The following is a 113,294-nucleotide window of genomic DNA, read 5'->3' as shown; positions in this document are numbered from 1 at the left end:
TCATGCGGACAACCGCTGGGACGCGTCACGGAGTGCGGGAACCGCGGGTGCCGGTGCGCCGTGGGCTCCGGTAGCCGTGCCGGGCCGGAAACCGGCAGCCGGGGGGTGCTCGAACAGCCGCCCGTCCCGGGTGGCAGCATAGGCCTCCCGGTAGCGGCCCAGGCACCGGTCCAACGTGAACTCGGCCAGGGCACGGCGTCGTGCGGCCGCCCCCATGTCCGCCCGGAGCCGGTCATTGGAGAGCAGGGTGATGCAAGCGTCCGCGAACGCGGCGGGCTCGCGGGCGGGCACCAGCATGCCGGTGGTCCGCTCTTCGTCCAGGCATTCCGCTACGCCCCCGACGTCGGTGTTGACGGTGGCGCGGCCGCACATCATGGACTCGATGAGGGTAAAGGGCAGGCCTTCGGACACGCTGGACAGTGCCACCACGTGGCCGGCTTCAATGGCCGGGCGGCTGCCCTTGCTGGGACCTTCCCAGTGCACCGCGTCGGTGACACCGAGGCTGGCGGCCAGTTCCAGCAGGCCCGCCTTGTAGGCGTGGTTTTCCGTTGGCGTGGGCCCGAAAAGCCGCAGTTGGGCCGTGGGCACCTGCTGACGCACCAGTGCGAAGGCCGAGATGAGGGTTTCCAGGTCCTTCAGCGGATCGATCCGTCCCACAAAGCTGATGGTGGGCAGCTCCGGTTCGGAGGTGACCGGCAGGAACGTTTCCGGGTCTACGCCGTTGGGGATGGTGTGGATCCGTTCGGGGAGGGCGCCGAGGCGGCGCTCCCAGCGGGCGTTGAACTGGTTGACCGGGAGGACCATGTGCGCCCGGGCCACAACCACCTGGCACAGCCGGCGCAGGAACGCCGTGACCGCGCGCCGCACGGGCCAGGAGAAGTTGGCACCGTGCAGGGCGAGGTACCGCTCCCTCAGGTACACGCCGTGTTCGGTCAGGAGGATGGGAGTGCCGTGCCGCCAGGAGTGGGCCAGGGCGACCAGTGAGGAGGGGCCGTTGCTGGAGGCATGGATGACGTCGGCCCCCGCCGGCCGCTGGTCAACCAGGGCCAGGGCGCGGTCAACGATGCTGGCTGCCATCACGGCGTCCGCCACGGACATGGGCGGCTCGCCGGCGCTGACCAGGTGCCGCGTCCAGGCTGCCAGGATAGGCGCCACGGAACCCCGGGTAGCCAGGGCATGGGCCAGGCCGATCCGGTTGCTGATGGCCACCAGGTTGCGCAGTGCCTCGTCCGTCCGGGCCACGGCGTCCGCGTCGTCGGACCCGAGTGCGGCGTCCCACAGCAGGGCGAGTTCGCCCTGCGTGCGGTCAATCCATTCCTTGCGCCGGGATCCGGGCCGCAGCGGGGCCGCAGGGGGTCCCCAGACGGGGATGATCCTCAGGGAGCGGACATTTTCGGGGAGCTTCCAGACGGGACGGTCGGCACCGCTTCCGGTCAGGGCAAAGATTTCGAAGTCGTGGTCCGGCATTCCCGTGATCAGCTGGTTGCACCACGTGCTGACCCCTCCGGTGACTACCGGGTAGGTGCCCTCCGTGACGAGCGCTATCTTCAGCGGTTTGTCCCGGATCCGTTTCGGCACAGCCGGAACGGCAGTGGATCCGTGGACCTGGGCGGAACGGCAGAACCCCGTGACTGAACTAAACATTTTCGAGACCTCAATTAGCGATGGACGACATCGATATCAGTGAATACGAGGTAGTCAGACGGGACACGCGTAACCGTTACTCGCTTCGATCAGATGCTTCGAGGTAGGGGTGTTGAAGAATTTTCCGAAAATTTGGCATACATTGCGGGTCTCTTGCGGCTGCCCTTTCCCGGGCGTTCAGCTATCGGACAGCGTGCAGCCGGGCCGCCTGCCGGGCCAGGTGCTCGCGTTCGGCCAGGTTCGGCGCGGCCAGGGCGGCCTCGGCGTACAGCCGTGCGGCCGTGCCGGCGTCACCGTCGCGCTCATGCAGGTAGGCCAGCGCGGCGGTGCGCCGGGGGAGTGCGGGATCCAGTTCCGCCAGCGCGGCCAGCCCGGCGCGCGGTCCGTCCGCCTCCCCGACGGCGACGGCGCGGTTCAGCCGGGCTACCGGACTGCCGGTGAGCCGGACCAGTTCGTCATACCAAGACACGATCTGCGGCCAGTCGGTCTCCCCGGCCGTCTGTGCATCGGCGTGCAGGGCGGCGACGGCGGCCTGCGCCTGGTATTCGCCCAGCCGGTCCGCAGCCAGTGCCCGCTGCAGGATCGCCACTCCTTCGGCAATCAGGCCGGTGTCCCAGCGGCTACGGTCCTGCTCGGCCAGCGGCACCAGCCGCCCGGCGCCGTCCGTCCGAGCCGGGCGGCGGGCGTGGTGGAGCAGCGTCAGGGCCAGCAGCCCGTGGACTTCGGGATGGTTGATGCCGGCGGCCAGCTGCCGGGTGAGGCGGATGGCTTCGGCAGCCAGGTCCACGTTCCCGGAGTAGCCCTCGTTGAACACCAGATACAGGGTCCGCAGCACGGTGGCCACGTTGCCGGGGGAGCCGAACCGGACTGTGTTCAACCCGACCCCGGCAACGGTGCGTTTGGCCCGGCTGATCCGCTGCGCCATGGTTGCCTCGCCCACCAGATACGCGGCGGCGATCTGCCGGGTGGTCAGCCCGCCGACCGCGTGAAGGGTCAGCGCCACGGCCGACGACGGCGACAGGGACGGGTGCGCGCAAAGGAAATACAGCTGCAGCGTGTCATCGGTTTTACCGGAGGGCCCGGGCGGAGGTTCCGCGTCAACGGTGAGTTCACGACGTCGGCGGGAAGTGTCCGCGCGGGTCGCGTCCAGGAACTTCCGCCAGGCGGCGGTGACCAGCCAGGCTTTCGGGTCCCGCGGCGGGTTCTGGGGCCAGGCGCGCAGGGCTTCGATCAGGGCGTCCTGCACCGCGTCCTCGGCCGCCGCGAAGTCGGCTCCGCGGCGGACGAGGACGGCTATGACCTGCGGGGTGAGCGTGCGGACCAGCTGCTCATCCACGGTGCCGGGCCCCACGGTGCTGCCCTCCACAACCGGCCTATTCCGTGATGGTGATGGGCGAGCCCAGGAACGGGCGCAATTCAATCCATTCCTGCAGTGGCTTCCCGCCCGCGGCGGGAGCGGCGGACAATTCTCCGGCGAGTTCGACGGCGCGGTCATAGTCGTCCACATCAATCACCATCCAACCGGCAATCAGGTCCTTGGTTTCCGCGAACGGACCGTCGGTCACCGGCGGCCGGCCCTCGCCGTCGTACCGCACGAAGGTGCCCTCCGGTGCAACGGCCTGGCCGTCAATGTATTCGCCGCGGGCCTGCAGCCGGTCGGCGAAGTCCTGCATGAACTGCATGTGGTCCGATACTTCCTCCGGTGTCCACTGGTCCATCGGCACGTCATTGATGGGTGCCGGTGCACCGCGGTAATGCTTGAGCAACAGATACTTGGCCATGACTTATCTCCTTGGTCTCCGGGGATGGTCGAATCGCTGCAACACGGCCATTGTGGCCGCATTCACTCCGGGGACGGGACAGTGTCCGGAATTTCGACATTTCTGCGGGAGCGTTCGCCTGCGCCGCAACCGGAAACAAATTTTCGTCTTCACCTAGTGCTCCCCGGCCGGGGGTTCCACACTTGTGTCGACACGGACTTTCAGTTCTCCTTTCATGCAGCTCTCCTTTCTTACAGCGGTGGCCATCTCGAACAAGGAAGTTCATCATGAAGGTTTCGCGAAAATGGATTGTGATCCTCTGCTGGCTCACCGTGGTCTTCGAGGGATTCGACCTGGTGGCCCTGGGTGCCTCCATTCCCACCCTGCTGGACACCAGGCATGCCGGTATTGATGCGGGCGGAGCCACCTTCGTGGCCACCATTTCGCTGGTGGGTGTGGGGATCGGCGCTGCGCTGAGCGGGCCCATCTCGGACCGCTTCGGCCGCCGCCTGCCGCTCATCGCGTGCGTAGTGGTGTTCTCCGTCTTCACCCTGATCTTCCCGCTGATGCCCACCGTTGCCCTGATGGGGCTGCTGCGCTTCCTGGCCGGACTGGGGCTGGGCGGGTGCATGCCGGTGGCGGTGACCATCATGCAGGAAACCGCCCGCGCCAACGGCAAGGCCCAGTCCAGCACGCTCACCATGACCGGCTACCACGTAGGCGCCGTGGCCGCGTCGGTTACGGCCTTGCTGGTGGGGCAGCGGTGGGAATGGCTCTTTTATACCGGCGGGATCCTCGGCCTGCTCGCCTCCCTGCTGCTGTGGGCCAAACTGCCCGAAACCTCTCCCGTGATCGAGGCGCGCAAATCCGCGGACACGGAAGTCCCGAAGGTGCATGTCCGGGACGTGCTCCGCGGGCGGTACGTGCGCATCACCCTGGGGCTCTGGGTTGCTGCCTTTATGGGCCTGCTGCTGGTTTACGGATTGAACACCTGGCTGCCGCAGCTGATGCGTGAGGCCGGCTACGCCGTCGCCGATTCGCTGGTGCTGCTGCTGGTCCTGAACCTGGGCGCGATCGCCGGCCTGCTGGTGGGCGGCGGCGTTGCCGACCGGCGCGGGGTGAAGGGAACCACCATGTTCTGGTTCGGTGCCGCGGCCGTGCTGCTGGCGGTGCTGAGCATCCGGATCCAGGACCAGCTGCTGCTGAACGGCGTGGTGTTCGTGACCGGTTTCTTTGTCTTCTGCGCCCAGGTGCTCGTCTACGGGTTTGTGGGCTACCTGTACCCGCGGCATATCGTCGCCTCCGGGATGGGCTTCGTGTCCGGTGTCGGTCGGCTGGGGGCCATTGCCGGGCCGTGGATCACCGGTTTGCTGGTGGTTGCCGGGATCGCCTATCCGTTCGGGTTCTACGTCTTCGCGGCAGCGGCCGTGCTGGGCGTAGCGGCGGTGGCCGTCATCCCGCGGCCGCGGGAGTCCACGCCGGAGGCAGCGGACTCGGTACCTCCGGGGTCCGGCAAACCGGTGCCGCTGGGCTGACCGAACGGACCCGGGGGACAGGAGGAAGAGATGACCACCATTCGCGAGGCCACCTACGACCTCTTGCGCCGGCACGGGCTGACCACGATTTTCGGCAACCCGGGCTCCAACGAACTGCCGTTCCTGGCCGGCATGCCGGAGGACTTCCGCTACATCCTGGGCCTGCACGAGGGCGTGGTGGCGGGCATGGCCGACGGCTATGCGCAGGCCACGCGCCGGCCGGCGCTGGTGAACCTGCACGCGGCGTCGGGGACCGGCAATGCCATGGGCGCGCTGACTAATGCCTGGTACGCGCACACGCCGCTGGTGATTACCGCCGGTCAGCAGGTCCGCTCCACCATCGGCCAGGAGGTGATGCTCTCCAATATCGACGCCGTGTCCCTGCCGCGCCCGCTGGTGAAGTGGAGCGCGGAACCGGCGTCGGCGCGCGACGTCGTCCGCACCATGGGGCAGGCCATTCATACTGCGGTCCTGGAACCGGCCGGACCGGTGTATGTGTCCATTCCCTACGACGACTGGGCGTACGAAACCGGGCCCGAGGAGGCACACCTGGGGGAGCGCACGGTCGAGACGGCGGGGGCGTTGTCCGATGGCCAACTGGCGGACCTGGTGGCAGCTCTGGATGCCGCCGTCAATCCCGTGCTCGTGCTGGGGCCCGACGTCGATTCCGCGCGGGGCAACGACGACGCCGTCCGGCTGGCCGAGCGTCTGGGCGCGCCGGTGTGGGTGGCACCCTCGGCGTCCCGGTGCCCGTTCCCGACTACGCATGCTGCTTTCCGCGGGGTGCTGCCCGCCAGCGTCGCCGGAATTGCCGGGTTGCTCTCCGGGCACGACCTGATACTGGTGGTGGGGGCTCCGGTGTTCCGCTACCACCAGTACGAACCGGGGGAGTACCTGCCCGACGGCGCGGCCCTGCTGCACATTACCTGCGACCCGGGCGAAGCCGCCCGCGCACCGATGGGACGGGCGGTGGTGGCGTCGATCGGTCCGGCGCTGGCGAGGCTTGCCGACGCGGTGGCACTCCGCGGAATCTCGGTGCAGCCGCGTCCGGCGGCTCCTGCGGTGTCCAGCGCCGCCGAGCCGGGCGGCAGGATGGCACCGGAAGCCGTCTTCGACGTCGTGAACGACTTGGCTCCGGAGGACACTATTTACGTCAACGAGGCCACCGCCACGGTGACCGCTTTCTGGGACCGGATCCAGATGCGCCATCCCGGGAGCTACTACTTTCCGGCCTCCGGCGGTCTCGGCTTCGGCATGCCGGCCGCCGTGGGCGTCCAACTGGCCGAGCCTGGACGCCGGGTGATTGCGTTTATCGGCGACGGTTCCGCCAACTACGGCATCACCGCCCTATGGACAGCCGCCCAGCATGGGATCCCGGTGGTATTCATCATCCTGAACAACGGCACATACGGCGCTCTCCGCGGCTTTGCCGCCAAACTCGATGCCCTGGACGCACCCGGGCTCGACGTCCCGGGCATCGACTTCGTCTCGCTTGCCGAAGGGTACGGAGTGGAGTCGGGCTTGGCCAAGTCCGAGGCTGAGCTCCGCGACCAGGTCGCCAAGGCTTTGGCTTCCAACCGGCCGACCCTCGTCGACGTCCGGATTGGTACGGTGTCTCCGTTCTAGCGTCGAGTTAAGGGGGTGTGTACGCTCCGCTTCAAGCAATATCCCACGATAACCGAGGGGCCTTCACGGGAGACCTATGACGTAACGATGCCGGCCCTGCTCCTGGAGAGGTGCACGAAACAGTGGCAGATTTCCGTTGTGAGGATCACCAATGGTGCTGAGTCGCCAGTGGTTTGGTCATTTGGCAGTCTATTCACTGGTACTTCCTGCAGTTATGTTGATCTACGCCTCGTGCAACCAAGAGATACAAGAGAAATTGTCATACTATTACTTACGTCGCGTGGACAGAGCGGTTTAGCAACTGGCGATTGATGGGTCCGGAAGTTGGGTGGGGGATGCTCAGTGAGCACTATTGATGTGTTACTTGGTTCAGAGACTCTTGATGATGCCGGGGCTCGAACCGCCGATTTATACGATTGGCAGGCCGCTATGGCAGCGGCGGAGGGTATGGCCGCCCTTAACCAGCATTTCGTCGGCACGGGAGAGTTTGCTGACCTTAAAGGAGTCCGAATCGTGTGCGAAGTACACGAGGATTGGATTCTACAAATCGGGTCCGCGGTCGAACTTGTTTCGGCTAAACACCGAGAGCAAAGCACAGGACCTTTTCTGAGCATCGCCGTACTTGTAGACGCCGGTGGGCTCGGACATCTGTTCGAGCGCTGGTTGAACCTCGGCAAAAATGTGGCTGTCCGGCTCGTCTCCTGTGCAGCCGTTGCTCCAGATGTGGGCAAAGCCTTGGCTGATTGCACAAGGCTTCTGCGCCGAAAGGCGGACGGCGACGCTCTGACGACCAGCGAAGCCGACCTATTGGGTAGCCACATCCAGACCTTTGGGCAAGCGATAATGATGTATCGTAAAAATCTGCCGTCTGCTTGGCAAGCCCCTCTTAAAACGAGATCCCGACAATTAGTGGTACCCGATGACTTAGCTGAGACGGTCGGTCAATTTATTCTGGTTCTAACGATCGACTCGAACCGACCGAACCGGGAGCTAGTCCACCACTCCGCGCCCAGCCTTTACGCACTTCCGCTCCTCCGGAACATGGGTATTCAGTCCGCCTCTACAGCAGTCGCAGTATGGTACGCAGTTCTAGCCGTGTTCCGTGTTCGGATGCGTGCTAGAGGCCCGAGGGCCAATGGTAATCTCCCGGACCTAGGTGGCGTAGCGAACCAAGGGTCTTTCCCAACCAGCCTGTTCGAGGAACGAATAGTAACCCTGGAAGACGTCCTGACCGCCGTAAATACAGCGATCAACAACCCGTCAGCGTATACGCCGATTCCAACTCATACCCGGATTACTCAGCTGGGTGTAAAGATGGCGCAAGGAGGGTGCTCAGATACGAGCATCGAACTGGCCGAACGTTTGAAACTTGACTATTCCAGGTACCGGAGAGAACGCAGAAACAGTGTGCCAGGAGCAAGGGCCGAGGAGCGGGTGTTGGAGAATAGACTGCTTCGGATCGCTGACCGAGAAACCACAAGAGTTCGTGTGCCCGGCGAGACTTATGGTGACAAACTCTGGTCTGCACTTTCTGAGCGATTGGACGACGCGACCAAAGCAGAAGAGCGTGCGGGTCTCGAGGGCGATATAGCGCTTGGGGGAATCTGCGACCTGACCTCTCGGTGCTTGGTGTGGTTCGGGCCAAGATTTGACGTTAAAGCTGCGGTCGCCGCCGCTAAAAGCATACGAACTGGCGGAATCACTTGATCACGGAAAGCGTCGTCTCTGAACATCTGGAGGCCTTGCGCGTCGATCTTGCCTACCACCAAACGAGGGTCCTGCTTTTGGTGACAGCTGTTGCCAGCGAGGCAGGGCACAGCCGAAAACTTGATGGATTGACAAAGCTGGCAAAGCTAGATTTCCTTACAAGATATCCTGCGCTTGCGCCCAATGTTCTTGAAGCGCTGGATGCTGATGATTCTAGGCTCCACATCGAAAACGGTGGGGAGCTGTCCCCCACAGATGTTGAGGCACCTATGGTCCGATACAAGTACGGGCCGTGGGACGACCGGTACTACCCGATCATTGGGGCTCTCGTTGGACGAGGTTTATTGCGATATGCCAAAGGGCGAAGAGGCAGTCTGGCTCTCATTCCGACGTCCTTTGGAAGGAAGGTTGCAGTCGGAATCGGGGATACCAACGAGTGGGCTGATGTAAACGACCGGTGTCATGCAATCGCCCAAACATCAGTAGGTTTAAGCGGAACGAAGCTTAAGGACCTTATATACGCCAACCTAGCTTCGTTGATGGATCGCCCGTACAGAGAGCTAATTAAATGACGACCATATTTCGTATAGACGCGCTTCGGATACAAACGAGTGGTGGACCGGTCGAATACCGGTTTCCGGAGAATATGACGGTCTTGTCGGGCCACGTGGGCGTCGGGAAAAGCACCTTATTTGAGTTGATAAAGTTTTCACTTGGTGGTCACGGTTTATTAGCCGGTATTGTACGTTCTGACGTCTCTGCTGTGGCGGTTGAGGTGTCCGTTGGAACGAGCCATTATGTGCTGACGAGAGACATCCAGCCCGGTCGATCAAATATCGTAACGGTGTTCGATTGTGATAACAAGTCATTCCTCCAAGATCACTATGTCGAAAAAGAAGAACCCGCCCTAAACACGTTTCTGTTACAAGCCCTAGGTATACCTGACGATATGCGTGCAGCTTCCAGGTCGGCGGGAAGTACAAACCAAGGCGCCCGAATAAGCTTCTACGATCTGTTCAAGTACATGTATGTTTCACAGGCCGATATAAATGAAGAGATAGCCGGCAGTGCCGACAGCTATTATCAACCCAAACGCAAAGCGGTTTTTGAAGTTCTCTTCGCACTCACGAACCCCGAATTGCTGGAGCTGCGTTCTGAGGTTGCTCGCACTCGGGGCGAGTGGGAGAAGGCCAAGAATGACCACTCGGTGGTGGTGCAATTTCTGGCTGACAGCAATACGCCTACTAAGGACGCGGCACAGAAACAGTTGTCCGCTGCAAAAGAGCAAAAACGGCTTGCTGCAAGGGAGCTCAATTCTTACCAAGAGGCTGTCGTTCCCGTTAGTGATCGAGAGACATTAACCCTTCGCGATTTGCTGGGCGACTCAGAACGCAGTGCTGCTGAAGCGCGGAACTACTTGCGGTTTCTGTCCCAGCAAAGAGCCGACTTCGTTCGGGAACGTAGTCTCATTGCACAAGACATTGGCCGAATACGAAGCATGAAACTGGCGGGAGAGCGGCTTGCACAAATAGAATTTGTAACATGTCCTCGCTGCATGCAATCTGTTCGCGATAGGAGCGCTCCAATTCACACCTGTCGATTGTGTCTTCAATCGGAGCCAGTCCCCGCGACTCCCCGGGAAACGGATGCTGACACCTACGAGATCCTCCACCTCCGCGGGCAAATCGATGAAATCGGTGGTCAGATAGAAGCTCTCGACGCGGATATCCAAGCTACACGCTCCTCTCTTGAAAGTCGCGAGCGGCTTTTGGTCGAGTTGGCTATTAAAATTGATAAGCGCACGAGTGAACGTATTACTCCGAGGTTGCAGGGATTCGCAGATGCTACTGGTAATTTAGCTATAGCAAACACACTTAGCCAGGAATTAGAGAGGTCCCTAGAGCAGTGGGACCGCGTGGATGACTTGCAGTCATTCGCGGACGTTTTAGAAGCGAAGAAGTTGGAACTGTCCATAAGTTTGCAAGCGGCAGAACAGGAACTCGCAACTCGGCACCAAGAGGTCTTTGATGAGCTAGATAGGAGGTTTTTCGCCATCACGGCCGCGATACGTATTCCTGGGGTCGCTACGGCCAAAATTGACCGCCGATCATACCTGCCGGTGCTCAACGGAAAACGTTTCGATGCTTTTAGTCCTGTTGGCGGTGTGCGTACAGCGATCCAAATCGCGTATTGGGTTACGCTTATGGCGGTAGCTCTCGAAAGGGAAGACACTTGTTATCCGGCCTTCCTCCTCATTGACAGTCCGAGGACTTCTTTGAATGATGACGAGGATCTTTCTAAAGCCCTTTACCGGTCAATCGTCGATCTCGTGGGCGTTGCTGGGAACCGACTGCAGGTAATCATAGGTGATAATGAGTTGCCCGTAGAAAATGATGGGCAATATACGGAGATTAATTTTGATTATGAGCACCCCACGATTAGCTCTGTGAAGCACCCGGGACGGGACTCTGTAACGAGAATTGGCGATGCAGATTGATGCGCTGCGTTGCGGCTCCTGTAGAGAGCTTCCCTGCGGGCAAAGACTCAGTATCCGTTCCTGCCGAGATCGCTGGAGAAGGACGGATCTCCTCATCCGTCACTCGATTCCGTCACACACCGCGCCACAGCGTACCCTTGACCATGTGAAAACCTTCGAAGACCTCTTTGCCGAGCTGAGCCAGAAAGTTCAGGACCGCCCCGCCGGGTCACGCACCGTGACCGAATTCGAGTCGGGCGTGCATGGCATCGGCAAGAAGGTTGTTGAGGAGGCCGCCGAAGTGTGGATGGCCGCCGAATACGAATCCGATGCCGAATGCGCCGAAGAAATCTCCCAGCTGCTCTACCACCTCCAGGTCCTGATGCTCGCCAAAGGCCTGACCCTGCAGGACGTCTACAAGCATCTCTAGCCGCGCGCTGACCTTTCAGCGTGTGGCCCGCCGGTTGAACTACTCCTAATTCAGCGACAAAACTTCCAGCGAAAGATGCTCCCATGCTCCGTGTAGCCGTACCCAACAAGGGTGCCCTGTCCGAATCCGCCTCCGCCATGCTCAACGAGGCGGGCTACCGCCAGCGCCGCGACACCCGCGAACTGGTCATGGTGGACCCCGACAACGACGTTGAATTCTTCTTCCTCCGGCCCCGCGACATCGCCGTGTACGTGGGCGCCGGAACGCTCGACGTCGGCCTCACCGGCCGCGACCTGTTCCTGGACGCCCAGGTGGACGCCGAGGAACTGCTGAGCCTCGGCTTCGGCGCCTCCACCTTCCGCTTCGCCGGCCCGGTGGGGGACTTCACCTCTATTGACCAGCTTGAAGGCAAGCGCCTGGCCACCAGCTACGACGGCCTTCTGCGCGCCTACCTGACCGAACGCGGCATCAACGCCTCCGTGGTCCGGCTCGACGGCGCCGTGGAATCCTCCGTACGCCTCGGCGTCGCCGACGCGATTGCCGACGTCGTTGAAACCGGCACCACCCTGCGCGCCGCAGGAATGGAAATCTTCGGCGAACCGATCCTGAAATCCGAAGCCGTACTGATCGGCCGGCCCGGCGCCAACCCCGCCGGCGTCGACGTGCTGATCCGCCGCCTGCGCGGTGTGCTGGTGGCCCGGCAATACGTGATGATGGACTACGACGTCCGCAAGGACCTGGTGGAGCAGGCCGCCGCCCTGACCCCGGGCCTGGAATCGCCCACCGTGTCCCCGCTGCAGAACAGCGACTGGGTTGCCGTCCGCTCCATGATCAAGAAGTCCGAAACCAACCGCATCATGGACGAGCTCTACGACATCGGCGCCCGCGCCATCCTGGTCAGCAGCATCCACGCCTGCCGGATCTAGGGGAGGACACCATGAGTGTTGCCATTCGCGTCATCCCCTGCCTGGACGTCGACGCCGGCCGGGTGGTCAAGGGCATTAACTTCGAAGGCCTGCGCGACGCCGGGGACCCGGTGGAACTCGCGCACCGGTACGACAAGGCCGGCGCCGACGAGCTGACCTTCCTGGACGTCACCGCGTCCTCCGGCAACCGGGACACCACGTTCGACGTCGTCGCGCGCACCGCCGAAGAAGTCTTCATTCCGCTGACCGTCGGCGGGGGAGTGCGCTCCATCGCGGACGTGGACCGGCTACTGCGCTACGGCGCGGACAAGGCCTCCATCAACACCGCCGCCGTCGCCCGCCCGGACGTGATCGACGAGATCACCCGGCACTTCGGCTCTCAGGTGCTGGTGCTCTCCGTGGATGCACGCCGCACGCACGACGGCGCCACGCCGTCGGGCTTTGAGGTCACCACCCACGGCGGGCGCACGGGCACCGGGATCGACGCTGTCGCCTGGGCGAAGGAGGCCGCAGACCGCGGCGTGGGAGAGATCCTGCTGAACTCCATCGACGCCGACGGCACCCGCGAGGGCTTCGACATCGAAATGATCAAGGCCGTCCGCGCCGCCGTGGACGTGCCGCTGATCGCCTCCGGCGGGGCCGGCAAGCCCGAGCACTTCCCGGCCGCCGTGATAGCCGGGGCCGACGCCGTCCTGGCCGCCTCGGTGTTCCACTTCGGCCCGGATGACGCCATCCACCAGGTGAAGCAGGCCATCCGCGACGCCGGGTTCGACGTCCGCTAGCTGCTGCCCCTCACGGCCCCCCGGCCACACCGGCAGGCCCGGCCGTGAGGGCGCGCTGGGCTGCGCTCGGCTATGAACGCAGACGGATGTGGCATGCTTCCGTCCATGACTATGCCAACACGCGTCCGACGCGCCGAAGTAAGCGATCTGCCCTTCATCCTGCGTCAAGAGCGCGAATACATGGAGACCATCGAGCCGCATGCGCTCCTGGGGTGGATGAGCGTTCTCGACCAGAACCTGGAACTCTGGATCGATTGCCTTCCCTCCACGCTCTTCTGCCTTGATGCAGAAGGTCACCCGATCGGGTATGTGATGGGGAGCCTCGACGGCGACACCGCAACACTGGTCTCGATCAGTGTCCTCGGAAGCCATCGCCGCCAAGGACACGGCAGGGTCCTTCTGGACGCGTTCGAGCAGAGCGCCGCTCCCAGCGGAGCCCGCGTTGTGGAACTCGGTGTTTTCCGAAGCAACCAGGCCCATCTGCTGTACCGGGCCGCGGGTTACGAAGCCAGCGGTCAAGACGGTGAGTATGTGCTGTTCAGCAAGACGCTCAGCCCCGTTGCAGGGGATGACCGGGCATTGTTGGGCTGAACGCCCGGCAGGGAGGTTCCCCTGCCAAACGGTGGTTCTTCTAGGCGCGGGCCGGAACGAGGTTGGCGAAGGGCAGCCGGCCGTACTGGTGGGTGAACTGCTGCTGGCACTCCGCAAGGGCGGCGTTGAGCTCTTCCGGTGGCAGTTCCTTCCAGGCCACCAGAAGATCCTCTGCATCGACCAGCTGCCAGACCAGCCGGCCGTCCCAGTGGCCCGGCGGCTTCCCCCTGCCGAAGTCCACAAATTCCTTGATCTGCCGCCGCAGGCCGCGGTTGCCCTGGCTGCCGGCCCCGGCCTTGCCGAAGAAGAGGATGTCCGCGTCCGCCACCCACTCGGCGGCAAGTTCATCCCGGGGTAGGGACGGCTTCTTCTTCTTGAACACCCCGGCCGTGCTCTCCTTGAGGAACCGCGGTTCAAACCCGTCGGGCCGCACGACGGCGAAGATCCCCTGGCGCTGCGGGATCCGGTTGAAGTCGAGGTTGTCGATGGGCCGGAAGCCGGTAAAGCCGTTGGCCTTGAGTGATTTCTTGTTCAACGGGAGGGGGTTCCTTGCGGTGGGGCAGCCGGTTCGCATCCGGTCGACGGGTTCGGCGGACCTCCAATGATATCCGTTCGCCTTGCCGCTGGCTGAGGACTGCGTTCAGCTTCCGCATCCGGTTGCGCGGCGGGAGACTGGAACGGATTGCCACGCAGATCCGGGACGCCGGCGGGGAAGCGGTCCACCAGGTCCTCGACGTTACCGTGCAGGACTCCAACCACGCGATCGTGAAGCTGGCCCTGGAAACGTTCGACGGCGTGGACGCCATCTTCCTCAACGCCGGCCTGATGCCGAACAGCCCGCTGTCCGCGCTCAAAACCGACGAGTGGCACCGGATGGTGGACGTGAACGTCACGGGGGTGCTCAACGGCATCGCGGCCGTACTGCCCCCGTTTATTCAGCAGCGGTCCGGCCACGTGATCGCCACGTCATCAGTCGCCGGACTGAAGGCCTATCCGGGCGGTGCCGTGTACGGCGGAACCAAATGGTTCCTGCGGGACTTCATGGAAGTGCTGCGCATGGAGTCCGCCGCCGAGGGCACGAACATCCGCACCGCCACCATTTATCCGGCGGCCATCAACACTGAACTGCTGGACACTATCAGCGACCAGCACACCGCCAAGGATGCGCAGGCCCTGTACCAACGCTACGGAATTTCGCCGGAGCGGGTGGCCGACGTCGTTGCCTACGCCCTGGACCTGCCGGCGGACACCACGGTCAACGAGTTCACTGTCGGACCGGCCAACCAGCCCTGGTGAGTTCGGCAATCAGTGCATGCCGGCGTCGTCGTCCGGAAGGCGCGGGAATAGACCAGGCCGGATCCGGCTTGTGCTTTACGTGCCCTACGGCACGGTTACCCCACAGCTTGGAGAAATATGACTACCGCACGCGCTTACGCAGCCACTTCCGCCACCGATCCGCTGGTTCCCACCACGATCGAACGCCGCGAGGTCGGCGCCCATGACGTCCTCATCGACATCGCCTATGCCGGTGTGTGCCACTCGGACATCCACACCGTCCGCGGCGAATGGGGGCCCATTGCGTACCCGCAGGTAGTTGGCCACGAAATCGTGGGCACCGTGGCCGAGGTCGGCTCCGACGTCACCAAGCACAAAGTCGGCGACCGGGTGGGTGTGGGCTGCATGGTCAACTCCTGCCGCGAGTGTGAGAACTGCAAGGCCGGCATGGAGAACTACTGCCTTAACGGCAACATCGGCACCTACGCCAGCAAGGACGTGGACGGCACCATCACGCAGGGCGGCTACGCCACCTCCGTAGTGGTCAACGACGACTTCGTGCTCCGCGTGCCGGAAAGCATTCCCTACGAAGCTGCCGCCCCGCTGCTGTGCGCCGGCATCACCACCTACTCACCGCTGGCCCACTGGAACGCAGGACCGGGCAAGCGCGTCGCCGTCGTCGGCATGGGCGGGCTGGGCCACATGGCCGTCAAGATCGCCGTCGCCATGGGCGCCGACGTGACCGTCCTGTCCCAGACGCTGAGCAAGCAGGAAGACGGGCTCCGTTTCGGTGCGAAGGACTACTACGCCACCAGCGACGAGAGCACCTTCGAGAAGCTGCAGAACACGTTCGACCTGATCATCAACACGGTCAGCGCCCCGCTCGACCTCAACCAGTACCTGGCCCTGCTGCGGCTGGACGGCACCATGGTCAGCGTGGGCGCCCCGCCCGAGCCCATGCCGATCTCCGTGTTCACCCTGATGGGCAAGCGCCGCTCCTACGCCGCCTCGAACATCGGCGGCATCAGCGAGACCCAGGAAATGCTGGACTTCTGTGCCGAACACGGCATCGCCCCCGAGGTGGAGCTGATCGAGGCCGCCGAAATCAACACCGCCTACGAGCGTGTGCTGAAGTCCGACGTGCGGTACCGCTTCGTCATTGATGCGGCGACCATCTAGGATTCAGTCCCTGCTGCAGGAACGCCTCACCGTTTGGTGGGGCGTTCCTGCGTTAAGGGCCGGCAGCGTGAGGGTGATCCGGCCGCTTATGGTTTGCGCCGGAACGTGACATGGGTGGTCCCGCTTGGTGCCGCTTCCGAGCTGACCTCGCAGTCCTCCTCCAGGCCCCGCAGATCGTCCCAGAGCCGTGTGCCGCGCCCAAGGATGATGGGGGCAATGCCAACGTGGAGGTCATCAACAAGACCGGCCCGGAGGAATTCGCGCACTGTCTCCGCACCGCCCCCGATGCGTACGTCGCCGCCGCCGGCAGCTTCGATGGCAGTATCCAGGGCTTCCTGCGGTGACGCGCTGAGGAAGTGGAAGCTGGTGCCGCCGGCCATGTCCAGCGGCGGGCGGGCTGTGTGCGTCAGCACGAAAACAGGCACATGGAAGGGCGGATCCTCGCCCCACCAACCTTGCCAGTCGGCGTCGTCGGGGTTCGCATGCAGGCCGAACATCCCGGCGCCCATGATTTCCGCGCCGATGTTTTCGAAGTAGCGCTGGGCATAACGGTCGTCGACGCCGGTGGTTCCCTCGCCGCTGTCATCCTGCAGCACCCGCTCACGGAACGTCCGGGTGGCCACGTATGCGGCCGAGAGCCGCGCCCAGTCCTCGCCAAAGTTTGATGGCCCTGACGCGTAAGTCAGGTTTCCGACGGAGAATTGTTGCACTCAAAGCAACAACTTTACATAACAAAATTATCGACGTTTCTGCTACCGCGGCCGGCCTGCGATGGCGAACCACCCGTACCCATACGTAAAGACAGGGTATGGCGTTGCGGCAGACAATCACGCAATCCCAGGTCTACCGTGCACTCACCGGAGCAATCAGCCTCCGCGTCAGTCTCGGATTTCTCGGGGGCGGGTTCGTTGGAGGCGGGATGTTTGCGGCCGCGGCGGCAGTACCGACCGCGGGACTCGCATCGGCGGGCTTCGCTTTTGGTGCTGCCATCTCTCTTGGAGGAGCCATTTCAGGGGGGGGTGAACGCTGCGGAATCATGTAGCTAGTGGTCCCTACCTCACCCACGCACAGGAAAGGAGCAGATCAAGTTGTCTAGTTCAAAGCCCAAACCAAATGCAACCAATCCGGTTTTCAAGATTGGTGGAATGGTCTTGCTCATTGCCGGTGTTGCCCTCATGCTTTTATCCCTATATTTGATATTTGCGGAGGGTCAGGATCGTTATATGTGGCAAGTTATTGTGGGAATTGTCGTCGCAGCTATGGGCGGCATAGCGATCCGAAGATCGGCTAAATACTGATTGCAATTGTCAGTAGCTTGACCGGTAGCAGTACAAATCTGCCTAAGGAGGCATGCCCCCAAAATAACACCCTATTTTCTGGTCAGTGCTGTCAGCCGCTGTTTCCCTGTCCAACGCCCTAATAGCGCGCCACGTGACGATCAGCCGGGCGGTACGATCAAAAACGACATCAGAGTCATGGCCCTTTCACGTGTACTGATAGGCATTTCGCTGATCAAATTGGCTATAAATTGATGAAGGGTCGGGGTGCACCCAAGATGCATCCCGACCCTTCACGATATTCCGTAGTCCGGTGATCACTCCGTCCGACCGGGTTTCGCAACCGCAACCCAGGGAGACCGGACTATGCGGGCTCTATTTGGTGGCGTTGGGATGATGGGTGTGCACCTCGGTCAGGACCACGGTGCGGTCATAAACGTAGAACCAGATCCGGGCGCCGTTACGCAGTTCGTATTGCCGCCGCCGGTAGGTAGATCCGGCGTGGGTGATGAATTCCAAGTTGCCTTTCATGCCGTGGCAGGTGGTGTCATCGGCCAGCGGGTCGGCGGGGAGTCGTTCCCAGGCGGCCACGACGGTGTTGCGCTGGGTGGCCAGGACATCCGTCCAGCCTTTCTGGGCGTTGCTGGTGCCGAACTCTATCCGGTACTCGCTGCGCCGCAGCGGCCGGGTAACCGGTGTCTGCTTCGGGCTCTTCGACGGCGGCCGGTTCATCGAGCCAGTCCAGCCTATCGTCGCCGGTGTAGCCGCCGGCGGTTGCTTCGGCGGTTGATTTCCACTCAGCCAGGACAATGAAAAGCCGGTCGAAATTGGAAATCGAGGCGCAGGCCCGGGCGACCTCAACGATCTCCGCCGCGAATGCCTCCCACTGGGGCTCGGGCAGGAAACCCAGCCAGGGGAACGGACCCAGCAGACGGTCCGGGAAGCTCTGCCCGCCCGGGGCCAGGGAGGCGGCCACCAGTTGGGAGGCCAGCCGGAGCGCTTCGTGCTCGCGTTCGACCGTGCGGCTGGGCAGCAGGGTCAGCGGTTCCCCGTCACGCCGGGTGATGGTGACCGGTCCTTCGTCCGCGGCACGGAAGACCTGTCCCGGGTTGCGGGACAGGTCCGAGGAAGTCGCCGTCCGGGAGATCGCAGCAGTATTCATGCCCCCACTATTCTGAATACGTTCAGAATAGGCAACGGGATCCGCGCAAGCCGGAACCAGGAGGATCAGCTAATCTTCGTCATCTCTCCCCGGCTGGGATCCTTGCGGAGGAGCCACGGCGTTCGCATCAGCGTCGATGCTGTAGATGGTTCTCCGGAGTCTGGTCGGTGGTGGTGGCGAAACCGTCCAGCGAGATGTTGAGGTCGACTCGGACACTGGTCATTGATCGGCTCCCGGTGGGGTGGACGGAGGGTCCCACCCTAATTAGGGCATAATGCAGATTCAATCCCCGCCGGCATTCTGTGAATGTGAGTCCGGCATGCAGATGAAAGGACTTTCGCCATGACCGCCTCACCGACGGCGTTGGACATCAGCAAGGTGCTGTCCCACGCGCTGCGCCATGCCCCGGCAGAGTACGGCCTGAGCCTGGACGCGGAAGGATGGGCACCGGTCACCGAGGTGCTTGCTGCACTGCACCGGATGGGCCCGCAGTGGGAGTCCGTCGACGAGGCTATGCTGGATGAGGTGCTGGAAGCGGCTGTGAAGAAGCGGCACCAGATACGCGAGGGCAGGATACGGGCGGTGCACGGACATTCCGTCCCCGTGCAGCAGGTTTCCGATCCGGTCCAGCCCCCGGCCGTGCTTTTCCATGGAACGGCCCGCGCTGCTGCGGCCGCCATCCGGGAGTCCGGAATCCTCCCCATGCGGCGGCAGTACGTCCACCTGGCAGACACCGTGGAACAGGCGCGGGAAGTGGGGCAGCGCAAAGATGCGGAGCCGGTGATCCTGGCCATCGATACCGGCATCGCCGCGGCACAGGGAATCAGCTTCTACCGGTCCGATTCGGGAGTGTGGCTCGCGGACGAGATCCCCGCGTCGGCGGTGCGGGAAAGCCAGTGAAAAACCCGCTGCCGGTCCATGTGCGGGCAACCTGGGTGCCGCGCCAACGCCGGTCCCTGTTTTTCGGCGCAGCATATCTTTCCTACGACGTGCGCTATGCAAACGGCGAAGTGCAATCGGGCGTCAATATTGATGACGTGCTGCAAGGCGCCCGCTACCCGGCTGACTTCCATTCAACGGTAAACGGTGCCAGGGCTGTGGCAGGCAAAGGGATGCCGGGCCAATGGGTGGACTACCCGTACGGGCGCCCGCTTCCGGCCGGCAGCCTTCTTTCCTTGCCGGACGACATGTCCCGTTTTGCCTCGATCCTGAGAGTCATGGGCCTTGGCCCGTTGGCGCAGAAGTATGAAGCCCTCGCCGGGCAGCTTCGGACCGACACGTCCCCCGGCACGGTCGCCGAGGCAAGGGAATGGGTTTCCGGCAGTTTTGGACGAGGCGTGGGCAGCCTCAGCGACCGTTATGTCTGCCGCGACGGAGCCGTCGATGAGGAGCTGAACGCCGAATACGAAACCCTCCTGCAAATCCTCACCGATTTCGCCAATGCGCAAACAGGGGAGGAGGGACGCGGCAACACCGAAGGTCGCGCCCCAGGGACGTAGATGAGCGCCGTCCCGGCCCCCATATAATTGGCACCATGGCAATTCTGCGCCTCGAGGGCGCCACCTCCGACCAACTGCCCGTCCCGTATCAGCTTGGACCCGCACTGTGAGCGGGGGACTCGTAGCCCTGCTGGATGACGTCGCTGCCCTGGCACGCATAGCCGCCGCCTCGGTGGATGACATCGCCGCCGGAGCAGCGAAAGCAGGAGCCAAGGCCGCCGGCGTCGTGATTGACGACGCCGCCGTGACCCCGCAGTATGTGTCCGGCGCCGATCCGTCCCGTGAACTCCCAATGATCAAAAAGATCTTCTGGGGCTCGCTCCGCAACAAGCTGCTGTTCATCCTCCCGGCCCTGCTGCTGATCAGCGCCTTCATCCCCGGCGTAATCCCGTTCATCCTGATGCTCGGCGGCACGTACCTCTGCTACGAGGGCGCGGAAAAGGTATGGCACAAGGTCTTCGGCCGACATGCCGCCGCAGACAAAGACGCACCGGCGGTGGAGCGCGGCCCCGACGCCGAGTCCAAGGTAGTCAAGGGCGCCATCACCACCGACTTCATCCTGTCCTGCGAAATCATGGTCATCGCCATGAACGAGGTGGGCGACGCGTCCATTTGGATCCGCGCGGTCATCCTTGTGTTTGTGGCCATTGCCATCACGATTCTCGTCTACGGAGCCGTCGGGCTGATCGTCAAGATGGACGACATCGGCCTGCACCTGGCCAAAAAGGACTCGGCAAGCTCCCAGCGCCTGGGTGGACTGCTGGTCCGCGGCATGCCCCATGTGCTGGCTGTTATCACTTTTGTGGGAACCATTGCCATGCTCTGGGTGGGCGGCCACATCATGCTGGTGGGGGCAGCGGACCTCGGCTGGCACGCGCCGTACGACTTGGTCCACACGCTGGAGCATCCCGTCGCCGGCCTTGCGGTGGTGGGCGGCATCCTGGGGTGGCTCGTGAACACGCTGTGCTCGGCCATCGTCGGACTGGTTTGGGGCCTGGTTGTCATGGCCGTGGCGCACCCGCTGAAAAAGGTCCTGCCCTTCGGTAAGAAGGATGGCAAGAAGGACGGACATGAGGACGGTGACGCCCGGGCCGCCGCAGCCGGGCACAGCCCGGAGAAACCCGAAGCCGACTCCGCCAGCTAACCACCCGCGGACGTGCGGGGATTGGGACCTAAATCCCGATCTCCGCACTTTCCAGCAGTGCGACGGCGTCGGGCTGGCCTTCGTACATGACCAGCGCGTGCCGGGTACGGCCGTGGGCGTGCATCAGCAGTTCCCCCGGTTCGCCCACAATGGCCACGGAGACCGGTGAGCGCTTGGCCACATGCCGGGGTCCGTCCGGACGGACCAGCACAATGCCCAGGTCCACACCTCGGTACAGGATGGCGGCACGCTTGATCAGTTCGGCCCAGAGCGCGTCCGAGTACTCGCTGTCCAGGGCGCGCGGCGCCCAGCGGTCCGAGGCGCGGCGGACGTCTTCGGTGTGCACAAAGTACTCACTGAGGTTCGCGCTGTTGTCCACCGACTTCAGGTGCATGGGGGAGTACGCGGGCGGGCCGGAACGGAACCGGCGGACCAGCTTGGCGTAGCTTTCCGTGGTGGACGCCTTTTCGGCAACTTCGGCCAGGGCTTTATCCGCACGGCCGGCCAGGGGCTTGACGAAGAGGCCCACGGCCGAACTGAGTTTGTGCTCGCGCAGGTACAGGTGCGCGGCCAGTTCCTTGGTCTGCCACCCCTTGCAGAGCGTGGGCGCATGGGGACCCGCCGCAAGCAAGGTCTCGGCGAGGACTTCACGGGACGGTTCTACGTAATGCATCACTGCTGAAACTAGCATGGAACGCCCGAAACCGGCGGCGAAGCGGCGGGTTGCCGCGGGTTGGGCGGCAAGATAACGCGTGGCACTAGAATTGGGACGATGCCATCCTCACCTTTCCCCCAGAACCAGCAGCCCTCGGACCTCGCTCCGGAGCTGCGTGCGGCCCTCAAGCGCGACGACGCCGGGCTGGTTGCCGCCGTTGTCCAGCAGTACGACACGAACGAGGTCCTGATGCTGGGCTGGATGGACGAGGAAGCCCTGCACCGCACGCTGACCACCGGCCGGGTGACCTTCTGGTCCCGGTCCCGGCAGGAATACTGGCGCAAGGGGGACACCTCCGGCCATGCGCAGTGGGTTAAGTCCGTCGCGCTGGACTGCGACGGCGACGCGCTGCTGGTCCGCGTGGACCAGGTGGGAGCGGCCTGCCACACCGGTACCCGCACCTGCTTTGACGGCCGGGAGCTGGATGCCGTCGTCGGCTCCCGCTGAGAATTCCGCCCGCAAACACGCCGCCGCAAACACCCGCCGCACCCGACCCGACAGGGGAGAAGCAGAAGAACATGCAGGATCTTGGAGCCATCCGTCCCGGCCTGGAGGAATTCCGGGCCCTGGCGGCCGACCGCCGGGTCATTCCCGTACGCCTGACCGTGCTGGCGGATGCGCACACCCCCATCGGCATCTACCGCAAGCTCACCAACGGTGAACCCGGCACCTTCCTGATGGAATCCGCTGCCTCCGGCGGCGTCTGGTCCCGCTACTCCTTCATCGGCGCCCGGTCCCGGGCTACCCTCACCACGCTGGACGGCCAGGCGCACTGGCTCGGCGAGCCGCCGGCGGGTGTTCCGGTGGACGGGAGCCCGGTGGAAGCGCTGGCCCGCACCGTGGAACTGCTGGCCACCGAACGGTTCGAGGAACTGCCGCCGTTCACGTCCGGGATGGTGGGTTTTGTCGGCTGGGAAACGGTACGGCACTGGGAAAAGCTTCCCAACCCGCCTGCCGATGACCTGGGCCTGCCCGATATTGCCATGAATCTGGTCTCCGACATGGCCATCCATGACAACAGCGACGGCACCGTCACCCTGGTTGCCAACGCCATTAACTTCGACGGAACCGATGACCGCGTGGATGAGGCCTGGCACGACGCCGTGTCCCGGCTGCGTTCCATGCTCACGCGCCTGGCTGCGCCCACGCCGCAGGCCGTGTCCGTGCTGCCCGAGGCCGGCATCAACTCCGAAAACCTCACCGCCGACGTCAAGGAAAGCTGGCCCAAGCCGGACTACACCCGCGCCGTACAGCGCGGGAAACAGGCCATTGTGGACGGCGAAGTGTTCCAAGTGGTCATCTCCCGCCGCTTCGAAGCCGAATGCCGGGCCGAGGCGCTGGACGTCTACCGGGTGCTGCGCACCACCAACCCCAGCCCGTACATGTACCTGTTCAACTTCGAGGACGCCCACGGCAACCCGTTCAACGTTGTCGGTTCCTCGCCGGAGGCACTGGTCACCGTCACCGGCCGCGACGTCATTACGCACCCCATCGCCGGGTCCCGCCCGCGCGGCAAAACGCAGGAGCTGGACCGTGAACTGGCTGCGGAACTGCTCGAAGACGAGAAGGAACGCGCCGAACACTTGATGCTGGTGGACCTGGCCCGCAACGACCTGTCCAAGGTCTGCCGGCCCGGCAGCATCGACGTCACCCAGTTCATGGAGGTGGAGCGGTTCAGCCACATCATGCACCTGGTCTCCACCGTCGTCGGGCGGCTCGCGGATGCCTCCACCGCCTACGACGTACTCGCCGCGACCTTCCCCGCCGGGACTCTTTCCGGTGCCCCGAAACCGCGCGCCCTGCGCCTGCTCGATGAGGTGGAACCGCACCGCCGCGGCATTTACGGCGGGGTGGTGGGCTACCTCGACTTCGCCGGGGACATGGACATGGCCATCGCCATCCGCTCCGCCCTGCTGCGCGACGGCAAAGCGTATGTCCAGGCCGGCGGCGGAATCGTGGCCGACTCCGACCTCGAGGCCGAAGCCCAGGAAACCGTCAACAAGGCAGCCGCACCCCTGCGCGCCGCCCTGATAGCCGCATCGCTGCAGACCGTAGCAGCCCCGGAAACCCCCCTCCAGGAAGCAGAGAAGTGAGCACCACCGACCCCGCAGCACCCCGCACCGCACCGCGCTGGCAGCGCAAGGGCACCGTCATCATGGGCGCCGTCCTGCTGGCAGCCCTGGCCTTCGGGACCACCACCCGCACCTGGCTGAACGTGGCCCTGCCGGCCACCACCGTGGCGACCCCCGACGTCGCGGTCTCCGGGTCCGACGCCGCGACCGCCGTCACGGCCTTCGCCGTGGTGGGTGTGGCAGCAGCGCTGGCCGCCGCCATCGCGGGCCGGATAGGACGCTGGATCACCGCCGTCATCCTGGTGGTTGCCGGGGTAGGCGTGGCAGCAGCCAGCTACCGGATCATCAGCGATCCGCTGCAGGGAGCCGCCGGGGCCATCGGCAAGGCCATCGGCGTCACCTCCGCCCAAGGGACCGAGGTGGAACTGACCGCCATGCCGTACGCCGCCCTGGTGATCGGCATCCTGATGGCCCTCTCCGGCATCTGGCTCGCCCTGGCCGGACGGCACTGGACCACCTCGCGCCGCTACGCTGCGGCACCGGCTGCGGCGGCAGGCACGGACGACGCCGGCAGCATCGCGGAACCAGGCACCCCGGGATCAGGTACGCCAGGTACGCCGGAGATCGGCAGCCAGGCAGCCCAAAAGCAGGCAGCTGCGGAGAACAGCGCCGAACCGATGGATGAAATCGACGGTTGGGACCGGCTCACCCGGGGCGAAGACCCCACTGATAAGTAGCCCGATAAGTAGCCCGCTAAGCAGCTTCCCGGGCCTCACCGGCCAGTCAGACCAAACAAGTTACGCCGGACACCGGCGCAATATGTGAAAGGGTTTCCGCCCAGTAATGGCAGAATGGAAACCAGATTCGTTAAGAGGAGATTCAGCATGAGCACAAACGCCACCGACCAGCACCTTGACGCCGGCCAGGAAAACGAAGGCGAAACCCACGCCAACATCCATGACGAGACCATTGGCCACGGCAACACCCCCGCTGCCTGGACCTGCGTCCTGATCATGATCGTGGGCGCCGCGGTTTCGTCCGTCGCCTACGTTATGGCCAGCTACATCGGCTTCTTCGCCGGCATCGCAGTTATGCTCGTAGGCCTGCTCGTGGGCTTCATCATGCGCAAGGCAGGCTACGGCGTCAACGGTTCGAAGCTGAAGAACAGCAGCCACTAAGTGAGCGTTCTCGACGACATCATTGCCGGCGTTCGGGAGGACCTCTCCGAACGCCGGCAAAGTGTCCCGTTCGAGGAGCTCCGCGAACAGGCACTGGGCGCCCCGGCAGCACTGGACGCGTACGCTGCCCTGGGCGGCACCGCCTCCCCGCGCAGCGAGCTGCGCGTGATTGCCGAGGTTAAGCGCAGCAGCCCCTCCAAGGGCGCCCTGGCCGACATCGCCGATCCCGCCGCCCTCGCCGCAGCCTACGAGCGCGGCGGAGCGGCCGTGATCAGCGTGCTCACCGAGCAGCGCCGGTTCCGGGGATCGCTGGCAGACCTGGACGCCGTCCGCGCAGCTGTGGGCATTCCCGTGCTGCGCAAGGACTTCACCGTTGACGAATACCAGATCTGGGAAGCCCGCGCCCACGGCGCGGACCTGGTCCTGCTGATTGTCGCCGCGCTGGACGATTCCCAGCTGCGCGCCTTCCTGGATCTCACCCATGAACTGGGCATGAACGCCCTCGTGGAAACGCACACCCCGGAGGAAGTCGACCGGGCCGTGGCACTGGGTGCCCGCCTCATCGGCATCAACGTCCGCAACCTCAAGACCCTGGACGTAGACCGTGCCGTCTTCGCCCCGCTGGCCGCCGGTATTCCGGCCGGACCCGTAGTGATTGCCGAGTCCGGTGTACGCGACGCCGCCGACGTCGAGCATTATGCCGCCAATGGAGCCAATGCCGTGTTGGTGGGCGAGGCCCTGGTGAAGCATGCCTCACCGGCCGAAACCATCGGTGAATTCACCGCGACCGGTGCCAAGGCCATTGCCGCCCGCAGTTGGCGCACCCCCGGTGAAAGCTGACCCATAGCACCACATCCCCTCTGCCCGGGCCGCCACGGTCCGGGCTCAAGCAGGACAGGACACCACCCAATGATCGGGAAGTCGGAACAGGCACAGGCAGCCGGTGCTGCCGCAGAAACCGGAACCGGAAGCGTCACTGAGGCCTTCCTCAACGGGGGAGTTTCCTCCCTGCGCCACGCCTCCGGTCCGTACTTCGGCGAATACGGCGGCCGATGGATGCCCGAATCCCTGATTGCTGCCCTGGACGAGCTGGAAGACACCTTCGAGAAGGCCAAGGCCGATCCGGAGTTCCGCGCCCAGATCGCGGACCTGAACAAGAACTACTCCGGCCGCCCGTCCCTGCTCACCGAGGCCAAGCGCTTCTCCCAGCACGCCGGGGGAGTGCGGATCTTCCTCAAGCGCGAAGACCTCAACCACACCGGCTCGCACAAGATCAACAACGTGCTGGGCCAGGCCCTGCTCGCCAAGCGGATGGGCAAGACCCGCGTTATCGCCGAAACCGGCGCGGGCCAGCACGGCGTCGCCAGTGCCACCGCTGCCGCCCTGCTGGGGCTCGAGTGCGTGGTCTACATGGGCGCGGAGGACACTCGCCGCCAGGCCCTTAACGTGGCCCGCATGGAACTGCTCGGCGCCAAGGTCATCCCCGTAACCAACGGCTCCCAGACGTTGAAGGACGCCATCAACGAAGCCCTGCGGGACTGGGTGGCCAACGTGGACAACACCCACTACCTGCTGGGCACCGCTGCCGGCGCGCACCCGTTCCCGGCCATGGTCCGGTACTTCCACGAAGTGATCGGCGAGGAAGCCCGCGCCCAGATGCTGGAGCAGGCCGGACGCCTGCCCGACGCCGTCTGCGCCTGCATCGGCGGCGGCTCCAACGCCATCGGCATCTTCCACGGCTTCCTGGATGACCCGGAAGTGAAGATCTACGGCTTCGAGGCAGGCGGCGACGGCGTCGAAACCGGCCGGCACGCAGCCACCATCACGCTGGGCCGCCCGGGTGTGCTGCACGGCGCCCGCTCCTACCTGATGCAGGATGAGGACGGCCAGACCACTGAGTCGCATTCGATCTCTGCCGGCCTGGACTACCCGGGTGTGGGACCTGAGCACGCCTACCTGCACGATATTGGCCGGGTCAGCTACGAACCGATCACCGATGCCGAGGCCATGGAGGCCTTCCAGCTGCTCTGCCGCACCGAAGGCATCATCCCCGCCATCGAGTCCGCGCACGCCCTGGCCGGCGCCATCAAGGTGGGCCAGCGCCTGGCCGCCGAGGCCGGCTCCGACGGAAATGTTTCCGAGAAGATTGTGCTGGTCAACCTCTCCGGCCGCGGCGACAAGGACGTGGCCACCGCCGCCGAATGGTTCAACCTGCTGGACAACGAGTCAGCCGAAGCCGAAATCGGCAAAGAAGGGGAACAGCTTTGAGCACCGAGGTACAGCAGAGCAAGGCCGCCGCCGCAATTGACCGGGCGGCAGCTGACGGCCGCGCAGCGCTGATCGGTTACCTGCCCGCCGGCTATCCCAGCGTCCAGGAAACCATCAACGCGGGCATTGCCTTGGCCGAGAACGGTGCCGACCTCATTGAAATCGGCATCCCGTACTCCGATCCGGTCATGGACGGGCACGTGATCCAGGCCGCGACCACCCAGGCCCTGGCCCAGGGATTCCGCGTGGCGCAGGTGTTCGACGTCGTCGCCGGCATCACCGCGGCCACCGACGCCGCCGTGCTGGTGATGACCTACTGGAACCCCGTGGTCCGGATGGGCGTGGACGAGTTCTCCCGCCGCCTGGCCGAAGCCGGGGGAGCAGGGCTCATCACACCGGACCTGGTCCCGGATGAAGCCAGCGAATGGTTCGAAGCCTCGGACAAGTACGGACTGGACCGCGTGTTCCTCGTGGCGCCGTCCTCCACACCGGCCCGAATGAAGAGCACCGTTGCCGCCAGCCGCGGGTTTGTCTATGCGGTGTCCATCATGGGCGTCACCGGCGCCCGGGACAGCGTCAGCGACGCCGCGCAGGACGTGGTCAGCGCGGCCCGTGCCGCCGGCGCCGAACGGGTGTGCGTGGGCCTGGGCGTATCCCGCGCCGAACATGTCCGCGAGATCGGCGCCTACGCCGACGGCGTTATTGTGGGCACGGCCCTGGTGGCCGCCCTGCGTGACGGCGGCGCCGACGCCGTCGCAGACCTGACCCGTGAGCTCAGTACCGGTACCCCGAAGGGCAACGCATGAACCTGATCCTGGTGCCCGCGAGCATCCCCAGCCCTTCGGCCGAATTCGCCAGCTTCTCCCTGGGGCCGCTGACCATCCACGCGTACGCCCTGTGCATCCTCGCCGGCATCGTGTTGGCGCTGTGGCTTACTTCCCGGCGCTGGAAGGACCGCGGCCTGCCCGCGGACGCCGTCTGGGACATTTCCATCTGGGCCATTCCCTTCGGCATCATCGGCGGCCGGCTCTACCATGTCATCTCTTCCCCGGACGCCTACTTCGGCGCCGACGGCGACCTGGCCCTGATCCCGCAGATCTGGCGGGGCGGGCTGGGCATCTGGGGTGCAGTGGCGCTGGGGGCCGTGGGCGCCTGGATCGGCTGCCGCCGGGCCGGGATCAAGCTCTCCACCTTCGCCGACGTCGGCGCGCCGGGCCTGCTGCTGGCGCAGGCGGTGGGCCGTTGGGGCAACTGGTTCAACCAGGAACTCTTCGGCTCCGAAACCGACCTGCCCTGGGGCCTGGAAATCGACCCGGACAACGCCAACTTCCCTGCGGACGCGGCACCGGGAACCCTGTTCCACCCGACCTTCCTTTACGAGTCGCTGTGGAACCTGGCCGGAGTGGCCCTGCTGCTGGTTCTGGACCGCCGGTTTAAGCTGCGCGGGGGCCGCCTCTTCTGGCTCTACGTTGCGTTCTACACCGTGGGCCGGCTGTGGATTGAGCTGCTGCGCATTGACGACGCCGAAATGATCACGATTCTCGGCGTCACACAACGGCTTAATGTTTGGACCAGCCTGCTGCTGCTGATTGCTGCACTGGCAATGTTCGTTTACCTGACTTTCAAGGCCCGCAAGGGCAAGGAAGGCTCCCTTTACCTGCCCGGGCACGAGCCTTCCCCGGAAACCGAAAGTACCGCGGCGGATAACAAGAAAGAAACAGAAGGCCGCAATGCGGATTCGGCGTCATCGGATGCCCGGGCGCGTGCTAATCTCGCAGAGACAAAAACTGAGGAGCCCCTTCCTCACCGGTCCAAGGACAACGGACCTTCCGCCTGAGAATCCCGGGTTACCCTCCCGGTACTGCAGGCGGTAAGCCACATGGACGTGGCGCCATACGGCTGCAGCACCGGGAGACCCATCCGGAAAAGCGCCGGCATGCGGTACCCCCGACTCCCAGCGAAACCGGAGCAATTTCCGGGTTCGCGGGGCAGTAGCGAGCCGTAGACTCTATAAACGCCGCGGAGCGTCCCCTCAGTGGATTCCGCCGTGGGGCCAGCGCTGTCCCCTCCCGACGCTCTAATAAGGGGGAAGGACTCACTTCTTATGACTGATTCCCTGTTTGGTTTTTCCGGCTCCGGTTCTGCCGAATCCGTTGTCTCACCCTTCACCCGGTTTGCCGCGCTCCCCGGGGACGCCGGGCTGTACCGCGCCGGCAACGAAAAGGACGCCTGCGGCCTGGCGGTTATCGCCACCCTGCGCGGTGAGCCCACGCACGGGATTGTCGACGCCGCCCTCACCGCCCTGCGTAACCTCGAACACCGCGGCGCCGTGGGCGCCGATGAAGGCACCGGCGACGGCGCCGGACTGCTGACCCAGGTTCCCGACGAGTTCTTCCGTGCCGTGGTGGACTTCGAGCTGCCCGCCGCGGGCGGCTACGCCGTCGGCACCGCCTTCCTGCCCACCGAAGACCGCGAGCAGGACACTGCCCGCGCCGGCGTGGAAGCCATTGCCGAGTCCGAGGGCCTGCAGGTGCTGGGATGGCGCGAGGTACCCATTGTCGCGGACCTGGTGGGCGCCATGTCCCGGGCCTGCATGCCGTACTTTGTCCAGGTCTTCCTGGCACCCGCCGAGGGGACGGGGGCTTCGGACCTGGATGCCCGCGCCTTCCGTGTGCGCAAGCGTGCGCAGAACAAGTTCGGCGTGTACTTCCCTTCGCTGTCCTCTCGGACCATGGTCTACAAGGGCATGGTCACCACCGCGCAGCTGGAACCCTTCTTCCCGGACCTCTCCGACCCGCGCTTCAAGACGAAGCTGGGCATTGTCCACTCCCGCTTCTCCACCAACACCTTCCCGTCCTGGCCGCTGGCCCAGCCGTTCCGCACCATTGCCCACAACGGGGAAATCAACACCGTCAAGGGCAACCGCAACTGGATGCGGGCCCGGCAGTCGCAGATGAAGAACCCGCTGCTGGGGGAGACCCCCGAAGAGCTGTTCCCCATCTGCACCCCCGGCGCGTCCGACTCCGCGTCCTTCGACGAGGTGGCCGAGCTGCTGATGCTCTCCGGCCGGCCCATCACGCACGCGATCATGATGATGATCCCCGAGGCCTGGGAAAACCACGCCACCATGGATCCGGCCCGCCGCGCCTTCTACCAGTACCACTCCATGCTCATGGAACCGTGGGACGGCCCCGCCGCAGTGTCCTTCACCGACGGCACGCAGGTGGGCGCGGTACTGGACCGCAACGGCCTGCGTCCGGCCCGCTACTGGGTCACTGATGACGGCCTGGTGGTCCTGGCCTCCGAGGTGGGCGTGGTGGACATTGATCCGGCCAAGGTGGTCCGCAAGGGCCGCGTCTCCCCGGGCAAAATGTTCCTGGTGGACACCGCCGAGGGCCGGCTGATCGAGGACGAGGAAATCAAGTCCGAAATCGCCGCCGCCAACCCGTGGGCGGAATGGGTCCGCGAGAACCAGGTCCGGCTGGAGGAACTGCCCGAACGTGAGCACGTGCTGCACACCAAGGCCTCGATCAACCGCCGTCAGCGCACCTTCGGCTACACCCAGGAGGAACTGCGGATCCTGCTGGGCCCGATGGCCCGCACCGGCGCCGAACCGCTGGGCGCCATGGGTTCCGACACCCCCATTGCGGTGCTCTCCAAGCGGCCCCGGCTGCTCTTCGACTACTTTGTGCAGTCCTTTGCCCAGGTGACCAACCCGCCGCTGGACGCCATCCGCGAGGAACTGGTCACCTCCATGCAGGCCTCCATCGGCCCCAACGGCAACCTGCTGTCCCTGAAGCAGGTCAAGACCAGCCAGATCGCGCTGAAGTTCCCGGTCATCAACAATGACGAGCTCGCCAAGATCGCCAACCAGACCGATGACGACGGCGACCGGATCGCCTTGAAGGTCCGCGGGCTCTACCGGCCCGAAGGCGGCGAAGCCGAACTGCGGGCCCGGCTGCGCGAAATCAGCGAAAAGGTCTCCGGGGCGATCAACCGCGGGGTGCAGTACATTGTGCTGTCCGACCGCGACTCCAACGCCCAATGGGCGCCCATCCCGTCCCTGCTGCTGCTCTCCGCCGTGCACCACCACCTGCTCAAGAGCGCCAACCGCACCAAGATTTCCCTGCTGGTCGAAGCCGGCGACGTCCGCGAGGTCCACCACGTGGCCGCGCTCATCGGCTACGGCGCCTCTGCGGTGAACCCGTACCTGGCCATGGAAAGCTGCGAGGAACTGGTCCGCAACGGCGACATCACCGGTGTCACCCCGGACGAGGCGGTCACCAACCTGATCAAGGGGCTGGGCAAGGGCGTCCTGAAGATCATGTCCAAAATGGGCATTTCCACCGTCGCTTCCTACTGCGGTGCCCAGACCTTCGAAGCCCTGGGCCTGGGACAGGAACTCGTGGACGAGTTCTTCCACGGCACCCAAACCCAGCTAGGCGGCGTCGGCCTGGACGTCATTGCCGCCGAAACCGCAGCACGGCACGCCGACGCCTACCCCAGCGACGGCGTGGAGGAACCGCACCGCGCCCTGGACAACGGCGGGGAATACCAGTGGCGCCGGGAAGGCCCGCCGCACCTGTTCAACCCCGAAACCGTCTTCCGCCTCCAGCACGCCACCCGGGAACGCCGCTACGACGTGTTCAAGGCGTACACCAGCGGCGTCAACGACCAGTCGAAGAACCTGATGACCCTGCGCGGGCTGCTGGACTTCCGGCTTGGGGACCGGCCGGCCGTGCCGCTGGACGAGGTGGAGCCCGTCTCCAGCATCGTTCGGCGTTTCTCCACGGGCGCCATGAGCTACGGGTCCATTTCCCAGGAAGCCCATGAAACCCTCGCCATTGCGATGAACCGGCTGGGCGGCAAATCCAACACAGGCGAGGGCGGTGAAGACCCGGAACGCCTGCTGGATCCCGAGCGGAACTCGGCCATCAAACAGGTGGCCTCCGGCCGCTTCGGCGTCACCAGCCTGTACCTGACCAACGCCCAGGACATCCAGATCAAGATGGCCCAGGGCGCCAAGCCCGGCGAGGGCGGCCAGCTGATGGCGCAGAAGGTCTACCCGTGGGTGGCCCGCACCCGGCACTCGACCCCCGGCGTCGGCCTGATCTCCCCGCCGCCGCACCACGACATCTACTCCATCGAGGACCTCGCGCAGCTGATCTATGACCTGAAGCGGTCCAACCCCAGTGCCCGGGTGCACGTAAAGCTGGTTTCCGAAGCCGGCATCGGCACCGTGGCGGCCGGCGTGACCAAGGCCAAGGCCGACGTCGTACTGGTTTCCGGGCACGACGGCGGCACCGGCGCCTCGCCGCTGAACTCCCTCAAGCACGCCGGCGCCCCCTGGGAACTCGGCCTGGCCGAAACCCAGCAGACCCTGATGCTCAACGGGCTGCGGGACCGCGTGGTGGTGCAGGTGGACGGGCAGCTGAAGACCGGACGCGACGTCGTTATTGCCGCACTGCTGGGCGGCGAGGAATTCGGCTTCGCCACCGCCCCGCTGGTGGTTTCCGGCTGCATCATGATGCGCGTATGCCACCTGGACACCTGCCCCGTGGGCGTGGCCACGCAGAACCCCGAACTGCGCAGCCGCTTCACCGGCAAGCCCGAGTTTGTGGTGAACTTCTTCGAGTTCATTGCCGAGGAAATCCGCGAAATCCTCGCCGAACTGGGCTTCCGCAGCCTGGAGGAGGCCATTGGCCGCACCGAGCTGCTGGACACCGCGGCAGCCATCGACCATTGGAAGGCCGACGGACTGGACCTGGAACCGATCCTGCGCGGCCCGGAAGTGGATCCGGGGGCGCCGCTGCGCAACATGGTCCCGCAGAACCACGAACTGGACCTGCACTTCGACAACAAGCTGATCGAAATGAGCGCCGACGCCCTGAAGAACCGGGCGCCGGTGCGGATTGCGCTGGACGTGGTGAACACGGACCGTTCGGTGGGCACCATGCTCGGGCACACCGTCACCAAGACCTTCGGTACGGAAACCCTGGCGAGGGACACCATTGACGTAACCCTGACCGGGCAGGCCGGACAGTCCCTGGGTGCGTTCCTGCCGGCCGGGATCACCCTGCGCCTGCTGGGCGATTCCAATGACTATGTGGGCAAGGGCCTCTCCGGCGGGCGGATCATTGTCCGCCCCGAGCGGGGCAACGTGTTTGCCGCGGAGCGCAACGTGATTGCCGGCAACGTGATCGGCTACGGCGCCACCAGCGGCGAAATGTTCCTCAGCGGACAGGTGGGCGAACGCTTTATGGTCCGCAACTCCGGGGCCACCGCCGTCGTCGAAGGCATTGGTGACCACGGTTGCGAATACATGACCGGCGGCCAGACCCTCATCCTGGGCCCGACCGGCCGGAACTTCGGTGCCGGCATGTCCGGCGGCACCGCCTTTGTGGTGGACCTGGACCCGGCGCGCGTGAACAAGGAGTCGCTGGAACGCGGCGAGCTGCGGCTCGAAGCTCCGGACGCCGAAGACATCGACATTGTCCGGGCACTGCTGATCCGCCACCTGGAGGAGACCGGGTCCGATCTGGCCCGGAAACTGCTGGAGAACTTCGAGGACACGGTGTCCCGCATAACCAAGGTGCTGCCGCGTGACTACGCAGCAGTGCTCGGCGCCCGCGCCTCCGCCGCCGAAGCGGGACTCGATCCCGACGGCGCCGAGGCCTGGACTCAGATTTTGGAGGTTACCGGTGGCTGACCCACGCGGATTCTTGAAGGTACGCGATCGCGTTACCCAGCCCCGGCGCCCCGTGCCGGTGCGGATCATGGACTACAAGGAAGTCTATGAGGCGCAGGAAAAGGGTGTGCTGCGGGCCCAGGCCGGGCGCTGCATGGACTGCGGCATTCCGTTCTGCCACCAGGGCTGCCCGCTGGGCAACCTCATCCCGGAATGGAATGACCTGATGTGGCGGGACAAGGGCGCCGAGGCCATTGAACGGCTCCACGCGACCAACAACTTCCCGGAGTTCACCGGACGGTTGTGCCCGGCACCATGCGAGGCGTCCTGCGTGCTCGGCATCAACCAGCCGGCGGTCACCATCAAGCAGGTGGAAGTCTCTATTATCGACGAAGCCTGGGGCGAGGGGTGGGTGACCCCACACCCGCCGGAGCGGTTGACGGACCGTACCATCGCCGTCGTTGGTTCCGGTCCCGCCGGGCTGGCTGCCGCGCAGCAGCTGACCCGCGCCGGGCACACCGTGGCCGTGTACGAACGGGATGACCGGATTGGCGGGTTGCTGCGCTACGGCATCCCGGACTTCAAGATGGAGAAAATCCAGGTGGACCGCCGCCTGGAGCAGATGCGCGCCGAAGGCACCCGGTTCCGCACCGGCGTCGAAGTGGGCAAGGACATCAGCTGGGAGCAGCTGCGCCGCCGCTACGACGCCGTGGTTATTGCCACCGGTGCCACCGTACCGCGGGACCTGCCCATCCCCGGGCGGGAACTGTCCGGCGTGCATTTCGCCATGGACTACCTGGTGCAGTCCAACAAGGCCGTGGCCGGGGACAAGGTGAAGAACCAGATTGATGCCCGCGGCAAGCACGTGGTGATCCTGGGCGGCGGCGATACCGGTGCGGACTGCCTCGGCACCGCCCACCGGCAGCAGGCCGCCTCGGTAACCACCTTGGCGATCGGCCAGCAGCCGCCGGCGGAGCGGGCCGCGCACCAGCCGTGGCCGATGTTCCCCACGCTGTTCGAGATGGCCAGTGCCCACGAAGAAGGCGGCGAACGCACGTACCTGGCGTCCACCGTGGAGTTTGTGGGGGAGAGTGGGAAACTGACCGGGGTGAAGGTGGCTGAAACCGAGTTTGTGGACGGCCGGCGCGTGCCCAAGGCGGGCACCGAGCGGATCATTCCCGCGGACCTGCTGTTCCTGTCCCTGGGCTTCACCGGTCCGGAGCCGGCAGGACTGGCCGAGCAGGTATCCGCGGAGTTTGATGACCGAGGCAACGTGGCCCGCGACGGCTACTACATGACCGGCACCCCCGGAGTCTTTGCTGCCGGCGACGCCGGACGCGGGCAGTCCCTGATTGTATGGGCAATCGCCGAGGGGCGTGCCGCAGCGGCCGCCGTCGACCAGTGGCTGATGGGCAGCACCCGGCTGCCGGCACCCGTGGCACCCACCGACCGGGCGATCACCGTGTTGTAGGACTTCCTTGGATACGCAGCAGGCGCCGGCACAGTCCGGCGCCTGCTGCGTATCCGGTGCACGCTCCGAACAGCCGGCGAAAACCCTCCGGACAACCCCTTGCCACCTCGCTACTCAGTGTTACTATTTAGTGGTACTCAGTAAGACTAGATAGTGAGGGGGCAGCCGGTGGCGAAGCAGATGACCGAGATGCTCAAGGGCACGCTCGAGGGCATTGTCCTGGCGATCCTTGCGCTGAAACCCGCCTACGGATACGAGATCACGGCCCGGCTGCGCGAAGCGGGGTTCTCCGACATTGCAGAGGGCACCGTTTATGCGCTCCTGATCCGGATTGAAAAACGCGGACTGGTCGACGTTGAGAAAATCCCCTCGGAGAAGGGGCCGCCGCGCAAGGTCTACAGCTTGAATCTGCGGGGCTCCGAGTACCTCGCAGAATTCTGGAGCAGCTGGAGTTTCCTCGAGGAACACCTGGGCCGGCTCCGCCAGCTCGTTGAAAACCCGCCTCAAGAAGGAGCATAACCATGGCCGCACGATGGATCGAGCAGGTGACCGGCTCTTTCGAGGACAAAAAACGCTGGCACCGCTACAAGGAGCGGAAAGCACTTCTTCCAGCCCCCTACCGCACGGCAACGGACGGGCTGGAACGCTACATCATGTACGCGGGCGCCATCTCCAAGGGGGACGTGCTGGCGCAAATGCTGGAAGACCTCGCTGACTTGATGGAGCAGGGCGCGGCCGACGGCGTTCCGGTCCGCGGGATTGTTGGCGAAGATCCGGTGGACTTCGCCGAAACGTTTATTGCCAACTATGCGGACGGGCAATGGATCAGCAAGGAGCGCCGGCGGCTCATCGATGCCATTGACGAATCGGCCGCCCAGGACCAGGCCTAGCGGCGGCCGGCCTCCGGATTGCCGGAGACCGGGCGCTGGGAACGGGAGAAAGCCATGGATACCCTGCACGCCCCGGGACCCGCTGTTCGGGTACAGGGCCTGAAGAAGTCCTTCAAGGAACAGGAGGTGCTTGGCGGCGTCTCCTTCGAGGTCAGCCCGGGCAGCGTGTTCGCCCTGCTCGGCTCCAACGGTGCCGGCAAAACGACGCTCGTTCGGATCCTTTCCACCCTGGCGAAAGCGGACGGCGGCAGTGCCGCGGTCTGCGGGTTCGACGTCGCGGCCCGCCCCGACGACGTCCGCCGCTCGATCAGCCTGACGGGACAGTTTGCGGCCGTGGATGAAGTGCTCACCGGCCGGGAAAACCTGGAGCTGATCGCCAAGCTGCGGCATCTGGCGGATCCGGGGGAGGTGGCGGATGAGCTGCTGCACCGGTTCTCCCTGATGGAAGCAGGCCGGCGAAGAGTCGGCACCTATTCCGGCGGGATGCGCCGCCGGCTCGATATTGCCATGAGCCTGATCGGCAGGCCGCCGGTGCTGTTCCTCGACGAGCCGACCAGCGGGCTTGATCCGCAGGCCCGCACCGCGGTGTGGGAGACCATACGGGACCTGGCGCGGGGCGGTACCACCGTACTCCTGACCACCCAGTACCTCGACGAGGCCGAGCAGCTCGCGGACCGGATTGCGATCCTGAACCGCGGCACCATTGTCCGGAGCGGCACGCTCGCCGAACTCCGGCAGCTCATCCCGCCGGCCAAGGCCGAATATGTGGTGCGCCAGCCCTCCCTGGAAGAGATCTTCCTGTCAGTCACCGCGCCGGGAAAGGAACTGCCATGACCACCGCCGCCGCCTTCCGTGACACCCGGGCCCTTACCGGCCGTTCGCTGCGGCACATCCTGCGCAGCCCGGACACCGTGATCACCACGGTGATCACCCCGATAGCCCTGCTGTTGCTCTTCGTCTATGTGTTCGGGGGAGCGGTCGCTACCGGCTCGGACGGGCCCTACATCAACTACATGCTCCCGGGCATTCTCCTGATCACCGTGGCATCCGGTGTGGCCTATACCGCCTACCGGTTGTTCCTGGACATCCAAGGCGGAATCTTTGACCGGCTCCGGTCCATGCTCGTGGCCAAGTCCGGCGTCCTGTGGGCCCACGTGTTGACGTCGCTGACGGCCAACCTGGCGTCTGTCGCGGTGGTGATCGGTGTGGCGCTGCTGATGGGATACCGCACCGGCGCCTCGGCCTGGGCATGGCTGGGTGTTGCCGGCATCCTCACCGTGTTTACGCTGACGCTGACCTGGCTTGCGGTAGTAGCCGGGCTTACCGCCAAAACGGCCGACGGCGCGGGGGCGTTCAGTTACCCGTTGGTTTTCCTGCCGTTTATCAGTTCTGCGTTTGTTCCCACCGATTCGATGCCCGGTCCGGTTGCCTGGTTCGCCGAGAACCAGCCCGTTACTCCCATCGTGGAAACGCTGCGGGCACTTCTGGCCGGGCAGCAACCCGGTGCCGAATTGTGGAGCGCCCTGCTCTGGCTGGGTGCCGTCCTCGCCGCCGCCTACACAGCGGCGGCCGTTGCCTACCGGCGGCGGACCGGCTGATATTCCGGCACTGCGGCCCGCACCGCGGTACCGGCGGCGGCGGCGCCGGATTCGGGTATGGTGTGGCATGCAATCGAGCACATCGATTTGACTGACATGGGGGCAGACTCAAATGGACGAATTTCTCACCTTCGCCGGCATCACCGGCGCGCTGTTGCTGGGACTCTTGACGCTGGTCTTTTACATGATGAACCGGGCCGAGGCGAGGGAACTGAACAAGGACCCGCTTCGCCCGCCGGTGGTGGTCCGGTTCCGGCCCAAGGCATTCCTCTGGCTGGTTGCCGCCATTGCCGGCGGCGCGCTGTACCTGTTCCTGGCTGTGACCATGTATCCGGTATGGAACGTGCCGAGCTACGCCGTGGGCCTGATCCTGGTGGTCCTGATCGGCGCCATCCGTCCCATCTATGCCGCGAAGGTCGGCCAGCCGTTTACGGTCGCTCCGGCAGGGGCGACTGGGGAGGCACCGGACGGGCTGCCGCTGCCGGCACCGGCGGGCGGTGCTCCTATCCAGCAGCACTACCCCGGCTACTACGCCGCCCCTGCCGGCACGGATGCCTTCGGGAACCCGCTTCAGGCGCCGCCCGCCCCAACTGCGCCGGTGCAGTACCCGGGCTTCTCCACGCCGTCGGACACCGGCCGTGACGCCGACGGCGGCCCTGCCCGAACCAGCTGACCCGCACGGGCTGCACAGATTCCCATCATCGTTGGCGAAATTAGCCCTTCCGCAGCAGCAGGAGGCGCCGTATTTTTCGGATTGTGGGAATCTGTGCAGCCCGGGTATCTACCGCCGGGCCGAAATGACTGCATGGCGGTCCCGCAAGGTGCCCGCACTGTGAGACCCGCGGCCCGGTCCCATGCGCAAACAGCCAAGGCGGACTAGGCTAGGAATATGAGACGCGCAAAGATTGTTGCCACTTTTGGACCAGCGATCGCCAGCTACGAGAATACGGTAGCGGTTCTTCGCGCGGGCGTGAATGTCGCCCGTATGAACATGAGCCACGGCGACCACTCCGTACACAACGCCACGTATGAAAACGTGCGCAAGGCCTCCGCCGAGCTCGGGATGCCCGTAGGCATCTTCGCCGACCTCCAGGGCCCCAAGATCCGGCTGGGCCGGTTCACCGAGGAACCCCACTTCCTGAATGTGGGCGATACCTTCACCATCACCACCGAAGACATCCAGGGCACCCGGGAAATCTGCTCCACCACGTACAAGGGCCTGCCCGGCGACGTGAAGGTGGGCGATTTCCTGCTGATTGATGACGGCAAGGTCAAACTCCGCGCCGTTGACGTCACCTCCACCACCGTGGTCACCCAGGTGGTAGTGCCGGGCAACGTATCCAACAACAAGGGCATCAACCTGCCCGGCGTTGCCGTGAACGTTCCCGCCCTGTCCCAGAAGGATGAGGATGACCTGCGCTGGGCCCTGAACCGCGGCGTCGACATGGTTGCCCTGTCCTTCGTACGTGACGCCGGTGACATTTCCCGCGTTCACGAAATCATGGACGAAGAAGGCCGCCGCGTACCGGTGATTGCCAAGATCGAGAAGCCGCAGGCCGTGGCCAACCTCGAGGAAATCATCGACGCGTTCGACTCCATCATGGTTGCCCGCGGCGACTTGGGTGTTGAACTGCCGCTGGAAGAAGTTCCGCTGGTGCAGAAGAACGCCATTGAGCTGGCCCGCCGCTGGGCCAAGCCCGTCATCGTGGCCACCCAGGTGCTCGAATCCATGATCGACAACCCCCGCCCGACCCGCGCCGAGGCCTCAGACTGCGCCAACGCGGTGCTCGACGGCGCGGATGCCGTCATGCTCTCCGGCGAAACTTCAGTGGGCAAGTACGCCATCGAAACCGTCGAGACCATGGCCCGCATCATCGAATCCACCGAGGAGCACGGCCTGAACCGCGTTCCGCCGCTGGGCTCCAAGCCGCGTACCCGCGGCGGCGCCATCACCCGTGCCGCCGTCGAAATCGCCGACCAGCTGGATGCAAAATACATCTGTACTTTCACCCAGTCCGGTGATTCCGCACGCCGCCTGTCCCGCCTGCGTCCGTCCAAGCCGGTGTTCGCCTTCACCCCCGTGGAGCAGACGTACCAGTACATGACCCTGTTCTGGGGCGTGGCTCCCAAGCTGGTGGACTTCGTCGAGCACACGGACCAGATGACCGCCCAGGTGGACCGCACCCTGCTCGAAGAGGAACTGGTGGAAGACAATGACCTGGTGGTCATCGCTGCCGGTTCGCCTCCCGGACAGGCCGGCTCCACCAACAGCCTGAAGGTGCACCGCGTGGGCGACATTGCCGACGCCGGCCAGCGCTACGAAGGCCAGGAGCGCATCAAGGAAAAGGTCGGCCCGTGGCCGGTCAAGGAAAGCAAGAAGGGCAAGGCCAAGGCCATCTAGCCTCCGCCGCCCGTACTGCACCTACAGGAAAGGTCCCGTCCAGATGGACGGGACCTTTCCTGTAGGTGCTTCGGTGTCTAGAAGATCAGTTGACCTGGTTGATGATGGTTTCGGCCACTTCACGCATGCTCAGGCGGCGGTCCATGGAAGTCTTCTGGATCCAGCGGAAAGCTTCGGGTTCGGTCAGGCCCATTTTGGTGGTCAGCAGCGACTTGGCACGCTCCACCAGCTTGCGCGTGGCGAACTGTTCCTTCAGATCGGTGACCTCTTCTTCCAGGGCCTTGATTTCCTCATGGCGGGAGAGGGCAATCTCGATGGCCGGAATCAGGTCCGCCGGGGTGAACGGCTTGACCACATAGGCCATGGCGCCGGCCTCGCGGGCGCGCTCCACGAGTTCTTTCTGGCTGAACGCGGTCAGCAGCACTACGGGGGCGATGCGGGCCTTGACGATCTGCTCGGCGGCGGTGATGCCGTCCATCAGCGGCATCTTCACATCCATCAGCACGAGGTCCGGTTTCAGTTCCTTGGCCAGCTGAACGGCCTTCTCTCCGTTGTCAGCTTCGCCGACGACGTCGTACCCCTCACCGGTGAGGATCTCGACAATGTCGAGGCGGATAAGGGTCTCGTCTTCAGCGACGAGAACGCGGCGGGCCGGGGCGTTGGTGTTCGACGACGCGGACTCGGTGGACTCTGACACGGGTGGCTCCTCAGGTACGGTCTCGCCTGCCGGCGGACCGGCAGTTCACGTAATCAGCCTATCCGCATGTAGAGTTGTTTTGCGTCCAACACGGCAACTACCCGTTGTTCGTGACACAGGGCACGCCCGAATGGCGGAATTGGCAGACGCGCTGCACTCAAAATGCAGTATCGAAAGGTGTGTGGGTTCGAGTCCCACTTCGGGCACCAATTGTTGAAGAGGCACCCCGGTCTTCGGACCGGGGTGTTTTGTTTTGGCTGCGACCAGCGCCCTGTACCTCGTGGAAGGATCCATCTGCCCTAGTTGTCCGAAGTGGCGGGTCCGTGCCCGTCGTCGGGATGGAGGTCAATCCCGTGGGAGGGATTGATCCGGAAATCCGTAAAATCAACGCGCAGGGCAGCGCGGGTGGGGGAGCAGGCCAAGATTCCCGCCTGGCAGGGCCGGTCGTCCAGCGGGAGATACGCGAGCCGCAGGCTGCTCCACCGGGAGTCTGGCCCCTGCGGCTCCAGATACGACACGTGGATTGCATTGGCTTGCCGCGACAGTTGCAGGGTCACCTCATTCCTGCTGCTTGCCAGCGGCCTCAGCGACCAGTCAGACGTGCCGTTGGTGACCACCGTGCTCAGCTGCAGTGCGCCGTCGCTGTACTCCACCCCCGCCTTGACCCAGGTCCGCTCATTCGCCCGGACCATAAGGCCGGCCTGGTCATAGAGCGTGGTGAAGTCACCGCTAAACGTCACGGCCACTGTGAAGTCGCCCGTCACCTCCCGGTAGAAAAAATGTCCGCTATCCCGGATAAACCCATAGTGGGTTTCCCGCCAGAAGTCGGTCTCAAGGGCGGTATGAAGGGTTAGTGAGTCACCGGTGTCCTGCCACTTGGGCGGTTCGTTGAGCCACTTCATGCTGTTGAACATTTGCAGGCCTTCCTGACGGGTTGCTGCCGCACGGCACGCCGCGAGCTTAGCCAATAATCCCGGGTAGGACAGCTACGGGACACGAGCCGACGCGCAAGCGGCCGGCTGGGCTAGGCTGGAGCGCGCCTTGCCCGCATACCCGCCAGAGGAGAATGATTCGCCGTGTCCGAACGGTTCCAAGTAGTGCCGGCCAGCTGGGCCACCGCCGCCGCGGGGCATGTGGAGGCGGGGGAGTCCGCCGTGCAGGCCGCTGTCCTGGAGCGCCTGCGCAGCGGTGTACCGCCGATTGTCGCGTTCGGATTCGAGTACGCATGATCCACAGTGCGGGCCTCCTGCTGTACCGGCGGCAGCCGGACGGCCTCCAGGTCTGGATCGGCCACATGGGCGGGCCGTTCTGGGCCCGGAAGGACGAACACGCCTGGTCCGTGCCCAAGGGTGAATACCTGCCGGGGGAAGAGGAACCCCTGGCCGCGGCGCTGCGCGAATTCGGTGAGGAAATGGGGAGCCCGGCGCCGGCTGCTGAGTATGAGCTGCTGGGCAGTTTCCGCCAGTCCTCGAAAAAGACCATCACCGTGTTCGTTGCCGAGGCGGAATTCGCGCCGGAGCGAATAGCCAGCAACACGTTTGCCCTTGAGTGGCCCAAGGGCTCGGGCCGGGTCCGCGAGTATCCGGAGATTGACGACGCCGGCTGGTTCCCCGAGCCCGAAGCCCGGACCAAGCTCGTGAAGGGCCAGGCGCCGGTGCTCGACGCCCTGCTGCGCCGGCTGGCGGGGCAAGCCTAAAGGCTGAGGGATCCCCGGTCGGGGGATCCCTCGGCCGTTACCCCGCGAGGGTCTGCGCGTACGCAACCAGTGCGTCCCGGACAAACCGGGCACCGGAGGCGAACTCGCGGGTGTAGTGCGCCGCGAACCGTTCATCGGCGGCGTACATCTGCGCGAGGCCGGCCAGCATCTGCGGATCTCGCTGCCGCTTCCCGGCGCCGGCGGCAATCCATTCCGCGTGCCGCCGGGCAAGCTCCTGCACCTGCGCAGTGTCAGGTGACAGCCCGCGGCGCTGCACGTCGTCCCAGGCATCCTGCAGGGAGGCGTGTTCGGCCGTGAAGCCGCGCTTGCCTGCGTCATCCAGGGAACGCCACCACCGGTCGGATTCCGCATAGGCCTCCCGGCCCCAGCGTTCCTCCACCTCCTCGCGGTACTGCGTGGAATCGAATCCTTCAAACATCTTTTCCGCCATGATTTCCTCTCCGCCTTCCAGGGCAGCCAGGGTTGAGCGCACGGCAACAACCTGCGCCTGCAGCCGGTGCTGTTCGGCCTGCAGCTGGACCAGATGCCGGGCCAGGGCCGCGGCGTCGTCCTGTTCACCGTGCAGGACCTTCCGGATTTGCGGCAGCCCCAAGCCCAGGCCGCGCAGCAGCAGGATGCGCTGCAGCCGCACCAAGGCGTCCCGGTCGTATCGCCGGTACCCGTTGCTGCCTACCCGGCTGGGCGGCAGCAGGCCGATGCTGTCGTAATGGCGCAGCGTACGGGACGTGGTCCCGGCAAGCTTCGCCACTTCCTTGATGGACAGATCCATGTGCCCTCCCTTTCGCTGTATCTCCAGCGTAGAAGTTGACGCAGCGTCAAGGTCAAGTGACTGGCGAATCCGCCCGTCGGACGGCCTGCAGGCCGCCGGGCATATCCGGAGCACGGGCCGGGCGGCTACCCTCAAACGGTAGGACTGAGAACATCCCAGCAGTTGCTCCGGGAGGTATGCCCATGCCCGCACATTCAGCGCAACCGGCCGGACCCCAGTCCGCCGCTTCCGGGCGGCAACAACCGCAAGCCGCGCCCTCGCGGATAGGCGCCTACCTCTCGCCGCGCACGTGGCTGCTGCCGGTGCTGGTGCTCCTGCTCCTGGGCGGCGCCGGCACCGCGCTGTACATCGGCGGGCTGGGCAGCCCGGGGAAGAATCTGGACCACTTTCCGATCGCCGTGGTGAACCAGGACCGGGGCGCGGACACACCCGGCGGAAGCAGGGAAAACCTGGGCGGTAACATCACCGACCAGATGCGGCAGGGGTTCGACGGCTCGGATGAGATCGATCTGCGGGTGCTGTCATGGGATGAGGCGCAGGACCAGATGCGCGACGGTCAGATCCACGGAATGATGGTGATCCCGGAAACATTTTCCGCCGATGCCCTGGCCCTGGTCAGCGGTGCCCTCAGCGACGCTGACGTGTCCCGCCCGGCCGTGACGGTCTATACCAATCCACTGGCCGGTCCGCTGGCCAGCAGCCTCGCCACCGGCGCCATCAACCCGGCCCTGGACCAGGCCAACAAGAGTCTGGGGGAACAGCTGACCGCGTCCGCCCAGACCGCCCAGGCAACGGCACAGGCGGACCTGCAACGCCGGTTGGAGGCGCTGGGCGCGGACCTGCCGCCGCAGCTGGAACAGCAGCTCGCCCCACGCGTTGACGGAACCTCCGCAGACCTGCTTGAGGATCCGATTGCCGTGACGACCACCGCCTTCGAGGAGCCACCGGAGGGCGCAGCTCTGGGCGAGGGCGCCTTCTTCTACTCGGTGCTGCTGATGGTGGTGGGTGTCAGCGGGTCAGTGTCGCTGCATTTCCTGGTGGATGCGCGGCTGGGGGTTGCGCCGGTGGAGCTGGGAACACGTTTTGTCCTGGACCCGCCGCTGCGTCCAGGCCGCTGGGCCACCTATCTGCTGATGTGGGGGATTGTGGTAGTGGGTGCGCTCCCCACGGCCGGACTCATGATGTGGGTGGCCTCCGCCGTCGGGATGCCGATCCCGCACGGGGCGTTGTTCTTCTTCACCACATGGCTGTCCATCGTCACGGTGTCCGCCGTGACCCTCGCCCTGATCGCCCTGCTGGGCAGCGCCGGCATGATTCTGTCGCTGATCTATGTGGTCTTTATGGGCCTGCCTTCCGCCAGCGGTGTGGTGCCCCTGGAAGCCCTGCCCGGCTTCTTCCGATTCATTGCCCCAGGTGAGCCGCTGTACCACATGACCACGGCCAACCGGGCGGTGCTGTACTTCGACGCCGAGGCGGACGCCGGGCTGCAAAGCGGGATCATCGGGATGCTGATCATCCTCCTGATTGCGGTGCTGGTGGCTCTGCTGGCTTCCCTGGTTTACGACCGGCTGCTGGGCCGCCGGGGTGCAGGACTGCCGGCGGCGGCGTAGGCCAGCGAAGCGTCAGTCAGCCCCGGGTGCCCGACGCCGGCCGCGCCCGCAGGTGGGCCCGCTCGCCCTGCGGTCCAAACAGGGCCAGGAACTCGACGGCACCGGGATCGGCGTTGTCCATCCAGTGCGGAGTGCGGGTATCGAATTCCGCGGCTTCGCCGGGCAGCAGGATCAGCTCCTGCGATCCGAGCAGCAGCCGCAGCCTGCCGCTGAGCACGTAAAGCCACTCATAGCCTTCGTGCGTCTGCAGGGAGGGTTCCCCGGCCGTGCGCCGGGCCGGGAGGATGTACTTGTACGCCCGGACCCCGCCGGCCCGCTCGGTCAGCGGGATGATGGTGGCTCCGCGCCGGCGCAGGGGCCGCATGTGTACACGGGGATCCCCGGTGGCCGGGGCGTCCACCAGTTCATCCAGGGTGACTCCGTAGGTTCGGGCCAGCGGCATCAGCAGTTCCAGGGTGGGTTTGCGCTGGCCGGATTCCAGCCGGGAGAGGGTGCTCACGGATATGCCGGTACCCGCTGCCACCCGTGCCAGCGTGGTGTGCCGTTCCAGTCGGAGGGACCGCAGCCGGGCACCGACCGCGTCAAGTGAAGTATCGGCGTCGTTCATAGGAAGAGTTTGCCATAGCGGCAAAGAATATTGCTCCCGCGAAGTGCTCGACCGGACACTGAAGGCATCGAAAACTACGTCCGGGAACGGACGGCGGAGGAAAGGCAAACTCATGGAACGAGCAGAAGAGAGCGGTACGCCGCAGGGGGCGTCCTATGACGCGGTTGTGATCGGCGGCGGTGCCGCCGGGTTGAACGGCGCGCTCGTGCTGTCCCGCGCCCGGCGGTCCGTTGCGGTGGTGGACGCGGGGGATCCCCGCAACGCGCCGGCCGCGCAGATCCACAACTACCTGGGCCGGGAGGGCGCCGCGCCGTCCGAGCTGTACGGGACCGGACGGGACGAGGTGCGCAGCTACGGCGGAACAATCCTTGAAGGACAGGCGTCCACCGTTCGGCCGAATCCAGACGGCGGATTCACCGTGCTGCTGGCCGACGGGCGGGAGCTGGGTGCGCGCCGGATCCTGGCTGCGTCCGGGGTCCGGGACATCCTGCCGGACATCCCCGGCATTGCCGGGCGCTGGGGAAGCACGGTGCTGCACTGCCCGTACTGCCATGGATGGGAGGCACGGGACAAGGCCATCGGCATCCTGGGCACGGATATGGACGTGGCCATGCACCAGGCACTGCTGTGGCGGCAGCTGAGCGACGACGTCGTGGTGTTCCTGCACACGGCAGGGGAACCGGACGCCGGGCAGGCGCGGCAACTGGCAGCGCGCGGGATCCGGACGGTGGCCGGGGAAGTGGTTGGTGTGGAAGGCACCGGCGCCGCTGTGCGGCTGGCCGGAGGCGAACTGGTGGAGCGGGATGCCCTGGTGGTGTTTACGCGGCTGGAGGCCCGGGCGGGGTATCTGGCGGATCTGGGCCTCGTCCCGGCCGAGCAGTACATGGGGGAGGCTCCGTTGGGGACCGCCGTCCCGGCCGGGCCCACCGGAGCGACATCGGTGCCCGGCGTCTATATTGCCGGCAACCTGGCCAACCCTTCCGTGCAGGTGATTGCCGCCGCGGCGGCAGGACTGATGGCGGGGGCGGCGATCAATGCGGACCTGGTGGCTGAGGACACTGCGCTCGCCGTGGCGTCGGCCGCGGGTATGCCCGGGGTGTCCCAGGCCTCCTGACTGCCTACAAAAGGTAAACCGAGGACGGCGCCGCCAGGAAATCCCCCGGATGCGTTACGGGTGCAGCGAGCATGCCGGCGCAGGAGTCAACGAGGAAGTAACCGACGCCGGTCCAGTTCGGTTCTTCCACCCCGGCGTGGAGGCGCGCCTCGTACTCGGCGCAAACGCCCAGCACCATACCGCCGAGAATCGAGGAGCGGCCGTAGAGGACGGAAGGGGTGACGTCGCCCGCGGCGGCGTGGGTGCGGCGGACCAGTTCCTCCATCACGGGACTGGCCACCGCCGCACTCACCACTACCTCGTGCACGGACGGCGCACTGCGGATCTGTGACACGAAGCGCGCCCGCCAGCTGGGCACGGGCAGCGAAGCCAGATGCTCAACCCACGGAAGGATCATGGCCGCGAGCAGGTCCGGCAGGGCGGCATCGGGCGGCAGGGTCTCAAACAGCTCGGTCCGACGCCGGTTGGTGTCCTCCAGGTGCCGCGTTGCGAGCGTCCGCAGCAACTCGTCCCGGCTGCCGAAGTGATAGGCGACGGCGGAATGGTTGGCGGTGCCGGCGTGTTCGGCAATCCGCCGGTTGGACACCGCGTCGATGCCGTAGCGGGCAAAGAGTTCCTCGGCCGCGTCCAGCAGTACCGCGCGTGCCTTGTCGCCGTGCTGTCCCATGCCGCTCATCCCTCTTCCAGACGCTGTTCCGCACGTCGATTACTGATTTTACGCCACATGGCGTAATTTTGACGAGTTGGTCCCACTGACCCCGCCCGGGCCGCATCCGGTCCCCGGCGCACTTCGCACCACCTCGTATATTCAGCACAGGAGCACGTTCTTGACCAATTCTTCCCCTACCTCCACCGACTCCCCGCCGGAGAATGATCCGGGAGCGGAGCCAGCTCAGGAAACGGAAAGCCAGGACCTCGAAGCCGCCGCCGCAAAGCGGGCCAAGGCTGAGAAGATCGGGCGCTACGTCGCCATGTTCCTGATGCCCCTGCTGATGGTGTCCATGCTGGTGGGCGGCTACCTGGCTGCCATGCACTCACCCACCCCGCACAACGTGCCGATCGCCGTCAGCGGCTCCGCCCAGCAGGCGGACCGCTTTGCGCAGGCACTGGAATCCGCAAACGCCGACGCCGTCGATGTCCGGACAGTGGACTCTGCCGACGATGCCCGCCAGCTGGTGCTCGACCGCGAGGTCAGCAGTGCCGTTGTGCTGGGTGACGGAACCGCCACTCTCTACACTGCCGGTGCCGCCGGCGCCTCCCAGTCCAGCACGGTCACCGCACTGCTCGCACCCCAGGTGCTCGCCTCGGGCCTGACCCTGCAGACCGAGGACCTTGCTCCGCTGCCCGCCAATGATTTGGCTGGCCTGGGCGCAATGTTCATGACCACGGCCCTGATGCTGGCGGGCTACATGCCGTTGAGCCTGGCCCTGTCCAACTCTCCGGAACTAATGCGCTTCCGCCGCTTCGTTCCGCTGCTGGCCGGCTGGTCCGCACTGATCGCCGCCCTGGTCTGGACCGTCGTCGGCCCGATCATGGGGATCGTCGAGGGCCACACGGCCGCCGTCCTGGGGATCAGCTGGCTCGCCGTGTTCTCGGTGGGCAGTGCGCAGCTGTTCCTGACCCGCATCCTGGGTCCGATGGCCGTCCTGGTGGGCATGCTGTTCCTGATGGTGCTGGGCGTTCCCTCCTCCAACATGAGCATGTCCGTACACACCATGCCCGGTCTCTACCCGTTCCTGCACAGCTTCCTGCCCGCTGCAGCCACCGGTGAATCCCTGCGGTCCGTCCTGTACTTCGACGGAAACGGCGCGGGCCGGCACCTGATGGTGCTGGTCATCGGCGCCGTGGCAGCCCTGCTGCTGACCCTGGGCATTGATGCCATGCGCCGCCGCAAGGGCAAAGACAAGCCCCTGGCCGTCAACGTTGCATCCCTGCACGGCGGGCCCCGCCCGAAGAACCGCGCCTGGCGCTACGTCACCCTCGGCTTCCTGCCGCTGATGATGGTAGCGATGATGCTCTCCCTGATGCTGGGCGCCATGTACCAGCCCACGCCGCGGGACATGCCCGTCGCCGTCGTCGGAGCCACCACAGAACAGGCCGAGCAGGCAGTTGCCGGGCTTGAAGAGAACATGTCCGGGCTCTTTGACCTGCGCGCCATGGACTCCGCCGATGAAGCGCGGGACCAGGTCCGGGACCGGACCATCACCGCCGCCTATGTGCTGCCTTCGGCCGAGAATCCGAAGTCCACCCTCATTGCCAACCAGGCTGCCGGCATGAGTGCCCAGCAGGTGGTCAACCGTGTCTTTACGCAGGTTGCCGCCGGTCAGCAGATGCAGCTGACCACGGAGGACGTGGCACCCCTGCCGAACAAGGACTCAATGGGCATGTCCACCATGTACATGGCCATGGGTTGGATCATGGCAGGCTTCATGATCATCATTGTTGGCTCCACAGCACAGCCCGCGAGCCGTCCGCTGCGCAAGCTCGTGCCGATTACGGCCGGCTGGGCCGTGGGCTACTCGGCTCTGCTGTGGGTCATAGTCTCCGTCTTCGTAAACGCCATCGACGGCCACTTCCTCGCCCTTTGGGGTACCGGCGCCGTGGCAATCTTCTGCGTCGCGATGTTCACCGCGGTCCTGGAACGCCTGATCGGCATGCTGGCCATCCTGCCAGCCATCGGCATCCTGATGTTCCTGGGCATTCCAGCCTCCGGCGCGGCAATGTCCATTTACATGGAGCCGGAGTTCTTCCGCGTCCTGCATGATTACCTGCCGATGCCGGCAGCGGTCGAAGCCATCCGATCCATCCTGTACTTCGGCGGCGACACGGTGGGTTCACACCTGCTGACGCTGGGTATTTGGGGTGCTGCTTCCCTGGTGGTCGTCATGATTATCGACCGCATCAAACCGCCCCGGGACGAAGCCTGGCCCACGGACGAAGCACCGGTGGAGCCTGCCGCAGACAACGCCGCAGACCGCCCGGAGCCGGTCCGCGCCTGATTGACCGCAGTTCCGCAGCCGGCAACGGTTGAGGCAGGGCCCGCCACCAACGGTGGCGGGCCCTGCCGTTTAATGCGGGGGAGCCGCAGCCGTTCCTGCAGATCCGTTCCTGCCGGCCGGTCACAGAACCGGTCCGGCCGGTGTCCTATGTTCGGGCCGGCAGCCGCCGGTACGGAGGGACAAGGTAAGGAGCAAGCCATGGGCAGCACAGCACTGATTGTGGGCGGAGGATACGCGGGGGTGATGGCCGCCAACCGGCTCGCTGCCGCGCAGCGTCCGGGCCTGGCGGTCCAGCTGGTCAATCCCCGGCGGCGGTTCGTGGAGCGGATCCGGCTGCACGAATATGCGGGCGGAAGCCGTGAGGACCCCACTGCGGCCTTCGAGTCGCTGCTGCACCCGGCGGTCCGGCTGGTGCACGGCAGCGCAAAACGCATCAACGACGGCTACCGGACCGTGCTGCTGGCAGACGGCCGGACAATGCCCTGGGACTACTTGGTGTACGCCGTGGGATCCGGACACTCGACGGTACCTGCCGGGGCATTGGCAGTGGACCGGCTATCCGACGCGGCGGCGGCCCGCCGGGAACTGGCAGCCCTGGCGCCGGGCGCGGGGGTGGCCGTGGTGGGCGGCGGATTGACCGCCGTCGAGACGGCCGCGGAAACCGCCCGCGCCTTCCCGCAGCTGCGTGTGGCACTCTACAGTGCGGGACCGATAGCACCACGGTTCGGGGAGCAGGGCCGCCGGGCGCTGGAACAGCGGCTCCGCCGGGCCGGGGTGCAGCTGCATACCGGCAGTCCCGTTCCGCCCGACGGCGACGTCCGCCGTCACCTGGGCGCCGGCGTCGTGCTGTGGTGTGCCGGGTTTGCCGCACCGCCGCTGGCAGCGGTGAGCGGGTTGCCGGTGAACGGAGAGGGCAGGCTGCGCGTGGATCCGACCCTGCAGGTGCCCGGGCACGGGAGGATCTACGGCGCCGGCGATGCTGCGGTGATTGACCGGCCGGAGTACGCCTATTTGCGGATGTGCTGTGCCGCGGCGATGCCCATGGGGGCCGGCGCCGCCGGCAACATCCTGCGTTCCCTGGACGGCGCCGCGGGTGCGCGTCACGACAGCGGGTTCCGCGGCGTCTGCGTTAGCCTGGGCCGCAGCGACGGAGTGGTCCAGTTTGTGGCTGCGGACGATTCGCCGGCCCGCCTGCACCTGTCCGGCAGGACGGCGGCGGTCCAGAAGGAAATAATATGCCGCATGACGCTTCGGTGGATCCGCGGCGAAGCTAAACGAAGCGGAGCATACACATGGCCAACCGGTCCGAAGATGCAGCCCTCGGCGCCGGCGGTGCAGGCCCAGACGCAGGGCTGAGCAGCGGTCTCCCGGAGCGGAACTCCCAGTTCCTGAACCACCGTGCGCTGGTGTTCACGATTGCCTACGACATCCTGGGGACCGTGGCCGATGCCGAGGACGTGGTGCAGGAATCCTATTTGCGCTGGCGGGCGGTGCCTGAACCAGTGGCTAATCCGCGGGCCTACCTGGCGCGGATAGCCACCCGGCAGGCACTGAATTCGCTCCGCGCAGCCAGCAGGCGGCGCGAGGAGTATCCGGGCGAATGGCTGCCCGAACCTTTGCGCACCGGCCCGGACGCGCTGGCGTCGGACCCGGAAGCCGCGGCGCTCACCGCCGGCGAGGTGTCCACTGCCATGCTGGTGGTGCTGCAGGCCCTGACCGGCCCGGAGCGGGCTGCGTTCCTGCTCCACGACGTCTTTGACTTCGGTTATCCGGAAATTGCCGCAGCCCTGGACGCCGGCGAACCCGCGGCGCGGCAGATGGTCCACCGGGCACGTGTCCGGCTCCGGTCCGGCACGCCCCGGACGGCTCCGGATACCGGTGAGCACCGCGCCGCCGTCCAACGGTTCCTCGCAGCCGCCATGACCGGGAAGGTCCAGTCCCTGCTGGACCTGCTGGCTCCGGAGGTGGTGTTGGTGTCCGACGGCGGCGGCAAGGCCAGCGCGGCGCTGCGGCCGGTCCACGGCCCGGAGAAGGTGGCGCGGCTTATGCTCGGTCTGGCCGGCAAGTACGGGGCCGGAGCAGTGCCGGAGTTCGTCGAACTCAACGGGCTGCCCGCCGTCGCTTTCCGGGAGGCGGGCGCGGTCACCACGGTTTTCCAGCTGGGGCTGTCCGGAGACGGCCGGGTGCAGGCCGTCTTCGCCGTCCGCAACCCGGACAAGCTGCTGCGCCTGCAGGGGTAATTGCCCTGGGATTTCCTGAGCGGGAAGCTTTCCGGGCCGGAACCCGGCTAAACCTGCAGAACATCCCACGGAGTGTGACTCGTGTGCCTTGTGGGGAAACACCAGCCCCAGGTGCCCCAGAGCGTGGGAAAATCTGCTCACGTCAAGGCAGCACGGGCGTGGGGACGCCGGGCCGCCAGTGCCGACCGCTGTCGAGGCCGGCAGATTCGGTACTAGTGTGTGATGCGGACGGCTGCCGCATCCGGGGGCCATAACGAAGGCAGGCTTCCGTGGCTCCCAAGACCATTGTGATCACCGGCGCCAGCGACGGGATCGGTGCCGCCGCGGCCAAGCAGCTGGCGAAGAAGGGCCACCATGTGGTGGTGGTCGGGAGGTCCCGGGAGAAGACTGCTGCAGTGGCCGGGCAGACCGGCGGCGAGTACTGCCTGGCCGACTTCGCGGAGTTGGACAGCGTGCGGAACCTCGCCTCGGAACTCCTGCAGCGTTACAGCCGCATTGACGTGCTGGCGAACAATGCCGGAGCCATTTTCGGCAAGGAACGGCAGGTCACCGGCGACGGGCATGAGATGACGTTCCAGGTGAACTACCTGGCGCCGTTCCTGCTCACCCGGTTACTTACCGACCGGATCATTGCCTCCCAGGGCACGGTCATCAACACCTCCAGCGTGGCCAACCGGATCTTCGGGCACGTGGACCTTGAGGACCTTGAAGAGGAAAAGAACTACAACCCGCGCAAGGCCTACGGCGACACGAAGTTGGAGCAAATCCTCTTCACGGAGGAATTCGACCGCCGGTACCGCTCGCACGGCGCCACTTCCACGGCCTTCCATCCCGGCGTGATCGGCTCCAGCTTCTCCAGCTCCGAGGGCTCTGCCATGCGTTCGCTCTACCAGGCTCCCTTTGTACGCCGCCTGTTGCCCACCCCGGAAAAGGGAGCCCGCACCTTGCTCTTCCTGGCCGAAGGCACACCGGGGGAGGACTATCCCACCGGCCGTTACTTTGAACGCTGCAAGGTGGCTCGCCCGAACAAGCAGGCCGGCGACGCCGCGCTGGCCCTGGGCTTGTGGAACCGTTCCGTGGCGATGCTGGAGCCCTAGGGCCGGAATTCCGCCGAACCGCCCAGCACCGAACCGCCCAGTACCGAACCGCCCAGTACCGAACCGCCCAGTACCGAACCGCCCAGTACCGAACCGCGCAGCACCGTGGCATCCATGGCCCGGCGCCGCCGCACCGCGGGAACCAACCCGGCCGCGGCAAAGCTGTGCCTGAGGCCTTTGACCTGGCCGGCGGCGCATTCCACCAGCAGCACGCCCGACGGCGCCAGCCATGCCGGTGCCTGCGCAGCGATCCGGGACAGGACCGCCAGCCCGTCCGGGCCGCCGTCGTGCGTCACTTCCGGCTCGTGGAGCCGTGCTTCGGGCGGAAGCATCGCGAGCTGCCCCGTTGGCACATAGGGAGCGTTGGCCACCACCAGGTCCACCCGCCCCCGCAGCCCGCCGGGCAGGGCGTCGAAGAGGTTCCCCTGCAGCACCGTGACACGCGCGTCCAGGTTGCGCTGTGCGCAGGCCACCGCGGCTGCATCGATGTCCACGGCGAAAATCTTGTTTGGGTCAGCCCGGTGGGCAATCACGGCACTGACCGGGCCGGCACCGCAGCACAGGTCAACGACGACGGCGCGCGGCCGCTCCACCAGTTCGGTCACCGCCAGCCGGGCCAGGAATTCGGTGCGGCGGCGCGGAACGAACACTCCATCGCCGACGTTCAGGCGCAGGCCGCAGAACTGAGCCCAGCCCAGCACATACTCCAGCGGCCGCCCGGCGGCACGCTCGGCAACCATCCGTTCCAGTCCGGCGTCGTCCGCCGCCTCGGCCAGCAGCAGCGCGGCCTCTTCCTCGGCGTAAACACAGCCTGCAGCCCGGAGCAGCGCAGCCACGCGGCCGGCACCGGCCGGCGCAGGAGCTCTTCCCATGGCAGGAGTGTCCCGCATTCCGGGCGCGCCCGGTAGCGCCCGCCCGGACTATTCGGTGGCGGCCAGCCGGCGGGCGGAGTTCTCGTCCAGGATCAGGTCCGTGACCAGTCCCGCACGCAGCGCGCCCAGCAGGCTGGTGGTTTTGGTTTCCCCTGCCACTACGCAGATCCGCCGGGGCACCTGCCGGAGCGTGGCCAGGTCCGGGCCGGTGCTGCGGTCATTTAGCCGGATGCCGTCCCAGGTGCCGTCGGCACGGTAGAACATAGTGGCGACGTCGCCCACTACGCCTTCGGCCAGCAGGTCATTGACGTCCTCCTCGTCCAGGTAGGCACCGTTGTAGACGTGGCTGGGCACGCCGGCTTCCATCGACCCGACGCCGAAGATGGCCGTGTTCATCCGTGCCTGCAGGTCCAGGACCCGCTTGACGGGCCGCTCCCGCCACATGGCTTCCTTCGTGCCGGCGTGGTCAAAGAATGCCGGCACCGGGAACTGCACCACGCGGGCCCCGTAGGCGTGGCCGAAGCGCTGCAGGATTTCGCTGGCGTAAGTGATGCCCGAGGTGCGGAAGTTTCCGGCACCGTTCATCTGCACAATTGTGCTGTCATGGGTGTTCTTCATCGGGAGGTGCTGGCTGACCGCCGTCAGCGTTGATCCCCAGGCCACACCCACAATGGCGTCCGAATCAATAAGCGGACCGATCATGTGCGCGGCCTGCACGGCCACCCGCTGCAGCACCTGGGCGGGGGAGACGCTTTCGGTCACCGGTACTACGTTGGCCTGGATCCCGAACCGGGAACTGATCTGCCGTTCCAGTGCCGGCGCCCGGTCCGAGGGGCTGCGGATCTCTATCCGCACCAGCCCGGTGCTGCGTGCATGGGAGAGCAGCCGGGAAACCGTGGACCGGGAGATCCGCAGCTCGCGTGCAATCGCCTCCATGGTCAGGTTCTGCAGGTAGTACATCTGCGCCGCCCGGAGGGCGTCCCTGTCCCGCCCGTCTTTCTCCGACGCTCCGGGTCCAATGTGCTCCGGAAGCCCGGGAGTGAGACCAATGTTCACAAGTTGTCCGTCCGCACCGCTTTGTTGACCATAAAACCATTATCGCAGGGTGCACGTTTGTTCATTGACTCGATTGGGCGTGCCGGCGGCTTCGAACATTGTGGGATATGGCAATGCAGCCACAGAAGCGTTTGGAGATATACGTGGACAATTCCGTGAACCCCAGCAAGGACAAGACCGCCACCCGTCCGGTGGTGAAGCAGCTGAAGGACCGGCCCCGGGCTTCGGTACTGATCATCGGCGGCGGCATCAACGGCGTCGGCACATTCCGCGACCTGTCACTGCAGGGCGTGGACGTAGCCCTCGTGGAGCGCGGCGACTACTGCCAGGGCGCCTCGGGTGCGTCCTCCCACATGATCCACGGCGGCATCCGCTACCTGGAAAACGGCGAGTTCCGCCTAGTGCACGAGTCGGTCGTGGAGCGCAATGCGCTGCTGAACCTGGCCCCGCACTACGTCAAGCCGCTGCAGACCACCATCCCGATCACCAGCACGTTCTCGGGCATCACTGCTGCACCGATGCGCTTCCTGACGCACAAGCCGGGCAAGCCGAACGAGCGCGGCGCGCTGCTGATCAAGGCCGGCCTGATGATGTATGACTTCTTCTCCCGCGGCGGCCGCGTGGCTCCCAAGCACAACTTTGTCGGCAAGAAGAAGTCCCTGCAGGAACTGCCCCTGCTGCGCCCGGACGTTAAGTACACCGCCACTTACTTCGACGCTTCCGTGCACAACCCGGAGCGCCTGACCCTGGACGTGCTGCGCGACGGCCTGGAAGCCAACAAGCAGTCCCGCGCCAGCAACTACGTCAGCGCCGTGGGCACCACCGACGCCGGTACGCTGCTGCGCGACGAGCTGACCGGTGAAGAATTCGTGTTCGACGCCGACGTCGTCATCAACGCCACCGGCGCCTGGGTCGACGAGACCAACGATTCCTTCGGCAAGCGCACCTCTTTCATGGGCGGCACCAAGGGCTCGCACATCGTGCTGGACCACCCGGAGCTGCTCGCAGCATGCAACGGCCGCGAAATGTTCTTCGAGCACACTGACGGCCGCATTGTCCTCATCTACCCGATGGGCGACCGCGTCCTGGTGGGCACCACGGACATCGACGCCGACATCCGCGAAGCCTCGGTATGCACCGACGAGGAGATCGAGTACTTCTTCGAGCTCATCGCCCACGTATTCCCGACCGTTGACGTGCGCCGCGACCACATTGTGTACACCTTCTCCGGCGTTCGCCCGCTCCCGAAGCACGACGACACGCAGCCCGGCTTCGTGTCCCGCGACTACCGGATCGAGAAGCGCACGGACAAGCGTGCCGGCAAGAATGTCACCAGCCTTTCGCTGGTTGGCGGCAAGTGGACCACCTTCCGCGCACTGTCCGAGAACCTCGCCACCGAGGCCATGACGGCCCTCGGCATGCCGCGGAAGACGACGACGGCGGGTCTTCAGATCGGCGGCGGCAAGGACTTCCCGCGCACCGAGGCTGAAGAGCGCCTGTGGATCAACCGCACCGCCAACGAGGTTGCCGACCGTGACCGCGTCCGCGTCCTGCTGACCCGTTACGGCACCCGCGCCACCGACGTGATGGCCTTCCTGGCCAAGGGCACCGACCAGCTGCTGGCCTCCACCAACGAGCTGAGCACCCGCGAACTCGAGTACATGGTGCAGAACGAGCAGATCACCCGCCTGGCCGACGTCCTGATCCGCCGCACCTCGCTGGCCTTCCGCGGACTGGTGTCCGAGGAAATGCTCAACGAGATGGCCGGCCTGCTGGCCCCGCAGCTCGGCTGGGACGACGCCGAAACGCGCCGCCAGGTCGAGTCCGCACGCGACCTGCTGGTCAATATGCACGGCATGAAGATCGCTGCGCTGGCTTCCTAGCAGTTAGCAGCAAAAAGGGCGGGCACCGTTTGGTGCCCGCCCTTTTTGCTTGGCTCCGGTTGCCGGGAGTCCGCGGAAACTACAGCTCGGTGACAGCCGTCGCGTAGTCCAGGCGCGGCAGGCGCGGGTACCGGGGTTCAGTTGCGGCCGGAACACCGATGTTGACCACAAGGATGGACTGGCGGTCCATCCCGGCGTGCAGGTCAGCATCCAGGGCAGCGGCGTCAAAACCGCCCATCGGCCCGGCGGCCAGGCCGAGCGCACGGACTGCGAGCAGGAAGTAGCCCGCCTGCAGGTGGGCGTTGTTGTTGCCCATTACGGCGCTGAGGTCAGGGTTCGCGGCAAAGACCGCGCCCTGGGCCGGGGCCGGAGGGAAAATGGCGGCAAAGTGCTCGTGCCACTGACGGTCAAAGCTGAGCACGGCAGTCATCGGAGCTGCGGCGGTCTTGGCCTTATTGCCGTCCGCCATGTGCTCCACCAGCCGCTGCCGGGCCTGCGGTGTACGGACCCAGGTGATGCGCAGGGGCTGGATGTTCATGGCCGTGGGGCCCATCTTCGTCAGCTCGTAGATGGCGGCGAGCTGCTCGTCGGTAACCGCTTCGCCGCTGAATTCGGCCACGGTGCGGGCGTCACGGAAAAGTGAGTCCAGTGCTGCAGCGTCGAGCGCACTGGTGGATTGGATAGTGCCGTCGCTCATGCGCAGCAAACCTCCGTCATAGGTAATGGTTGAAGGTTTGACTATACATGGAGCGCAACGGTACTCCGTCCACTGTTACCCGGTGTTGCCTGTATTGCCCGGTGCGGCCCGCTGCTCAGGCCGCAGCGCCGGACGGCGACCACACGGCGTCGAGCCGCACGCCGGCGTCTTCCTCGGAAATTCCCAGCGCCAGGGAGATCTCGGTCAGCAGGGGCCGGCGCGCATGGCGCAGCATTTCGCGTTCGGCCTGGGACAGTCCGCGCGCGGCGTCGCGCAGCATCAGGTTGCGGACGACGGCGGCAATCACCATTGGATCACCGGTTGCGAGTTTCTCGCTGTTTTCCTTGTAGCGCCGGGACCACTGCGGGTCCTCGTGGTCCGCCGGTGCGCGGAGCACGGCAAACAAAGTCTCCAAGCCGGGGCGGTCAAGGACGGGCCGCAGGCCCACACGGGCCATCTGGTCGACGGGTACCCAGACCAAAAGGTGCGATGACTGCACCTGAAGGACAATGCAGTCCTTCTGCATGCGGGGATGGGTCTGATAGGACATTACGACGGCGGGGCCGTGGTGCGGATGGACCAGGACCTGGCCTTCGGAGAATGGCAATCTGCTGCCTCCTGACGAAAATGGAGGACCAATGCTCTGCGTCCTTAGCCGGCAACCGGCCACCCGGAACCAGCCGGATGGGACGGGCCGCACCTGCGAGCGTGGCCACTGCTTTCCATTTTACTCCGCTGCTTCGCTCCAATCCGGTCTATGAGCGCGGTTGGGGGTCAGCGGAGCGCGAAAAAGCGAGCTCCTGCAACGCCCGGCACGGACCTGATCCGCTGGCGCGGCAGAATGGAAGGGTGAGTTCTCCCTTTGACCTGCCCGCAGTCGGGGCCAACCTGGTGTTTATGCAGTCCCTGCCTGCCCTCGCGGAGGTTTTGGCGAAGGGGGCGGGAACCGCCGTCGTCCAGGCGCCGCCGGGCACCGGCAAGACCACTATGGTTCCGCCCCTTGCGGCCAACATCGTGGCTGCCGCCGGCCGCCGGGGAAAGGTCATCGTCACCCAGCCGCGGCGGGTGGCCGCACGGTCCGCCGCCCGCCGGCTTGCCGCCCTGGACGGCTCCGCTGTGGGGGAGCGGGTGGGCTACACCGTTAGAGGGGAAAGCCGTACCGGCGCCGGCACCATGGTTGAATTCGTGACGCCGGGAATCCTGCTGCGCCGGCTCCTGGCCGATCCCGGACTCGAAAGCGCAGCGGCGGTGATCCTCGACGAAGTGCATGAACGCGGGCTGGAAACCGATCTGCTGATGGGCATGCTCACCGAGGTGCGCCAGCTCCGCGACGACCTGACGCTCATCGCCATGTCCGCCACCCTCGACGCGCAGCGCTTTGCCGCGTTGATCGGCGGCGACGGCGGCGATCCGGCTCCTGTGATCGGCTGCCCGTCGGCACTGTATCCGCTGGCGGTCTCGTGGCAGCCTGCGGCGGCGCCGAGGCTGGACGAACGCGGCATCACGCGCTCCTTCCTGGACCACGTAGCGGATACCGCAGCCCGGGCCCACGCCGAGGCCGTGGCGGCGGACCCCCAGGTGGATGCCCTGGTCTTCGTACCGGGGGCCCGTGAGGTGGCGCATGTGGCGTCCCGGCTGCGCTCCCGGGCCGGCCGCGGCACCGAGGTGCTGGAGCTGCACGGCTCCATCGGCGCGGCGGAGCAGGACCGTGCGGTCTCCGGCCGCGGACCCGGGGAGCCGGCGAGGATTATCGTCTCGACGTCGCTGGCGGAGTCCTCGCTGACGGTGCCCGGTGTCCGGCTGGTGGTCGACTCCGGCCTGGCACGTGAACCACGCCGGGACGCGGCCCGCGGCATGAGCGGCCTGGTCACCGTTTCCTGCTCCCGTGCCTCCGCCGAACAACGGGCCGGCCGGGCGGCCCGGCAGGGGCCTGGCCGGGTGGTGCGCTGCTACGACGACCGCGCCTACGGTGCGGCGCCGGCGCACCAGACGCCCGAGATAGCTGTTGCCGACCTGACCGCTGCGGCCCTGTTGCTGGCCTGCTGGGGCGCTCCGGGCGGCGTCGGACTGGCCCTGCCGGATGCGCCGCCGCAGGCTGCGATGCAGGAAGCCATGGCGACGCTGAAGACACTGGGTGCGGTGGATGGCGGGGGACACGCCACCTCCATGGGTAAGGTCCTGGCCCGGGTTCCGGCAGATCCCCGGCTGGCCCGGGCCCTCCTCGACGGCGCAGGGAGGGCGGGTGCCCGGACGGCTGCCGAAACGGTGGCGGCGGTTTCCGGTGACTTGCGTGCCCCGGGCGCTGATTTGACCCGGCTGCTGGGCACCCTGCGCACGGGCGGAATTCCGGGGGAGCGGCGCTGGGCCGAGGATGTCCGTCGGCTGGAACAGCTGGTCCGCCGCGAAGGGGCCCGGCTGCCGGCCGGCGGGAACGAGCCTGTGCCCGCTGCCGATGCCGTGGGCTTCACCGTCGCGTTGGCCTTCCCGGAACGGATCGCCCGCCGGGTTCCGGGTGCGGGTCCCGAACGGTACCTGCTGGCCTCGGGCACCCGGGCCGGGTTGCCTGCGGGCAGTCCGCTGACCGGCCAGGAGTGGATTGCCGTGGCCGATGTGGCCCGTGCGGAAGGCCGCGATGCCGCCGGCACGGGCGCCGTGATCCGCGCGGCAGCGCCGCTGGGCCGGGAGTCGGCGGAGGCAGCCTCGGGGCCCCTGCTGGAAGAGACACTGACCGCGGAACTGCGCGGCGGCAAAGTGGCGGCGCGGCGGGAGTACCGGCTTGGAGCCATTGTGCTTTCCTCCACACCCGTGCGCCCCGCCGCAGCGGAAGGCCGGCACGCCGTGGCCGCAGCGCTGGCCCGGCAGGGACTGGGCATCCTGGGTTTCTCTGCCGCCGCCGACACGCTGCGCCGCCGCCTGGCCCTGCTGCACCGCGAACTGGGGGAGCCGTGGCCCGATGTGTCCGATCAGGCCTTGCTGGCCCGGCTGGAGGACTGGCTGGCTCCGGAGCTTGAACTACTGGCCGGTGGCGCCGCCGTTTCCGGAATCGACCTGAATGACCCGCTGCGCCGGCTGCTGCCCTGGCCGGAGGCCTCCCGGCTGCCGGAACTGGTCCCGGAACGGCTGGAGGTCCCGAGCGGTTCGCGGGTGCGGATTGACTACCCCGAATACGGCGACGGGCGGCCCGTGGTCGCCGTGAAGCTGCAGGAGTGCTTCGGCTGGGCGGAAACCCCAAGGCTGGTGCAGGGGAGGGTGCCGGTACTGTTCCACCTGCTCTCTCCGGCCGGCCGGCCGTTGGCCGTCACCGATGACCTGGCGTCCTTCTGGTCCGGTCCGTACGCGCAGGTGCGGGCGGAAATGCGCGGCCGGTACCCCAAGCATCCGTGGCCCCAGGATCCGTGGAGTGCCCGGGCGACGGCGAGGACCAAAGCCAGGATGTGATGCGCCGAACTGCGACCATCCTCACACCGGCCGCTGCACAATCGGCAGCGGTACGGCTCCTAGGCTGGAAGTGCGGCAACGATTCCTAGGCCGCAGTGAAAGGCTTCCTGCACCAGTGATGACCCATGTCCGTGAATTCCTGAGCATTCCCTCCGGCCGCGGGCACCGTTTCCCCGCCGTCCGCGTTGGTCTCGGCTTGTTTTTGCCGCTGCTGGTCCTGGTCCTGCTGGGGCGCACGGACCTGACCATGTACGCAATCTTCGGCTCGCTGACCGGGGTGTTTGGCCGCAGCGAGCCGCATTGGCGCCGGCTGAAGCACCAGTCCGCCTCCGGTGCCCTGATGATCCTGACCGTGCTGGCCGGCGTTGCGCTGTCCCAAACCGACCCGGGGCCATGGGCCGTGGTGGCTATCGGCACGGTGATTGCCGGCTGCATTTCCGTGGCCGCGGACTACCTCCGGGTCAGGCCCGCCGGTCCGTTTACCTACATTTTCGCCTTCACCGCCACCTCCGCCGCGCCCTTCGCGGGATCACTCGCTGAAGCCTTCCTGACCGCCGCGGCCGGGGCGCTCCTGGCTGTGCTGCTGGGTGTGGCCGGCCGGGTACATGCCCGCCGGCATACCCCCGCGGTGCGACTCACCCGTGTGCCGCCTGCCTGGGGGCGGATTTTGCTGCACTCGGGCAGGTACACGGCGGCGGTGGCGGCGGCCGGCTCGCTTTCGGCGGTACTGGGACTGGGCCACGGATACTGGGCCATGCTGGCCGCCTGCGCGCCGCTGGCAGCCGCCGACGCCGCGTCGGGTCCGAGGCGGGCAGCCCACTTCATTCTGGGCACCTACGCCGGGGTGCTGCTCTCGGCCCTGCTGCTGCAGGTGCACTGGTCGCCGGTGGAGCTGGCGGTGCTGCTGGCCGTGCTGCAGTTCGGCGGGGAAATCTACGTCATCCGGCACTACGGAATGGCCATGGTGTTCCTCACGCCGGTGGCGCTGCTGATGACAGGGTTCACGCACAGCGCGGACGTGTGGGCGCTAACGATGGACCGGGCGTTGGAGACCACCATCGGTGCGCTGGTGGCCGTGGCGGTTATCGCCGGAACAACGCGCAGTGCGCAGGCGTTGCGCCCGGGAGCCTAGCTCCTGGACGCAACGAACAGCTGCGCCGGGCCGCGGACCTGCGCCTTCACCGGATCGCCCAGGTATAGGACCTTGGAGCCCTGGTCGATCGGAGTGGTTGTATCACCCACCGTGATTTCGGCATCCCCCAGCGCCGCCAGGACTACCGTAAAACGGCCCAGCTGAATGTCCCGCGGCGTCTCATCGAGGACCGCACGCTCCAGCAGGAGCTCATCGCTCCAGAGCGGAATCCGTTCCCGGAAGCTGTCTGCCTGGGTGACCGGGAGCGGTGCCGGCCCCGTCTGTTCCGTGGCCAGGATCTGCTGGAGCTCGTCCACGTTTATATAGTCCTTGGTCAGGCCCACCTTCAGTGCGTTCTCCGAAATGCTCATCACCACCATGGCCAGGCCGGAGAGGTAGGTGTGCATGCAGCCGGCCGGAGTGACCATGGCCTGCCCCGGTTCGAGGTGGAACAGGTTCATGCAGACGGCCAGCAGGATCCCGTGATCCCCGGGGAACAGCTCGCGGAGGCGGTGGACGACGGCGATCGTGTCCGCCACCGGGCCCGGGGACGGAGGGGTGCAGGCGGCCCGGTCCACGGCAGCATAGGTTTCCGCCAGTGCCCGTGCCTTCTCATCGGGCGTCATCCGGAGGATGGCATGGCTGGGGGATTCGTGGCGGAAGGCAGTGAAGGACCGCAGCCAGGGCAGGCCGAGTTCCTCCGCGATAACCCGCAATTCTGCCGGGCTGCGCTCGCCCGAGAGGACGCGGACGGGAGTAATGGCGACGGCCACCTCCAGCCTTGCGGAGCAGTCTTTATAGTTCCGGGTCCGGGCGTTCAGCGGCAGTCCCCGGGCCAGCTCGCGGATAAAGCCGGCCTGTGCCTGCTCCACGGAGGGATGGATGAGAATCTCCGGCGGAACGTCCGCGTCCACCAAGCGCATCCGGAAGGGGACGGGGCGATCCGGCAGGGCATCCGGCCCGGTGAATATCTCGGGATGTTCGACTATGAGCTGGTCCAGGGCGGCGGGAACATCGGCGGGATCCCACCGGATGAGCATCCCCGGTGCCTGCCCAGGCGCAGCGGTCGGACCGGTGGACGGGACAGGGGCAGCTCGCCGAGCCCCGCCGTGCAGTGAAACGGGGGGAATCGGCTGATCCATGTTGGGCCGCGGAACATCTATGAGGCCGTACAGGCGCGTCACGGCAGCGGAACCTCCCTCCCAAAGCCGTGTTGGACGATGAAAGTTCTGAGGCGGCGGAAACATCTTTCCGAACTCACATCACCGTTGATTGTGGATTCAAATGCTTACCCGTTAATTTTAGCGAGAGGGCGGGAGCGTGCGGAAGCGGAAAGTAAGCCCCCTTGCGGTGAAGATGCCCACCGGCTGAAGTGATGCGAGCCGCACCCGGGAACCGTCGAATCTGGGCTTGCACTGGATGCATTCCTACACTCTTGTGATTTGGGTGCAATAATTATCCGCAGACCGGTACGCAGTGACGCAAACCCGAAAGAGGTTACAGGCACATATGGCATGCACAGGAACGACAGTCTCCGACCCGTATTGCGGAAGGGGCTGAAGCAATGGAATTCCTGATGCTCCTGATCTGCCTCCTGTTCGGCACGGTGCTGGCCGCAGGCGTGGGCGAGCGGATCCGCCTCCCGTACCCGGTGTTGATGCTGATCTTCTCGGCAATGATTGCCTTCCTGCCGATCATCCCCGAGGTCCACATCAACCCTGAGTTGATCCTCCCGCTCTTCCTGCCTCCGTTGCTTTACGCAGCCGCCCAGCGCAGTTCCTGGTCGGTGTTCCGCCTTCGCTGGCGCTCCCTGGTGCTGCTGGCCGTAGCCCTTGTGGCGGTAACCGTGGCTGTGGTGGCCGGCGTGTCATGGGTGATGATTCCGGCTCTTGGCCTCCCTGCCGCCATCGCCTTGGGCGCCATTGTTGCTCCGCCGGATCCCGTGGCCGTGGAAGCTGTGGCCGGCAAGGTGAAGATGCCCCGGCGCCTGATCACCGTGCTGCAGACCGAGGGTCTCTTTAACGACGCCATTGCCATCGTGATCTTCCAGGCCGCCGTTGCGGCCAGCACAAGCGGCGGCGTCGTGGGGTGGGACATAGTGCCCCGGTTCCTCATCGGGGCCGCGGGAGCCGTGGTTCTGGGCCTCGCCATGGCATGGGTAGTGGGCAGCCTGAACCGGTTCGTCCCCAACATGGTGGCCCGGTCCGCCGCAACCCTCGTCGCCCCCTTTGCCGTTTATCTGCTGGCTGAAGAAGCCCACTTCTCCGGTGTGGTGGCCGTGGTGGTCACCGCCCTGGAGCTGGGCCGCAGGGCCCGGCCGCAGGACTCCGAGGAGCGTCTGACGCGCACCGCGTTCTGGGACGTCGTGGAGCTGCTGACCACCGGCGTCGCCTTCGGCCTGGTGGGCATCGAAATGCGCTACATCATCGAGGATGAGGGTTCGGACCTGCTGGGCATGATTCCCGGCATCGTGGCGGTCTGCGCCGCGGTGCTTCTGGTGCGGTTCCTGTGGATGCTGGCGATCTACCGCCTCGGCGGTGCCGAAAAGAACCACGTTCCCGGCTCGCTTAAGGAAGTCCTGGTGCTGACCTGGTGCGGTATGCGCGGACTGGCAACGCTGGCCCTGGCCCTGGCACTGCCGGGCACCACGCTCGCCGGAGAAGCACTGCCCGGACGCAACTTTGTGGTGGCCTGTGCGGCCGCGGTCCTGGTAGTCACCCTGGTGGTCCCGGGGCTGACCCTGCCGTGGCTGATGCGGGTCCTGAAGCTGCCCAATGACCTCAAGGACGCCAACCGCAAGGAACGCGAACTGGCCCTGCGGGCCGAAAAGGCAGCCGTTGAGACCATGAAGCGCTGCGGGGCCATCCAGGAGCTTCCGCCCGAGCGCCGGGCCGTCCTGGCCAAGCGGATGTCCTCCCTGCACTCGATGCTGCAGGGCGATGAGGAACACGATCCGCAGAAGCTGCTGGACCGTAAGGCCACGCTGGAGGTCATGGACGTGGTGCAGCGCGAGGCGATGGACGCCGCGCGCCGGGAGGTGCTTGCGGCCCGCCGGGAGCCGGGCATGGATCCCGAGGCCGTGGACCGCGTGCTGCGCCGGCTGGACCTGCGCACCGTCACCATGGACCACCGGGAACACCACTAGGGCAGTTAGACTGCGGGACCATGAGTACCAAAGAGGAAGCATGGCCGCACCTGGGAGCGGCTTGGCTGGTGCAGGCCGCTGCCGCACTGGCGCTGGCGGTCGCCGTCGTGCTCCTGCAGCTGTGGGTGTTGCCCGAACCGGTGCTGGTAACCGTACTGCTGGCCGTGATCCTGGGCGCGCTCGTTATGCTGCTGCTCGCGGTGCCGGAACTCTTTGGCTGGATCCGCCGCCGCTTTGAGCGCACCTGGCTGGTGGTATCGCTCATGGGTGTGGTGGCTGTTGTATGCGGCTGGCTGCTGGTGATTACCTTTGTGCTGGGGTTCGGGCTGCTCGTGATCGGATTCGGCTGACCGATTCCGCACCCGGTGCGGTGCACGCGTAAGCTGGCAGGCCGGGTCCGCTCCAGCGGCCCCGTATACCAACCGTTGTTTAGGAATCCTCCCTCTTGAGTCTTGACCCCCAAACCGACGTTTCCCCTGCGCAGGTAAGGCCGGGACGCACCCCTGCCCCCGATGCCCTGGACGCCCGCACTAAAACCGTGATCGGGCTGCTGCTGGTCTCCTCCTTCGTGGTGATCCTCAACGAAACCATCATGAGCGTGGCCCTGCCGCGGCTGATGTCGGACCTTGAGATCACTGCCGGCACCGCCCAGTGGCTTACCACCGGCTTTATGCTCACCATGGCCGTGGTGATTCCGGCTACCGGTTTCCTGCTGCAGCGGTTCTCCATGCGCGGGCTGTTCCTCACCGCCATGTCCCTGTTCAGCGCCGGTACGCTGCTGGCCGCCACGGCACCCGGCTTCGGCGCCCTGCTGGGCGGACGGATCATCCAGGCCGGCGGCACGGCTATTATGCTGCCGCTGCTGATGACCACGGTCCTGAATGCTGTTCCGGCGCATAAGCGCGGGCAGATGATGGGAAGCATTTCCATTGTCATTGCGGTGGCACCGGCCATCGGGCCCACCGTCTCCGGAATCATCCTCAATGCGCTGGACTGGCGCTGGATGTTCTGGCTGGTCCTGCCCATCGCCCTGCTGGCCCTCGGCCTGGGCGCGGTGAAGGTGCGGAACCTTACCGAGACCAAGCGCGTGCCGCTGGACGTCCTGTCCATAGTGCTGTCCACCTTTGCCTTCGGCGGGCTCATTTTCGGCCTCAGCAGCATCGGCGAAGCTGCGCAGGGCAAGGAACTGATGCCGCTGTGGATCCCGCTGACCGTCGGGGCCCTCGCCATGGCCGGCTTCGTGCTGCGCCAGCTGGTGCTCCAGCGCACTGACAGTGCCCTGATGGACCTTCGCACGTTTACCAGTAAGCCCTTTGTGGTGGCGATCCTGATGGTCCTGGTTTCCATGATGGCCCTGTTTGGTTGCCTGATTGTCCTCCCGCTGTACCTGCAGAATGTTCTCGGGCTGACCACGCTGCAGACCGGCCTGCTCCTGTTGCCCGGCGGCGTGGTTATGGCCATCCTCTCGCCGGTTGTCGGTAACCTGTTTGACCGGTTCGGTCCCCGCCCGCTGGTGATTCCCGGCGCCGTGCTGCTCAGTGCCGCCCTGTGGGGAATGACCATGCTCACAGATGAGACCCCGGTTGGCGTCGTCATCCTGCTGCACTGCTTGCTCAATGCCGGCCTGGGCTTCATTTTCACGCCGCTGTTCACCTCTGCACTGGGCTCGCTGGACAAGTCCCTGTACTCCCACGGCAGCGCCATCATCAACACGCTGCAGCAGTTGGCCGGAGCCGCCGGCACCGCCGTCTTCATCACACTGATGACCACCGGCACGACGACGGCGCTGGCCGACGGTGCGTCAGCTGTCTCGGCTGCGGCTTCCGGCGTCCACACGGCGTTCTTCTGGGGTGCGGTAGTCTCCCTCGTCGCTGTTGCGGCATCGCTCTTCGTCCGCCGGCCGACCAACGAGCTGCCGGAGACCGTGCTCCCGCACTAAAACGGTTGACCCGCGGTGTGATGCAGGCCATACTCACCACTAACTAAACGATCATTTAGCTGAGTGGAGCATCCCATGACCGTAACCCGGACCGACCGTCCCGCCTTCGAACCCGCCGCCGGCCAGGACGTGGATTCAGACCTCTACCTCTTGGACGAAGTGCTCGACGAGCAGGCGCGCGACGTCCGGGACCGGGTGCGTGCCTTTGTGGACAGGGATTTGCTTCCAGTCATCAACGGGTACTGGGAGCGGGCCGAGTTCCCGTTTGAGCTGGTGCCCAAACTTGCGGCGCTGAACATAGCCGGAGGCACCATCACCGGCCACGGCTGCCCGGGGCTGAGCCGGATTGCCTCCTCCACGGCGGCAGCGGAACTGGCCCGCGGCGACGGGTCCATCAACACCTTCTTCGGCGTCCACTCCGGCCTGGCCATGGGCAGCATCGACATGCTCGGCAGCGAGGAACAGAAGCAGCGCTGGCTGCCGGCAATGGCCATGATGGAAAAGATCGGCGCCTTTGCGCTGACGGAGCCGGGCCACGGTTCGGATTCGGTCTCACTGGAAACCAGTGCCCGCCGGGAGGGGAACGAGTATGTCCTGAACGGCAGCAAACGGTGGATCGGCAACGCGAGCTTCGCCGACGTCGTGATCATCTATGCCCGGGACGAGGCCGACGGCGCGGTCAAGGCCTTTGTGATGGAAAAGGACGCGGACGGCCGGCACCCGGCCGGGTACACGGCAGAAGTCATCACCGGCAAGATGGGCAAGCGGGCGGTGCTGCAGCCGGACATCGTGATTGAGGACCTGCGCATCCCGGCGGCAAACCGGCTGGAGAACTGCAACTCCTTCAAGGACGTGAACAAGGTGCTGGCTGCCACGCGAGGGGGAGTGGCCTGGGAAGCGCTGGGGCATGCGGAGGCCGCATACGAGATTGCGGTGGCCTATGCCAAGCAGCGGGTGCAGTTCGGCCGGCCGATTGCCGGGTTCCAGCTGGTGCAGAACAAGCTGGCCAACATGCTCGCCCAGCTGACCGCCGTGAAGCTCACCTGCTTCCGGCTCAACGAATTGGGCGACGCCGGGCAGATGACCGGGCCCATGGCCTCCATGGCCAAGATGTTCGCCGCCCGGCAGGGCCGCTGGATTTGCCAGGAGGCACGGGACATCATGGGCGGCAATGGCCTGCTGCTGGAAAACCATGTGGCGCGGCACCTGACGGACATGGAAGTGGTCTTCACCTATGAGGGCACGGACAGCATGCAGTCGCTGATCCTGGGCCGGCACATCACCGGACTGTCCGCCTTCGCCTAGCCCAGGAGCCCGCCGCCGGCATTACCGGACCCGCAGGCCCATCACCTGCCCGGTTTTGCCTGCGGCGGGGTCCATTGCCTCGGGCCATTGGGCGGTCATCATGAACAGCAGGCCGCCGTCCTGGCCGCCGGTGGCGCAGGAGAAGCATCCCTGCTCCAGCTGCACGGTCTCCACTACGTTCCCGCCCGCCTGGATCCGCACGCAGCGTTCCCCCGGCACCTCGGCAAACCAGATGCCCCCGGAGCCGTCCCAGCAGATGCCGTCCGGCGCACTGCCGTTGACCGCTGCCCATTCCCCGGCCGGCGCCAGCCCCCCGCCGGGCGTAACGCTGAAGGAAGTGAGCCGGGCGGCGTTGGACTCGGCAACCACCAGCGTCCCGCCGTCGTCCGAGACCAGCATGCCGTTGGGGAAAGCCAGCCCGCCGGCGGCCTGCTCCGCGGATCCGTCCGGCCGGACCAGGGCAATGACCCCGTCCGCACGCGCCGCGCCGGAGTAGTCGTAGCCAATGCCGTTGACGTAGATGTTGCCGGAAGGGTGAACGGCAATTTCGTTCCACGGATAGTCCGAGAGGCCGCTGAGGTCTGCGTACGGGACCAGTCCGGCGTGGGGCACCTCCACCAGGACGTGGCCATCGGTCCCTGAAACCACCACCATGCGGCCGTCCGGCAGCCAGTCAAAACTGATGGGGAAGGACGGTACCGCGGTAACCCGGCGGACATTACCGTCCGCATCCAGTGCGGAAATGGTCCCTGCAGTCCAGTCCGCGAACCATAATTCACCGTTGTGCCACCGGGCCGATTCCCCCATGCCGATACCGGACACCAGTGTGGTCAGTTCCGCCATGCTTGCACCTCGATTGCCTTGGGTCCCGGGCCTGCCGCCGGTGCGGGACCTCCAGTATGCCCGTGGGACGGGCGGTGTAACAGGCATGCGGGGTGCGGCGGCGCTCAGGCCGCGGCGCCCAGCATCCGCAGCGCCATGGAGCTGTGGTGTTCACCGATTGCTGCAGCACTCAGCCGGCCGTCGCTTCGGTACCAGCGCGCGACGTCAATGCACAGCGACAGCAGCGCGAACACGGCGAGCGATGTGTCCGGGACGTTGAACATACCCTGCTCCCGGCCCCGGTCCACCACGGTGCGGAACTCCGCGTCCACCGCCCTGCGGATGTCCAGCACCTCGGCACGATGCTCGTCGCTGAGCGCGGCCAGTTCGAAGTTGACCACGGCCGACTTGGTGCGGTTGCTGCTCTGCCATTCCACGAAGTCCCGCACCATGGTGCGGATCTGTTCCACCGGATTGCTGCTGGTGGAAGCGCAGGCGCGGACCAGTTCCAGGGTGCGCTCGTGCCCGAGCTTGGAGATGCTGTAGAGCAGCTCTTCCTTGGAGCGGTGGTGCACGTACACGGCTCCGGGGGTGACGCCCGCGGCGGCGGCGATGTCCCGCGTCGTCGTGCCGTGGAAGCCCTTGGCGGCAAACGCCTCGGTGGCGGATTCCAGCAGCCGCTGGCCGGTCTGGACTGCAGGCACCTGGACCTCCGGGGATGGCAGTGAATGAGCGTTCAGCAATCAGGGTAACAGCGGCGGCGGGGTGGCTGCGCCGGTCCCGTGAGGCAGCAGCGCTGGAACCCAATTCGGCTGGCGCGTGGCTGTTTCTTCGTCCGCACCGCGCCCGCGGCGGCCTTCCGGACCTAGACTGAAGAGCTCAGGGGGAGGCGAAGCCCCGTGCGGGCTTGGCTGTATACGCCATACCAAGGGAGCATCCATATGTGCACAGGCATCAGGTTCTCGGACGGCAGCAACCTTTATTTCGCACGCAACCTCGACTGGACATCCGACTTCGGGGAACGGGTGGTGGTGACGCCCACCGGTTACGCCACCAAGTCGCCGTTCGGCGCGGTGCCCAAGATCCAGCACGCCGTTATCGGCATGGGCATTGTCCAGGAGGACACGCCGCTGTACTTCGACTGCGGCAACGACGCCGGCCTTGCCGTCGGCGGCCTGAACTTCCCGGGGTACGCGCAGTACGCGCCGGAACCGGTGCAGGGTGCCACCAACGTCGCAGCGTTCGAATTCCCGCTGTGGGTGGCCTCCCAGTTTGCCAGCGTTGACGAGGTCGAAGCCGCGCTGGACAAGGTGGTGATTGTCGACAAGCCGATCAACGACAAGTATCCGAGTTCATTGCTGCACTGGCTTATCGGCGACTCAACGCGGGCCATCGTCGTGGAACATACGAAGGACGGTATGCACGTCTTCCACGACGACGTAGACGTGCTGACGAACCAGCCCGGCTTCGACTGGCACCACGAGAACCTGCGCAACTACCTCAACGCCTCGTCCGCATTTCCCGAGGAAGTTGTGCTCAACCGGGCGCATCTGACCCCATTCGGCTCGGGGTCACTGATGCGCGGGATCCCCGGGGACTACTACTCGCCGTCGCGGTTTGTCCGCGCGGCGTACGTGCATGCGAACTACCCGGAGCAAAGCACTGAGGAAGAGAACGTCAGCCGCGCGTTCCACACCTTGCAGCAGACCGCCATGGTCGCCGGCAGCGCTGCCATGGGGTCGGGGGAGTTTGAGATAACCACGTACACCGGCCTGTATTCGTCCCGGACCATGAGCTACTACTGGAACACCTACGACGACCCGGCCATCCAGAGCGTCCGGATGGCCGACCACAAGGCCGACGGATCGGACCTTGTGGTCATTAGCCCCGGCAGCTAAGCCAGGCGGGAGCGGACGATCTCGCTCACGGCCTTGCCATCGAACCGCCCTGCCACCTTGGCGGTCACCGGCTTCATCACCTGGCCCATCTGGCGCATGGACGGCTCAGTGCCTGCGGCGCGCAGGCCGGCGATGGCTTCGTCGACAATCGCTTCAACGTCTTCCCGGCCCAGTGGCGCGGGAAGGTAGGCCTCGATGACCTCCGCTTCGGCTTCCTCAGCGGCGGCGCGTTCGGTTTCGCCTGCCTCGGTGTAGATGCGGGCCGTGTCGCGGCGCTTGGCTGCTTCCTTCTGCAGCAGGGAAACCGTCTGCGCGTCGTCGAGCTCTACGGGAGTCTTCCCGGACTTTTCGCGGGTGGTGATTTCGCCCAGCACATTGCGCACCGTGGTGAGGGCAGTACGGTTGCCCGCCTTCATGTGCGTCTTCATGTCTGCCTGCAGCTGCTCTTTGAGCGTGGCCATAACCGATCCTCTTCCACTGGTGTGTTGCGTCCCTCCTATCGTCCCACCGGGTGACCCGCTGCTGCTCGGACCGCCTGCGTGGCGGGGGACACAGCGTCCGGAATCACACCCCAAAACCCCCCAAGTTGTCTTTAGCCAGTCAAAACAACTGATAGCGTTCTTGGTATGCAGACGGACCTGGAAGCGGATCGGCTGGCCGGAAAAATCCGGACAGCTGGACTGAAAGTCACTGCACAGCGCCTGGCGGTTTTGCGGGCGCTGGAGAACACCCCGCACTCCAGTGCGGACCGTGTTCTGGGTGTCGTCCGGGAAGAACTGCCGGCCATTTCGGCGCAGGCGGTTTACGGGATTCTGTCGGCTTTCACCGACGCCGGGGTAGCCCGGCGGATTGAACCCGCCGGATCACCCGCCCTGTACGAGTCCCGTGTGGGGGATAACCACCACCACCTCGTCTGCATCAGCTGCGGAACAATCCGCGACGTGGATTGCGTGATCGGCCAGGCGCCCTGCCTTGCCCCGTCGGATGACTCCGGCTTCACCGTGATTGCCGCCGAAGTAACCTTCAGCGGTGTCTGCAGCAGCTGCCGGCAACAGGCGGAATACTCCGCCCGCTAAGCAGCACACCCGTCCGAAGCACCGGCGGGCCTTTCAATGGCGATTTTCCCTTTCCGGGCTGCACCATGCCCGGAATCCGCCTTGTCCCGGCCCGCGAAGCCGGCGGCAAGAACCCCGGCCCGAGTCTCACCGAACGCAATATCCGAGGAGAGAACTATGACCATCTTGATCAACCGACCCGCAGCAGCAACCACCACCCGGGAAACGAGCCACCGCGCCGCCCCGGCCGCCGCTTCATCCCGGCCCCTGGGCAGCTACACCACCCGCTACGACCGCCCGCAGGCAGCAGCCCGCCCCGAGGGCAGCTACGTCTCGGCCGCCAGCCAGGCAACGCGTGTCCGCGGCAGCTACACCCGCATGGAAGGTGCCGCACAGCGCAACCGTCCCGTGGGCACTTACACCCTCCGCGGCTAGGCTTCGAGGCCAGCCTGCGCCCCCGGCGATTACCGCCGGCCGTGCAACGGTAAGATGGGTGCTCGTTGTCCCGCGGGGCGAAGACCAACCCCTTGAGAGGACACCATGAGCCTGATCCGGCTGCAGGACGTCAACACTTCCTTCGAGAAGAAGCAGGTCCTGCGAGAAGCGTTCCTTCGGCTCGAACCCAAGGACCGGATCGGCCTGATCGGCCGCAACGGGTCCGGCAAGTCCACCATCCTCAAGCTTGTGCTGGGGCAGGTGGAGCCGGACTCGGGCACGGTAACCGTGGAAGCGGGGGTGAAGATCGGCTACTTCTCCCAGTTCTCGGAGCTCGACGGCGCTGCCAGCATCACCGAGGTCCTCGACGCCGTCTTCGGATCGGTCAAGGATGTGGAAGCCGAGTTGGCCCGCATCGACGGCGAGCTGTCCGGAAATCCCTCCGATAAGGAGATGGACCGCCTCATCCGGCGCCAGTCCGAACTGTTTGAAACCATGGACCGGCTGGACGGCTGGGACTATCCCCGGCGGATTGACACGGTCCTGACCACACTGGGGTTTACCGAGGCGCACCGGACCTGCCCCATTGACGCCCTGTCCGGCGGCTGGCGGAACCGGGCAGCGCTGGCGAAGATCCTGCTCGAGCAGCCCGACGTCCTGCTGCTTGACGAGCCCACCAACTACCTGGATGTGGCCGGCGTCGAATGGCTTGAAAGCTGGTTCCGTGATTTCCGCGGCGCCGCCGTCATTGTCTCGCATGACCGGAAGTTCCTCGATGCCGTCGTCACCCGCATCGTGGAGGTGGAGAACTTCCACCTGCACGAATACCCGGGGAACTTCGCCGAATACGTGGTGCAGAAGCAGTTCCGGCTCAAGACGCTGCAGGCGCAGTTTGTCCACGAGGCCGAACTGCTGGCCTTTGAAGCAGAAGGCATAGCGGACCGCCGCGAGGCGGCCAAGGCCGGCGGCCGGTTGGGCACCCAGCTGGCCCGGATCAAGAAATCCCGCGCCCCGCGCCCGGTGGATGAAATCATCACGGCCATCTACGACGGGCTGCACGTCAAGGACGTCCTGGGCCGCTTCCGCGGACTGGCAAAGTCCTACGGCGACAAGGTGCTGTTCTCCGACCTGAGCTTCGAAGTGAACAGGGGAGACCGCATTGCGGTGACTGGAACCAACGGCAGCGGCAAAACCACCCTGCTTCGCGTGCTCACCGGCGAGGAAGCTCCTGACGCCGGCGAGGTCAACTGGCCCAAGGGACCGTCCATGGTCTCCTACAACCAGATGCTCGCCGAACTCGACGACGACGACACCGTCACCCACGCCGTGAACTCCCTTCCCGGATCCCTGGCTTTCAGTGCGACGAAAAAGTCCGTGAACCGGTTCCTGACAATGTTCCAGTTCTCCGAAGCGGACCTGACCGCCAAAATCGGCAACCTGTCCGGCGGCCAGCGCGCCCGCGTAGCCATGGCACAGTGCCTGCTTTCCGGTGCCCCCGTACTGCTGCTGGATGAACCCACCAACCACCTTGACATGTCCAGCACCCAGGTCATGGAGCGGGCCCTGCTGCATTTCCCGGGAGCGGTCATTGCGGTCAGCCACGACCGGTTCTTCACCGAAAAAATAGCCACCCGCTGGTTCATTTTCGGTGCGGAAGGTTCTGCTCCCGGGCAAGTGGAGATCCGCGAAGGCTGACCCCTCCGGCACGCCGGTTCCGCGGGGCACCTGTTTGTGCGGCGAAAGCCGCGGTAATGTTCAGGCGGTGTTCGACGGACCCAGCCTCGTCTTTTTCGCCGCCGGATTGGCGGTGTTCATGGCCGCCGTGCTGCCCAAAATCCTGCGCGACATACCCGTGTCGATGCCCATGGTGTTCCTGGGCGCCGGCATCCTGGCCTTTACCGTGCTCCGGAACCTGCCGGATCCGGACCCGGTCCGGTACGCCGACGTCACCACGCACCTGACCGAAGTATGCGTCATCATCTCGCTGATGGGTGCCGGGCTCGCCCTGGACCGGCCCGTCGGGTGGCGGCGCTGGTCCACCACCTGGCGGATGCTTGGCCTTGCCATGCCGCTGACCCTGCTGGGACTGACCCTGCTGAACCTGTGGCTGCTCGGCGTCGGACTGGCTGCCGCAGTGCTGGTGGCCGCCGCCCTGGCGCCCACCGACCCGGTGCTCGCCTCCGAGGTGCAGGTGGGCGAGCCGGCCGATGACGAGGAAGAAGACGCCGAAGGGGAAGCAGAGGACGAAGTCCGCTTCGGGCTGACGTCAGAGGCCGGGCTGAATGATGGACTGGCGTTCCCCTTTGTGTACCTGGCGATTGCCCTGAGCGTGGTGGGCACCGCGCCGTCGGCGTGGCTGCCGCACTGGCTTGCCGTTGATGTCCTCTGGCGGATTGGGATGGGCGTGCTCCTGGGCTTCGCCACCGGTAAGGGACTCAGCCGGGTTTTCTTCTCCGCCCGGCTTGAAAGCATCCGGCTGTCCAACCACTCGGAAGGCTTCGTCGCCCTGGCCTCCACGTTCCTGGCCTACGGCATCACCGAGATGCTGGACGGCTACGGGTTTGTGGCCGTGTTTGTATGCGCCGTTACCATCCGTGCCGCCGAACGCACGCACGGCTACCACCGGGTGCTGCACAGCTACGTCGAGCAGCTGGAGCGGCTGCTCACAGTAGTGATCCTGGTGCTGCTGGGAGGGGCCATTGCCCGGGGGCTGCTGGCCGGCATCGGCTGGCGCGAAATAGCCGTGGCCGCGGCCTTCCTGCTGCTGGTACGGCCGCTGGCGGGCTGGATCAGCCTGCTTGGCGGCCGGCCCGGACGCCGTGAACGGCTGGCCATTGCCTTCTTCGGCGTCCGCGGCATCGGCTCGCTGTACTACCTGGGCTATGCCCTGGGCAAGGGGAACTTTCCCGGCGGCGAGCAGCTGTGGGCGATGATCGGCCTGGTGGTAGCCTCCTCGATTGTCCTGCACGGCGTCACCGCCGCCCCGGTCATGAACCGGCTGGACCGCCTGCGCGAGCGGGTGGCGGAAGAGCGCTTCGGCGACGGCCGGCAGGCGCCGGACACCCCGGTCTAAGCCCGTCTCTACCAGCCGCTCTGGCAGCGGCAGGCCGCCGTTGCTACCTTGGCGGGATGGATGCGCGCGTGCACGGCACGGAGGATCCCTGGCCCGCCGGACCGAGGGTGGCCCCGCCCGTGCTGATGGCCCAGAGCTGGGCCAATACGGTGTTCCTGCACTGGCGGATCGACCCGGCCGCGGCAGCCCCGTATATGCCGCCGGGCGTGGAGCCCGATGTATACCGCGGGTCCAGCTACGTGGGCCTCATCGGCTTCCGGGCGCCGGAGACGCGGCTGTGCGGTGTCTGGGTGCCATGGTTCGGTTCATTCACGGAAATCAACGTCCGCCTGTATTCCCGTGGGCAGGACGGCAGCCGCGGGGTGCTGTTCCTGAGCCTGGACGCCTCACGCCTGGCGCCGGTGCTGGCGGCCCGCGCGCTGCGCATCCCCTATGTCTGGTCCCGCTGCCGGCCCACACGCTCGGGCTGGTCCTGGGGGTACGACGTCGAGCGGTTCCGCAGGCAGGCACGGTCCTCCTTCACGGCGGTACCCGACTATGCTCACCAGGCCGATGACGAGCTGTCCCTGTGGCTCAGCGCCCGCTTCGGGCTGCATTCCGCGTTTGCCGGGCGAACCGTATTCATTCCCATTTCGCACCGGCCCTGGCCGCTGCATCCGGCCCGGCTGACCCATTTCTACGACGAGCTGGTGCCTGCCGCCGGGCTGCCGGTATCCGGACCGCCGGACACCGTGCATTTCTCCACCGGGGTGCGGACACTGTTCGGGCGGCCCTGGCGGGTGGCTTGATTCCGGCGCAGTTCCCGGCGCAGTCCCTGTTCGCCGCGGCGCATCAGCATGCTGTGGGCGGCGGTGAAGACGGGCCGTGCCACCGGGGTGAGCAGCCGCATCCAGGGACGCGTGGGCGTGACCCGCCAGTCGATCAGCATGCGGGTCCGCTGCGGAACCCGGGGGTCGGGGGAGAGACGGATCCGGCCGGTGCCGACCAGGTCGCCGCCGGCGTCGAACTCTATGAGGCGGGGGAAGTCCGCGCGCGTGGGCCGGATCGAGATGCTCAGCCGGTAGCCCAGGGCCGCCCTGAACTGCAGTGCCGCGGTGGTTGCCAGCAGGCGGGCGTCGTCGGTGCCCGTATCGGCTTCCGGGGCGGTTGCCAGCTCCTCGAGTGTGCATCCCGGCCACCAGCGCGGCCAGCTCATGTCGCTCCCGGCGACCAACGCCCAAATCTCTTCCGGACCGGCAGGGAGCAGCCAGCAGGAGGGCAGATTGTAGCGACCGGGCATCCCACCAGCATGCCATCCCGGCGCAGGTGCCCGGAAAAGGCACCCGCACCGGGATGGCCGGCGGGATTACTCAGCTGAGGTAGTAGGGAACGGGCAGCTCCAGTCCCCGCTCAGCCATCACCTCACGCAACCGGGTGGGGTAATCGGTGATGAGGCCGTCCACGCCCAGATCCATCAGCGCATTCATGTCAGCCGTTTCGTTGACCGTCCACGGGATGACGGTCAACCCCATTTCGTGGGCGTCGGCGATCATCTCGGGGGTGACGGTAGTGGCGATGGGGGAGACGACGTCGTACCCCTGGGCCGCGGCGGCCCGCGGAACTGAACCGCCAAAGTCGTCAATGTCGATCCCGCCCAGCTGGGGTGCCGCACCGGGCTGGCCGACCCCCAGCTCCTCCGCCGTACCGGCCAGGGCCACCAGCGTCAGGTCGGGGGCGGTTTGGGCCACGATATTCAGGGTGGACCAGTCGAAGGACTGGATGGTGGTCCGGGCGGACTTGCCCGCCTCCCGGACTTCGGCCACGACGGCCTCGGTCAGCGCGACGCTGGCCGGTCCTCCCGCCATTCCCTCTTCGACCTTGGTTTCCACATTGAACCGGACCGTGTCGGCACGGTACTGGTCGGCCAGGTCGTAGACGTCACTGAGTTCGGCGATGCGGTTGCCCTCCACCACGTCCTGTTCGGGGAACCCCGGCAGCTGCTGGTAGCCGCAGTCCAAGGTCTGCACCTGGGCCCAGCTCAGTTCCGCCACCCGGTCACCCACGTAGGGGAACTCGGGGTCCCCGGCACTGGCGGCACCGGTGTCGATGCATTTCTCGGGCTGGATCAGGTCGTCATGCCAGACGATGATCCGGCCGTCCTCGGTCAGGTGCGTGTCCAGTTCCAGGGTGCTCACACCGAGTTTCAATGAATGGGCGAAGGCGGCCAGAGATTCCTCGGTGTTTTCCCCTCGGCCGCCGCGGTGCGACTGCAGGTCAAAGTCCTGCTCCGTGCCGGAACGCATGACCTCAGTCATCACGTCGAAGATCCGGGTGTTCTCGTAGACGCCGGACAGCATTTCCGCGCCCGGACCCATGGCCGTCAGCGGCACGTCCTCGCCGGTGTGGCCGCCGGTGGTCCAGTCGATCCGGTACTGCTTGTCCGAACCTGCGACGCTGAAGGGTTCTTCCTGCACCGGGCTGTCCGGGTTGGTCTCGTCATTGAGCGGCTCAATTGCCATGCCGCCGGTCTCGTGGTCCCCAACCGTGATGAGCAGGGTGTTGCCGTCCTGCTCGGCGAACTCCTTGGCCAGCGCCACGGACCGGTCGAACTGGATGCCCGATTCGATGGTGAGGGCTCCGTTGTTCACATGGCTGAAGGCGTCAATGCCCTCCTCCTCGACCATCAGGAAGAATCCGTTGTCGCCTTCGGTGCCGTCCAGCACGTCCAGGGCCTTCTGCGTCATTTCCGTCAGCGGTACTACGGGTTCGTACTGTGCCTCAACATCGTCGCCGTACTGGAACATCTCCTCGTTGGCGAACAGCCCCAGGATCTTTCCGCCGTCGGCGGCCTGCAGTCCGGCCCGGTTCGAGACGTACTCGTAGCCCTGGTTCTGGGCCTCTTCGACGAGGTTGCCCTCGGTTCCGGCGCTTTCCTCGGACTCGTCCTCCGGCGGGTTGTCGGGGAACCGGCCCGGGTCACCTGCCGGGTACCAGTGGTCTTCTCCGCCGCCCAGGATGACTTCGGGGTGGGAGCTGCGAAGGAACTGGGCGGCGATGGCGCTCTGCTCATCCCGGTCCAGCACATGAGAGCCAAACGCCGCCGGGGTGGCGTCCGTAACCTGGCTTGTGGTGACCAGGCCCGTGGACTTCCCCAACCCTTCGGCGATCTCCAGTGCAGTGGTTACCGGCTGGCGGTTAAGGTCCGTGCCGATGGCCCCGTTGTACGTCTTGACGCCGGTGGACATGGAGGTGGCTGCTGCGGCTGAATCGGTGACGAATGTTTCTTCATCAGCGGAGTTGGTGTGGACACGTCCCACCTCCGGGAGGGTGTCCATGGTGAGTTCGCCGGTGAGCCCCACGGAGGCCAGCCGGATGGCGTCTCGCTGGCTGGCGCCCATGCCGTCGCCGACCATCAGGATGACGTTCACCGATTCGTCGTTGTCCCCGTTGCCGCCGGTAGGGCTGGGAGTTGGGCTCGCCGTCGGGCTGGAGGTTTCGCTGGCGGTTGGACTGGATGTTGGAGTCGGCGATCCGGTGGCTGTGCCGCTGGGTCCGGGGGAGCCGGTGGGATTTGCCGTTCCGCCCGTAGCCGGTATGCCCCCCATGCCGCATCCTGCCAGGACGCAGACGCTTAGTACCGCGGTGGATAATGCCGAAGCCGTCTTATTCATGTGGATTCCCCTGCGAGTGACTTGCCTTGGTCCCCCTGACGGGAGCCACACTCTGCACCGGCAGACAAGGTGTCAACAGAAGGCAGGGGTATTCGCGGGCAGCCTACTCGAAGGGGGCAGGATCTCCGGTGCCGCGGCGGACCACCTCGGGAGCGCCGCTGGAGAAGTCCACCACCGTGGTCAGGTCCGGGCCGCAGAAGCCGGAGTCGATCACGGCATCCACCTGGTGGTCCAGCCGTTCCTTGATCTCCCAGCCCTGCGTCATCGGTTCTTCGTCACCGGGCAGCAGCAGCGTGCTGGAAAGCAGGGGTTCGCCCAAGGCATCCAGCAGGGACTGGACCACGGCGTTGTCCGGGATGCGCACGCCTACGGTGCGCTTTTTGGGGTGCGACAGCCACCGGGGAACTTCCTTGACTGCCGGAAGGATGAACGTATAGCTGCCGGGGGTGGCGGCCTTGACGCTGCGGAACACCGAGTTGTCCAGCTGGACGAACTGCCCCAGCTGGGCGAAGTCCCGGCACACCAGGGTGAAGTGGTGTTTGTCGTCCAGCTGCCGGATCTGACGGATACGTTCCAGGCCCTCCCTGTTTCCCAGCTGGACGCCCAGGGCGTAGCAGGAGTCGGTGGGGTAGGCGATGAGTCCGCCGGAGCGGAGCATCTCCACGATCTGGTTGATGGACCGCGGCTGCGGATTCTCGGGGTGGACGTCAAAGTATCTGGCCATGCTCAAAGCCTACCGGGACGGCTTGGCTACGCAGCCCGGAGCGCATAGGCGAGCGCTGACTCGGCCACGGATAGTTCATCACCAGTCCGGCCGACATCGGGCAGCGGCGCCGGCAATCGCGTTCCCGGTCCTGGCGGGGCGCCGGGCAGGGGCGGAGCAGCAGAGCAGTGGGTGTGGCCGGTGGGTGTGCGGGTTTCCACGGTGTGCGTTTCCACGGTGTGCAGAGTGTGCCCGGGCTTGTCCGGCAGCAGCACCGTCCGTGCCGACCAGCCCGGTGCTTCCTTTGCATGGTTGCATGCTTCGCACAGGCCCTGTCCGTTGTCCCCGGTAGTGGGTCCGCCGTCGCGGTGCGGCCGCACATGGTCAATGTGCCGAATGGGTGCGCCGCACCAAGGCATACGGCAGGTCTGGTCCCGAGCGGCTATGAAGCGGGCCAGGGAAGCCGGAAACAGCCGCGCGCGGGAATCCATTGCTACCAGCTCGCCGGTTTTCGGGGCTGTGTACAACCGGCGAATCCACCTCCGGGCGGTCTTGTCCGCCCGCCTGGCCGAAGTGCTTTCCGCCTGGGCGTCTGCGCGCCCGTCTGGCGCGGTTGCCCCCGTCCCCGGTACGTCCGCCGCCTTGCTGGCGGACCAGGTCCCTTGCCCACTGGGCCGGAACCGGACCGTACCCGGGCACAAGTGCCGGTTCGGACTCGCCGGCAGGCAGCGTTCGGTCCGTCATGACCAACTGGACCTCTACCCCCATTCGGCCGGCATCGGCGTGGCCCGTAATGCGTTCAACCAAGGTGTCCGCCATGATTTGCCCGCGTCCGCGGCTGTCTCCGGAAGCCCGCAGCCGGTCCGCCTCGCGTGACAGGGCGGCATAAACGCCCACGCCCTGGCTGACCGGCAACAGTCCAGTCAGGTAAGTCATGGTGTCCGGGGCAGGACGGCACGAGACGAAGCGTTCCGAAGCGGCCTTGGCGGCCCGGTTTACCGAAGTCTGCGGATCCAGCCGGTAGCCGGCAGCCTTTGCCCGGGCGATGATCTGCCGGTCCCCGAGGGTCTCCAGTACCTTTGGATCCCCGGCGACCTCGCGGTCCACGGTGCGCCGGTCCGCAACGCTGAGACACGCAGTCTCACGTACGAGCAAGGTGGCGCGCCATTCACTGATCAGTCCGCGGCTCAAAGCGTCCAAGGTGCAGGGCATCTCGGCGGTGAGCGCTTTCGCGAAACCCAAGAGCCTGCCGCCCCGGTTGGCAGATTCCCTGCGGGCCAGCGCTATTTGGCCGGCGATACCCTTGCCCAACTGTTCCCGCGGCAGGCCGGACAACTCCTGCTTCTGCCGGTGCAACGCGTCAAACGCAGCGGCGGCACGCGCCTGGGCCGCCGCCGAGGGAAGCCACCCACCCGCCCACCAGCTCGGCGGTAACCTCGACGGCGACCGCAGGAGGCGTCTTGGAAGGTGGGGTGGAAGCCTCCCGGCGTTGAGGAAGAGGTGCAGAATCTTCGAATATGTGTTCGAGTCTATTTGTCCCTGGATTCGAATGCGAGAGGAAAAATACCTGACCTGCTACCCGTTTTCCGGGATAGAAATTGCTGGCCTAGATTCGCCATGAACGACCGCGGCTGCCTAGCTCAGCGGACATCTCCTCCACAGCCCCTGCGAGCGCCGCCAAACCCTTCGGTCCAACGTGGCCTTCCCCGTCTATCACCGTCAGTCGGCTGGAGGGCCAAAGCCGGTGCAGCTTGCAGGCGGTGTCCACCGGGCTGCCGACATCCTTCCGACCATGGATCAGCCGAGCAGGTATGCCGTTGAGCTCGTAGATCCGCGGCAGAATCGCCTCGGCGCCCGGGAGGAACCCGTCCTGCGCCCAGTACCGGGTCACCAGGAGGGCGAAACTCACCAAGCTGCGCTCGCCGTCGAACCGGGGAGCAGCGGACGCGGATGTTTTGGAACCGGCCGGCCCCGCTGTTTCCAGAGCTGCGACGGCGGATTCCCACCGGTCCCAAGCTAGCGCCGCAGCGAGGGCGTCCGTACGGTCCGGACCTGCCAGGCGGCGGGCATAGGCCTCCACTGTCCGCTCATACGGCAGGGCGCGGGCATCCCTGATGAACTCCTCCAGGGCCTTCGGGCAGAAACGTCCGACGTCGCCGGTGATCCAGTCGATTTCGGCACGGCTGGTGGTCGTCACCGCGGCCATGGCAAGGCCCAGCACCCGGTCCGGATGCCGGAGGGCATATGCCATGGCCAGGGTGCTGCCCCAGGATAGTCCGGTCACGATCCATGCAGGGAACCCCAGCTCGGCCCGCACGGCTTCGATGTCCTCGATCAACTGCTGGGTGGTGTTCAGGTGCAGGTGCGCCAAGTCGTCTTGGACGACGGGGGTGCTGCGGCCGCATCCGCGCTGGTCTATGCCGACGGTGAAAAAACGGGACGGATCGTGCCGCCTTCGGTAACCGCCGGACCCAAGCGAACTGCCGGGACCGCCGTGCAGGTACAGGACCGGGATGCCGGCCGGATTGCCGCTCGCTTCCCAGTAGATCCGGGCGTGCGGTACGGCTACCCAACCGCTGCGGTGCTGGCCCTGCTGATTCCCCATCCGACTAAGGTACGGCACGCACTTATTTCCCCATGCCCCGCCGCAGCTGCCGGACGGAGTGGGCTGCGGTCTTGAGCCGGGTGCCGGAATACGGGATTCCCCCGCACAGCCGCCGGGCCGCCGCAAGCCACACGCACACAGCCCGCTCAGCAACCCAGGCGGGCGCCCACAGTGCCGCCGTCGGCCCGAACACGTGCGTGCCGCCGTCGCGCCGCCGCCCGTATTCCGCCGCTGCCACGGCCGCTGCGCCAGAGGGCAGCAGCCGTACCGGCCGGCGCAGGCACCATGCCAGCACCGGAAGGAGCGCCAGCTCTGCGGCGAACCGCACGGGCTGGGCCAAACCGTCGTAGGCCTGCCGGACGCGCTGCCGCAGGAAGTGCCGGGTGGAGCAGGGGAGCCTGGCCACAAAGAGGTCATCGGCCCGTACTTCCACACCGCCCGCGGCCCGCACCGTCCGCAGCAGCTCGAGGTTCTCGAACAAAACACCGCCGCTGTAGCCGCCCGCCCGCCGGAGAGTCCCGGCCCGCACCGCCATGGTCCCGGGATAGTCCGACCCGAAGGCCCGGTTCAGCAGTGTCCGGCCGGTGTCCCATTTCGCGTGCCACGGCAGCGGGGGCGGGAAGTAGTTCTGCGGGCGGACGACGTCGGCCCCCTCCAGCAGTTCGAGGATCCGGGACAGTCCTGCCGGAGTAAAGCGGACGTCGTCGTCGGCAATGACCAGGTTGGCGGCCTGCGTGAGGTCCAAACCCGTCAGGACCCCGTCCACCTTCCCGTTGCGGCATTCCGGATGCTTGGGCCGGCAGTGCCGCACTGCCGGCGGGAAGGCGCGGGCGTGCGAGGCAAAGTGCTCGACGTCCGAGCCGTCCACCACCAGGACCGGCAGCTGCACGGCCAGCTCTGCCAGATACCCGCACAGCTCGTCCAGTCCGTCGTCAGTGCTCCATTTCAGCGGCAGGATGTACTCAGCGTCCAGCACGGGGCGGGCTTCCATGGCAGCGAAGATAACCCCACCGCGGTTGGTAAGCAACCTTAGTAATTACCGCGTGTCCCCGTGCGGCCGGCCGGCCCGGTCCGTAGAGTGGAAGCAAATGGAGGAACCCGACTATTTCGCCGGAGACTCCCGCAGCATGCGTGAACGGCTGCGGCGGGGGACCTGTTAGGAACGTATGCTCTTTATCCTTGGATTCAAGACCGTTGCCCGCGCCCTGTTCTCCCGGCCGGCCACCTGTCAATACTGCGGCGCCTATGCGCCGCAGCAGGTGGAGGAGCGCGCCAACCGGCTCACGCTGTTCTTCATCCCGGTCCTCACCACCAGCCGCCGCTATGCCTTCACCTGCTCCAACTGCGGGCAGAGCACCGGGATCAGCCGCATGCAGAAAATCGCGCTGCAGCGCGGCTAGAACCCGCAACGCCACCTCCCCGAAACCGTCCCGGGACTCTCCGTGTGTGCCCGGTGTCCCCGGCGCGCCGGAAAAATCAATAGAATGAATTAAGCACAACAGCTGCCGGCCCTGTTCTGGCCGCACCACAGACTTCCGGAATGCCGCCGTACGGCTGCCGTTCCACCCTGCAATTTGATCCCCGACGAAAGAACTACATCCGTGAATAGAACACCTGCCGTCCTCAAAGCCCCCCGGGAACTCGCCAAGGGAACCATGCGAGTGATGAACCTGGGCGGCCTCGGCGAAATCGGCAGGAACATGACCGTTTTCGAATTCGACGGCAAGCTCCTGATTGTTGACTGCGGCGTGCTCTTCCCTGAGGAAGAACACCCCGGCGTCAACCTGATCCTGCCCGACTTCACCGCCATCCGCGACCGCCTGCAGGACGTCGTCGCCGTCGTGCTGACGCACGGCCACGAAGACCACATTGGCGGCGTGCCGTACCTGCTGCGCGAACGTTCGGACATCCCCATTGTCGGTTCCAAGCTGACGCTGGCCTTCATCGAGGCCAAGCTGAAGGAACACCGGATCAAGCCCAAGCTGATCCAGGTCAAGGAAGGCGACCGGCGCACCATCGGCGGCTTCGACCTGGAATTCCTGGCCGTGAACCACTCCATCCCCGACGGCCTGGCCATCGCCATCCGCACTGCCGCAGGCTTGGCCCTGCACACCGGTGACTTCAAGATGGACCAGTTCCCGCTGGACCGCCGCATCACCGACCTGACCGGTTTCGCCCGGTTGGGCGTGGAAGGCGTGGACCTGTTCCTCACTGACTCCACCAACGCCGAAGTTCCCGGCTTCATGGCCTCGGAAAAGGAACTGGCGCCGGCCATCGACACCGTGTTCCGCACCGCTCCGCGCCGGATCATCGTCTCCAGCTTCGCCAGCCACATCCACCGCATCCAGCAGGTCATCGACGCTGCGTCGCGCTACAACCGCAAGGTGGCCTTCGTTGGCCGCTCGATGATCCGCAACATGACCATCGCCGAGGAACTGGGCTACCTGAACATCCCCAAGGGGATCCTGGTGGACTTCAAGTCCCTGCAGCGCACCGATGACCACAAGGTCGTCCTGATCTGCACCGGTTCCCAGGGTGAGCCCATGGCGGCGCTGTCCCGCATGGCCAACAACGACCACCAGATCCGCATCCACGAGGGCGACACCGTGCTGATGGCCAGCTCGCTGATCCCGGGTAACGAGAACGCCATCTACGGCATCATCAACAACCTGACCAAGATCGGCGCCAACGTAGTGCACAAGGGCAATGCCAAGGTGCACGTCTCCGGTCACGCCAGCGCCGGCGAACTCGCCTACTGCTACAACATCGTCAAGCCGCGCAACGTGATGCCGGTGCACGGCGAATGGCGCCACCTCAAGGCCAACGGAGCCATCGCAGAGGCGACCGGAATGGATCCCCGCGACGTGGTCCTCGCGGAAAACGGCATGACCGTTGACCTGCGCCGCGGCCGTGCCACGATCTCCGGCAAGCACCAGGTGGACCTGGTCTTCGTGGACGGCGACAGCGTCGGCCACACCACCGAGGAGACCCTGAAGGAACGCATGCAGCTGGCCGAGGAAGGCGCCGTGACGGTGCTGGCCCTGGTCGACGCCGACACCGGCACCATCGCCGAGCCGGCCGAGTTCTTCACCAAGGGCTTCACCATCAAGTCCGAGGACCTGAGCAAGGGTGAGGAAGCCGTGGAGAAGGCCCTGGCCAACGCTGCGTCCGGCAACCGCCGCGGACCCAAGGGCGAGGACCTCGAAGACGTCATCGAGCGCGCCGTCGCGAACTGGATGCGCCGCTTCTACAACCGCACCCCGGCGATCACCGCGATCGTCGTCGACGCGTAGCAGGATCCGCTCCGGATCCGCTGCTCCGGCCCGCTGCCCAACGGCGGCGGGCCGGAGCCCGTTAAGGGCGGATTCGGTGTGATCTTGTTCTCGCACCTCAAAGGCGGCAGTGCCGCTGCGAACCATCCGGCAGGCAGCGCTGCCTTCACCGGATCCCTGTTCCGGCGCGGAATAGGCAGGGGTCCGACGCCGATGCACACATCGCGGGTTATACCTGCGGGTGCAACCGGGGTCAAAAGCGTTCACAGGATGACCCGATAACTTAGCCGGATGCAAGCCCCTAAAACCTCCTTCCTGGAACGACTCAGCATGCCCGGTCGGCTGGTCGCGTTTCTCCTCGTAAGCCTGGTTGCAGGCGTGCTGGCCGCGGCCACCCTGATTCCCGTAGCCGCCGTGGCTGCCACCGGCACCGACATGGGCGTTGAAGTGTTGGACCAGCTGCCGGACGAGCTCGAAACCGGACCGTTGGACGAAGGATCGAAGATCTACAGCGCCGACGGCGTGCTGCTGGCCACGTTTTACGCCGAGAACCGGGTGCCGGTGAAGCTCGATGCCATCTCGCAGAACATGCAGGACGCGATCGTCTCCATCGAGGATGCGCGGTTCTTCGAGCACAACGGCATCGACTTTAAGGGCGTGGCCCGGGCTTTTGCCTCCAATGCCAGCGGCAGCGATACACAGGGCGCTTCCACCCTGACCATGCAGTACGTCAACAACGTGCTCATCAGCCGGGACATTGCAGCAGGCAAGGGCGGCAGCGACCTGACGCTGAGCGGCACCAAGGACCTGGGCGACAAGCTGCGCGAAGCAAAACTCTCAGTCGCCGTCGAAAACCAGTACTCGAAGGAAGAGATCCTTGAGGGCTATCTGAACATTGTGCTCTTCAGCGGCCAGACCTACGGCGTGGAAGCCGCAGCGCGCAGCTTCTTCGGTGTATCGGCCGCGGAGCTGACTCCGGCGCAGTCGGCCATGCTGGCCGGCATGGTGCAGTCACCCAGCGTGTACAACCCCTTCACCAACCCGGAAGGCACCCAGGAGCGCCGCGACACCGTGCTGGCCGCCATGCTGAAAAACGGGAAGATCAGCCAGGCCGAATACGAGGAAGCCGTGGCGACGGGGCTGAACCTGAATCCGCAGACCGTCACGTCCGGTTGCACCGGCGCGGAGAATGCCCAGTACTTCTGCAGCTATGTGGAACAGACCATCCTGCAGTCGGACGCTTTCGGCTCCAGCGTGAAGGAGCGGGCACGGCTCCTGGCCCGCGGCGGGCTGACCATCCGCACCACACTTGATTCCCGCCTGCAGGCCGAGGCGCAGAAACAGATTGAGGCCCAGGTTCCCGTGGGTGATCCTTCCGGTGCCGGGTCCTCCCTCGTGTCGGTGGAACCGGGCACTGGAAAGATCCTCGCCATGGCGCAGAATACCGAATACACCCCCGAACCGGGCGCGGGTCGGACGCAGCTGAACTTCAACGTGGACGCCGACATGGGCGGCACGCCGTACGGGTTCCAGCCCGGATCCACCATGAAGCCGTTCACCACCGCAGAGTGGCTGCAGTCCGGCCACGGGCTCAATGACACCATCGACGCCAGCCGCACGTCCTACCCGGCCGGCTTCAAGTGGAAGGCCAGCTGCCTGGGCGGCAGTGCCGAGTTCGACGAGTGGAAGTTCAAGAACGCTTCCGAAGGCTATGAGCGGTCCATGACGGTAAGCCAGGGGCTGACCTCATCGGTCAACACCGCCACCGTGGCGCAGGCCGCCCAGCTGGACCTGTGCGACATCCGCGATACTGCCACCAGCATGGGCATCCACCGCGCCGTGGACGGGGAGCCGCTGGAAGTCATCAGCCCCTCCTTCGTGCTCGGCGGGCAGGAAGTATCCCCGCTGACCATGGCTTCGGCCTATGCCACGTTTGCTTCCGGGGGACAGTACTGCGAGCCGACTGCCCTCACCGAGGTTACCGACCGGCAGGGCAATGCCTACGACATTCCCCAACAGGACTGCAGGCAGGCCATCTCCGCCGACGTCGCCGCAGCGGTTACGCTGCCCCTGCAGAACCTGGTCAAGGGCTCACCGGGAAGCATCCACCCCATCGGAGTTCCCGCGGCGGCGAAAACCGGCACCACTGACCTGTCCGAACAGACGTGGACGGTCGGCTACACCACCGGGATCGCCACCGCGTCCTGGGTGGGCAACTGGAATTCCTACTCGTCGCTGAACAACCAGGAGATCAACGGTGTGACCCGCTCGTACGTTGACGGTTCCGCCCTGGCCGGTGCGCAGTGGACCGGCTACATGAGCTCGATCGCCGCGCTGTACGACGCCGAGGCGTTCGCCTCGGTGCCGAACAGCATGCTTTAGGCGGTTCTAACGACGGCGGCCGCGGCTAGATGCTGCAGGTACCCGTGTAGGGATCACACAGTGACTGACCGGTGGGGACGGCAAAAACGCCGTCTCCGCCGGACACCAGCCGAAGTGCACCCATCTCCTCCAGCGACGTGAGCACGTTCAGTGTTTCAACGCCGCCAAGATCGAATTCCTCTGCGACGTCCTGCGGCTGCACCCGGCCGTAGCGCCGTACGTAGTCAATGACTTTCTGCTGCAGGGGATCAGCGGCGGTGCGCTGGTTGCCGATCTGTTCAAGTGCCATGGGGTCCTTCGCTTTCTGGTTGGTTCCACCCGGTTAAGCGCTGGCGAAGCGGCAGGAATTCCCCGAACCGCGCCGGCTCAGCGAAGGCTGCGGTCGCCGGGATCCACGGCCGCCATGATCCTGCGGCCGATTTCCCCCATCTGCCGCTGCTGCGCGCGGGTCAGGGGATCAAAGGCCAGTGAGCGTACTTCCTCCACATGCCCGGGTGCCGTGGCTACTACCTTTTCCCAGCCTTCGTCCGTGAGCGTCGCCAGCGTGGAGCGGCCGTCCCGCGGGTCGGGCGCGCGGGTGATCCAGCCCCGCTTCTGCAGGCGGCTGACAACTTGGGACAGCCGGGGCAGCCCGGACGAGGCAAGGACGGCCAGGGATCCCATGCGCAGGGTGCGGTCCGGTGCCTCGGAAAGGGCAGAGAGCACCACGTATTCGAAGTGGCTGATGCCTGCGTCGCGCTCCAGCTGCCTGTCCAGTGCACCCGGAAGCCGCAGCAGGACACTGGCGAATGCCTGCCAGGCCGCCTGTTCCTCCTCGTTGAGCCACCGGGTAGGTCCGGTACCGGCGGAGGATACGGCGGGGGATGCTCCGGTTGCTGCTGCGTCTTTGCGGGCGGCGGATTCCATGCGGGCAGACTAACACCGGGTAGTTAATCCCTGAAGAAAAAGTTCCTGCCGATCACTTGTAGGTTGAACTAAACCGCAGTACCGTTTCGTTCACGCTTGAACCAATCCGGCAGGAGAAACCATGACCATCGCAGTATTCGGTGCCACCGGCCAGCTGGGCCGCCTCACGCTGGCGGCCCTGCGGGACCGCGGCGTGCCCGCGGACGGAATCCGTGCGCTGGGACGTAACCAGGCAGTGCTGGATCAACTTTCGGAGGAAGGATTCGACACCTTCAGGATCGAACTGGATGAACCGGACACCCTGCGCCGCCCTTTGGCCGGGGTGGAAAGCGTCCTGCTGATTTCGGCCAGCGACGTCGGCCGCCGCGTACCCCAGCACCGTGCGGCCATCCAGGCAGCGCTCGACGCCGGGGTGCGCCGGCTGGTGTATACCTCGGCGCCCGGAGCCAGCACCGTACCCGGCATTTCCACCGAGCACAGGGCAACCGAAGCCTTCCTGGCCGACGTCGGGCTGCCGGCCACCGTGCTGCGCAACAACTGGTACACCGAGAATTACCGTGCCGACTTTGAGCAGGCCAGAACGGACGGCGTGATCCTCAACAGTGCCGGCTCAGGGGGTATCCCCAGTGCAACCCGGGCCGATTATGCCGAGGCGGCCGCAGCAGTTCTCACCACCGCAGGACATGAGGGAGCGGTCTATGAGCTCGCCGGAGACAGCGCCTGGACGTGGGACGGGTTTGCCGCCGCCGCTGCAGAAGTCCTCGGCAGCCCCGTGACGTACCGCCCCGTCAGTCCTGATGAGCAGCGGAGGATGCTGCTGGACGCGGGCGTGCCCGCTCAAATGGCCGAAGCAGTGCTGGCCATGGATGCCAACGCGCGTGACGGCCTGCTTGAGCACACCACCGGAGACCTCAGCCGGCTCCTCGGCCGGCCCGCCACGCCGCTCAGGGACACCCTCAAGTCCTGGGCCTGACAGCCGCGCCACTTTCCGCACCGCCAGTTCACCACAACCTAAGGAGCAGCCATGAGCTCTACAAGTTCCCGGACCGCAGCCGCCCGAACCTCCGGTTCCAACCGCCCGCTGCTGCTGACCCTCGTCATCGTTGGCGCAGCGGCACTGAACCTCGTGCTCTTTTTCGTCTTCCGGTCCGCGGGTGCGGAGTACGCGAACGCGTCCGGGATGGTGGTGGGTGCAGCAAATGTGCTGATCATGTCGGTGGTGCCCCTGCTGATCGGGCTGGTTGCCGTTGTGCTCCTGTCCCGGCGCTGGCCCTCCCTGCTCCGGATTGGCCGGTGGGCCGGTGCTGCCCTGGCGCTGCTGACCATTGGCATGACGGCTGCGGCCGGGTTCGATACCCTCGGCTTCACCGGACTGGCCCTGATGCATGTGGTGGTCGCCGCCGGCGTGCTGGTTGCCCTGCGTCCGGGAGTGCCCGCGCAGCGGTAAGGGTACTGATGGTGGCAGACTGGTACCCGGACCGAAAGACAACGGGAAGGGCACTATGACGACGCCGGACTGGGTACAGCACGCCATTTGGTGGCAGGTGTATCCGCTGGGCTTTACCGGAGCCGAGAAGAGCGGCCCGGCAGCGGATGCGCCGGTGCAGCACCGGCTGCCGCAGCTGACCGCGTGGCTGGACTACATCCTGGAAATGGGTGCGTCCGGGCTGGCCCTGGGGCCGGTGTTCGCGTCCGAAAGCCACGGTTACGACACCGCGGACTACTACCGGATCGACCCCCGGCTCGGCGACGACGCCGATTTCGACGAACTGATCAGCCAGGCCCGTGCCCGGGGGCTCAGGGTGCTGCTGGACGGGGTCTTCAACCACACCGGCCGCTCCTTTGCACCCTTCCGCAAGGCCCTGGAGCAGGGTCCGGATGCCGCCGAAGCCCGGTGGTTCCATCTCGGCTGGCCGGGCGGCTGGGAGCCCGGGGTCGAACCGGAATACGGGGACTTCGAGGGCCACCACCAGCTGGTGGCGCTGAACCACGGGGAACCGGAGGTGGCCCGCTTTGTTGCCGACGTGATGAAGCACTGGCTGCGCCGCGGGGCCGACGGGTGGCGGCTGGACGCGGCTTACGCCGTGCCGTCGTCGTTCTGGGCCGCAGTGCTCGACGATGTCCGGACCGAGTTCCCGGATGCCTGGTTTGTGGGGGAGTACATCCACGGCGACTACACCGCTGAGGTGGAGAACGGGAAGCTGGACTCGGTGACCCAGTACGAACTGTGGAAAGCGGTATGGAGTTCGCTCTCGGACGGCAACTTCTTTGAGCTGGAATGGGCCCTGCAGCGGCACAACATGTTCCTGGAGACCTTCGTGCCGCTGACGTTTGTCGGCAACCATGACGTGACCCGCATCGCGAGCCGGCTGGCGCCGTCGGGCCGCCTGGCGCATGCGCTGGTGCTGCTGTTCACGCTGCCGGGCACCCCGGTGGTGTACTACGGCGATGAGCAGGGCTACCGCGGCATCAAGGAAGACCGTGCCGGGGGCGACGACGACGTCCGGCCGCTTTTCCCGGCCGCGCCGGATGAGCTCTCTGCCGTGGGGGCGCCGCTCTACCGGCTGCACCAGACGCTGATTGGCCTGCGCCGCCGGCATGCCTGGCTCCACGGGGCCCGCACGCGCACGCACTCGGTGAGCAACGAGCAGCTTGTGTATGAGGTGCACGACGGCGGCAACTCGCTGGTTGTGGCACTGAACCTTGCCGCGGCCGCCGCCACCGTTGAGGTTCCCGCTGCGGCCCGGGACGTCCTTGCCGGCGAGGGCGGGCTGGACGTCCCGGGGCAGCGGCTTGCACTGCCTGCCTTGGGCTGGGCGGTGCTGGGGACTAGCTAGCCGGGGACCGACTAGCTGGGGGACCGACTAGTACAGCTTGATGCTGCCGCCGTCGGCCATGAGGGTCTGGCCGGTCATGTACTTCGACTGCTCGCTGGCCAGGAACACAACCACCGGTGCAATGTCGGTTTCGGGATCACCCAGGCGGCCCAGGGGAACGCCGTCCACTACTTCCTGGTAGGCCTCGGGGAAGGCCTGGCTCCACTGGACGATGCCCGGGGTCAGGGCGACCGGGGACACAACGTTTACGCGGATGCCGTCGGCTGCCCATTCGTTCGCGGCCGTGCGGGAGATGGCCCGGATGGCTTCCTTCGCCGCGGCGTAGGCCACCTGGTTTGGCAGTCCCTTTATGCCGGCGCCGGAAGCGAAGTTCACGATGCTGCCGCGGGTCTTCTTCAGCTCCGGGTAGGCAGCGCGCATCAGGTGGAAGGTTGCCATGGTGCCGGTGTTGAAGGACAGGTCCCAGATTTCGGGGGTGGTCTCCATGATGGGCGCCTGCTTGGAGGCATGCGCGTTGTTGACCAGGATGTCCAGGGCGCCAAAGTGCGCCACGGTTTCGGCCACGATCGCCTCGGCGTTCTCCGCCTTGGAGATGTCCTTGGCGATGAAGATGACCTCGCCCTTGCCCTCAAGGTCGGCGAGCAGCTTGTCGCCCTGGGCCTGGTCAATGTCGACCACGGCCACCTTGGCGCCTTCGGAGAGGAACCGGCGGACTATGCCCTGCCCGATTCCGCCGGCACCACCGGTAATGATTGCTGTTTTGTTGCTCAGCTGCATGTTCTTCCTTCCATAAACCCGGGCGTTACGGAGTGTCCGGGGAGTTTTTGAGGCTTTGTGCGACGCCGTTGATGAAGTTGGCAACCAGGAAATCCAGTGACCGGCGGGAGGCCGTGTAGCTGATGCCCTGCTCCTGGAAACGTGCTGCGTAGGGATGGGGGGCCACTGCGGCTTCGTCCCAGCGGCCCGGTCCTGCAGGTTCCGCGTTCTCCGGGCCGCTGTGGGCGGTGATGGTGATGGTGGCGGTGCCGATCACGGCTGCGGAAACACCCAGGAGGCAGTCATAGGCCTGCTCTTCGGATAATCCGGCCCGGTGCAGTGTTGAAAGCAGCAGTTCGACCTCTGAGGGACGTGCCGTATTCACCAGCCGGCGGGGAGTGAGGACAACGCTCAGCAGCCAGGGATGCGCGGTGAAAACGGACCACTGCGTGTTGGTCATGTGCACCAGCATCTGCTGCCAGGTGTGGTTGCCCGGCGGCAGGAGGGCGTAGTCACCGGCAACTTCCTCCGCCATCAGGATCAACAGGGCCTGCCGGTCCGCCACGTAGCGGTACAGCGCCATGGCCGATACGCCCAGTTCACGGGCCACCCGGCGCATGGACACGGCGTCCAATCCGTCCGCGTCGGCCACGCGGACCGCGGAGGCGGCAATAGCAGCAGGGGTCAGCGGGGACTGCGGCATTGGAGGTCCTTTCCTGGACGAGAAGTTTACAGTGTATACCCCGAACTTGGGAGGCCCGTGCAGCGGCCGGGACCGGGTCACAAACGCGGCGGAGCATAGGCATTCCGTAAGGGTTTGCGCTGCGTCCGTGAGGAAAACATGAGGATGGCATTTTGCCCTCCGGCGCGGGCATCTAATCGAAGGCGGCACACAGCGTGCCCGCGCAGCCGACCGGCGGCGCGACTTTTCTAGCCTGGGGGCAACTTCCGTGCTCGACGTTCTATTTATTACCGGCTTCGTGGCGCTGTTCGCCGCGTTTGTCCTGATGGCAGGGGCGGTGGAGAAGCTGTGACTTTCTTCGACATCCTGGCCCTCTGCCTTGGGGCGGCCTCCGCCGTCTACCTGCTGGCAGCCCTCGTCCGGCCGGAGAAGTTCTGATGGGCGGCTGGACCACGGCCACACAGGTACTTACCCTGGTGGTCCTGCTGGTGCTCGTGTACCGCCCGCTGGGCGATTACATGGCCCGGCTTTACACCTCCGAGAAGCACCTCGGCGTGGAACGCGGTTTCTACCGCCTTGTGGGGGTTGACGCCGGCGCCGGACAGTCCTGGCAGAACTACCTGCGCGGCGTGCTGGTTTTCTCCGCGGCCGGCATGGGCCTGCTGTATCTCCTGCAGCGGATCCAGCCCGTACTGCCCGGTGCCCTCGGCCTTCCGGCGGTTCCCGAGGCGCTGGCCTTCAACACGGCGGCGTCCTTCCTCGCCAACACCAATTGGCAGTCCTACTCGCCGGAAGTGACCATGGGTTACGCGGTGCAGATGCTGGGACTGGCCGTGCAGAACTTCCTCTCAGCCGCCGTCGGCCTGGCCGTGGCAGTTGCCCTGGTGCGCGGTCTCGCTGCCCGCAAACAGGGCACCATCGGTAACTTCTGGGTGGACCTGGCCCGGGGGCTGGTGCGCCTGCTGGTGCCAATGGCCGCACTCGGCGCCATTGTCCTGATGATTGGCGGCGTCATCCAGAACTTCAACGGCTTCTCCACCATCACCACCCTCACCGGCGGTTCGCAGGTGGTCCCGGGCGGTCCGGTGGCTTCACAGGAAGCCATCAAGCTGCTGGGCACCAACGGCGGCGGGTTCTTCAACGCCAACTCGGCCCACCCGTTCGAGAATCCCACCGGCTGGACCAACCTCGTTGAGGTCTTCATGATGCTGGTTATTCCGTTCAGCCTGCCGCGCACCTTCGGCACCATGGTGGGCGACCGCCGGCAGGGCTACGCGATCCTGGCCGCAATGGGTGCCATCTTCGCCGTCTCACTCGCCGCGATGACCGCCTTTGAATTCTCCGCAGCAGACGGGGCAGCCGGTTCCATGGAAGGCAAGGAGCAGAGGTTCGGCATCGCCGCTTCTACGCTCTTCGGTTCCACCAGCACCCTCACCTCCACCGGTGCCGTGAACTCCATGCATGACAGCTACAGCCCGTTCGGCGGCATGATGGCCATGCTGAACATGATGCTCGGCGAAGTCGCCCCCGGCGGCGTAGGGTCCGGCCTGTACGGCATGCTGGTCCTGGCCGTGATCACCTGCTTCGTTGCCGGCCTGCTCGTGGGCCGCACACCGGAATACCTGGGCAAAAAGATCGGCCCGCGGGAAATCAAGCTCGCCAGCCTGTACATCCTCACCATGCCCACCCTGGTGCTGGTGGGAACAGCGCTGAGCTTTGCGGTTCCCGGCATCCGTGCCGACATCGAGGGCACGTCCATCCTCAACACGGGGCTGCATGGCTTCAGCGAAGTGCTATACGCCTTCACATCTGCGGCCAACAACAACGGCTCGGCGTTCGCCGGGCTCACGGCCAACACTCCGTGGCTGAACACGGCCCTGGGCGTGGCCATGCTGGTGGGACGGTTCCTGCCGATTGTGTTTGTGCTCGCCCTGGCCGGGTCCTTCGCCGAGCAGGGCAAGGTTCCCGTTTCGGCCGGGACGCTGCCCACCCACAGGCTTCAGTCCGTCACGCTGCTGTGCGGCGTCACGGTCATTGTCACAGCCCTCACCTTCTTTCCCGTACTCGCGCTGGGTCCCCTGGCGGAAGGACTGCAATAACCATGTCCACACTCACTCAACCCTCACCGTCCAAACCGTCACCGTCGGCCGAAGACGGATCCGCCTCGCCGGCACCGGCCCGCCGGGGAATCACGGCCGCATCGCTGGCCGCGGCACTGCCCGGGGCCTTCCGCAAACTGGATCCGCGGCTGATGGTGCGCACCCCGGTGATGTTCATTGTCGAGGTTGGTGCGGCACTGATTACCGCCATCGCCGTCGCCGAACCGTTTATGGGCGGCCCCCAGGACTCCGGCGGCACTGCAGTACCGGGATCCTTCGCCTGGCTGATCGCCGGCTGGCTGTGGGCAACCGTGCTGTTCGCCAACCTCGCCGAGTCCGTTGCGGAGGGCCGGGGCAAGGCCCAGGCCGCCTCGCTGCGTGCCAGCAGGGCCACCACCACCGCCTTCCGCGTTCCCGCCTATGACGGCCGCCGGGATCCGGCAGCCCTGAGCGCAGCGCCGGAGGAAGTGGCTTCCGCCGACCTCGGCCTGGATGACGTGGTGGTGGTATCCGCCGGCCAGGTCATTCCCGGCGACGGCGACGTCATTGACGGCATTGCCTCCGTGGACGAGTCGGCGATCACCGGCGAATCCGCACCGGTAATCCGCGAGTCCGGCGGTGACCGGTCCGCCGTCACCGGCGGCACCCGGGTGCTGTCGGACCGGATAGTCGTCCGGATCACCAGCCGTCCCGGTGAAACCTTCGTGGACCGGATGATCCGGTTGGTGGAAGGTGCCGCACGGCAGAAAACCCCCAACGAGATTGCCCTGAACATCCTGCTGGCAACCCTCTCGCTGGTCTTCGTCGTCGTCGTGCTGACCCTGAACCCGCTCGCCGGCTACTCGTCCGCCGCCGTCAGCATCCCGGTCCTGGTGGCCCTGCTGGTATGCCTGATCCCGACGACCATCGGGGCGCTGCTCTCCGCCATCGGCATTGCCGGCATGGACCGGCTGGTCCAGCGCAACGTGCTCGCCATGTCCGGCCGCGCCGTGGAGGCTGCCGGCGACGTCACCACGCTGCTCCTGGATAAGACCGGCACCATCACCTACGGCAACCGGCAGGCATCGGCCTTCGTGCCCATCAACGGCACGGAAAACCAGGACCTTGTCGACGCCGCCGTCCTGTCCTCCTTCGGGGACCCGACGCCTGAGGGCAAGTCCATTGTTGAACTGGCCGAGAAGCAGGGCTGCCGCCCGCAGCCGCCGGCAGGTTCCGTGAGCGTTCCCTTCACGGCCCAAACCCGGATGAGTGGAATGGACTTCCCCGACGGCGCCAAGATCCGCAAGGGTGCTGCCTCGGCCGTCCTGGACTGGACCGCCGAATCCGGCGGGATCGAGGTCGATGTCCTGATGGCTGTCGAAGACCAGGTGCAGCGCATCTCCACCGGCGGCGGAACACCACTGCTCGTGGCGGTACGGGACGCCGACGGCGACACGCAGGTGCTTGGCCTCATCCACCTGAAGGACGTGGTCAAGGCGGGCCTGAAGGAACGCTTTACCGAACTGCGCTCCATGGGCATCCGCACCGTGATGATTACCGGCGACAACCCGCACACGGCCAAGGCCATTGCGGCCGAAGCCGGGGTGGATGACTTCCTGGCCGAAGCCACGCCCGAGGACAAGATGGCCCTGATCCGCCGGGAACAGGCGGGCGGCCATCTGGTGGCGATGACCGGCGACGGCACCAACGACGCACCGGCGCTGGCCCAGGCCGACGTCGGGGTGGCCATGAACACCGGAACATCCGCAGCCAAGGAAGCCGGCAACATGGTGGACCTGGATTCGGATCCCACCAAGCTGATCGACATTGTCGGAATCGGCAAGCAGCTGCTGATCACCCGCGGGGCGCTGACCACGTTCTCCATCGCCAATGACATTGCGAAGTACTTCGCGATCATCCCCGCCATGTTCGTGGGGGTCTTCCCGGGGCTGGCAGCGCTGAACCTGATGCAGCTGCATTCGCCGGCGTCGGCCATCCTCTCCGCGGTGATCTTCAACGCCCTCGTGATTGTGGTGCTGATTCCACTGGCCCTGCGCGGCGTGAAATACCGTGCCGCCGGTTCCTCGTCCGTCCTGACCCGGAACCTGCTGATCTACGGGGTAGGCGGCATCATTGCCCCGTTCATCGGCATCAAGCTCATTGACCTGCTTGTCAGCCTGCTTCCGGGCTTCTGACATGACCATTCCCAGCTTTAGGAGCAACAAATGAATCCCGTCCGCAGCAGCATGCGCCAGCTCGGCGTTGCCGTACGCGCCATGGCGGTGCTGACCCTGGTGCTTGGCCTGGCCTATCCGTTCGCGGTGGCGGCCGTGGGGCAGGTCGCCCTGCCCGGCCGCGCCAACGGTTCCATGGTCAGTTCCGGTGGAACCGACGTCGGCTCAGCGCTGATCGGGCAGTCCTTCACGGACGGCGACGGCGTGCCGCTGCCGGAGTTCTTCCAGTCCCGTCCGTCCGCCGCCGGCGACGGGTATGACGGCGGAGCCTCCAGCGGCTCCAACCTGGGCCCCCTCAACGAGGACCTTGCCGCGGCCGTCGCCGAACGCCGGCAGGCCGTGGCGGACACCGAAGGGGTTGCCCCGGAAGAGGTGCCCGCGGACGCCGTTACGGCCTCCGGTTCCGGCCTGGACCCCCACATCAGCCCTGAATACGCTCAGCTGCAGGTACCGCGGGTTGCCGCTGCACGCGGGCTCAGCGAAACGGAGGTACAGGAACTGGTAACCGAGGCTACCGAAGGGACGGATCTCCTGGGACGGGAGGGCGTGAACGTGTTGCTTTTGAACATTTCACTGGCGGAGCTGGACACTTAGTCCATGACGCGGGGACAACTAAGGGTATTTCTGGGGGCGGCGCCCGGCGTGGGGAAAACCTACGCCATGCTCGAAGAAGGGCACCGCCTCCACGGGGAGGGCCTCGACGTCGTTGTGGGCCTGGTGGAAACCCACGGCCGGGCCGGCACCGCAGCTTTGACCGCGGGGTTGGAAACCCTGCCTCGGATCAACGTGCCGCACCGCGGACTGGACCTGGCGGAGATGGACCTGGATGGCCTGCTGGCCAGGCGTCCCGGCTACGCGCTGGTGGACGAACTGGCGCACACCAACGCCCCCGGGCTGAGGCACCAGAAACGCTGGCAGGACGTTCAGTCGCTGCTCGACGCCGGCATCAACGTCCTGTCCACGGTGAACATCCAGCACATCGATTCACTCAACGACGTCATTGAGCAGATCACCGGCACCCTGCAGGCCGAAACGGTGCCAGATGCCGTGCTGCGCGAGGCGGACCAGGTGGAGCTGGTGGATCTCGCCCCGCAGTCCCTGCGGGGCCGGCTTTCCGAAGGATGCATTTATCCGGCCGAACGGGTGGACGCTGCCCTCTCCAACTATTTCCGGCTGGGGAACCTGACGGCACTGCGCGAGCTGGCCCTGCTGTGGCTGGCGGACGAAGTGGATTCGGCGTTGAACCGGTACCGGGCCGAGCACGGCATCAACCGTAAATGGGAGGCGCGGGAGCGGGTGGTGGTGGCCCTGACCGGCGGCCCCGAAGGGCACACCCTGCTGCGCCGCGGTGCACGGATTGCCGCCCGTTCCGCGGGCGGCAAGCTGCTTGCCGTGCACGTTTCCGGGAACGACGGGTTGAGCGGCCCGCAGCCCGGCGAGCTCGCGGCCCAGCGGGCGCTGGTGGAAAAGCTGGGCGGCAGTTTCCACCAGGTGGTGGGCAATGACATTCCGCAGGCCCTGGTGGACTTTGCCCGCGGGGTCAACGCCACGCAGCTGGTGATCGGCGTCAGCCGCCGGCCGCGGATTGCCGCCCTGCTGTCCGGTCCGGGGATCGGGGCGACGGTCATCCGCGAGTCGGGCGACATTGATGTGCACATGGTCTCCCATTCGGCCGCTGCCAGGACCCTGGTATTGCCGCACCTGGGCAGCGCCCTCTCGATGCGCCGGCGCCTGCTGGGCTTCGCCTTCGCGCTGGTGGGCGGTCCGCTGCTCACCGCCGCCCTGGTGGCCGCCCAAAGCGCGGAAACCATTACCGGCGACGTCCTGAGCTACCAGCTGCTGGTGATCCTTGTGGCCCTGGTCGGCGGTATCTGGCCCGCATTGTTCGCCGCGCTGCTCTCGGGCCTCACCCTGGACTTCTTCTTCATCTCACCGCTCTACACCGTGACGGTGGCCACGCCGTCGCACATGCTGGCGCTGGGACTCTATGTGGTCAATGCGATGCTGGTCAGCTACGTGGTGGACGCTGCGGCGCGGCGCGCGCGCACCGCCCGGCGCTCCGCCTCGGAATCAGAGCTGCTCGCATCCGTGGCAGGCAGCGTGCTGCGCGGCGAGGATGCCCTGGCAGCATTGGTGGGACGCACCCGGGAGGCGTTCAATGTCAGCGCGGCCCGGCTGCGGGTGGACGGAGCGGATCTGTACTCCGACGGCGACTGGCCGGACAAGGCCGAACCCGAAGACCCTGCGTTCACCCGCCTGCCGGTAGGGGAGAACGGCTTCCTGGACCTCTGGGGCCGCGAACTGGCTGCCTCAGACCGCCGGCTGCTGGCGGTCATCACCGCGCAGCTGGAGGCAGCACTGGAGCACCGGGAACTGACCGAAACCGCGCGCGGCCTCGGCTCGCTGGCCGAAGCCGACAAGGTTCGCACGGCCCTGCTGGCCGCCGTCGGGCATGACCTGCGCCGGCCGCTGACCGCCGCCACTGCCGCCGTCACGGGCCTGCGCGCTACGGACGTCACCTGGTCCGAACAGGACCGGAACGAACTGCTGGCCACGGCGGAAGAGTCCCTTGCCTCGCTGTCCGGCCTGGTCACGAGCCTGCTGGACGTCAGCCGGCTCCAGGCCGGGGTGGTGGGCGTGAGCCTGGCACCGGTGGACGTGGCCGACGCGGTGCTGCCGGCACTGGAGGAGCTGGAACTGGGCCCCGCCGAAGTCGAGCTGGAAATTCCCTCCGTCCAGCGCACCGTCACAGCTGACCCGGTGCTGCTGCAGCGGGTGCTGGTGAACCTGCTGGCAAATGCAATGCGTTTCAGTCCGGAGGGCAGCAAGACGGTGCTGTCCGTCAGCGAGTTTGCCGGCCGGGTGGAAATCCGCGTCATAGACTCGGGTCCCGGTGTTCCCGAACAGCGGAAGGGGGAAATATTTGTTCCCTTCCAGCGGCTGGGGGACACGGATAACTCCACCGGACTGGGGCTTGGCCTGGCACTGGCAAAAGGATTTACGGAAGGAATGGGCGGAACACTGGAAACCGAAGACACCCCCGGCGGCGGGCTGACCATGGTCCTCTCGCTGCCGGCTGCAGCACGGGTTTCCATCCCGGGACGGTCCAATCGGGCGGTGGCGGGATGAAGATTCTGATAGCGGACGACGACGTCCAGATCCTGCGCGCCCTGCGCATCACCCTGGGCGCGTACGGGTACGAGGTAGTGACGGCTGAAAGCGGCAGCGCTGCCATCCGGAAGGCGGTGGACACGCATCCGGACCTGCTGGTCCTGGACCTGGGAATGCCCGGGCTCAGCGGGATGGACGTTATTGAAGCGGTCCGCGGGTGGAGTGCGGTGCCCATCCTGGTGGTGTCAGGCCGGGTGGACCCGGCAGACAAAGTCCGCGCCCTGGACCTGGGGGCTGACGACTATGTGACCAAGCCGTTTTCCACCGAGGAGCTGCTGGCCCGGATCCGTGCCCTTTCCCGCCGGGTGCCGGCCGCCGCCGGTCCCAGCGAGATCACGTTCGGCGCGGTCCGCGTGGACCTGGCCGCCCGGCGGATCGCCCGCCTCAAGGACGGCGCCGACGTCCGGCTGACGCCTACCGAGTGGCGCTTCCTCTCCGAACTGCTGGCCCATCCCGGGATGCTGGTGACCCAGCAGACCCTGCTGCACAACGTGTGGGGTCCCGGAACAACGGACTCCGGCTACCTGCGCCTGTACATCGGCCAGCTGCGGCGGAAGCTGGAGGCCGATCCGGCCAGTCCCGCCCACCTGCTGACCGAACACGGCATGGGATACCGGTTTGTGCCCTGACGGCCCGCTCCGGTCCGCGGGATTCCACAAGGGCCGGGGCAGATAACGTCAAGGACACTTAACAACAGAGCGTCCGTTCCCGGGAAGGGAACGGACGCTTTGTTTGGTCAGCGGACTAACGCCTGCCGGCCGTGCGATAGGGCGGTGGAGCCTTATGCGCGGTAGAACACGGGGCCGGAGCCGACGTTGACGGACTGGACTACGGTCTGGTTGCCGTTCCAGCCGCTGTGGATGGCTTCGCCGTTGCCTACGTAGATGGCAATGTGGGCCAGGCCCATGCCGCCGTCGGCGTAGTAGACCATGTCGCCGGGCTCCGGGGTGGAGACCTGGGTGCCGTATGCCGCCAGCTGGGCGGGAGCAAGGTCGCCTACGGAGTGGCCGGCGGCGCGGAGCGCAACCTCAACCAGCACGGTGCAGTCCTGGGCTGCGCCCAGCTGCGAGTAGGCCGAGGCCAGCATGATGGCGTTGGTGCCGCCCACCGGTGCAGCGGCCGGAGACGGAGTCACGGAGGTGGCCTGCGTGCTGATCACGCCGGTGTTGGCGGCAGCGGCCTGGACCGGAGCGGCGTAAGCCTCGGTGGAGTAGGACGCGGCAGCGTAGCTGAGCTCGGGGGCAGCAGCAGCGCCGTCACCGGACAAGGTCACAACGTCACCGGGGTAGATGACGGAGGCCATGGACAGGCCGTTGAGGGAGAGGATGTTCTCCAGGCTCGTACCGTAGGTGCTGGCGATGGCACCGAGGGTGTCACCGGCAACTACGGTGTGGGTGGAAGCGGCCGCCGGAGCGGCCACGGGAGCAGCCTCAACTACGGGGGCGGCAACCGGAGCAGCCGGAGCTGCCGGAGCAACCGGTGCGGCCGGTGCCGTGGTCTGGGTGGGTGTGTAGTTGTCGTTGGCCACAACGCCGGCGGAGGCCGGTGCGGCCATACCGAGCATCAGGCCCGAACCTGCGGCGACAACGGCTGCGGTGCTGCCGATGGTCCGTCCGCGGGTAGCGGTGGCCAGTGAGATGGTGGACCAAACGCCGGTGGTCTCGGCGCGGTGGCGTCCCTGGGACTTGTTGAAAGACATGTAGATAACCTCTCCCGATACCTGCGAGGTGAGCTGTCGGATGCGGATGGGAGTCACCCGGCCGACCGGACTGAATCCGGTTTGGCTTAACCCCAAGGATTCAAGGAACCCGTAATTGGTTCCCCCGCCTCTGCCGTGGTGGTGCGTTCTGTGGACCCCGGACCAGCGGCAGAGCTAGGTAACAAGCCCGGGGGAGCCGCATCAGAAAGCGGCATGCGTTCAACCATACGAGACGGTTACGGTTGGATAACCATTTAGTGATCAGCTTCTCTGGAGGGTGTGAGTGGCGCCGCTGTGTGCTAGGCGCAGGAAATTACTTTGCTCCTGTTTAGTCACTCTGGCACCGGAAATTCCGGGCCGTTCAGTCTCGGTCCGGCTGCTGCGGGGCCGCATCCGGGTGGCGGTGGGCCCGGGAAGTGATACATGTGTGGTTCCTGATGCCCCTGATGGCTTTTCCACTACCCCGCAGTCCTGTGGCCTTCGTCGCTTTTTCCTTCCGCAGCAGCCCGGGCGCCCGTGTCCGCGCGTAAGATCGTTAGGTCGCCTTCCAATCGGTGGCGGCGCGTATCGGAGAAAACAGGAGAACGCAGTGGCTGGCAGCGGTCAGAAATTATGGACCAAGGGATTTGTGCTGGCGATCATCACCAATCTGTTCCTCTCAATGGTGTTCTACCTGCTGATGACCAGCATGGCCCTGTATGCCGTTGAGGAATTCGCGGCCTCGGACAGCGCCGGCGGCTTCGCATCCGGTTCCTTTGTTATCGGCGCCCTGCTGGCCCGGGTTTTCGCGGGCAAGTTCCTCGACTTTGTCGGACGGCGCCGGCTGCTGATTGTCAGCCTGGCCGTCTTCGTTGTGGCCGCACTCCTGTACATCCCGGCGGACAGCCTGGCCCTGCTGCTTACCGTGCGGATCATCCACGGTGCAGCGTTCGGCGCGGCCAGCACGAGCCTTTCAGCGTCCGTGATGGGGCTAATCCCGATCAACCGGCGCGGGGAAGGCACCGGCTACTTCGGCATTTCGACCACACTGGCCACCGCCGTCGGGCCGTTCCTCGCCGTCATGCTGGTGGATTCGGTGAGTTACCGCGCCCTCTTCCTGGTCACCACCGCCTGCGCCGCGGTCGCACTTGTCCTGTCCCTGGTGCTGCGCCTGCCCGAGCGCACGCCCACGCTGGAGGAACAGAAGAACAAGTGGCGGATGCACCTGACGGACATCATTGATCCCGGAGCCTTGTCCATTGCCTCCGTAATGTTCATAGCCGGCGCCGCCTACGCGGGAGTCCTGTCCTTCCTGAACTCCTACGCCCAGTCCGAGGGCCTGGTCCTCGGTGCCAGCCTCTTCTTTGTGGTCTATGCCGCGGTGGTGCTGGTGTCCCGGCTCTTTGTGGGACGCATCCAGGACCGCCACGGCGACAATGCCGTGATTTACCCGACTCTGGTGTCCTTCGCCGCCGGCCTGGCCCTGCTGGCCTACGCACCCAACAACGCCGTGCTGGCAGTGGCCGGGATCTTCCTGGGCTTCGGATTCGGCGCCCTGATGCCGTGCGCCCAGGCGATCGCCGTCAGCATGGCACCGGCGCACCGGATCGGTCTGGCCACCTCCACGTTCTTCATCCTCATGGACGCAGGCATTGGCGTGGGGCCGCTGCTGCTGGGCATGCTCCTGCCGGTTACCGGGTACCACGGAATGTACTGGGTGCTGGCCGCCGTCGTGCTGGCATCCACCGTGCTGTACCACTTTGTGCACGGCCGCAAGAATGTCCGCCCCGGCACACCGGTGGATCCCAAGCTGGGCGTTCCTGCCGCCTGACACGGTAACCTCGTGGATCACAGGTCCTTAGAGGGGAAGCAGGCCCATGGCACGTGAGGAAACCACCCTGACCGTTCCCGGTCCGGAAGGGGAGCGGCAGGTCCGCATCTCCAGTCCGGGGCGGGTGCTCTGGCCCAAGCCGGGTATCACCAAACTCGACCTGGCCCGTTACGTAGCCGAGGTGGGCGAGGCCTTCATCCGCGCCAACGGCGACCGGCCGGTGTCGCTGGAACGCTTTCCGGAAGGCATCGGCGGCGAAGTCTTCTTCTCCAAGAACCCGCCGCGCGGCATGCCGGACTGGATGCGAGGGGTCACCGTGAAGTACCCCAGCGCCCGGTCCCATCCGCAGGTGGTGCTGGACGAGCCGGCCGCCGCCGTCTGGGCCGTGCAGATGAACACCGTGGTGTTCCATCCGTGGCCGTCCCGGGCGGAAGACACGGACAACCCGGACCAGCTGCGCATAGACCTGGACCCGCAGCCGGGAACCGATTTCAACGACACCGTCCGCCCGGCCCAAGAGCTGCGCACCATCCTGGCCGAGGCCGGCCTGGAGGCATTCATCAAGACCTCGGGCAACCGCGGCATCCACCTCTTCGCCCCGATCCGGCCCGAGCATGAGTTCCTGGAGGTGCGGCACGCGGTGATCGCCGCGGCCCGGGAGGTGGAGCGCCGGATGCCGGAGCAGGTGACGACGGCGTGGTGGAAGGAGGAGCGCGGAGAGCGCGTTTTCGTGGACTTCAACCAGGCCAACCGGGACCGCACCATGGCAGGTGCCTACAGTCCGCGGGCCTTGCCGGATGCACCGGTTTCCTGCCCGATTACCTGGGACGAACTGGAGCACGTGCATCCGGCGGACTTCACCATCGCCACCATTCCGGAACGGCTGCGCACGGTACGGGACCCGTGGGCGGACATGTACCGGAACCCTGGATCCATCGACGTCCTGCTCCAATGGTGGGAACGGGATGTGTCCAACGGGCTGGGCGAGCTGCCGTTCCCGCCGGACTATCCCAAAATGCCCGGTGAGCCGCCCCGGGTGCAGCCCAGCCGGGCACGCCGGAAGGATTAGCTGCAGTACGGGGACTAAAACCGGCAGACGGTCCTGATACCGCTAGGCCTTCTGCACCGTAATGGACCATTCTGCCGGCCCGGTCTTGGCGAAGTCCGTAACCGGGTAGCCGCTTTCCGCCGCCCAGCGGGGGATGGCATCCGTAGCCTGCGTGCAGTCGAAGTTGATCACGAGTTCGTCTCCGGTGTTCAGCGTCTTCATAGCCTCTTTTGCTTCCACGAGCGGGAAGGGGCAGACGGATCCGTTGGTTTCCAGGGTGACCTGAGCCATTGTGGTGTTCCTTTTCTTCTTGCGGGGGTGGGGTTAGACGCCGGCGGGCACGCGGGCCGGAGCAGGCGCCGAGCGGCGGTTGAGGATGGTCAGCTTCGCGGCCAGGCCGGTGCCGAGGATCATAAAGACCAGGGCCGTCCAGCCCTGGAAGCTGAACTGCGCGGTCTGCACCATGGCGTTTCCGATGGTGCACCCGCCGGCCAGCGCGGCACCGATGCCCATCAGGGCACCGCCGCCCAAGCTCTTGAGGACGGTGGCGGCGTCGGGCACGCGGACCCGGAACTCGCCGCTGCCCTTGGCCGCAATGTAGGAGCCAAGCAGGATGCCGATCACCAGGAACACACCCCAGTCCACCAGTTCCGGATCACCGGTGACCAGGTAGCCCACCAGCTTGGAGGACGGCGTCGTGATGCCCAGCCCGTCCTGGCGGCCGGTGGCCCAGCTCAGCGGCCACGCGGCAATGGCGATCAGGCCAATCACTACAGCGGTGGCGAAGGCGTTCCACGGCTTCTCGAACAGCAGGTGCGCCAGTCCGGTTTTCGCCGGAGGCAGCGATGCCAGGCGGATCTTCGGCTTGCGCAGGTGGTGGCGGACCGCCAGGCCGACGCCGGCGACCAGCAGGGCCACAAACAGCCAGGGTGATACTCCCAGCACCGAATAGAAGTTGCTCTGTTCCACGGTCACCGAGCACATGGCCGTGTTGAAGCCGGACAGCGGGCCCGTCTTCATGATGGCCGCGAACAGGGCATAGGCGGCCAGGGCGAACCAGCTGCCCACCAGCCCTTCACCGGCGCGGTAATAGGTGCCGGTTGCGCAGCCCCCGGCCAGCACTATGGCGAAACCGAAGATAAACCCGCCAATAATCGTGGCCAGCCACGGGAATGCGTTGGCGGAGAGGCTGATGACCCCGGCGGCGTCGAGGGCGAAGACGCCGACGCTCTGCACGGCCACCACCACCAGGAAGGCCGTAAGCCAGCGGGTGCTGCGGGTGACCCACACGTCCCGGAACGCACCGGTGACGCAGAAACGCCCCCGTTGCATCACGAAACCGAGGGCAACGCCAACCAGCAGGCCTGAAATAAGCATTGCAACTGCTCCTAGGGGAAGAACCTTTTGGGGCGGGTATCCGCCGCGGTTCAGCAACGCTAGTTCCGCAGGTTTCCCGCAGCCAAGGAATGTGGCCCGGCATTACCGCGGGTTAAGCCCTGTGACGTGCCGGTGGACACTGCGCGTGGCAGAATCGACAAAGCCCCACCCGGACCGGGCCGTCAGGATGAGATGTCGACTATCTCGGTGGTAATTCCCGCCCGCAATGACGCGGCGATGCTCGCCGTCTGCCTGCGGGCACTGGCGCAGCAGACGCGGGTACCGGATGAGATTGTGGTGGTGGACAACGCCAGCACCGACGGCACCGCGGCCGTCTGCCGTGCCGCAGGCGTCCGGCGCGTCTATGAGCCCAACGTCGGAGTGGCTGCGGCAACCTTCCGCGGATTCGATGAGGCAAACGGGGAATGGCTGGCCCGGCTCGACGCCGATTCGGTGCCGCCCCCGTCATGGCTGGCGCAACTGGAGGCGGCCATGCTCGACGCCGGTGAAAACACCGCGGTCACGGGACCCGGCGATTTTTACGGCTCCGGCTCACTGATCCGCTGGGTTGCGCAGAATCTGTATATCGGCGGCTACCGTTGGTCCATGCGCCTGCTCATGGGGCATCCGCCGCTGTTCGGGTCGAACTTCGGCTTCCACCGCAGCATGTGGTCCCGCCTCCGCGGACGGGTGCACCGCGGCGCCCCTCCCGTGCATGACGACCTGGATCTGGGGTACCAGGTGCGGGCGGAGATGGATGTCCGCTGGGACCGGCACCTGCGGGTGGGCGTATCCGCGCGGCCGCTGTACACCTGGGCAGACGTGTACCGCCGGGTGGCCATGGCGTACGTGACCTTCAAAGTGGATTTCCGCGGCGAACCGCCGCTGCGCCGCCTGCGCGAACGCCGCCGGTACCGGCGGGCGGTGCGGCGCCGGCTGCGGAGTTCACGGCGTGCCCGGCGCCGCGGACCGGTACATCCGCAGCAGGTCGCGCGTGAGCTGGTGCGGAGATTCCTCGCACGGGCTGTGCCCGCTGCCGTAGGCGGCGAACGAGGCGCCGATGCTCGCGGCAAATTCGCGGTGCAGCCGCACCGGCCACACGTCATGTTCGCCGACGGCGACGAACTTCGGCAGCGTGGACGCCCCCAGGGCGGCCCGCAGGTCCGGGGCATGGCGCATCAGCCCCACCATGTCCCGGACGGAGTCCCGCCGGGTGACGGTGAACCGGTGGTTGACCAGCTTCATCCGCCCGGCGTCGGCCCGGATGAAGTTGCGCCGCACGCCCCAAACAATCAAGTCGGCGCTGAGGCGGTCGCTGACCAGCGGTGCGAGCCAGCCGATCCGGCTGACGCCCCGGAAACTCTGCCCGCCGCGCGGCGGGCAGCCAAGCAGGGTGATGCTGCGGAACAGGTCCGGCCGCCGCAGCGCCGCAAGCTGGACTACGACGCCGGCGAATGAGTACCCCACTACGTGCGCCGGTCCGTGGACGGCCAGGACGGCAAGCAGGTCCGCGATAAACAGGTCGTAGTCGTACCGGCTGCGCGGCGGGTCCAGGTTTTCGGGGCCGGCGGCGGCCGACTCGTACTGGCCGGCCAGATCAAAGCTGAAGGCGAAGTACCCCGCAGCAGCCAGCCCGGGGAGCATCAGGGAGAAATCTTCTTTCGAGCCCATGGCCCCGGGCACCAGGATCACTGCCGGATCCTCCGGATCACCCATGCTTAGAGCCGCCAGGGAACCGCTGGGGGCGTCGAAGCGGGAGCGGACCGACCCCCGGGGATGCAGCATCCAGTCCACGTTGCCCAGGCGTGCATCCTCCAGCGCGGCGGGATCCAGGGCAGCGGGATCCGAGGCAGGCGTGGCTTTCCCGCGAATGGCCATGGCTCAAAAGATAGCCCTCCGCACGGCTCCCGTCTGCTCCCCGGCGCCGCGGGGGAGCCGCGGGCAACGAAAGGAGGCCGGCGGCAACGGGATCGGCAACGGGGACGGCGTGTCCACGGTAGGATTTTATTGCCTGCCCCGATTTTCCCCCCAAACTCAGGAGCCGACGTTGCCTGCCAAGCGTTCCCCCAACAAGTATGTGTACCGAAGCATCGTGTTTACGGGGCTTGCAGCCCGCGCCATTTTCTCTGTCCCGGTGATCCCGTCCGGGCTGGAGAACCTTCCGATGGACGAGGAAATCCGCGGCTTGGACCGGAAAGTGGTCCCCGGCAAGGGCGCAGTAGTAGCCATCACGCATTTCGGTTATCTGGACTTCGCCTTCGCAGAGCTGCTGATGTGGCGCAAGCTCAAGGTCCACATGCGCTTCCTGGTCACTAAGAAGGCCGCCAGGAAGTCCTTTGTGAAGGCTGTATGCGACTGGTGCGAGCACGTCATTGTGGATCGTGCCGACGGCGCAGCGGCGTATACGGAGTCGGTTGAAAAGCTCCGCGGCGGCGATTATCTCGCGGTGCTGCCCGAAGCAGGCGTCAGCCGCAGCTTTACCGTCCGCGAGCTGAAGACCGGTGCGGTGCGCATGGCCGCCGAAGCGGGCGTGCCCATCATTCCCGTCTCCGTGTGGGGCGGTCACCGCATGATGACCCGCGGGCACGGGCTGAGCATCAAGTCCGTCTGGAAGAACCCGGTGCGCGTGCACGTGGGCGAAATGATCCGTCTCGACGGCGACGTGGACGTGGCACAGGAGACCCTCCGGCTGCAGGAGGAACTGCAGGCCGGTATAGACCAATGCATTGACACCTACCCGGTGGCTGCCGAACCCGGTGCATGGTGGATGCCGCGCAGCCGCGGCGGCAGCGCCATGGCCCTGGAAGAGCAGCGGGTCCTGGATGCCGCGGACCGGGAGAAGTACAAGATCACCGGCTAGCTTTTCCGGGCGTGCCAAGAAAAGGACCAGCCGTGCGGTTTGCACGGCTGGTCCTTTTGGTTGCGTACGGCTTTCAGCGGCCGCCGGAACTAGAGGATGGGATTTCCTCCGGTAACGGCAATTCGGGCACCTGAGATGTAGCTTCCGTCATCGGAGGCGAGCAGCACGTAGGCCGGCGCCAGTTCAGCGGGCTGGCCGGGACGCCCCAGTGGGGTGTCCGCACCGAAGGAACCCACCTTGTCCGCCGGCATGGTGGCGGGGATCAGCGGGGTCCAGATGGGTCCCGGAGCCACGCTGTTCACCCGGATTCCCCGGTCGCCAAGCAGCTGCGACATGCTCGCGGAGAAGTTGGCAATGGCGGACTTGGTGGCTGAGTACGGTGCCAGGGTGGGTACCGGCATATCCGAATTAACGGACGAGGTGCCGATGATGGAGGACCCCGGACCCATGTGCGGCAGGGCGGCCTTCACCAGATAGAACATCGCGTTGATGTTGACCTTGAAGGTGTACTCCCACTCCTCGTCCGGGATGTCCTCAATGTTTTCCCGGTCCATCTGGAAGGCGGCGTTGTGAATCAGGATGTCCACCTTGCCGAACTCTTCCACGGCAGTGCTGATGACCTTCCGGCACTGCTCAGCAGTGTCCAGGTCCCCGCGGACCAGGACTGCCTTCCGTCCTGCTTCTTCCACGAGGCGCGCAGTGTCGCGGGCGTCCTCGTCCTCGCTGAGGTAGGAGATCAGCACGTCGGCGCCCTCGCGCGCGTAGGCAATGGCCACGGCGCGCCCGATCCCGCTGTCACCGCCGGTAATGACCGCTGCCTTGCCGGTGAGCTTGCCGCTTCCGCGGTAGGTTTCTTCACCGCAGTCGGGGACAGGCGTCATCTCCTTCTGGGTTCCCGGTACTTCCTGCTGCTGCTCCGGCTGGTTCATGGTGTTCCTTTCGGATGGGGGGTGTTCGGGACTTTAGGCGGTTCCGCCGGCACAACGCCAGCGAGAGACCCGGCTCAGGCGAGGGAGTCCAGGGCCTCTGCCACCGGCGTCGGGCCGTTGTTGAACTCGATCGTCCGGCCGATGGTTGCGGGACGTTCCAGGACTTCGGCGGCCACCTGGGCCACATCTTCGCGGGAGACCTGCCCGCCGGTGATGCCCGGCCCGGTTTCGATCCGACCGGTTCCGGGGTCCATGGTCAGTGCGCTGGGACCGAGGATTGTCCAGTCCAGGTTGCTGGCCTTGAGGTGTTCATCGGCATCCGCCTTGGCCTCGGCGTAGGAGTAGAAGGAGTCGTCTTCAGGAACGCCGTGGTTTTTGCCGGCCCCGAAGTAGGAAACCATCACATAGCGCCGGGCACCTGCGGCCTCGGCCGCGTCCATGGAGCGGATGGCGGCATCACGGTCGACGGCGTAGGTGCGCTCAGCGCTGCCGCCGCCTGCACCGGCAGTCCAGACGACGGCGTCGGCCCCGTTCAGCAGCTCGGTGAGCTGTTCCGTGGAGAGGTTTTCGACGTCGGCGACCACCGCGTCGGCCCCGGTCTGTTCCACGTCGGAGGTGTGCTCCGGATTGCGGAAGAGCGAGCTGACCTGGTGTCCGGATGCGGTAAGCCGGCGGGCGAGGTGCAGTGCGACTTTTCCGTGCCCTCCGATAATGGCGATGCGTGACATTCGACATTCCTTTCGTTGATTACGGTTCCTCCACCATAAGCATGCTGTCGATATATTGCGGAGTCGGGCCGGGTGCGTCCGCCCTCGGCTTAGCTCATTTGCCAGCGGAAAGGGGGTGCAGCCGTAGCCCGCGCTTGGCCGGCGCGGATAGGATCGCGGTGCCTTGAACACCCGCGGAAGGAAAGCTGTGTCAATAACTACGGCTCAACCGAACCTGACCGTTGCGACCACGGAAGGGCTGGTGCGCGGCACGGTCCTTCGCGGTGTGCGTTCCTGGCGGGGGATACCGTACGCGGCACCGCCCACCGGGGAACGCCGCCTGCGCCTGCCCCAGCCGGCGGCGGCGTGGAACGATGTGCTGGACGCAACACGGTACGGGCCTGCGGCGCCCCAGGTGCGGACCCGAACCGGACTTGGTGCAGGCCCGAAGACCCGCATGGATGAAGACTGCCTGACCATCAACGTAACGGCACCCGCCGAAACGGCAGCACCTCGCCCGGTGCTGGTCTATTTCCACGGGGGAGCGTTCACCTCCGGCGCCGCCTCGGCCCCCGCCTATGACGGCACCAATCTGGTCCTTCGCGGCGACGTGGTCTACGTATGCATGAACTACCGGCTGGGTGCCCTGGGTTTTATGGACTTCCGCCGTTATTCGACACCGCAGCGGGCCTTCGACGTGAACCTCGGCTTGGCGGACCAAGTGGCGGCCCTGCGCTGGGTGCAGCGGAACATAGCGGGCTTCGGCGGTGACCCCGGCAACGTCACGGTCTTCGGCGAATCCGCCGGCGCCATGTCGATCACCGCCCTGATGTGCGTACCGTCCGCACGGGGGCTTTTCCACCGGGCATTCGCCCAGAGTTCAGCGCCCGCCACTGCCTACGGACCGGGCCTGCCGGAAAAATGGGCGGCTTCGCTGCTGGAACTGCTGGGGGTGGACGAGGCCGGGGCAGCGGAGGCGCTGGCCCGGATACCGGCCGAGCGCCTGGTGGAAGCAACCCAGCGGCTGACACGCGGCATAGCCCCGGAGACGGATCCCGGAACGCGGGCCGTGGCGCCGGTGGTGGACGGGCATTTCCTGCCCCTGCATCCCCTCGACGCGTTCCGTACGGGCAAAGCGCATCCCGTGCCGCTGGTCATCGGCAACATGTCCCGTGAAGGGGCCCTTTTCGACCGGTTCGAAGACATCCTCCCCACCAAGCCGGAGCGGATCGAGAAGATGTTCGCCCGGACCGCGCCGGAGCTGCAGGACCAGGTGCTGGCGGCCTACCCGGGCTACCCGCGCAAACACCAGGCGGTCGACGTCGGCGGGGACGCTGTATTTTGGCTGCCCAGCGTCCAGGTCGCAGAGGCCCACAGCGCCCATGCCCCCGTATGGTCCTACCGGTTCGACTACGCCCCTACGATGGCCCGGATCCTGGGTGTGGGCGCCACGCACGGACTGGATATTCCAGCGGTGTTCGGCAACTACGACTCCGGGCTGGGACGCCTTCTGACCTTGGCCGGCGGTAAGTCCACAGCCGTTGCGGTGGGGAACCGTTTCCGCGGGGCGCTGCTGCGTTTCGCCCGGACCGGCCGTCCGGGCCCGCTGTGGCCGGGCTACGACAGCCGTAGCCGGACCACCAAAGTATTCGACGCCACGGACCTGATCGTTTCGGATCCGCACCGCGCCCGCC

At 66.0% G+C, this 113,294-nt stretch carries 106 protein-coding genes, 1 tRNA gene, 1 pseudogene and 1 riboswitch (2 of these 109 cut by a window edge); of the genes and pseudogenes, 69 read left to right on the top strand and 39 right to left on the bottom strand.

The annotated features are described in order from the left end of the window. Window positions 1-4 carry the 5' end (the start) of a hypothetical protein gene (locus tag LJ754_RS10025; RefSeq protein ID WP_227926454.1) on the bottom strand. Its footprint begins 1,322 nt before the window's first position, so only the first 4 of its 1,326 coding nucleotides appear in the window; its start codon is at window positions 2-4; its stop codon lies beyond the left edge, outside the window. Next, complete coding sequence (gene pelF / locus LJ754_RS10020) at window positions 1-1,644, bottom strand: GT4 family glycosyltransferase PelF (RefSeq protein WP_227926453.1); 1,644 nt, start codon at window positions 1,642-1,644, stop codon at window positions 1-3. Before pelF ends, LJ754_RS10025 begins: the two co-directional genes overlap by 4 nt. 181 nt (window positions 1,645-1,825) lie before the next feature. Then, complete coding sequence (locus LJ754_RS10015; RefSeq protein ID WP_227926452.1) at window positions 1,826-3,010, bottom strand: RNA polymerase sigma factor; 1,185 nt, start codon at window positions 3,008-3,010, stop codon at window positions 1,826-1,828. 7 nt (window positions 3,011-3,017) lie between these two features. Continuing rightward, window positions 3,018-3,425: a YciI family protein gene (locus LJ754_RS10010; protein WP_227926451.1), complete on the bottom strand. Its 408-nt coding sequence runs from the start codon at window positions 3,423-3,425 to the stop codon at window positions 3,018-3,020. A gap of 266 nt (window positions 3,426-3,691) precedes the next feature. Here LJ754_RS10010 and LJ754_RS10005 point away from each other — a divergent pair, with 266 nt between their 5' ends. From LJ754_RS10005 to LJ754_RS09965, 9 genes are all read left to right on the top strand, one after another. Further along, entirely contained in the window at window positions 3,692-4,939 is a 1,248-nt protein-coding gene (locus tag LJ754_RS10005; protein WP_227926450.1) for an MFS transporter, read from the top strand. Between the two features lie 30 nt (window positions 4,940-4,969). Then, window positions 4,970-6,565 carry a benzoylformate decarboxylase gene (mdlC, locus tag LJ754_RS10000; protein ID WP_227926449.1) on the top strand — a complete coding sequence of 532 codons (1,596 nt, stop codon included), beginning with the start codon at window positions 4,970-4,972 and terminating at the stop codon, window positions 6,563-6,565. Window positions 6,566-6,907: 342 nt separating this feature from the next. After that, complete coding sequence (locus LJ754_RS09995) at window positions 6,908-8,272, top strand: hypothetical protein (RefSeq protein WP_227926448.1); 1,365 nt, start codon at window positions 6,908-6,910, stop codon at window positions 8,270-8,272. After that, window positions 8,269-8,844 carry a hypothetical protein gene (locus LJ754_RS09990; RefSeq protein WP_227926447.1) on the top strand — a complete coding sequence of 192 codons (576 nt, stop codon included), beginning with the start codon at window positions 8,269-8,271 and terminating at the stop codon, window positions 8,842-8,844. Before LJ754_RS09995 ends, LJ754_RS09990 begins: the two co-directional genes overlap by 4 nt. After that, entirely contained in the window at window positions 8,841-10,769 is a 1,929-nt protein-coding gene (locus tag LJ754_RS09985; protein WP_227926446.1) for a hypothetical protein, read from the top strand. Before LJ754_RS09990 ends, LJ754_RS09985 begins: the two co-directional genes overlap by 4 nt. A gap of 145 nt (window positions 10,770-10,914) precedes the next feature. Continuing rightward, entirely contained in the window at window positions 10,915-11,178 is a 264-nt protein-coding gene (locus LJ754_RS09980; protein WP_227902106.1) for a phosphoribosyl-ATP diphosphatase, read from the top strand. Window positions 11,179-11,261: 83 nt separating this feature from the next. Further along, window positions 11,262-12,104, top strand: coding sequence for an ATP phosphoribosyltransferase (hisG, locus tag LJ754_RS09975; protein WP_227926445.1), 843 nt, complete (start codon window positions 11,262-11,264; stop codon window positions 12,102-12,104). 11 nt (window positions 12,105-12,115) lie between these two features. Continuing rightward, window positions 12,116-12,886, top strand: coding sequence for an imidazole glycerol phosphate synthase subunit HisF (gene hisF, locus LJ754_RS09970; RefSeq protein WP_227911130.1), 771 nt, complete (start codon window positions 12,116-12,118; stop codon window positions 12,884-12,886). 105 nt (window positions 12,887-12,991) lie between these two features. Further along, window positions 12,992-13,477 carry a GNAT family N-acetyltransferase gene (locus LJ754_RS09965; protein ID WP_227926444.1) on the top strand — a complete coding sequence of 162 codons (486 nt, stop codon included), beginning with the start codon at window positions 12,992-12,994 and terminating at the stop codon, window positions 13,475-13,477. A gap of 40 nt (window positions 13,478-13,517) precedes the next feature. Here the strand turns inward: LJ754_RS09965 and LJ754_RS09960 are convergent, their stop codons facing one another. Beyond that, window positions 13,518-14,051, bottom strand: a complete 534-nt coding sequence (locus tag LJ754_RS09960; RefSeq protein ID WP_227926443.1) for a hypothetical protein — start codon at window positions 14,049-14,051, stop codon at window positions 13,518-13,520. Between the two features lie 83 nt (window positions 14,052-14,134). Here LJ754_RS09960 and LJ754_RS09955 point away from each other — a divergent pair, with 83 nt between their 5' ends. Both LJ754_RS09955 and LJ754_RS09950 read left to right on the top strand, forming a co-directional pair. After that, window positions 14,135-14,773 carry an SDR family oxidoreductase gene (locus LJ754_RS09955; RefSeq protein ID WP_227926442.1) on the top strand — a complete coding sequence of 213 codons (639 nt, stop codon included), beginning with the start codon at window positions 14,135-14,137 and terminating at the stop codon, window positions 14,771-14,773. 117 nt (window positions 14,774-14,890) lie between these two features. Continuing rightward, a complete protein-coding gene (locus LJ754_RS09950; protein ID WP_227926441.1) occupies window positions 14,891-15,931 on the top strand; it encodes an NAD(P)-dependent alcohol dehydrogenase in 1,041 nt (346 codons plus the stop codon). Between the two features lie 86 nt (window positions 15,932-16,017). On the opposite strand, the gene LJ754_RS09945 is transcribed toward LJ754_RS09950, so the two are convergent. The 3 genes from LJ754_RS09945 to LJ754_RS09935 form a co-directional block, all read right to left on the bottom strand. Continuing rightward, window positions 16,018-16,641 carry a dihydrofolate reductase family protein gene (locus LJ754_RS09945; protein ID WP_227926440.1) on the bottom strand — a complete coding sequence of 208 codons (624 nt, stop codon included), beginning with the start codon at window positions 16,639-16,641 and terminating at the stop codon, window positions 16,018-16,020. 942 nt (window positions 16,642-17,583) lie between these two features. Then, a complete protein-coding gene (locus tag LJ754_RS09940; protein WP_227926439.1) occupies window positions 17,584-17,727 on the bottom strand; it encodes a hypothetical protein in 144 nt (47 codons plus the stop codon). Window positions 17,728-17,755: 28 nt separating this feature from the next. Next, window positions 17,756-18,370 (bottom strand): type II toxin-antitoxin system Phd/YefM family antitoxin, encoded by a 615-nt coding sequence (locus LJ754_RS09935; protein WP_227926438.1) that lies wholly within the window; start codon window positions 18,368-18,370, stop codon window positions 17,756-17,758. Window positions 18,371-18,712: 342 nt separating this feature from the next. Between LJ754_RS09935 and LJ754_RS09930 the strand changes: the two genes are divergently transcribed. The 3 genes from LJ754_RS09930 (at window position 18,713) to LJ754_RS09920 (ending at window position 21,013) form a co-directional block, all read left to right on the top strand. Continuing rightward, window positions 18,713-19,270, top strand: coding sequence for an RNA 2'-phosphotransferase (locus LJ754_RS09930; protein WP_227926437.1), 558 nt, complete (start codon window positions 18,713-18,715; stop codon window positions 19,268-19,270). Beyond that, the gene (locus tag LJ754_RS09925; protein ID WP_227926436.1) at window positions 19,267-19,869 is read left to right on the top strand and encodes a hypothetical protein; all 603 of its coding nucleotides are present in this window, start codon (window positions 19,267-19,269) and stop codon (window positions 19,867-19,869) included. Before LJ754_RS09930 ends, LJ754_RS09925 begins: the two co-directional genes overlap by 4 nt. A gap of 106 nt (window positions 19,870-19,975) precedes the next feature. Beyond that, window positions 19,976-21,013: a DUF808 domain-containing protein gene (locus tag LJ754_RS09920; protein ID WP_227926435.1), complete on the top strand. Its 1,038-nt coding sequence runs from the start codon at window positions 19,976-19,978 to the stop codon at window positions 21,011-21,013. A gap of 28 nt (window positions 21,014-21,041) precedes the next feature. Here the strand turns inward: LJ754_RS09920 and LJ754_RS09915 are convergent, their stop codons facing one another. Next, the gene (locus LJ754_RS09915) at window positions 21,042-21,686 is read right to left on the bottom strand and encodes a TIGR03085 family metal-binding protein (RefSeq protein ID WP_227926434.1); all 645 of its coding nucleotides are present in this window, start codon (window positions 21,684-21,686) and stop codon (window positions 21,042-21,044) included. 99 nt (window positions 21,687-21,785) lie between these two features. On the opposite strand from LJ754_RS09915, the gene hisI reads away from it, so the two are divergent. The 16 genes from hisI to pyk all read left to right on the top strand — a co-directional run bounded on the left by hisI (window position 21,786) and on the right by pyk (window position 40,294). Next, a complete protein-coding gene (hisI, locus tag LJ754_RS09910) occupies window positions 21,786-22,175 on the top strand; it encodes a phosphoribosyl-AMP cyclohydrolase (RefSeq protein ID WP_227926433.1) in 390 nt (129 codons plus the stop codon). A gap of 71 nt (window positions 22,176-22,246) precedes the next feature. Beyond that, window positions 22,247-23,821, top strand: a complete 1,575-nt coding sequence (locus LJ754_RS09905; RefSeq protein ID WP_227911157.1) for an anthranilate synthase component I — start codon at window positions 22,247-22,249, stop codon at window positions 23,819-23,821. Next, complete coding sequence (locus tag LJ754_RS09900) at window positions 23,818-24,537, top strand: Trp biosynthesis-associated membrane protein (protein WP_227926432.1); 720 nt, start codon at window positions 23,818-23,820, stop codon at window positions 24,535-24,537. Before LJ754_RS09905 ends, LJ754_RS09900 begins: the two co-directional genes overlap by 4 nt. 147 nt (window positions 24,538-24,684) lie before the next feature. Further along, window positions 24,685-24,978 carry an HGxxPAAW family protein gene (locus LJ754_RS09895; protein WP_227911159.1) on the top strand — a complete coding sequence of 98 codons (294 nt, stop codon included), beginning with the start codon at window positions 24,685-24,687 and terminating at the stop codon, window positions 24,976-24,978. Beyond that, window positions 24,979-25,818, top strand: a complete 840-nt coding sequence (gene trpC, locus LJ754_RS09890; protein WP_227926431.1) for an indole-3-glycerol phosphate synthase TrpC — start codon at window positions 24,979-24,981, stop codon at window positions 25,816-25,818. Window positions 25,819-25,887: 69 nt separating this feature from the next. Then, window positions 25,888-27,246 carry a tryptophan synthase subunit beta gene (trpB, locus tag LJ754_RS09885; protein WP_227911161.1) on the top strand — a complete coding sequence of 453 codons (1,359 nt, stop codon included), beginning with the start codon at window positions 25,888-25,890 and terminating at the stop codon, window positions 27,244-27,246. Next, the gene (trpA, locus tag LJ754_RS09880) at window positions 27,243-28,052 is read left to right on the top strand and encodes a tryptophan synthase subunit alpha (RefSeq protein WP_227911162.1); all 810 of its coding nucleotides are present in this window, start codon (window positions 27,243-27,245) and stop codon (window positions 28,050-28,052) included. Before trpB ends, trpA begins: the two co-directional genes overlap by 4 nt. Further along, the gene (lgt, locus tag LJ754_RS09875) at window positions 28,049-29,083 is read left to right on the top strand and encodes a prolipoprotein diacylglyceryl transferase (protein ID WP_227926429.1); all 1,035 of its coding nucleotides are present in this window, start codon (window positions 28,049-28,051) and stop codon (window positions 29,081-29,083) included. Before trpA ends, lgt begins: the two co-directional genes overlap by 4 nt. 267 nt (window positions 29,084-29,350) lie before the next feature. Then, window positions 29,351-33,955 carry a glutamate synthase large subunit gene (gene gltB / locus LJ754_RS09870; protein ID WP_227926428.1) on the top strand — a complete coding sequence of 1,535 codons (4,605 nt, stop codon included), beginning with the start codon at window positions 29,351-29,353 and terminating at the stop codon, window positions 33,953-33,955. Beyond that, a complete protein-coding gene (locus tag LJ754_RS09865; protein ID WP_227926426.1) occupies window positions 33,948-35,405 on the top strand; it encodes a glutamate synthase subunit beta in 1,458 nt (485 codons plus the stop codon). Before gltB ends, LJ754_RS09865 begins: the two co-directional genes overlap by 8 nt. A 168-nt stretch (window positions 35,406-35,573) precedes the next feature. Further along, window positions 35,574-35,924 carry a PadR family transcriptional regulator gene (locus LJ754_RS09860; RefSeq protein WP_283996746.1) on the top strand — a complete coding sequence of 117 codons (351 nt, stop codon included), beginning with the start codon at window positions 35,574-35,576 and terminating at the stop codon, window positions 35,922-35,924. Between the two features lie 2 nt (window positions 35,925-35,926). Beyond that, window positions 35,927-36,295 carry a DUF1048 domain-containing protein gene (locus tag LJ754_RS09855; RefSeq protein WP_227911166.1) on the top strand — a complete coding sequence of 123 codons (369 nt, stop codon included), beginning with the start codon at window positions 35,927-35,929 and terminating at the stop codon, window positions 36,293-36,295. A 54-nt stretch (window positions 36,296-36,349) separates the two neighbouring features. After that, a complete protein-coding gene (locus LJ754_RS09850) occupies window positions 36,350-37,129 on the top strand; it encodes an ABC transporter ATP-binding protein (RefSeq protein WP_227926424.1) in 780 nt (259 codons plus the stop codon). Next, on the top strand, window positions 37,126-37,893 hold the full coding sequence (locus LJ754_RS09845; protein ID WP_227926422.1) for an ABC transporter permease: 768 nt from the start codon (window positions 37,126-37,128) through the stop codon (window positions 37,891-37,893). The genes LJ754_RS09850 and LJ754_RS09845 overlap by 4 nt, the downstream gene beginning before the upstream one ends. A 112-nt stretch (window positions 37,894-38,005) precedes the next feature. Continuing rightward, window positions 38,006-38,566, top strand: coding sequence for a hypothetical protein (locus LJ754_RS09840; protein WP_227926421.1), 561 nt, complete (start codon window positions 38,006-38,008; stop codon window positions 38,564-38,566). 216 nt (window positions 38,567-38,782) lie between these two features. Continuing rightward, on the top strand, window positions 38,783-40,294 hold the full coding sequence (gene pyk / locus LJ754_RS09835) for a pyruvate kinase (RefSeq protein ID WP_227926419.1): 1,512 nt from the start codon (window positions 38,783-38,785) through the stop codon (window positions 40,292-40,294). An 85-nt stretch (window positions 40,295-40,379) separates the two neighbouring features. Here the strand turns inward: pyk and LJ754_RS09830 are convergent, their stop codons facing one another. Continuing rightward, the gene (locus LJ754_RS09830; RefSeq protein WP_227926417.1) at window positions 40,380-40,991 is read right to left on the bottom strand and encodes an ANTAR domain-containing response regulator; all 612 of its coding nucleotides are present in this window, start codon (window positions 40,989-40,991) and stop codon (window positions 40,380-40,382) included. 124 nt (window positions 40,992-41,115) lie between these two features. Here LJ754_RS09830 and LJ754_RS09825 point away from each other — a divergent pair. Beyond that, a tRNA-Leu gene (locus tag LJ754_RS09825) sits at window positions 41,116-41,200 on the top strand. Window positions 41,201-41,290: 90 nt separating this feature from the next. Here the strand turns inward: LJ754_RS09825 and LJ754_RS09820 are convergent. After that, the gene (locus tag LJ754_RS09820; RefSeq protein ID WP_227926416.1) at window positions 41,291-41,905 is read right to left on the bottom strand and encodes a DUF1349 domain-containing protein; all 615 of its coding nucleotides are present in this window, start codon (window positions 41,903-41,905) and stop codon (window positions 41,291-41,293) included. A 162-nt stretch (window positions 41,906-42,067) separates the two neighbouring features. Between LJ754_RS09820 and LJ754_RS09815 the strand changes: the two genes are divergently transcribed. Together LJ754_RS09815 and LJ754_RS09810 are read left to right on the top strand one after the other, a co-directional pair. Further along, window positions 42,068-42,220 (top strand): hypothetical protein, encoded by a 153-nt coding sequence (locus LJ754_RS09815; RefSeq protein ID WP_227926414.1) that lies wholly within the window; start codon window positions 42,068-42,070, stop codon window positions 42,218-42,220. Further along, window positions 42,217-42,687, top strand: coding sequence for an NUDIX domain-containing protein (locus LJ754_RS09810; protein ID WP_227926413.1), 471 nt, complete (start codon window positions 42,217-42,219; stop codon window positions 42,685-42,687). Before LJ754_RS09815 ends, LJ754_RS09810 begins: the two co-directional genes overlap by 4 nt. Before the next feature lie 37 nt (window positions 42,688-42,724). Here the strand turns inward: LJ754_RS09810 and LJ754_RS09805 are convergent, their stop codons facing one another. Continuing rightward, window positions 42,725-43,477, bottom strand: coding sequence for a MerR family transcriptional regulator (locus LJ754_RS09805; protein WP_227926412.1), 753 nt, complete (start codon window positions 43,475-43,477; stop codon window positions 42,725-42,727). A 182-nt stretch (window positions 43,478-43,659) separates the two neighbouring features. Here LJ754_RS09805 and LJ754_RS09800 point away from each other — a divergent pair, with 182 nt between their 5' ends. After that, on the top strand, window positions 43,660-45,087 hold the full coding sequence (locus tag LJ754_RS09800; protein ID WP_227926411.1) for an ABC transporter permease: 1,428 nt from the start codon (window positions 43,660-43,662) through the stop codon (window positions 45,085-45,087). 16 nt (window positions 45,088-45,103) lie between these two features. On the opposite strand, the gene LJ754_RS09795 is transcribed toward LJ754_RS09800, so the two are convergent. Next, a complete protein-coding gene (locus LJ754_RS09795; protein WP_227926410.1) occupies window positions 45,104-45,694 on the bottom strand; it encodes a helix-turn-helix domain-containing protein in 591 nt (196 codons plus the stop codon). Window positions 45,695-45,806: 112 nt separating this feature from the next. Here LJ754_RS09795 and LJ754_RS09790 point away from each other — a divergent pair, with 112 nt between their 5' ends. Then, entirely contained in the window at window positions 45,807-46,808 is a 1,002-nt protein-coding gene (locus tag LJ754_RS09790) for an NAD(P)/FAD-dependent oxidoreductase (protein ID WP_227926409.1), read from the top strand. Window positions 46,809-46,812: 4 nt separating this feature from the next. On the opposite strand, the gene LJ754_RS09785 is transcribed toward LJ754_RS09790, so the two are convergent. Continuing rightward, window positions 46,813-47,484 (bottom strand): TetR/AcrR family transcriptional regulator, encoded by a 672-nt coding sequence (locus tag LJ754_RS09785; protein WP_227926408.1) that lies wholly within the window; start codon window positions 47,482-47,484, stop codon window positions 46,813-46,815. A 151-nt stretch (window positions 47,485-47,635) separates the two neighbouring features. Between LJ754_RS09785 and LJ754_RS09780 the strand changes: the two genes are divergently transcribed. From LJ754_RS09780 to LJ754_RS09765, 4 genes are all read left to right on the top strand, one after another. After that, complete coding sequence (locus LJ754_RS09780) at window positions 47,636-49,807, top strand: ABC transporter permease (RefSeq protein WP_227926407.1); 2,172 nt, start codon at window positions 47,636-47,638, stop codon at window positions 49,805-49,807. A gap of 198 nt (window positions 49,808-50,005) precedes the next feature. Continuing rightward, window positions 50,006-51,163, top strand: a complete 1,158-nt coding sequence (locus LJ754_RS09775; RefSeq protein WP_227926405.1) for an NAD(P)/FAD-dependent oxidoreductase — start codon at window positions 50,006-50,008, stop codon at window positions 51,161-51,163. Further along, entirely contained in the window at window positions 51,100-52,047 is a 948-nt protein-coding gene (sigJ, locus tag LJ754_RS09770; protein ID WP_227926404.1) for an RNA polymerase sigma factor SigJ, read from the top strand. The genes LJ754_RS09775 and sigJ overlap by 64 nt, the downstream gene beginning before the upstream one ends. A 269-nt stretch (window positions 52,048-52,316) precedes the next feature. Beyond that, window positions 52,317-53,144, top strand: a complete 828-nt coding sequence (locus LJ754_RS09765) for an SDR family NAD(P)-dependent oxidoreductase (protein ID WP_227911183.1) — start codon at window positions 52,317-52,319, stop codon at window positions 53,142-53,144. Here the strand turns inward: LJ754_RS09765 and LJ754_RS09760 are convergent. Further along, a complete protein-coding gene (locus LJ754_RS09760; protein WP_227926403.1) occupies window positions 53,141-54,016 on the bottom strand; it encodes a putative protein N(5)-glutamine methyltransferase in 876 nt (291 codons plus the stop codon). The genes LJ754_RS09765 and LJ754_RS09760 overlap by 4 nt on opposite strands. 48 nt (window positions 54,017-54,064) lie before the next feature. Then, a complete protein-coding gene (locus tag LJ754_RS09755; protein WP_442860126.1) occupies window positions 54,065-55,066 on the bottom strand; it encodes a sugar-binding transcriptional regulator in 1,002 nt (333 codons plus the stop codon). A 113-nt stretch (window positions 55,067-55,179) separates the two neighbouring features. Between LJ754_RS09755 and LJ754_RS09750 the strand changes: the two genes are divergently transcribed. Beyond that, entirely contained in the window at window positions 55,180-56,955 is a 1,776-nt protein-coding gene (locus tag LJ754_RS09750; RefSeq protein WP_227911186.1) for a glycerol-3-phosphate dehydrogenase/oxidase, read from the top strand. A gap of 79 nt (window positions 56,956-57,034) precedes the next feature. Here LJ754_RS09750 and LJ754_RS09745 read toward each other — a convergent pair whose 3' ends face one another. Both LJ754_RS09745 and LJ754_RS09740 read right to left on the bottom strand, forming a co-directional pair. Further along, complete coding sequence (locus tag LJ754_RS09745; protein WP_227911187.1) at window positions 57,035-57,652, bottom strand: malonic semialdehyde reductase; 618 nt, start codon at window positions 57,650-57,652, stop codon at window positions 57,035-57,037. Between the two features lie 115 nt (window positions 57,653-57,767). Then, window positions 57,768-58,259: a CarD family transcriptional regulator gene (locus LJ754_RS09740; protein ID WP_227926402.1), complete on the bottom strand. Its 492-nt coding sequence runs from the start codon at window positions 58,257-58,259 to the stop codon at window positions 57,768-57,770. 290 nt (window positions 58,260-58,549) lie between these two features. Between LJ754_RS09740 and hrpB the strand changes: the two genes are divergently transcribed. Further along, window positions 58,550-61,090 (top strand): ATP-dependent helicase HrpB, encoded by a 2,541-nt coding sequence (gene hrpB / locus LJ754_RS09735; protein ID WP_227926599.1) that lies wholly within the window; start codon window positions 58,550-58,552, stop codon window positions 61,088-61,090. 118 nt (window positions 61,091-61,208) lie between these two features. Next, window positions 61,209-62,222: an FUSC family protein gene (locus LJ754_RS09730; protein WP_227926598.1), complete on the top strand. Its 1,014-nt coding sequence runs from the start codon at window positions 61,209-61,211 to the stop codon at window positions 62,220-62,222. Here LJ754_RS09730 and LJ754_RS09725 read toward each other — a convergent pair. Then, window positions 62,219-63,262: a hypothetical protein gene (locus tag LJ754_RS09725; protein ID WP_227926401.1), complete on the bottom strand. Its 1,044-nt coding sequence runs from the start codon at window positions 63,260-63,262 to the stop codon at window positions 62,219-62,221. The genes LJ754_RS09730 and LJ754_RS09725 overlap by 4 nt on opposite strands. A gap of 524 nt (window positions 63,263-63,786) precedes the next feature. Here LJ754_RS09725 and LJ754_RS09720 point away from each other — a divergent pair. From LJ754_RS09720 to LJ754_RS09705, 4 genes are all read left to right on the top strand, one after another. Then, a complete protein-coding gene (locus LJ754_RS09720) occupies window positions 63,787-65,367 on the top strand; it encodes a Na+/H+ antiporter (protein ID WP_227926400.1) in 1,581 nt (526 codons plus the stop codon). Window positions 65,368-65,387: 20 nt separating this feature from the next. Further along, window positions 65,388-65,717, top strand: a complete 330-nt coding sequence (locus LJ754_RS09715; protein WP_227911191.1) for a hypothetical protein — start codon at window positions 65,388-65,390, stop codon at window positions 65,715-65,717. A 95-nt stretch (window positions 65,718-65,812) separates the two neighbouring features. Further along, entirely contained in the window at window positions 65,813-67,306 is a 1,494-nt protein-coding gene (locus tag LJ754_RS09710; RefSeq protein WP_227926399.1) for an MDR family MFS transporter, read from the top strand. 75 nt (window positions 67,307-67,381) lie between these two features. Next, entirely contained in the window at window positions 67,382-68,611 is a 1,230-nt protein-coding gene (locus LJ754_RS09705) for an acyl-CoA dehydrogenase family protein (RefSeq protein WP_227926398.1), read from the top strand. Between the two features lie 21 nt (window positions 68,612-68,632). Here the strand turns inward: LJ754_RS09705 and LJ754_RS09700 are convergent, their stop codons facing one another. After that, complete coding sequence (locus LJ754_RS09700) at window positions 68,633-69,454, bottom strand: SMP-30/gluconolactonase/LRE family protein (protein ID WP_227926397.1); 822 nt, start codon at window positions 69,452-69,454, stop codon at window positions 68,633-68,635. Between the two features lie 104 nt (window positions 69,455-69,558). Continuing rightward, window positions 69,559-70,137, bottom strand: a complete 579-nt coding sequence (locus LJ754_RS09695; protein WP_227926396.1) for a TetR/AcrR family transcriptional regulator — start codon at window positions 70,135-70,137, stop codon at window positions 69,559-69,561. A gap of 237 nt (window positions 70,138-70,374) precedes the next feature. Between LJ754_RS09695 and bsh the strand changes: the two genes are divergently transcribed. After that, window positions 70,375-71,331, top strand: coding sequence for a choloylglycine hydrolase (gene bsh / locus LJ754_RS09690; RefSeq protein ID WP_227911196.1), 957 nt, complete (start codon window positions 70,375-70,377; stop codon window positions 71,329-71,331). Here bsh and LJ754_RS09685 read toward each other — a convergent pair. Beyond that, the gene (locus LJ754_RS09685; protein ID WP_227911197.1) at window positions 71,328-71,792 is read right to left on the bottom strand and encodes a GatB/YqeY domain-containing protein; all 465 of its coding nucleotides are present in this window, start codon (window positions 71,790-71,792) and stop codon (window positions 71,328-71,330) included. The two genes, bsh and LJ754_RS09685, sit on opposite strands and share 4 nt — an antisense overlap. A 165-nt stretch (window positions 71,793-71,957) precedes the next feature. On the opposite strand from LJ754_RS09685, the gene LJ754_RS09680 reads away from it, so the two are divergent. The 5 genes from LJ754_RS09680 to LJ754_RS09660 all read left to right on the top strand — a co-directional run bounded on the left by LJ754_RS09680 (window position 71,958) and on the right by LJ754_RS09660 (window position 76,682). Continuing rightward, window positions 71,958-72,407, top strand: a complete 450-nt coding sequence (locus LJ754_RS09680) for a Fur family transcriptional regulator (RefSeq protein ID WP_227926394.1) — start codon at window positions 71,958-71,960, stop codon at window positions 72,405-72,407. A gap of 156 nt (window positions 72,408-72,563) precedes the next feature. Further along, the gene (locus LJ754_RS09675; protein ID WP_227926393.1) at window positions 72,564-72,821 is read left to right on the top strand and encodes a hypothetical protein; all 258 of its coding nucleotides are present in this window, start codon (window positions 72,564-72,566) and stop codon (window positions 72,819-72,821) included. Between the two features lie 105 nt (window positions 72,822-72,926). Then, entirely contained in the window at window positions 72,927-74,516 is a 1,590-nt protein-coding gene (locus tag LJ754_RS09670; protein ID WP_227926392.1) for an ABC-F family ATP-binding cassette domain-containing protein, read from the top strand. 67 nt (window positions 74,517-74,583) lie between these two features. Next, window positions 74,584-75,894, top strand: a complete 1,311-nt coding sequence (locus LJ754_RS09665) for a cation:proton antiporter (protein WP_227926391.1) — start codon at window positions 74,584-74,586, stop codon at window positions 75,892-75,894. A 56-nt stretch (window positions 75,895-75,950) separates the two neighbouring features. Continuing rightward, window positions 75,951-76,682, top strand: coding sequence for a YqjF family protein (locus tag LJ754_RS09660; protein WP_227926390.1), 732 nt, complete (start codon window positions 75,951-75,953; stop codon window positions 76,680-76,682). Here the strand turns inward: LJ754_RS09660 and LJ754_RS09655 are convergent. The 7 genes from LJ754_RS09655 to LJ754_RS09630 form a co-directional block, all read right to left on the bottom strand. Beyond that, the gene (locus LJ754_RS09655; RefSeq protein WP_227926389.1) at window positions 76,571-77,173 is read right to left on the bottom strand and encodes a hypothetical protein; all 603 of its coding nucleotides are present in this window, start codon (window positions 77,171-77,173) and stop codon (window positions 76,571-76,573) included. The genes LJ754_RS09660 and LJ754_RS09655 overlap by 112 nt on opposite strands. Window positions 77,174-77,243: 70 nt before the next feature. Further along, window positions 77,244-79,478 carry an alkaline phosphatase gene (locus tag LJ754_RS09650; protein WP_227926388.1) on the bottom strand — a complete coding sequence of 745 codons (2,235 nt, stop codon included), beginning with the start codon at window positions 79,476-79,478 and terminating at the stop codon, window positions 77,244-77,246. A 169-nt stretch (window positions 79,479-79,647) separates the two neighbouring features. After that, the gene (locus LJ754_RS09645) at window positions 79,648-80,268 is read right to left on the bottom strand and encodes an L-threonylcarbamoyladenylate synthase (protein ID WP_227926387.1); all 621 of its coding nucleotides are present in this window, start codon (window positions 80,266-80,268) and stop codon (window positions 79,648-79,650) included. A gap of 26 nt (window positions 80,269-80,294) precedes the next feature. Then, window positions 80,295-80,627, bottom strand: a complete 333-nt coding sequence (locus LJ754_RS17040; RefSeq protein ID WP_442860321.1) for a hypothetical protein — start codon at window positions 80,625-80,627, stop codon at window positions 80,295-80,297. A 4-nt stretch (window positions 80,628-80,631) separates the two neighbouring features. Beyond that, window positions 80,632-81,603: a DUF222 domain-containing protein gene (locus tag LJ754_RS09640; RefSeq protein WP_442860320.1), complete on the bottom strand. Its 972-nt coding sequence runs from the start codon at window positions 81,601-81,603 to the stop codon at window positions 80,632-80,634. 250 nt (window positions 81,604-81,853) lie between these two features. Continuing rightward, the gene (locus LJ754_RS09635) at window positions 81,854-82,852 is read right to left on the bottom strand and encodes an alpha/beta fold hydrolase (RefSeq protein ID WP_227926386.1); all 999 of its coding nucleotides are present in this window, start codon (window positions 82,850-82,852) and stop codon (window positions 81,854-81,856) included. 22 nt (window positions 82,853-82,874) lie between these two features. Further along, the gene (locus tag LJ754_RS09630; RefSeq protein ID WP_227926385.1) at window positions 82,875-83,843 is read right to left on the bottom strand and encodes a glycosyltransferase; all 969 of its coding nucleotides are present in this window, start codon (window positions 83,841-83,843) and stop codon (window positions 82,875-82,877) included. 175 nt (window positions 83,844-84,018) lie between these two features. Here LJ754_RS09630 and LJ754_RS09625 point away from each other — a divergent pair, with 175 nt between their 5' ends. From LJ754_RS09625 to LJ754_RS09615, 3 genes are all read left to right on the top strand, one after another. After that, window positions 84,019-84,252: a zinc-ribbon domain-containing protein gene (locus LJ754_RS09625; protein WP_227911209.1), complete on the top strand. Its 234-nt coding sequence runs from the start codon at window positions 84,019-84,021 to the stop codon at window positions 84,250-84,252. A 255-nt stretch (window positions 84,253-84,507) separates the two neighbouring features. Continuing rightward, window positions 84,508-86,145, top strand: a complete 1,638-nt coding sequence (locus LJ754_RS09620; RefSeq protein ID WP_227911288.1) for a ribonuclease J — start codon at window positions 84,508-84,510, stop codon at window positions 86,143-86,145. 270 nt (window positions 86,146-86,415) lie between these two features. Continuing rightward, a complete protein-coding gene (locus LJ754_RS09615) occupies window positions 86,416-88,506 on the top strand; it encodes a transglycosylase domain-containing protein (RefSeq protein WP_227926384.1) in 2,091 nt (696 codons plus the stop codon). 25 nt (window positions 88,507-88,531) lie between these two features. Here LJ754_RS09615 and LJ754_RS09610 read toward each other — a convergent pair whose 3' ends face one another. Together LJ754_RS09610 and LJ754_RS09605 are read right to left on the bottom strand one after the other, a co-directional pair. Continuing rightward, entirely contained in the window at window positions 88,532-88,795 is a 264-nt protein-coding gene (locus tag LJ754_RS09610) for a hypothetical protein (protein WP_227911211.1), read from the bottom strand. A gap of 77 nt (window positions 88,796-88,872) precedes the next feature. Continuing rightward, window positions 88,873-89,412, bottom strand: a complete 540-nt coding sequence (locus LJ754_RS09605; RefSeq protein WP_227926383.1) for a MarR family winged helix-turn-helix transcriptional regulator — start codon at window positions 89,410-89,412, stop codon at window positions 88,873-88,875. A gap of 121 nt (window positions 89,413-89,533) precedes the next feature. On the opposite strand from LJ754_RS09605, the gene LJ754_RS09600 reads away from it, so the two are divergent. Genes LJ754_RS09600 through LJ754_RS09590 form a run of 3 tightly spaced genes read left to right on the top strand, consistent with a single transcriptional unit; the run spans window position 89,534 to window position 92,249 of the window. After that, window positions 89,534-90,385: an SDR family oxidoreductase gene (locus tag LJ754_RS09600; protein WP_227926382.1), complete on the top strand. Its 852-nt coding sequence runs from the start codon at window positions 89,534-89,536 to the stop codon at window positions 90,383-90,385. Between the two features lie 51 nt (window positions 90,386-90,436). After that, entirely contained in the window at window positions 90,437-90,859 is a 423-nt protein-coding gene (locus LJ754_RS09595) for a DUF6069 family protein (protein WP_227926381.1), read from the top strand. A 55-nt stretch (window positions 90,860-90,914) separates the two neighbouring features. Further along, window positions 90,915-92,249, top strand: a complete 1,335-nt coding sequence (locus LJ754_RS09590) for an alpha-amylase family protein (protein WP_227926380.1) — start codon at window positions 90,915-90,917, stop codon at window positions 92,247-92,249. 27 nt (window positions 92,250-92,276) lie between these two features. Here LJ754_RS09590 and LJ754_RS09585 read toward each other — a convergent pair whose 3' ends face one another. Continuing rightward, window positions 92,277-93,026 carry an SDR family NAD(P)-dependent oxidoreductase gene (locus LJ754_RS09585; RefSeq protein WP_227911216.1) on the bottom strand — a complete coding sequence of 250 codons (750 nt, stop codon included), beginning with the start codon at window positions 93,024-93,026 and terminating at the stop codon, window positions 92,277-92,279. A gap of 25 nt (window positions 93,027-93,051) precedes the next feature. After that, window positions 93,052-93,708 (bottom strand): TetR/AcrR family transcriptional regulator, encoded by a 657-nt coding sequence (locus LJ754_RS09580; protein ID WP_227926379.1) that lies wholly within the window; start codon window positions 93,706-93,708, stop codon window positions 93,052-93,054. Window positions 93,709-94,035: 327 nt separating this feature from the next. On the opposite strand from LJ754_RS09580, the gene LJ754_RS09575 reads away from it, so the two are divergent. The 6 genes from LJ754_RS09575 to LJ754_RS09550 are packed head-to-tail and all read left to right on the top strand — an operon-like array spanning window position 94,036 to window position 101,799. After that, window positions 94,036-94,125 (top strand): potassium-transporting ATPase subunit F, encoded by a 90-nt coding sequence (locus LJ754_RS09575; protein ID WP_227911218.1) that lies wholly within the window; start codon window positions 94,036-94,038, stop codon window positions 94,123-94,125. Beyond that, complete coding sequence (gene kdpA / locus LJ754_RS09570; protein WP_227926378.1) at window positions 94,125-95,786, top strand: potassium-transporting ATPase subunit KdpA; 1,662 nt, start codon at window positions 94,125-94,127, stop codon at window positions 95,784-95,786. Before LJ754_RS09575 ends, kdpA begins: the two co-directional genes overlap by 1 nt. Before the next feature lie 2 nt (window positions 95,787-95,788). Beyond that, window positions 95,789-97,960: a potassium-transporting ATPase subunit KdpB gene (kdpB, locus tag LJ754_RS09565; protein WP_227926377.1), complete on the top strand. Its 2,172-nt coding sequence runs from the start codon at window positions 95,789-95,791 to the stop codon at window positions 97,958-97,960. Between the two features lie 30 nt (window positions 97,961-97,990). After that, on the top strand, window positions 97,991-98,593 hold the full coding sequence (gene kdpC, locus LJ754_RS09560) for a potassium-transporting ATPase subunit KdpC (protein ID WP_227911221.1): 603 nt from the start codon (window positions 97,991-97,993) through the stop codon (window positions 98,591-98,593). Window positions 98,594-98,596: 3 nt separating this feature from the next. After that, window positions 98,597-101,128 (top strand): ATP-binding protein, encoded by a 2,532-nt coding sequence (locus tag LJ754_RS09555; RefSeq protein WP_227926376.1) that lies wholly within the window; start codon window positions 98,597-98,599, stop codon window positions 101,126-101,128. Beyond that, complete coding sequence (locus LJ754_RS09550) at window positions 101,125-101,799, top strand: response regulator (RefSeq protein WP_227911223.1); 675 nt, start codon at window positions 101,125-101,127, stop codon at window positions 101,797-101,799. Before LJ754_RS09555 ends, LJ754_RS09550 begins: the two co-directional genes overlap by 4 nt. A 152-nt stretch (window positions 101,800-101,951) precedes the next feature. Here the strand turns inward: LJ754_RS09550 and LJ754_RS09545 are convergent, their stop codons facing one another. Further along, entirely contained in the window at window positions 101,952-102,869 is a 918-nt protein-coding gene (locus LJ754_RS09545) for a LysM peptidoglycan-binding domain-containing protein (RefSeq protein ID WP_227926375.1), read from the bottom strand. Window positions 102,870-102,873: 4 nt separating this feature from the next. Then, window positions 102,874-103,023: riboswitch (cyclic di-AMP (ydaO/yuaA leader) on the bottom strand. A gap of 435 nt (window positions 103,024-103,458) precedes the next feature. Between LJ754_RS09545 and LJ754_RS09540 the strand changes: the two genes are divergently transcribed. Together LJ754_RS09540 and ligD are read left to right on the top strand one after the other, a co-directional pair. Then, window positions 103,459-104,679, top strand: coding sequence for an MFS transporter (locus LJ754_RS09540; protein WP_227926374.1), 1,221 nt, complete (start codon window positions 103,459-103,461; stop codon window positions 104,677-104,679). A gap of 46 nt (window positions 104,680-104,725) precedes the next feature. Continuing rightward, window positions 104,726-105,748 carry a non-homologous end-joining DNA ligase gene (ligD, locus tag LJ754_RS09535; protein WP_227926373.1) on the top strand — a complete coding sequence of 341 codons (1,023 nt, stop codon included), beginning with the start codon at window positions 104,726-104,728 and terminating at the stop codon, window positions 105,746-105,748. 42 nt (window positions 105,749-105,790) lie between these two features. Here the strand turns inward: ligD and LJ754_RS09530 are convergent, their stop codons facing one another. Then, window positions 105,791-106,018, bottom strand: coding sequence for a sulfurtransferase TusA family protein (locus LJ754_RS09530; RefSeq protein ID WP_227926371.1), 228 nt, complete (start codon window positions 106,016-106,018; stop codon window positions 105,791-105,793). Window positions 106,019-106,051: 33 nt separating this feature from the next. Further along, a complete protein-coding gene (locus tag LJ754_RS09525; RefSeq protein WP_227926370.1) occupies window positions 106,052-107,104 on the bottom strand; it encodes a YeeE/YedE family protein in 1,053 nt (350 codons plus the stop codon). A gap of 192 nt (window positions 107,105-107,296) precedes the next feature. On the opposite strand from LJ754_RS09525, the pseudogene LJ754_RS09520 reads away from it, so the two are divergent. Further along, window positions 107,297-107,842: pseudogene (locus LJ754_RS09520) on the top strand (glycosyltransferase family 2 protein); the annotation flags it as partial. A 207-nt stretch (window positions 107,843-108,049) separates the two neighbouring features. Here the strand turns inward: LJ754_RS09520 and LJ754_RS09515 are convergent. Then, complete coding sequence (locus LJ754_RS09515; protein WP_227926369.1) at window positions 108,050-108,982, bottom strand: alpha/beta fold hydrolase; 933 nt, start codon at window positions 108,980-108,982, stop codon at window positions 108,050-108,052. Between the two features lie 169 nt (window positions 108,983-109,151). Between LJ754_RS09515 and LJ754_RS09510 the strand changes: the two genes are divergently transcribed. Continuing rightward, window positions 109,152-109,964, top strand: a complete 813-nt coding sequence (locus LJ754_RS09510) for a lysophospholipid acyltransferase family protein (protein ID WP_227926368.1) — start codon at window positions 109,152-109,154, stop codon at window positions 109,962-109,964. Window positions 109,965-110,053: 89 nt separating this feature from the next. Here LJ754_RS09510 and LJ754_RS09505 read toward each other — a convergent pair whose 3' ends face one another. Next, window positions 110,054-110,893 carry an SDR family oxidoreductase gene (locus LJ754_RS09505; protein WP_227911246.1) on the bottom strand — a complete coding sequence of 280 codons (840 nt, stop codon included), beginning with the start codon at window positions 110,891-110,893 and terminating at the stop codon, window positions 110,054-110,056. Window positions 110,894-110,967: 74 nt separating this feature from the next. Further along, window positions 110,968-111,621 (bottom strand): SDR family oxidoreductase, encoded by a 654-nt coding sequence (locus LJ754_RS09500; protein ID WP_227926367.1) that lies wholly within the window; start codon window positions 111,619-111,621, stop codon window positions 110,968-110,970. A 187-nt stretch (window positions 111,622-111,808) separates the two neighbouring features. On the opposite strand from LJ754_RS09500, the gene LJ754_RS09495 reads away from it, so the two are divergent. Continuing rightward, window positions 111,809-113,294, top strand: the 5' portion of a protein-coding gene (locus LJ754_RS09495) for a carboxylesterase/lipase family protein (protein WP_227926366.1). It continues 35 nt past the right edge of the window; the window shows 1,486 of its 1,521 coding nt (coding positions 1-1,486); the start codon lies at window positions 111,809-111,811; its stop codon lies off the right edge, out of view.

The organism is Arthrobacter sp. zg-Y40, from assembly GCF_020731535.1.
In the GTDB taxonomy this organism is placed as follows: Bacteria; Actinomycetota; Actinomycetes; order Actinomycetales; family Micrococcaceae; genus Arthrobacter_B.
Note: the sequence above shows the minus strand (reverse complement) of the source record. Positions and strands in the feature narration are given on the sequence as shown.

Excerpts from the sequence above, each read along its gene's own strand:
- pelF (WP_227926453.1), bottom strand. The coding sequence starts at position 1,644 with ATGTTTAGTTCAGTCACGGGGTTCTGCCGTTCCGCCCAGGTCCACGGA.
- LJ754_RS10010 (WP_227926451.1), bottom strand. The coding sequence starts at position 3,425 with ATGGCCAAGTATCTGTTGCTCAAGCATTACCGCGGTGCACCGGCACCC.
- LJ754_RS10005 (WP_227926450.1), top strand. The coding sequence starts at position 3,692 with ATGAAGGTTTCGCGAAAATGGATTGTGATCCTCTGCTGGCTCACCGTG.
- mdlC (WP_227926449.1), top strand. The coding sequence starts at position 4,970 with ATGACCACCATTCGCGAGGCCACCTACGACCTCTTGCGCCGGCACGGG.
- LJ754_RS09985 (WP_227926446.1), top strand. The coding sequence starts at position 8,841 with ATGACGACCATATTTCGTATAGACGCGCTTCGGATACAAACGAGTGGT.
- hisG (WP_227926445.1), top strand. The coding sequence starts at position 11,262 with ATGCTCCGTGTAGCCGTACCCAACAAGGGTGCCCTGTCCGAATCCGCC.
- hisF (WP_227911130.1), top strand. The coding sequence starts at position 12,116 with ATGAGTGTTGCCATTCGCGTCATCCCCTGCCTGGACGTCGACGCCGGC.
- LJ754_RS09965 (WP_227926444.1), top strand. The coding sequence starts at position 12,992 with ATGACTATGCCAACACGCGTCCGACGCGCCGAAGTAAGCGATCTGCCC.
- LJ754_RS09960 (WP_227926443.1), bottom strand. The coding sequence starts at position 14,051 with ATGCGAACCGGCTGCCCCACCGCAAGGAACCCCCTCCCGTTGAACAAG.
- LJ754_RS09950 (WP_227926441.1), top strand. The coding sequence starts at position 14,891 with ATGACTACCGCACGCGCTTACGCAGCCACTTCCGCCACCGATCCGCTG.
- LJ754_RS09935 (WP_227926438.1), bottom strand. The coding sequence starts at position 18,370 with ATGAATACTGCTGCGATCTCCCGGACGGCGACTTCCTCGGACCTGTCC.
- LJ754_RS09930 (WP_227926437.1), top strand. The coding sequence starts at position 18,713 with ATGACCGCCTCACCGACGGCGTTGGACATCAGCAAGGTGCTGTCCCAC.
- LJ754_RS09915 (WP_227926434.1), bottom strand. The coding sequence starts at position 21,686 with ATGCATTACGTAGAACCGTCCCGTGAAGTCCTCGCCGAGACCTTGCTT.
- hisI (WP_227926433.1), top strand. The coding sequence starts at position 21,786 with ATGCCATCCTCACCTTTCCCCCAGAACCAGCAGCCCTCGGACCTCGCT.
- LJ754_RS09905 (WP_227911157.1), top strand. The coding sequence starts at position 22,247 with ATGCAGGATCTTGGAGCCATCCGTCCCGGCCTGGAGGAATTCCGGGCC.
- LJ754_RS09895 (WP_227911159.1), top strand. The coding sequence starts at position 24,685 with ATGAGCACAAACGCCACCGACCAGCACCTTGACGCCGGCCAGGAAAAC.
- trpB (WP_227911161.1), top strand. The coding sequence starts at position 25,888 with ATGATCGGGAAGTCGGAACAGGCACAGGCAGCCGGTGCTGCCGCAGAA.
- lgt (WP_227926429.1), top strand. The coding sequence starts at position 28,049 with ATGAACCTGATCCTGGTGCCCGCGAGCATCCCCAGCCCTTCGGCCGAA.
- gltB (WP_227926428.1), top strand. The coding sequence starts at position 29,351 with ATGACTGATTCCCTGTTTGGTTTTTCCGGCTCCGGTTCTGCCGAATCC.
- LJ754_RS09855 (WP_227911166.1), top strand. The coding sequence starts at position 35,927 with ATGGCCGCACGATGGATCGAGCAGGTGACCGGCTCTTTCGAGGACAAA.
- LJ754_RS09850 (WP_227926424.1), top strand. The coding sequence starts at position 36,350 with ATGGATACCCTGCACGCCCCGGGACCCGCTGTTCGGGTACAGGGCCTG.
- LJ754_RS09845 (WP_227926422.1), top strand. The coding sequence starts at position 37,126 with ATGACCACCGCCGCCGCCTTCCGTGACACCCGGGCCCTTACCGGCCGT.
- LJ754_RS09840 (WP_227926421.1), top strand. The coding sequence starts at position 38,006 with ATGGACGAATTTCTCACCTTCGCCGGCATCACCGGCGCGCTGTTGCTG.
- pyk (WP_227926419.1), top strand. The coding sequence starts at position 38,783 with ATGAGACGCGCAAAGATTGTTGCCACTTTTGGACCAGCGATCGCCAGC.
- LJ754_RS09820 (WP_227926416.1), bottom strand. The coding sequence starts at position 41,905 with ATGTTCAACAGCATGAAGTGGCTCAACGAACCGCCCAAGTGGCAGGAC.
- LJ754_RS09810 (WP_227926413.1), top strand. The coding sequence starts at position 42,217 with ATGATCCACAGTGCGGGCCTCCTGCTGTACCGGCGGCAGCCGGACGGC.
- LJ754_RS09805 (WP_227926412.1), bottom strand. The coding sequence starts at position 43,477 with ATGGATCTGTCCATCAAGGAAGTGGCGAAGCTTGCCGGGACCACGTCC.
- LJ754_RS09800 (WP_227926411.1), top strand. The coding sequence starts at position 43,660 with ATGCCCGCACATTCAGCGCAACCGGCCGGACCCCAGTCCGCCGCTTCC.
- LJ754_RS09795 (WP_227926410.1), bottom strand. The coding sequence starts at position 45,694 with ATGAACGACGCCGATACTTCACTTGACGCGGTCGGTGCCCGGCTGCGG.
- LJ754_RS09790 (WP_227926409.1), top strand. The coding sequence starts at position 45,807 with ATGGAACGAGCAGAAGAGAGCGGTACGCCGCAGGGGGCGTCCTATGAC.
- LJ754_RS09785 (WP_227926408.1), bottom strand. The coding sequence starts at position 47,484 with ATGAGCGGCATGGGACAGCACGGCGACAAGGCACGCGCGGTACTGCTG.
- LJ754_RS09775 (WP_227926405.1), top strand. The coding sequence starts at position 50,006 with ATGGGCAGCACAGCACTGATTGTGGGCGGAGGATACGCGGGGGTGATG.
- sigJ (WP_227926404.1), top strand. The coding sequence starts at position 51,100 with ATGGCCAACCGGTCCGAAGATGCAGCCCTCGGCGCCGGCGGTGCAGGC.
- LJ754_RS09760 (WP_227926403.1), bottom strand. The coding sequence starts at position 54,016 with ATGGGAAGAGCTCCTGCGCCGGCCGGTGCCGGCCGCGTGGCTGCGCTG.
- LJ754_RS09750 (WP_227911186.1), top strand. The coding sequence starts at position 55,180 with ATGGCAATGCAGCCACAGAAGCGTTTGGAGATATACGTGGACAATTCC.
- LJ754_RS09745 (WP_227911187.1), bottom strand. The coding sequence starts at position 57,652 with ATGAGCGACGGCACTATCCAATCCACCAGTGCGCTCGACGCTGCAGCA.
- hrpB (WP_227926599.1), top strand. The coding sequence starts at position 58,550 with ATGCAGTCCCTGCCTGCCCTCGCGGAGGTTTTGGCGAAGGGGGCGGGA.
- LJ754_RS09730 (WP_227926598.1), top strand. The coding sequence starts at position 61,209 with ATGACCCATGTCCGTGAATTCCTGAGCATTCCCTCCGGCCGCGGGCAC.
- LJ754_RS09725 (WP_227926401.1), bottom strand. The coding sequence starts at position 63,262 with ATGCTCATCCGGTGGGATCCCGCCGATGTTCCCGCCGCCCTGGACCAG.
- LJ754_RS09720 (WP_227926400.1), top strand. The coding sequence starts at position 63,787 with ATGGAATTCCTGATGCTCCTGATCTGCCTCCTGTTCGGCACGGTGCTG.
- LJ754_RS09715 (WP_227911191.1), top strand. The coding sequence starts at position 65,388 with ATGAGTACCAAAGAGGAAGCATGGCCGCACCTGGGAGCGGCTTGGCTG.
- LJ754_RS09705 (WP_227926398.1), top strand. The coding sequence starts at position 67,382 with ATGACCGTAACCCGGACCGACCGTCCCGCCTTCGAACCCGCCGCCGGC.
- LJ754_RS09700 (WP_227926397.1), bottom strand. The coding sequence starts at position 69,454 with ATGGCGGAACTGACCACACTGGTGTCCGGTATCGGCATGGGGGAATCG.
- bsh (WP_227911196.1), top strand. The coding sequence starts at position 70,375 with ATGTGCACAGGCATCAGGTTCTCGGACGGCAGCAACCTTTATTTCGCA.
- LJ754_RS09685 (WP_227911197.1), bottom strand. The coding sequence starts at position 71,792 with ATGGCCACGCTCAAAGAGCAGCTGCAGGCAGACATGAAGACGCACATG.
- LJ754_RS09680 (WP_227926394.1), top strand. The coding sequence starts at position 71,958 with ATGCAGACGGACCTGGAAGCGGATCGGCTGGCCGGAAAAATCCGGACA.
- LJ754_RS09675 (WP_227926393.1), top strand. The coding sequence starts at position 72,564 with ATGACCATCTTGATCAACCGACCCGCAGCAGCAACCACCACCCGGGAA.
- LJ754_RS09670 (WP_227926392.1), top strand. The coding sequence starts at position 72,927 with ATGAGCCTGATCCGGCTGCAGGACGTCAACACTTCCTTCGAGAAGAAG.
- LJ754_RS09660 (WP_227926390.1), top strand. The coding sequence starts at position 75,951 with ATGGATGCGCGCGTGCACGGCACGGAGGATCCCTGGCCCGCCGGACCG.
- LJ754_RS09655 (WP_227926389.1), bottom strand. The coding sequence starts at position 77,173 with ATGCCCGGTCGCTACAATCTGCCCTCCTGCTGGCTGCTCCCTGCCGGT.
- LJ754_RS09650 (WP_227926388.1), bottom strand. The coding sequence starts at position 79,478 with ATGGGGGGCATACCGGCTACGGGCGGAACGGCAAATCCCACCGGCTCC.
- LJ754_RS09645 (WP_227926387.1), bottom strand. The coding sequence starts at position 80,268 with ATGGCCAGATACTTTGACGTCCACCCCGAGAATCCGCAGCCGCGGTCC.
- LJ754_RS09635 (WP_227926386.1), bottom strand. The coding sequence starts at position 82,852 with ATGGGGAATCAGCAGGGCCAGCACCGCAGCGGTTGGGTAGCCGTACCG.
- LJ754_RS09630 (WP_227926385.1), bottom strand. The coding sequence starts at position 83,843 with ATGGAAGCCCGCCCCGTGCTGGACGCTGAGTACATCCTGCCGCTGAAA.
- LJ754_RS09625 (WP_227911209.1), top strand. The coding sequence starts at position 84,019 with ATGCTCTTTATCCTTGGATTCAAGACCGTTGCCCGCGCCCTGTTCTCC.
- LJ754_RS09620 (WP_227911288.1), top strand. The coding sequence starts at position 84,508 with ATGCGAGTGATGAACCTGGGCGGCCTCGGCGAAATCGGCAGGAACATG.
- LJ754_RS09615 (WP_227926384.1), top strand. The coding sequence starts at position 86,416 with ATGCAAGCCCCTAAAACCTCCTTCCTGGAACGACTCAGCATGCCCGGT.
- LJ754_RS09610 (WP_227911211.1), bottom strand. The coding sequence starts at position 88,795 with ATGGCACTTGAACAGATCGGCAACCAGCGCACCGCCGCTGATCCCCTG.
- LJ754_RS09605 (WP_227926383.1), bottom strand. The coding sequence starts at position 89,412 with ATGGAATCCGCCGCCCGCAAAGACGCAGCAGCAACCGGAGCATCCCCC.
- LJ754_RS09600 (WP_227926382.1), top strand. The coding sequence starts at position 89,534 with ATGACCATCGCAGTATTCGGTGCCACCGGCCAGCTGGGCCGCCTCACG.
- LJ754_RS09595 (WP_227926381.1), top strand. The coding sequence starts at position 90,437 with ATGAGCTCTACAAGTTCCCGGACCGCAGCCGCCCGAACCTCCGGTTCC.
- LJ754_RS09590 (WP_227926380.1), top strand. The coding sequence starts at position 90,915 with ATGACGACGCCGGACTGGGTACAGCACGCCATTTGGTGGCAGGTGTAT.
- LJ754_RS09585 (WP_227911216.1), bottom strand. The coding sequence starts at position 93,026 with ATGCAGCTGAGCAACAAAACAGCAATCATTACCGGTGGTGCCGGCGGA.
- LJ754_RS09580 (WP_227926379.1), bottom strand. The coding sequence starts at position 93,708 with ATGCCGCAGTCCCCGCTGACCCCTGCTGCTATTGCCGCCTCCGCGGTC.
- kdpA (WP_227926378.1), top strand. The coding sequence starts at position 94,125 with ATGGGCGGCTGGACCACGGCCACACAGGTACTTACCCTGGTGGTCCTG.
- kdpB (WP_227926377.1), top strand. The coding sequence starts at position 95,789 with ATGTCCACACTCACTCAACCCTCACCGTCCAAACCGTCACCGTCGGCC.
- kdpC (WP_227911221.1), top strand. The coding sequence starts at position 97,991 with ATGAATCCCGTCCGCAGCAGCATGCGCCAGCTCGGCGTTGCCGTACGC.
- LJ754_RS09555 (WP_227926376.1), top strand. The coding sequence starts at position 98,597 with ATGACGCGGGGACAACTAAGGGTATTTCTGGGGGCGGCGCCCGGCGTG.
- LJ754_RS09550 (WP_227911223.1), top strand. The coding sequence starts at position 101,125 with ATGAAGATTCTGATAGCGGACGACGACGTCCAGATCCTGCGCGCCCTG.
- LJ754_RS09545 (WP_227926375.1), bottom strand. The coding sequence starts at position 102,869 with ATGTCTTTCAACAAGTCCCAGGGACGCCACCGCGCCGAGACCACCGGC.
- ligD (WP_227926373.1), top strand. The coding sequence starts at position 104,726 with ATGGCACGTGAGGAAACCACCCTGACCGTTCCCGGTCCGGAAGGGGAG.
- LJ754_RS09530 (WP_227926371.1), bottom strand. The coding sequence starts at position 106,018 with ATGGCTCAGGTCACCCTGGAAACCAACGGATCCGTCTGCCCCTTCCCG.
- LJ754_RS09525 (WP_227926370.1), bottom strand. The coding sequence starts at position 107,104 with ATGCTTATTTCAGGCCTGCTGGTTGGCGTTGCCCTCGGTTTCGTGATG.
- LJ754_RS09515 (WP_227926369.1), bottom strand. The coding sequence starts at position 108,982 with ATGGCCATTCGCGGGAAAGCCACGCCTGCCTCGGATCCCGCTGCCCTG.
- LJ754_RS09505 (WP_227911246.1), bottom strand. The coding sequence starts at position 110,893 with ATGAACCAGCCGGAGCAGCAGCAGGAAGTACCGGGAACCCAGAAGGAG.
- LJ754_RS09500 (WP_227926367.1), bottom strand. The coding sequence starts at position 111,621 with ATGTCACGCATCGCCATTATCGGAGGGCACGGAAAAGTCGCACTGCAC.